This is a genomic window from Amycolatopsis sp. NPDC005961 (assembly GCF_040629235.1).
GTDB classification, from domain to species: Bacteria; Actinomycetota; Actinomycetes; order Mycobacteriales; family Pseudonocardiaceae; genus Amycolatopsis; species Amycolatopsis camponoti.
In genome coordinates this window covers 1-109827 of sequence record NZ_JBEXVF010000012.1, presented here as the reverse complement: position 1 = coordinate 109827, position 109827 = coordinate 1, and the positions used below count along the sequence as shown (strand labels likewise).

Below are 109827 nucleotides of genomic sequence, written 5' to 3'. Positions count from 1 at the left end.
CTGGTCGAGCGCGGGAAGTCGAGCCGGATCCGGTGCAGGACCGGGGTCGCGGCGGAGTCGCCGGACAGGCGGGCGCGCAGGGTGAGGTGCCGGCCGGGTGGCTGGTCGACGAGGAAGTCGGTGACGCCGGCGGGCGCGGTCTGCCAGTCGCTTTCGGCGAACCGGTCGTCCTCGGACACCACGACCGACACGGAGATCGCGGTGCCGGTCGGCACGTCCGCCTCGATCCGCACCCGGTGCCAGCGGCAGCGGGAGATGCCGCTGTCGATCAGGTGCGTGGTGAATTCTCCGTGCGTCACGTACCGGCCGGACTCCGGTGCCGGTTCCTCCCGCGGCCGTCCCCGCCAGTCGTAGCAGGAGGTCACGTCGCCGTCCGGCCCCTTCTCCCGCAGGCAGAAGCCGTCCTCGTCCGCGGCGGTCAGGCCGCTCGGCGGCAGCGCCGCCGCCAGCTCGTCCACAGTGGACTCACAGTGGTCGCGGTAGATCCGGAAGCGGCCGCGGTCTTCGGTGAGCAGCCAGATCGTGCGGCCGGGTCCGGTGCGGATCCCGATGATCTCGCCGTCGACGCGGGTCCGGACGACGTCGCACAGCCGCCCGTCGGCTCCGTACCGCCAAAGCCGGTCGCTGCCGGCCCGGGCCACGAGCACCTGCTCGTCCTGCGCGAGCGCGGCGACGGTGGCGTCGCGATGGCGGATCACCGCGGCGAGGTGGTCGCCTTCGTTGCGCCACAGGAAGACCCGGCCGGAGTCGACGACCGCGATCCGGTGCCCGCGGGCGGCCACCGCGACCGGCTCGTGCAACAGCCGGGGGTCGCAGCCGGGCGCCCAGACGGGCCGCCGGCCGCCGGCGCAGGTGTCGCGCCGCAGCAGCCGGCGGCCGGACAGCAGGTACCAGCCGCACGGCCCGCAGCCGGGCGCGAGACGCGGGTCGGGGAACCACGGCAGCAGCTGGGTCCGCGTCGGGCCTTCCGGGGAAGCGCCTTCGTAGGCCAGCCGCACGCCGGCGTCGTCGGTGAACCCGACGACGCCGGTCACCGCGGCCTCGTCCCACCCGACGACGTCGTCGAGGAGCCGGAAGGTGACGGCGGTGGGCGCGCAGGTCATGACTCCTCCACCGGGATCAGCACCGGGCGGTCCGGCCAAACGAGGTCGTTCGGCGGGATCGCGTGGTCCGTGCACGGCGGCAGCCGCAGCCCGTCGGCCGTGAGCGAGAGCCCGGACACGGCGAGGACGCCGTCCACGGCCAGGAGCCGGCGCACGAGCGGGGTGTGGCGCACCGCGCCGCCGAAGGGCCAGCCGCCCCCGTGCTCACCGCCGCGCACCGGGTCCAGGTAGGTCGTCACCGCGTCGGCCGCCCGCGCGAGAACCGCGGCCCGGTCCTGGTCGGCGTCGAGCACCACCCGGGCTTCGACGGCGATCCGCCGGAACGCGACCGGCCCGGTGACCACCGTGCTGCCGGCGGGTGCCACCTCGCGGCTCAGGAAGTCCGCCACCGCGCGCAGGGTCGCGGCGGTGGGCACCGGCGGCTCGGTGCCACCCTCCTCGATCGGCGGCACCACGAGAACGCCGACGACACCGGGGATGGGCGTGCCCGGGAAGTCCGGGTGCAGGCCCGGCACCCCGTTCGCCCGCGCGATCGACGCGCCCGGCGCGCGCAGGGCCAGCAGGCCGTAGTCGGCGGGCGCGACCGCGCGGCCGCGGGAGCGCAACTCCCCCACCCCGCGCCGCACCACGTCCGCGTCCGGCTCGGCGTCGGTGCCCCCGGTGGCGGGGAACGGGTTGGTCACGCCGGTCACGAACGGCCGCGCGGTGACGACGCCGCCCACCGCGCCGGCCGCCACGGCACCCGCCGTGCCGCCGCCGACCCGGTACCGCACGGCACGGACGTTCCGGAAGCCCGGCGGCACGGGCGCGCCGTTGACGCCGTCACCGAAGGTGACCACGCCGGAGTCGTAGTCGACGACGAAGACCCGGTCGTCCGGACCGTGGGCCGAGAGGCTCGGCACCTCCTGCCAGCGTGCCGCGTTTTCTTCGGTGGTGCCGAAGAGGTCCGTCCCGGGGTCGTCGTCGACCTCGATCACGACGCTGCCGGCGAGGATCGGGACCTGGCTCAGCCGCAGCCGCCGCCGCTCGGCCGGGGCCGCGGGGTCCTGGATCGGTTCCAGGGGCTCGTCGAAGATCGTGTGGGCGGCGGTGGCGGCGACGGTGTTCAGCCGCAGCCCCGCCACGAGCGGCGGTGCGGTCTTGAAGACGCCGTTCGTCACCTGCAGCCGCAGCCACCGCAGGGCGGGCCCGGGCCGGGCGGCCGGCGGCCGGCCGGGCGCCCAGGTGCGCGGCAGCCGCAGCTCGATCGTGCCGCTCGCGCGCAGTCCCGCGGTTTCGTCGCGGACGACGTCGGCGGGGACGAAGCGGCCGCCGTCCAGCACGTCCCAGCGCAGCAACGGCCGCGGCTCGAGCGGCAGTGGCGTCAGCCCGCCGGCGGCCGCGGGCGACGGCGGCGCGGCCGCGACCACGAACCCCAGCGACAGCGAGGGGAACGGGCTCGCGGTGCCGTCGAGACCCAGCCACAGCGCGTTGCCCGGCTGCGGGTCCACGCCGAACGGCGCGAACGGCCGGCCGGGCCCGTTCGGCCCGAGCGGGACCGGCTCGAGCGCGCCGCCGCGCTGGACCGCGATCACGCCCAAGGTGGCGGGGGTGGCGTAGAGGTCTTGGTCGGTCTCGAAGACGACGTCACCACCGGCGCCGGACGCGGCGGCCTGGAAACCGGCGGGGACGAGCACCGACGCGCCGTCCGGCGGGTGCACGGTGAACTCCAGCAACGCGGCGGCCGCGGTCGCTGGCCGGCGGCGCACGCCCGCGGTGGTCAGGTGCTCGGCGAGGATCTTCTCGGGCAGCCGGTTGACCCGGGCCAGCACCGGCTCGGCCTGGGTGCCGAAGAGGCGCACGAGCGCGACACCGGCGTCCTGCCGGTCGGGGTTGGTCCAGTCCGGGGTGTAGCCGGGGACCCGGTCGCGCACGGCGGCGCGGACCGCTTCCCTGGTGGCGTCGACCAGCTCGGGCTGCTCTCCGGACGGTCCGGGGCCGGGGACGACGTGGCTTTCTTCGGTGGACCCGCGCGCCCACCAGACGTCGGTCACGACAACCCCTCCCCCGCTTCGACGGCGGCGACCACGCGCGTGCGGACTTCGCGCACCGCCGGCAGGTCGCCGGCCCGGAGAGGCACGTCGTCGCAGGTCTCCGCCGGTTCGGCGCCGTCGACGCCGATCGCGACGGCGGTGACGTCCGCCAGGTCGCCGAGCGCCTGCTGCGCGGCCCGCAGCAGCGCCGACGGCCGCAGCGCTTCCCCGAACGGCCAGCCCGTCCCGTCGTCCCCGCCGACCAGGGGGTCGAGGAACCGGCGCAGCGCGTCACCGGCCACAGTGGACACTTTGGCCCGGTCGGCCGGGGCGCCGGACAGGTCGGCGCGCAGCCGGACGTCCCGGTAGGCCGGGGCCCGCACGAACACCTCGGCCGTCAGCAGCCGCGCCTGCGCCAGCCGGTCCGCGACCGCGCACAGCAGCCCCGGATCCGGCTCGGGCGCGACGGCCCGCGGCACCGACGGGACGACGTGGACGGTCACCGCGCCGGGCACCCGCGCGCAGGGGAAGCCCGGGTGCGCGCCGACCGCGGCGTAGGCCCGGCCGACCGCCACCCCGGGCGTCGTCACGGCCAAGGTGACGAAGTCCTCGGCGGTGACCGCCCGGGTCACCTCGCCGAGCGAACCCGCGGCCCGGTCCCGCGCCTGCGCCACCGTCTCCGGGTCCGTTCCGCCGTCGGCCTGGACGAGGTTGGCGGCGCGCACCGGGGAAGGATCCGTGACCGGCAGCCAGTTGTCCGTGACGCCGCCGTTGCCGTCCCGCCCGCCACCGATCGTGTACTCGACGACCGCATCCGCGGCCGGCGGGATCCGGCCGGTGAGCCCGTCGCCGAAGACGAGCGCGCCGTCGTGGCGGTCCAGCAGGAAGATCCGGTCGCGGGAAGCGCCGAAGGCGAAGTCCACCGCCGGCTTCCACTCCTCGCCGGCCAGCGTCAGGCAGGCGGTGAGCAGGCGGCCGGCGGCGTCGGGGAGGACGAGCCGCTGGCCGGGCAGCTTCAGCCAATCACCGGTCTGGTCCGCGAAGTCGGTCGCCGTGCGGCGCTCGCGATGCCGGGCGGCCGACACGTTGACCGCCAGCCGCAGCAGCCGCGGCGGGGACGCGTAGGTCGCGGCCGGCGTCGACACCAGCAGCCCACTGTCCATCGTGGACCACTCAGCCGGCGGCCGCAGGCGCACCACCCCGGACCGCCGCAGGCCACCGGTGCCGTCCTGGACCTCCTCGAACGAGCCGGAAGCGTCACCGCTGGGCCGGAACCACGACCAGGTCAGGTCGGCGGGCGGCCGCACACCGGACACGGCGAGCGGCGACCAGGACGGCGGCACCGGCGAGTCGAGCTCGACCAGCAGCGACAGCCAGCCGGACGCCGGGTCCCCGCCGGTGAGCGGCAGGGTGAACCGAGCCGACGCGGCGGACCCGTCGCTGCCCAGCAGCGGAACCCCGCGGCGGGCGAGCAGGTCGGCGGTGCGGTCGCGGTCGGTGAACACCGTCACGTCACCCGACACCGGGAACGCCGTCACCTCGTCGTCGAGGGTGAACCGGATGGCCGCGGCGGGATCGCGGGCGAACACCGTCCCGGCGGGGACCACGGCCGGGACGTCGGCGTCGGGGGTCAGCGCCAGCACCGTCGCCGCCGCGGTCGCGGGCCGCGGCGGCGCCAGGCCCAGTAGCTTCAGGATCGCGACGACGAGCTCGTCCGGGGCCTGGTCCAGCCAGTAGAGCCGCTGTTCCAGCAGGTACGCGAACAGCTCCAGCAGCGTGATCCCGGGGTCGACGGGCGCGTGCAGCGTCCACGTGCCGTCCGACTCGGCCGGGATGCGGCGGGTGGCGGCCGACATCAGGTCGGCCCAGGTCAGGTCGTCGAGCTTCGGCGCGGGCAGCGTCATGGCGTCAACCCCGTCAGTCCCGTCAGTCCGAGGTAGAACGGGAACACCAGGTTGGTCTTGGTGTTGGTGCGCCGGACCCGGTATTCGATGGACACCGTCACGCGGGACTCGTCGGCCGGGTCGGTCTCGGCGAGGACGTCGGAGAGCTCCACCCTCGGTTCGAAGTCGCGGACCGCGTCGGCGATCGACCGTTCCAGGTCGCGCAGGTTCTGCACGCTGCCGGGCGCGAACACCGACTCGCTGGCCTTGGTGCCGAGGTCCGGTCGCATCACGCGTTCGCCGGTCGCGGTGAGCAGCAGCGCGCGCAGGCAGTGTTCGATGCTCGTCTCGCCGACAGCGTAGGCGAGCCGACCGGCTTCGTCGGGCAGGATCGGGAACCGCCAGCCGGTGCCGAGGAAGGGTTCGGTCACGTCGCCTTCACCTTCTTCGCGAGCACGGACGGCGGCAGTGGCGTCGCGGGACCGGTGGCGCCGCCCGGCGCCGGGTGGGTGTGCTGGACGAACGCCTGCAGGAGCGCGTTGCCGAGCACGACGGGTTCGGTCGAACCCCCGCCGAGGTCGACGGCGTCCGACCTGACCGTCACCGTCGTGGCTTCCAAGGTGATCTCGCCGCTGTCCTTCAGCACCACCGTGGCGCCCGAAGCGGTGCTGATGGTGATCTCCTTCTCCTGGTCGTCGAAGAGGATCCGGTGCCCGGCCTTGGTGCGGATGATCTTCTGGTCGCGACCGTCTTTGTGTGCGGTGGGCGGTTTCTTCTTGCCGTTGTAGAGGCCGCCGAGGACGTAGGGCTGGCGCATGTCGCCCTGGAAGAACGCGACCAGCACCTCGTCGCCCACCTCGGGCACGAACACCGAGCCGTAGCCGGCGCCCGCGTACAGCTGGCTGACGCGGATCCAGGGACTGATCGACGCGCCGCCGTCCAGCCAGTAGTACTTGACCTTGACCCGGCCCTCGTCGTCCCCGTCGTTCTGCACGACCTCCGCGGGCGCGACGCCGTAGAAGCGCTGGTCGCTCGCCATGGCGCGTGGCATCGCCGTCATTTCTTGTCCCCCTGGAAGATCTTCCGGCCGGTGAACGTGGTGAAGAAGCCGCTCGAGTTGAGGGCGTGCTCGACCCGCTTGACGAAGTAGGTGCCAGAGAACCGCCTGCCGAGGCCGAAGATCTCCAGGTTGTCCCCCGGCCGCAGCTCCGGCAGCCCGGCCACCCGGCCGGTCGCGGTGATGAACTCGTAGGCCCGCTCCCGCAGCAGCGCGATCGCCAGCTCCTTGGCCTCCTCCTGGCTGAGGACCGGTGCGTCGACGACCACCTCCTGCCGGCCGCCCGCCCCGCTCTCGGCCGCCTCCGGCCCGCTCTGCCCGTCGGCCGAGGTCTGCCCGCCGGGCAGGTCCTTCGCGGTCGCGACGTACTCGATCGGCTCGGCCTTGACCGGGTCCCAGCCGTGCACGGTGAGCTTGCTGACCTGGTTGGAGACGGTCATGGTCGGCGTGAAGTCGATGAGGTTGGGCACCAGTCCGGCCGGCTGCCCGGCGGGCCCGGTGGCCAGGCCGGGGCTGTAGGCGAGGCGGAACAGCCGGATCGGGCGGCTGTCGCGGCCGTCGGTGGGCTTGACGAAGTAGAGCTTCTGCACGCCCGTCGCCGGGTCCGGCAGGATGTAGCAGTCGAAGTCGATCCGCTTCGCCCGTTCCATCAGGAACTGCGCGTCGGACTGGTTCTTCTGCACCACCAGGTCGTGCCGCGGGCCTTCGTGGGTCGTCTCGAAGGCCAGCTTGTTGCGGCGCGCGATCTGCTCGGCGATCTCCCAGTCGGTCTTGCCGACGAAGTTCTTGTCCTCTTCCTTGGTGGGCTTGCGGTCCTTGAGCGCGAGCATCCCGTCCACGCAGGTGAGCGACACGGTCGGCGACGCACCGTCCGGGAACTTCGGCGCGAGCGAGCTGATCGTCCCGGTGCCGACGGTCAGCAGCTTGTCCGCGTAGCCGAGCCGGACGGAGACGCGGGTGCCGATCTGCAGCTTCTCCGAGTCGCTGTGCTTGAACGTCCACGTGACGTCGTCCCAGTTGTTCAGCTCCAGGTCGAAGCCGGACATCGCGTCGAGGTCGCGGTGCACCTTGATGTCGAGGATGTCGTTCTTGGTCGTCGGGTCGGCCACCAGCCCGTCGACGACCACCTCGAACTCCGGGGCGTAGCGGTCCGGGTCGGCGATCTCGGGCGGGGTGCCCGCGGGCGCGGTCATCGCGCACCCCCTCTCACGGCAGCCGGGGCACGGTCAGCACCAGCCCCGGCCGCAGGTCACGGGGATCGCTGATCCCGTTGGCACGCGCCAGGTCCCGCCACGCGTCCGGGCGCCGGTACACCGCGACCGAGATGCGGTCCCACGTGTCGCCGCGGCGCACCACGTAGCTCTTCTCCACCGTCGGCGACGATCGCGGCGGGTCGTTGGCCTGTTCCTTCGCCGGCCGGTACTCCTTGAGCGTGAGGTCGAGCTGGGCCCGCAGCGGCACGCCGTTCTTGGCGAACAGCACGTAGTTCACGTCCAGCTTCTCCAGCACGCCCCGGAACACCGTCTTGTCCCAGACGAACTTGACGATCGGCGGCGCGTGCAGGGTCTCCTGGGGCCGCATCAGCTTGCGGATGTTGTCCACATAGGACTTCCGGACGTCGTCGAGCGTGTCGGAGGTGTCCACCAGCGCCTGCACCGACAGCGACTCGCTGCCGCCCCGGACGTACTGGATCGGCGGCGTTTCGAGGCCGGGGATGGTGATCTCGGCGAAGGTGTTGCTCTTGCTCAGCTTGTACTCGGTCGGGTTGAACTTCAGCGGGATCCGCTGCGGCACGTTCTGCGGGTTCGCCGGCTGCTCGATCTCCAGGTGCGCGTCGGCGCCCTGGCTCACCAGCGAGAACGGGGTGACGCTCATCGGCCGCCTCCCCCGAGCTTGCGGTCGTTGTCGCTGCGCTCGGCCCGGGCGCACTCTTCTTCGTACAGCCGCGCCCACGCCTGGATGTGCTTGTTGAACAGGCGGGCGAACAACGCCCCGTCGTCGCCTTCCACCTGGAAGCGCACCTCGAGGTTGTGGATGATCAGGTTCTTGGGCACGCTGTGTCTCCTCAAAGCGGCTCCTAGAGGACGGCCGTCAGGCCCTCGTGGGCGATTTCCAGGGACTCGATCGCGACCGCGTTCTGCTCGGCGTGCAGGTCCGGCCCGGTCCACTTGGCGGCCAGCCCGCCGTGGAAGATCCACGACTTCGCGGGCAGGCCCGCCTCGTCGAGCATGATCACGGCGCCGTCGCGGCGGGCCCCGAGCGAGTCGTGCAGGCCGGCGTCGTACCAGGACCACAGGAGCCGGTCGCGGACCACGCCTCGCTTGAGGGTGATCGGGTTCCACGAGTGGCGCAGCGGCAGCCGGTGCACGGAGTCGTTACGGCCGCCTTCGGCGTAGGTCACCACCTCCAGCTGCGCCCCCATCCCCGTCACCTCCTGGAAGGCACCCGCCGCCACCACCGGCAGCAGCAGGGCCTGCGCCGGCGGCAGGTACACGTCCGCCGGCGCGAGCGTCACGAGGAAGCGGAACTTGGTCAGCGGCTCGTTCAGCGCGAGCAGCCGGTCGGCCGGGGTCGTCACCGCTCGATCACCTCCAGGCCGCGGTCCTGGCCGAGCACGAGCCGCAGCTCGACGAACTCCATGGGCACGGCCGGCGCGACGCCGATCTCGCACACGACCTGGCCGGGGTCCTGCTCCGGCGGGTTGTTCGTCTCGTCGCAGACCACGCGGAACGCGTCCTCCGGCCGGCTGCCGGCGAGCGCACCGGTGCGGAACGCCTCCAGCAGCACCGAGGTGATCGCGCGGACCAGCGAAAGCCGCAGCTCCGGCGAGTTCACCTCGAACACCAGCGGCGCGGCGGCCCGCCGGATGGCCCGCACCAGCAGGTGCAGCAGCCGTCGGTGGGCGACGTACCGCCGCCGCGGATCGCCGGACAGCGTCCGCCCGCCCCACACCACGAGCCCCCGGCCGCGCACGCACCGCACCAGGTCGACGTTCGCGTCGAAGAGCCGGGCCTGTTGCGCCTCCGGGTATTCGACGTCGAGGTCGACGGCGTCCAGCAGCGTGGCGTTCGCCGGGGTTTCGGCGGCACCCCGCTCGCCGTCGAGCCGGGCGACCAGCCCGGCGACGTGCCCGGACGCCGGCACGGTCCGCAGCCCCGCCCCGCCGTCGAGCGACGGCGCCCGCAGCGGCGGGTGGTACACCGCCGCCGCGGCGAGCAGCGCCTCGTCGCCGAAGTCCGCCAGCGCGCCGGCCCAGGCCACCACGGCGTCCACTGTGGACACCGACGGGGGCACGTCCAGCAGCACCAGCCGGTCCAGCAGCGGCGCCACGGTCCCCAGCAGGTCCAGCACCAGGGTCGTGTGGTCGGCGTCGCCCAGGTCGGCCCCGAGGTCGGGCAGGGCCACCAGCGCCGGCTCCGGCAGCTCGGCCTGCGTCACCACCGCGGACGCGTACTCGTCGCGCCCCGGCGGGGCGTCCGTGCCGCCGGTGAGCGTCAGGTCCCAGGACAGCGAGATCGGCCCGTCCGGGGGGATCGGGTCCGCCGTTCCGCCCGGCACCACCCGGATGAGGTGCGACGCGCCGAGGCGGTCGACGACCTCGCCGGGGGCCATGCCGGCGAAGGTCTCCGCCGGCTCGCCGGGCACGAGCACCCGGACGGTGACCGCCGGCGGGCCCGCGACGCTGCTCGCCCGGTACCGCACGGTGACGCGGCCGCCGTTCGCCCACGCGCCGGGACTCGCGGCCACCACGCGAAAACCGTCCGTCCACGGCGCGCTCGCGGGCTCGGCCGGCCCGGACACCCGCAGCACCCACGCCGCGGAGCCCTGGTTCTCGAAGAACCCGCGCAGCGCGTACGGCGTCGCCGACGTGCCGTCCGGTGGTCCGAACACGCCGACGACGTCGTTCCAGCTCTCGACGCGGACGGGCCGGCCGACGGGACCGCGCCGGGTGCGGCCGAGGAACACGGCCACGTCCGTGCGCAGCGGCTCGTCGCCGGTGGCCGCTCGCTCGAAGGTCAGGGATACGCCGGGAAGCGCCGCGCTGGTCATGTCCGCCCGCTCACGCGTCGATCACGAAGCTCTCGACGGCCAGCACGAGCGTCTCCATGGCGATCTCGTTCTTGGTCGCGTTGAACGAAGGTCCGGTGTACTTCGTCGGCCAGGCGCGGTCGAAGTTCCAGCGCATGACCTCCTGGCGGTTCTCGTCGAGCATCACGATCGAACCGGCCGTGCGCCGGACGCGGCCGTCCAGCGCTTCCTTGACCCAGTTCCAGAAACCGACGTGGCCGGTGACCCCGCGCTTGAACGTCAGTGCGCTCGGGGCCTTCTTGAGCCCCACGAGCTTGCGGACCGTGATGTCCTCGCTGCCGGTGCGGTACTCGATCACCGGCAGTTCCACGTCCAGCCCGCTGGCCTCGGTGAACGACCCGCTCACCGCGACCCCGTCATCGCTGACGTTGGTCACGATGACCAGGAAGTTATACGCGGCGTACGGGTCGTCCCGCGTCACAGGTGGCATGTCCCTTGCCTTTCAGTGGTCAGACGAGCTGGGGCTCGCGGGTCTTCTGCTGGATCCGGAAGATCACGAACTCCGCCGGGAACACGGGCGCCACCCCGATCACGCAGATGAGCCGTCCGTTGGCGATGTCGTCGTCGGTCATCGTGGAGCGGTCGCACTGGACGAAGAACGCCTCGTCCGCGGTCGTGCCGGCGAGCGCGCCCGTGCGCCACACGGTGGTGAGGAAGTTCGCGACCGTCTGCCGCACCAGCGCCCACAGCGGCTCGTCGTTCGGCTCGAACACGACCCACTGCGTGCCTTCGTCGATCGACTCCTCCAGGAACAGGAAGAGGCGGCGCACGTTGACGTACTTCCACGAGGTGTCCGACGACAGCGTGCGCGCGCCCCAGACCCGCTGGCCGAGGCCGGGGAAGAACCGCAAGGCGTTGATCCCCCGGGGGTTCAGCAGGTCCTGGTGCCGCTTGGTGACGTCCTGCGCGATGCCGTCGGTCAGCCGGATGCCGCGGATGACCGCGTTGGCCGGTGCCTTGTGCACGCCGCGCTCGGTGTCGGTGCGGGCGTAGATGCCGATGACGTGCCCGGACGGCGGCGCCTCGACGAACTGGCCGGTCGAGGGGTCGCTGACGACCAGCCACGGGTAGTACAGCGCCGCGTACTTGGTGTCGAACGGCTCGCGGAACGCCTGGATGCCCTCGATGTCGAGGCCGTCCTGCGGGTCGAGGACGGCGAAGCGGTCCTTGAGCTGCTCGCAGTGGGTGACGAGCGCCGATTCGACCGTGCCGGCCCACACGCCGGGCACCGCGCAGATCGCGACCTCGTCGATGTCTTCGAGGGCGACGATGCCGGTGCGCTTGCCGCTCCCGCCGTCCGCGCCGACGAAGTCCGCGACCGTGAGCCCGTCGAACGCGTCCGAGCCTTCGTCGGCGAGCGTCAGCCACGAGCCGGTTCCGGGCGTGGGGAACTCGGTGGGATCGGTGCTGATGCCCTCGAGCGTGGTGGCCCGCACCAGCCGCGACTGGCTCGCCAGGGTGCCGGCGACGGTGCCGGGCGCGTCGCCGGTCAGGCGCAGGTTCCGGAAGGTCTCGGTGACCGAGCCGCCGCCGGGGTCGGTGAACCGTGTGTCCACAGTGGACTCGACCAGCCGGACCCTGGCGGTCTCGAAGACCAGCTCGGGGGTGTCGGCGTCGAAGGTGACGACGTCGTCCGGCCCGATCGACACGACGTTCAGGGTGGTCAGCTTGTCGCCGGTGTCGAGCTGGGTGACCGCGCCCTCGTAGAGCCGGCCGGAGCCGCTGATGCGCAGCTGCGGGCCGGCGCCGGCGTTCGCCCGGCGCACCCGGCGCACGGTGAGGCCGGGCGCCCACGGCGCGTGCGTGGTGCCCTCCGGGAACGTGAGCGTCACCTCGCCGTCCGCCGGCTGCGCGACGGTGACCTTGAACCGCCGTTCGTCGACCAGGATCCAGACGTCGCCGGGCAGCTCGTCGGGGTCGAGCCCGGGCACCGCGGTGACCTGGATCGACGCGGAGTCGCGGTCGGCGGCGGCGGTGAGCGCGGTGATGACCAGCGGGCCCTCGTCCGGGTCGGGCAGCGCCGGCAGCGCGGCGGACACCGACGGCTGGATCCGCACCTGCACCCCCTTGCCCCACGACCCCGGGCTCGAGGCGGAGAACCGCAGGCTCGGCGTGGCGGCGCGCGGGGCCGTCTGCACGTAGTCGCCGCGGGCCGCCTTGACCCGGGCCGTCAGCGGGGTCCCGAGCGTGACCCGCCCGGTGCTGCTGTACGCGGTGATCGTCGTCGTGCCGATCTCGACGTTGTCGCTGCCGCGGAAGACGGTGATCTCGTCGGCGCCGGTGAAGCCGATCAGGTGGCCGAGCTGCAAGGTCTTGGCCCCGGCCGCGGCGTCCTGGGTGACGGCGCTGACCAGGCCGGTGCCGAGCGTGCCGGTCGCGGCCCCGGCGGCGCCGCTGACGACCCTCTTGACGTAGAGGCGCTGGCCGCCGTTGTCGAAGAAGCCCTTGACCGCCAGTGGGAACAGCCACCAGCGGCCGCCCTCGGCGGGGTTGTTCGCCCAGGCGTCGCGGATCGCCGGATCCGGCTCGGGCAGGAACCCGCCGAAGGTGGTCTGGTACTCCAGGAAGTTCGTGACCAGATTCGGTTTCCCGGTGGTCGGGCCGCGCTGGGTGACCCCGACCATGCCCGCCGTGCTGGTGCTCACCCCCGCGATCGGCCGCGGCCCCGCGTCGACTTCCTCGACGTAGACGCCGGGGCTCAGGTACTCGGGCATGGCTTGGCTCCTTCTCTACTGCTCGGCGATTTCGATGACGTGCCGCCGGTCCCGTTCGGTCGGCAGCCGGACGTCCAGCGCCCCGGTCCGCCCCGGCCGCTCGGTGGCCGTGAGGTGGAAGACCCGCACGGGTGGCGGGCCGGTGACCGGCTCGCCCTCCCAGCGCAGGGCGAGCCGGAAGGCGCCCTCGGCGCCGGTGAGGGTCCGCTCCTGCCACGGGACGCCGTCGCGGATCGTGGTCCCGCGGGCCTCGACCAGAGCGTTCACGATCGGCGCCCGGGTGACCGCGTCGACGACGACGCCGTACACGGTGCGGGTCCCGGGGCTGTACACGAACGCGACGCCCGGCAGCAACCGGACCAGCCGCGGCTCGCCGGCGGCGGCGGGCGGGTGCCCGTCGTCGTACGGGTTCGCGGTGAACTCGACCCCGGTGCGGGTCGCGTCGAAGTCCTCGCCGTCGGCCGGGTACAGCGGCGCGAACCCGATGGCGGCGAAGCGGACGCGGAACCGTTCCGGCTCGGCGCCCGGCCCCCGGCGGCGGCCGAGCTCCGGGTAGGCGATCGCGGCGCTCGGCGTGCGGATCGCGGGCGTGTCCTGCGGTACCCACACGTTCTCGTCGGGGTCGAAGCGGTCCAGCTCCGTGGCGACGTCGGCGGACCGCACGCGCTGGGCGAACTCGTCGAACGGCACGAACCACGCCGGGCTGTGCAGGACCGACGTCTCGACGGGCAGGAAGCGGGTCATGGCCGCGACGCCCCGCTGATCGTCCGGCTGCGCACGAGGCGGAGCTCGGCGACGTCGAGGGAGTCGAGGTTGACGACCCGGACCTCGTAGTTGAGCGACAGCCGGTACGGCTTCTGGATCGCGTACCAGATCCACGACTTCTGGTCGAGCGTCAGCGGGGTCAGCGTGAACTGCAGTGCTTCGGTGGTGCCGGCCAGGCTGCCCGTCAGCTCTTCGCCGGACCAGATCGCGTCGTCGTAGAAGACCTGGAGGGCGCGACCGATCATCTGGTGCTGGGTCTCCTGGTTGCCGCCCCACGGGGTGATCAGGTAGCGCAGCAGCAGCGCCATCGGCGGCTTGCGGCTCGTGGGCGGTGCCGGCGGCAGCGAGCGGACCGGCGGCCGGTTGCGCGAGGTCGGGTCTTCGGCGATCTCGTAGAGGAAGACGGTGAGCGTGGCCTGGCTCGGCCGGTCCTCGAGGTCGCTCAGCTGCGCCCTCGGCGGGTCGTTCGGATCGAGGCTGCGCAGCGCCTCGGTGAGCCGGTTCACGATGATCGTCGAAACGTCGGCGACGACGCCGAAATCGCCCATGCCTGTCCTCCCCTGTGGCAAGCCGGGCGGTGGCTCCGGCCTGCCGGGGCGCAGCATCGCAGGGGTGGCGTGGCGGGGCCGCGATCAGCGCGTCGCGCGAGCGTCACAGCGGCGTTCCCGCCGCGCGCGTTGACGTGCCCGCGACGCGGCGGTGACACACCGGGCGCATGCTGCTCTGGTGGAGCCCCCCGAAGAGCGTTCCGGCAGCATGGTCATCCGTGCGTGGCTGGAAGGCGGCGAGCCCGACGCCCTCCGCGTCCGCATCCTCTCCACGATCGGCACGACCGAGGCCAAGCCGCTCGCGGTGACCTCCCCGGAAGCGGTGCTCGCGGCCGTCCGGAACTGGCTGGACGAGGTCGGATCAGGCCCGATGACGTTTTCGTGACGCCCCGTTGACGCCACGCGCGCGATAATTCCGGTAACGTTTTGCACCGGGGTCTCGAATTGCTCAAGGGTGGGGTCGATCCGATCGGTGCCGGGCAGAGGTTGGGGAGCCGATGCGCACTGGAGAAACGCAGATAGTGACACTGCGGCTGCTGAAGGGATTCACGCTGCTCGTGGACGACGACCGGGTGGCGCTGTCGTCGAGCGCGCAGCGGCTGCTCGCCTTCCTCGCGCTGCAGGACCGGCCCCGCACCAGAACGTACGTGGCGAGAACGCTGTGGCCGGAGGCGACCACGCCCCGCGCCAACGCGAACCTGCGCTCGTCGCTGTGGCGCGCGTCGCGCACCGGCCACCGGGTCATCGACGCGTCCGTGCAGGAGATGGCGCTGGCGGGCAACATCACCGTCGACATCCACGACGCGGTCGCCCGCGCCCACCGCCTGCTCGACCGGACCTGCGGCTGCGACGACATCCTGGACCGGCGCACTCGCGACGACCTGTCCGCCGACCTGCTGCCCGAGTGGTCGGACAACGAGTGGGTGCTGCTCGAGCAGGAGCAGTACCACCAGCTGAGGCTGTATGCGTTGGAGGCCATGGCGAAGCGGCTCACCACGGCCGGCCGGCACGGCGAGGCGGTGGCGGCCGGGCTGGCCGCGGTGCGCGCCGAGCCGTTGCGGGAGAGCGCGCACCGCGTCCTCATCGACGCGCACCTCGCCGCCGGCAACCGGGCCTCGGCCCAGCACCAGTACGAGCAGTGCCGTCACACGTTGCTGGAAGAACTGGGGCTCGAACCGTCCGACGCGCTTCGCCGGCTCCTGCCGCACATGCACGCGCACTAGCCGCGGAATTCGCCACCGAATTGCGGACTGTGATCGTTACCGGAATTGCGGCGGGCCGGTAGACGATTTATTCGCGCGGCCGGTGGCCGTTTCGCGGCGGATTCGCCGCGAAACGGGTCGGCGGTGACGAGATCCGCGTGGCTCAGCCGGCCGGGAGGACGCGGCCGCGGACTTCCCCGAAGCCGATGCGCTCGCCGTTCGCGCCCGGCGCCGTGCCGGTGATCACCACCTCGTCGCCGTCGAGGAGGAAGCTCCGCTCCTCGCCCTTGACCGTCAGCGGTTCCTGGCCGCCCCAGCTCAGCTCCAGGAACGCGCCGCGCTGGTGCTTCTCCGGACCCGAGATCGTGCCGGAGCCGTACAGGTCGCCCGTGCGCGACGACGCGCCGTTGATCGTCAGGTGGGCCAGCATCTGCGCCGGCGACCAGTACATCTCGCGGTACGGCGGGCGGCTGACCTCCTCGCCGTTCCACTCGACGACCAGGTCGACGTCGAGCCCCCACGGCCGGCTTTCGCGCAGGTACGGCAGCGGTTCCGGGTCCTGGCCGGGCAGCGGGATCCGCGCCGCCTCCAGCGCGAGGATCGGGACGACCCACGCCGAGACCGACGTCGCGAAGCTCTTGCCCAGGTTCGGGCCCAGCGGCACGTACTCCCAGGCCTGGATGTCGCGCGCGGACCAGTCGTTGAGCAGCACCGCGCCGAACACGTGCCGGGCGAAGTCGTCCGGGGCGATCGGGGTGTTCAGCGGTGTGCCCGTGCCGACGACGAAACCCAGCTCCGCCTCGATGTCCAGGCGCGTGCTCGGGCCGAACACCGGCACCGGGTCACCCTTGCGCTGGCCGCTCGGGCGGACGATGTCCGTGCCCGAGACCAGGATCGTCCCGGCCCGGCCGTGGTAGCCGACCGGCAGGTGCTTCCAGTTGGGCAGCAGCGGTTCCGCGTCCGGCCGGAACAGCCGTCCGACGTTGGACGCGTGGTGCTCGGAGGCGTAGAAGTCGACGTAGTCCGCGACCTCGAACGGCAGGTGCAGGGTGACGTCGCCGACCGCGTGCACGGCGTCGTCCGGCACCTCCCCGGCCACGAGCGAGGTCACCTGCGACCGGACCGCCACCCAGCGGTCGTACCCCTGCGCCATGAACGGGTTCAGCGACGGCGCGGCGAAGACGTCGTCGCCGAGCGCGCGAGCCAGGTCCAGCACGGAGTCCCCGACGCGGACGCCGACCCGCGGGGCGTCGCCGCCGACGGAGAACACGCCGTAGGGCAGGTTCGCGGTGCCGAACGGGGAGCCGGCGGGGATGTCGATCGTGGTCATGCCTCTCCTCGGGGCAGCAGGCCGAGGGCGGCCAGCTCGGACAGGGGGTCGGTGATGCTGCAGGTGCCGAACGACGTGAACCGCGTGCGGACGCCGTCTTCGAGGTCGCGGACGAACCCGGCGACGACCGCGCCGTCCCGCTCGGCGAGGTGCGCTTCGGCGTGGTCGGGGTCGCCGGCCGCGAGCAGCAGGTTGAGGAACCCGTGCTGCTCGAACCCGGTTTCCGGGTCGGTGTTGCGCAGCGCGTGGTGCAGCCCGGCGGTCGCCTTGAACGGGACCCCGGCATCGACCGCGGCCTGGATCGACGCGGCCAGCTCGGCCTCGGACGGGTACAGGTCGGCGCGGACGCCCCCGGTGCGGAACTTCGCGCGGTGGCCCGTCCCGGCGAGCGCCCGCAGCAGCGGCCCGCCGCGGTCGTCACGCGGGATCTCCACGTAGACCGGCGCGGTCGCGGCCGACACCGCGTCGAGCAGCTCGGCCGGTCCCAGGCCGGCCGGCACGGCGATTTCGAGAGCCCGCAGCTCCACCGGCAACGTCTTGGCGGCGTCGAGCACGGCGGGCAGGCCCGCGGGGCCGCCGGGCAGCGTCACCGCGACCGGCAACGGCGTCTCCCGCGGCCCCAGCAGGTCGCCCAACGCGTCGAGCGCCGGGGCGGCGAGCACCAGCGGCCCGACGAGGTCGGCGTACCAGGCCTTCCGGTACCCGTCGTGCGCGGCGACCGCGTCCGGCAGGGACGCCAGGCCGGGCGGGAACACGGCGGCGTCGTCGCACAGGCCGGCGAAGAGCGCGGGGATCATCCGACCGGCCCCCGTCCCGCCCAGGTCCACGCGTAGCCGGGGTCTTCACTGGCCAGGCCGCCCTCGCCGAGCTCGAGCGGCCGGAACGTGTCGACCATGACGGCCAGCTCGTCGAAGAACTCCGCGCCGAGCGACCGCTCGACGGCGCCGGGCTGCGGGCCGTGGCTGTGGCCACCCGGGTGCAGGCTGATCGAGCCCTGGGCGATGCCGGATCCCTTGCGAGCCTCGTAGTTCCCGCCGCAGTAGAACATCACCTCGTCGGAGTCCACATTGGAGTGGTAGTACGGCACCGGCACGGCCAGCGGGTGGTAGTCGACCTTGCGCGGCACGAAGTTGCAGATGACGAAGTTGTGGCCCTCGAACACCTGGTGCACGGGCGGCGGCTGGTGCACGCGGCCGGTGATGGGCTCGAAGTCGGCGATGTTGAAGGTGTAGGGGTAGAGGAACCCGTCCCAGCCGACGACGTCGAACGGGTGCGTCGGGTAGACGTACCGGGTGCCGGTGATGCCCCGCGAGCCGCGGTGCTTGACGAGCACCTCGACGTCCTCGCCCTCGGCCAGGAACGGCTCGTCGGGCCCGTGCAGGTCGCGCTCGCAGTAGGGCGCGTGCTCCAGCAACTGCCCGAACTTCGAGAGGTACCGCTTCGGCGGCGTGATGTGCGAGTTGGCCTCGACGACGTAGGCGCGCAGCGGCTCGTCACCGACCGGCACCCAGCGGTGCGTGGTGGCGCGCGGCAGGATCACGTAGTCGCCCTGACGGGCGTCCAGCACGCCGAACACGGTCTCGACCCGCGCTTCGCCGGACTCGACGTACACGCACTCGTCGCCGACGGCGTTGCGGTAGAGCGGCGAGGCCTCCCCCGCCGCGACGTAGGAGATCCGGACGTCCCCGTTGCCCAGGACCAGCCGCCGCCCGGTGACGACGTCGGCGCTCTTCCAGTCGTTGCCCGCGAACAGCTCGTGGAGCTTCAGGTGGCGAGGCACGAGCGGGCGGTTCTCGGTGAGCGTCTGGTCGGGCAGATCCCACGGCGTCGCGCCGACGATCGCCGACGGCACCCCGCGGTGGTAGAGCAGCGACGAGTCCGAGGAGAAGCCTTCCTCACCCATCAGCTCTTCGGAGTACAGCCCGCCCTCGGGTGTGCGGTGCTGGGTGTGCCGCTTCGGCGGGATGGTCCCCGCTCGGCGGTAGTACGCCATAGGTTCGCCTCCTGACCGTCCGGCCAATGTAGTTCACGCTTTTACTATCTTCGGTTCAGACTAGCCCCCGAGCCGCGCGTCGGGTAGTGCCTAGCGGCGGCTTCGGGTGTCGGACCCCGCCCGGCCGGCGATCAACTTGCCCAGCAGCATCACGAGGATCCGTTGTTCTTCCTCGGTGAGGGCGGCGGTCCAGCCGAACTCGCGCTCGTTGTGCTCGCGGAAGACCGAGACCATCTCGTCGTGCCCGGCCCGTGTCAGCGACAGCTGGACCGACCGGCCATCCCGGGCGTCCGGAACGCGGTCGAGCAGCCCGTCCGCAACGAGCGGCTTCATCAGGTTCGACACAGCAGCCCGGCTCATCCCGGTGAGCCGGGCGGCGCTCTTGGGTTCCAGTGGCCCGGCCAGCCAGACCACAAAAAGCAGCCGAAAGGCCGACCAAGACCGCCCACGCGGCCGGTGCACACTGGCCTCGAGGTCATAGGTGACCAGGTCCGAGGCCCGGTTGAGGGTGAGCAGCACCTCGGTGGCCAACTGGTGACGAAAGCCGTATTCCGTGGCGAGCCGCCGGTTGGCCAGCTCGACGAACGACCAGAAGTCCAACGGCTCTTCCATCAGAGCACCTTAACAAATAGTCAAAATCACAACCGGTTGCGCAGGTGGAGCGGAGCACCCCACCGCCCACCGAAGCCCGCACCCACCACCCACCACCCACCGCAGCCCAGACCCCCCGCAACCCCGATCCGAAGCCAGAACACGGCCGGAAGTGCCGGGTCAAGGCATCTTTCCCGCCTTGACGCGGTGCTGCCGGCCGTAGTCACAATCAGGCGTCGGGGTTGCGAAGAAAATCACCCCCGCAAAAAACTCCCCCGAGAACAACCTCAACCCCGAGCCAAAATCTCCGAGAGCCCATGAGCCTCCCGCAACAACAAAGCCCCCAACTGCGGAACCCGCTCACTCCCAAACCGATGCGCAACCCCAGTCAAGCTCAAAGCCCACCGCGGAGAACCACCCGAATCGAAAACGGCAGCAGCCAACCCCCAGCTACCCTCGACGACAAGCCCAGGATTCACCGAATACCCCCGAATCCGAGTAGCCGCAATGTGCCGCCGAATCTCACCGACATCGTGCTGAGGTCCGTAAGCAGCAAGATCCACGCGCCCCAGGTAATCGTCAACCTCCCGATCCGGAAGATGAGCCAGAACCACCATCCCCGCCGAAACCACCCCCAACGGAAACCGAGCCCCCTCGAACAAAACATGACTCCGAATCGGAAAAGCCCCATCCTCCCGGATCAAGCAGATAGTCTCCTCCCCCCGCCGAGCCGAAAAGAACGCACTCTCTCCCGTAGCGAGAGCAAGCCGCCGGACAACAGGCAAAGCGGCCTCGGTGACGTCATAACGCCGAGCAGCAGCCACCCCGAGGAAGTACAACTCCGGCCCCAGCACCCACCGATCACCATCCCGCTCCACCATCCCGACACCCTGCAACGACATGAGCAGCCGATGCACGGTAGGCCGGGGCAACCCCGCCTCCCGGGCCAAAGCCGTAGTCGTGGCACCCCCGGGCTCATGAACGGCGACAGCCCGCAAAGCCCGATGGGTCCGGCCGACGAGATCTCCAGGAGCGTCCACTCAGTGAACACTACCCCACCCGAATCGACCACGACACGAACAATCCGCAGGTAGACCGCGTTCACTGGTTGACCACAAGGCCACCCCAAAGGTCTGATGACGGTCATGGACAAGGTGATCGTGTCGGCCGCGCAGGCCGTCGCCGACATCCCCGACGGCGCCACCCTCGCGGTCGGCGGCTTCGGGATGTGCGGCGTGCCCGCCGTTCTCGTCCACGCGCTGTTCGAGGCGGGGACGACGAACCTCGAGGTGGTCTCGAACAACGCCGGCGTCGACGGCTGGGGGCTGGGCATCCTCCTCGGCGCCGGCCGCCTGCGCCGCGTCGTCGCCTCGTACGTCGGGGAGAACAAGGAGTTCGCGCGCCAGTACCTCGGCGGCGAGCTGGAGGTCGAGCTGACCCCGCAGGGCACGCTCGCCGAGCGGCTGCGCGCCGGCGGATCCGGGATCCCCGCGTTCTTCACCGCCACCGGCGCGGGCACCCAGGTCGCCGACGGCGGCCTGCCGTGGAAGTACGACGCCGCCGGCAACGTCGAAAAGGCGAGCCCGCCGAAGCAGAAGCAGAGCTTCGACGGCCAGGAGTTCGTCCTCGAACGCGCGATCGTCGCCGACTACGGCCTGGTCCGCGCCTGGCGCGGCGACCGGCACGGCAACCTCGTCTTCAAGGACGCGGCCCGCAACTTCAACCCGCTGGCCGCCATGTCCGGCCGCGTCACGATCGCCGAGGTCGAGCAGCTCGTCGAACCGGGCGAGCTCGACCCCAACGACGTCCACCTGCCGGGCGCGTACGTGCACCGCGTGGTGGCGCTGACGCCGGCGCAGGCCGCGGACAAGCCGATCGAGAAGCGCACGGTGCGCACCGGAACGGAGGCTCGCTGACATGGCGTGGAACCGCAACGAGATGGCCGCCCGCGCCGCCGGCGAACTGCGCGACGGCGACTACGTGAACCTCGGGATCGGCCTGCCGACGCTGGTGCCCAACTACGTGCCCGACGACGTCGAACTCGTACTGCAATCGGAGAACGGCATCCTCGGCGTGGGGCCGTACCCGGAGGAAGACGCCGTCGACCCGGACCTGATCAACGCGGGCAAGGAAACCGTCACGGTCCGCAAGGGCGCGTCGTTCTTCGACTCGGCGTTGTCCTTCGGCATGATCCGCGGCGGCAAGATCGACGCCGCGATCCTCGGCGCGATGCAGGTTTCCGCGGCGGGCGACCTCGCGAACTGGATGATCCCCGGCAAGATGGTCAAGGGCATGGGCGGCGCGATGGACCTGGTCCACGGCGCGAAGAAGGTGATCGTGCTGATGGAGCACGTCGCCCGCGACGGCTCGCCCAAGATCGTCGACGAGTGCACGCTCCCCTACACCGGCCGCGGCGTCGTCCAGCGGATCATCACCGACCTGTGCGTCCTCGACGTGACTCCGGACGGGCTCTCGCTCGTGGAGCTGGCTCCGGGCGTCGACTTCGAACAGGTGCGGAAGCAGACGGAACCGCGGATCCGCGTTTCCTGACCCAGGGCGGGCCGAGACTCAACCCCGAGCGGACCTCGCGCGTGTGAACGGCGGCAACCACCACGGCAGTGTTGATTGTGTGGTGGTTTCTGAGTTATTCCGTTTGTCCGTGTTCCGTGTTATGTTCGATTTTCGAGCCCACGGTTGTGCTTCCGCCCGAGGAGTCCGATGCGCCGTCTCGCCGTCCTGGTTCTCGCCCTTCTCGGTACGATCCCGGTGGCGCCCGCGGCGGACGCCGCCGTCGCGCCCAAGCCGCCGCCGCTGTCCACGCCGTGGACGTCGCAGGTGAGCACCACCGACCCGCTGCCCGAGTACCCGCGGCCGCAGATGACGCGGCCCGACTGGCAGTCCCTCAACGGCGAGTGGGAGTTCCTCAACCCCGCCACCGGCGCGGGCGGCAGCGTCGACCGCTACGCCGCGCCGCCGCTCGGGCAGACGCTGCCCGAGCGGATCCTCGTGCCCTACCCCGTCGAGTCGGCGCTGTCGGGCATCATGCGCAACGACAACCGCGACCTGATGTTCTACCGCCGCACCTTCACCGTGCCGCAGGCGTGGGCCGGCCGGAACGTGCAGCTGCACTTCGGCGCCGTCGACTACGAAGCCACCGTGTGGGTCAACGGCGTCCAGGTCGCCACGCACAAGGGCGGCTACGACCGGTTCGAAGCCGACATCACCGCGCGGCTGAACGGCGGCACCAACGAGATCGTCGTCCGCGTCTACGACCCGACCGACGGCCGCGGCGAGAAGCAGCCCGTCGGCAAGCAGGCCAACTCCCAGTCCAGCATCTTCTACACGCCGTCTTCCGGAATCTGGCAGACCGTCTGGCTCGAGCCGACCGCGCCGACGTCGATCTACTCCGTCGACATCTACCCCAACCTGGCGAACAACACCGCGCGCGTGCGGGTGTTCGGCCGCGGTGACGTCGGCGGGTACTCCGTGCTCGCCGAGTCGATGACGGGCGGCGCCGTCGTCGGCAGCGCCACCGGCGGCTTCACCGAGTTCTCCGTACCGGTGCCGGCCGCGCGGCGGTGGTCGCCCGACGACCCGTTCCTCTACGACCTGCGCGTCTCGCTGCGCAACTCCGCCGGCGCGACGGTCGACCAGGTCGTCAGCTACTTCGGCATGCGCGAGGTCGGCACGAAGAACGTGAACGGCACGCTGCGCCCGACGCTCAACGGCGAGTTCGTGTTCCAGATCGGCACCCTGGACCAGGGCTTCTGGCCGGACGGGCTGTACACCGCGCCGACCGACGCGGCATTGGCGTCCGACCTGCAGAAGCACAAGGAACTCGGTTTCAACATGGTCCGCAAGCACATCAAGGTGGAGCCGGCCCGCTGGTACTACTGGGCCGACCGGCTGGGATTGCTGGTGTGGCAGGACATCCCGTCGACCCCGACGGCCGACAGCAACCGGACACCCGCGCAGATCGCCGAGTTCGAGACCGAGGCGCGCGAGATCGTCGACGAACACCGCTTCTCCCCCGCCGTCGTGACCTACGTGCCGTTCAACGAGGGCTGGGGCGAGTGGAACCTCGACGAGACCAGGCGCGTCACGACGAACATCAAGAACCAGGACCCGACCCGGCTGGTCAACGCGCACAGCGGGTTCAACTGCTGTGTCTCCAAGGGTGACCCGGGCACCGGCGACATCATCGACTGGCACGTGTACACCGGCCCGGACGCGCCCCGGCCGTCCGGGACTCGCGTGTCGGTGCTCGGCGAGTTCGGCGGTCTCGGCCTGCGCAACCCCGGCCACGAGTACAGCCCCACCGGCGGATTCTTCGCCTACGAGCAGATGGCGAGCGCGGCGCAGCTGAACGACCGCTACACCGGCATGGTCCGGGACGCGAAACAGCTGATGACTGCCAAGGGCCTGTCGGCGTCGGTCTACACCGAGATCTCCGACGTCGAAGGCGAGTACAACGGCCTGCTCACCTACGACCGGCGGGTGCAGAAGGTCGACACGGCCCGCGTCCGCGCGGCGCACGCCGACCTGATCGCCGCGTCGAAGAACCTGAACGCGGCCGTGCCGCTGACGCTCGGGCACGTCCGGTCGTTCCGGGTGACCACACCCGGGTTCACCGACCGGTACCTGCGCCACGCCGATTCCTTCGCCCGCACCGACGTCCTGACCACGGGCAGCGCCGACGGACCGCGGCAGGACGCCTCGTTCCGGACGGTCGCCGGGCTGGCGGACCCGCGCTGCTACTCGTTCGAGTCCGTCAACTTCCCCGGGAAGTTCCTGCGCCACGCCGACAACCGCGTCCGGATCGACAGCGACACCGGCGGCACCTTCACCGCGGACGCCACCTGGTGCGACCGGCCGGGGCTCGCCGCCGGCGGGACGTCGTTCGAGTCGCTGAACCTGCCCGGCCGGTACCTGCGGCACTACAACGAAGCCGTGTACCTGGCCCAAAGCGGTGGTCCGAACCCGTGGGACACCGCGACGAGCTTCGCCGCCGACGCGACGTGGAACGTCTCGGCACCGGCGCTGTGGCGCAGTTCGGTCGCCCTCGCCGTCAACGCGCGGCAGTCGCTGCGGGTGACGACGTGGGGCTACACGGACCGGTACCTGCGGCACGCCGGCGGCCTGGCCTACACCGAGGTGGTGACCAGCGGCAGCAGCGCGTTGCTCAAGCAGGACGCCACCTACACCGTGCGGCGCGGGCTCGCCGAGTCCTCGTGCTACTCCTTCGAGTCGGTGAACTACCCCGGGCAGTTCCTGCGCCACCAGGACGGGCGCGTCCGCAACTCGCCGGACGACGGCTCGGCCCTGATGCGCGGGGACGCGACGTTCTGCACCCGGCCGGGCCTCGGCGGCACCGGCGTGACGTTCGAGTCGCTCAACATCCCCGGCGCGTTCCTGCGGCACTTCGACTCCGCGGTCTACATCGCCTCGGGCGGCGGCACGGGCTCCGACCGGCCCCAGACGGTGACCGCCGACAGCAGCTGGACCGTCTCGGCGCCCTGGGCTCCGTAAGCCCGGGAAGGTCCTGACCGGTCCGGGAAACCCGGTGTATTTCCGGACCGGCCCGCGGCTCCGTCCCCGGTGAGGGAAGGGGAGAAACCGTGGGCGTCGTGCTGCTCGTTCTCGTCCTGGTGCTGCTGGTCGTGCTGCTCACGCGCCGGCGCCGCCGCAAACGCACCGCGGCGGTGCTGGCCGGGCCGCCCGGCGGGGTCCCGGCGTTCCGGATCGTGACGCTGGGCCTGCAGGGCTCGGGCAAGACCCTGCTGCTGACCGGGATCTACCGCCGCCTGCAGACCCCGGGCGACCGCGGCTTCTACCTGCGCGTGCCGCACGAGCAGCTGATCGAGCTGAACCGGTGGTACCGCAAGGCCGCCGACGTCCAGGAGGAGTGGCCGCGCGGCACGACCCGCGGCGAGCTGCGCGAGTTCGAGTTCAGCGTGATGGCCGACGTCGGCGGCGCCACCGAACCGGTGGTCAAGCTGGGCTACCTCGAGTACCCGGGCGAGCTGCTGACCGACCCGGACGCGCCGGGGTCGACCGCCCAGGCGACGCTGCTGCAGGCGATCGCCGGCGCGGACGCGCTCGTCGGCATCATCGACGGCTTCCGGCTGCTGCAGGCCGACCAGGGCGACCAGCGCGGCACACTGATGCTCGAAGCGTCCCTCGACGCGATGATCAACGCGATGCTGCCGGTCCGCAGCCCGATCGTCTTCGTGATCACCAAGTGGGACCTGCTCGACCACCTGCACCCGGACGAGAACGAGCGGCTCCGGATCGTGCGCGACCGGCTGATGGCGACGCCGGGCTTCGCCGACCTCGTCAAGGTGCACAGCGCCCGGCGGATCGTCCGGCTGATCCCGGTGACCGCGGTCGGGCACGACTTCGCCGTCTACGCCGACGGCGTGGTCCGCAAGAAGCCCGAGGGGCGGTTCCGGCCGGGCAACGTCGAGGCCGCGTTGTCGGTGGTGGTGCCGGACATCCTGCGCCAGACCGAGCTTTCGCTCGACCGCGCCACCCGCGCCGAGCTGCTCGCGGCCGCGCAACGGCGGATGCGGATGGGCCCGGCCGAGGCGCTGCGGACGCTCGGCGCCCACTTCACGGCGCACGCGGCGCGGGTACTGGCGTCCGCCCTCGGCGCGGGCCTGGTCGCCGAGTCCGGCCTGATGCTGCTGCTCGACACGCTGGGCCCGCGCGACGACCCGGCCGAGCGCACCGACCGGATGGCGAGGCTCGGCGAGGCCGACCGGATGGCGGAGCACTACGTCCAGGCGCGGCGGCGGGTGGTCGGCGAGCTGCAGCGGCAGGTCGCGGTGCTCGAGGCGAAACTGCCGGTGTCCCGCCTGGGCGGCGACCGCTGGGGCGACTGGTGACGGGCCGCGCCTGGCCGTTCCTGATCGCCCGCGGCCGGCGGCGCGGCTATTCCGCGCTGCTGGTCCCGGGTTTCCTGCGGGAGCACGGGTTCCTGGAGGCGACGGCGACCCCGCTGGACGAGGTCCCGTCGCGCGCGGCGGCGACGCCGCACGGCGTGCTGGTCTGGGCCGAGCACGCGGTGACGACAGCGGAGGCCGGCGGCGAGCCCCGCGACGAGTACGGCCGCCCGCTCGTGCTGCTGCACGGTTTTCTGTGCCCCGAAGGCGATCCGGTGGCGGCACCGGCCGCGCTGACCCGGACCGACGCCCTCGCTTTGTCGGTGTACCAACGGTTCCTCGCCGATGAGGAGGGCTTCCGGGCCGAGCGTTCGGAGCCGTTCGCGATCGAGGTGGCCGCGGTGGCTCGTCCTCGGTTCCCGTCGCGAGTCTCGCCGCCGGCCGAGCCCGCGCGCCCGGTCCGCGGCCTGGTGTGGGCGGGAGCCGGGGTGCTGGCCGCGGTGGGCGTGGTGATCGCGGTGGTCGGCTTCGCCTCGGCCGGCAGCGACGAGGTCCCTCCGCCACCGCGGTGCACCCGCGACGTCGTGGCGTTGACGACCACGCCGACCACCGGGGCGGCGACGTGCGTCCGCGACGGGACGACCGTGCGGTATTCGCTCCCGCCGTCGGATCGTTGAGAACCGCGGCGGGGATTCTTCAGCCCTCCGGCAGCTGACGGCGTTCGCGCAGGCGGGCCAAGTCCTCGCGCACCTCCGTCGGCAGCAGTTCCGCCATCTGCTCGGGACGCAGCGGCAGGTCGAGCAGGCTGAGCTTGACCCGGCTGCGCCGCGCGTGCCGGCCGGGATCGAGGCGCACCACCTGGGCCGCGTCCGGGCGCAGGGTCGCCGTCAGCGGTGTCGCCGGGTCGAGGGGCCGCCACGCGTTGCCGTCGACGCGCAGCATCGGCGGCGCGCTCCGGGCCGCGCTGCGCAGCGTGACGACGTCGCGCGCCGGCAACACGATCGAGCGGCTGACCCCCGACATCGACGCGACCGGCGTCACCGCCAGCACTTCCGCCGCCGGCGAGATCACCGGGCCGCCGGCGGCGTAGTTGTAGGCGGTGGAACCGGTCGGGGTGCTCAGGATCAGCGCGTCGCAGCGGTAGTACCCGAACTGCGCCCCGTCGACCAGCAGGTCGACCTCCACCGTCGCGCCGGGCTCGGCGCCGCCGACGACGACGTCGTTGAACGCGACCACCGCCGCGTCGCCTTCCTCCAGCGCGACACAGCTGTGCGGCTCGATCTCGAAATCCCCGCTGTGCAGCCGTTCGAGCGCCCCGGCGAGCTCGGCCGGCGCGATCTCGACCAGGAAGCCGACGTTGCCGTAGTTCACCCCGAGCACCGGCACCGGCCGGTCGACGGCCAGCCGCATCGCGCCCAGCATCGTCCCGTCACCGCCGAGGCTCACGACGGCGTCCACCCCGGCCGCGAACTCGGCGTCGGAAACCACCGGCACGCCGGCCCCGACCTGCGCCGCGTCGGTGTCCCGGACCACCAGCTCGACCCCATGACGCGAGGCGTACGCGACGAGCACTTCGACCGAATCGTGCACCGGCTTCCGCGGGTGCGCCACCACCCCGACGCGCGTGATCTCGGAACCTGCCATGAGATCCATTGTGGCCGTCCGGTGATCGGCACGCCCGGCCGAGCACGCCCACGGCCGCACGGGCCGCGGTTCCACCCGACCAGAGCTCTCCGGAACCCTTCCGGCCGCACTAAAGTCGGGCCATGAGGCTTCTGCCCGCACTCGCCGCCACCGTCTTGCTCGCCGGGTGCTCGGCCGGGGTCGGCGGCAGACCGTCGCCCGCCCCGGTGATCCCGGTTCCCCCGACGTCCGGCGCTCCCGCGGCCCCGCCGCACAAGCTGGAGATCAAGATCGAGGGGACGGCCGTCCTGACCAAGCTGACCTACACCATCGACGGCGAAACCACGGAAGAGAACAACGTCAAGCTCCCGTGGAGCCACACGTTCGACTTCGCGCCCCACTCCGGCAAGCACGTCTACAACATCGTCATGCGCTCCGCCGGCGGCGACGTGGACGCGACGGCCACAGTGGACGGACAGCCCTGGGGCCGGAGCAGCGGCAGCGGAGACGGCGAATCGACCCAGTCGCTCAACGGCGACTTCAGCGACTGACCCGCACGTCAGAGCTCGCGGACCGACTCCGTCTCGAACGCGGCCAGCACGACGCGCGCGGAGCAGCGGCTGTGCCCGGCCGCGGTCGACGGCTTCCGCCGCACGACGACCTCGTACCGCCGGGCTCCCCCGGTCACCAGCACCTTCCGGACGTCGCCGCCGGGTTCCTCTTCGGTCGCCAGTACCGCGTCGAGCCCGCGCAGGCCGGTGCGGCCGCGGATCTCGATCTCGGCGAACTGCGACCACGGGCTCTCCGCGGAGGTCCGGCCGCGCAGGTTTTCCAGGCGGACGTTGCCGCTGAGCGCTTCCTTGGCGACGAGCTCGGCCTCGGTCACCGCGAGGCTGCCGTGGAGGTAGCCGTCGGGGACCGTCAGCAGGTTGCCGGCCCAGCGGTCGCCGCCGACGTGGCTGACCTCCCAGACCTGGCCGGGGTGGTTCTGCGCCAGCCCGGTCACCACCGGACGCCCGAAGACCGCGCAGCACATGTCCTTGCTGCCGTGCGTGCAGACGAGGAACAGCGGCCCGGACACCGGCTCACCGTGCCCGCCGCGGCCCGCGGCGACGGCTTCGAAATCGAGGCCGGCCAGGTCGGCGGCGTCGAGCCGTTCGAGCCAGCGGTGCCCCGGCCGGCCACTGGCGACGTAGACCGTGCGCGGGGCGCCCGGCACCAGCGCGTGGCGGCCGGGCTTGCGGATGAGCAGGGGCCGGAGGCCGGCGTCCCGGGCGGCCTCGAGCCGTCCGGCGGGCAGCGCCTCGGCCAGCACGTCCTCGAGAGCGTCCGGGCCCCAGGAGCCCGGCTGCTCGATGAGCAGCCACGACGTCATGCGCGCGGCGGTCCCGGCGGGCTCGCCACCGAGCTCGCGCGTCAGCGCGGCGCACGCGGGCGCCGCGGTCGGGCCGGGAGAGCAAAGTCCCGCCTCAGCCATGAACCCTGACTTAGGCATGCCTAAGCGTACCCGAATTCTCGCGCGTCAATCCCCCTGATGTGACCGGCTCGCCGACCAGGCACCCGATCGTGCGCCGAACGGTCACCGACCGGGCCGGGGTGACGTCGCTGCGTCACCCCGGCGGTCGTCACGCTCTCGCCACGAGCCCCTGGGTGACCAGCTCGCCCAGCAGCGCCCGTACGGTGGCCCGGTCCACGCCCGGCGCGGCGTCGGCCAGCACCTTGAACGGCTGCGGCGTGCCGCCCAGCAGCGCCGCCAGCACCGGCCGCGCGGGCGCCGCGAACACCAGGCGCTTCCCCGCGGCGACCAGGGCGACCGTGCCTTCCCCGTCCACCAGCGCCGCCCGCGGCGCCAGCAGCCGGACCTCGAAGTCGTCGTCCGGTGGCAGCAGCTCCGCCGTCGCCGCCCACGGCAGGCCGACGCGGGTCTGCGCGGGCGCCTGGGCGTCACGGTCGGCGAGGAAGCGGTCGACGAGGTCTCCGGCGGTCAGCTCGGCTAGCCGGCGGCGCACCGCCTCGGCCCGCTCGGCCCGCACCTCGGGCCCGGCGAACCGGGGCAGGTCGGCCCGGAACAGCTCGTCGGCCCGCAGCTGGTCGGCCAGCCACGCCACCAGGTCCACGCCGGTGGCGGCGTTGAACCCGATCGTCAGGTGCAACGACTCCTCACCGACGGCGGACACGTCGTGCCAGTGCCCGCGCGGCAGGTAGAGGACGTCGCCGTCTTCCAGCAGGAAGTCCTCGTACGGCTCCCCCTCCGGCCGTTCCGGCAGCTCGACGTCCCGCTGCAGCGGCGAACGCCGGGTGACGCCGTGCAGGCGCCAGCGCTTGCGCCCGGAGAGCTGGATGATGAACGCGTCGTGGTCGTCCCAGTGCACGTCGAAGCCGTGCGTGGTGCCCCAGCCCGCGTACAGGTTGACCTGGATCCGCTCGCGCAGGTCGTGCTCGAGCCGGCTCGCCAGCTCCCCGACGCCGTCGACCAGCTCGTTGACCGAGTCGACGACGAGCGTCGCCCCGGCCCGCAGGTGTTCGGCGAAGGGCGCCGACAGGACGCGCGGCACGAGGCCGTTGCGCCGGGTCGACACCATCTCGGTGTAGGTGTGGGCGGGCACGACCTCGCCGTCGAGGGCGAGACGCAGCCGCGGGAACTCCAGGCGGTGCTGGCGCAGCACCCGGTCCAGCTCCGGCCATGGGAGGAGGTCGGCGAACCGGCCCTTCTCCCCCGGGAACCGCCGGGGCGCCTTCCCCAGGACATCTTCGAAGAACCGGCCGGCCTCGAGCGGTGCCACGAGGCCGGCCAGTCCGGGAATCTCCGTCATGGAGCGGGACGACCGCTAGTCGTTGCCGTCGTTGTCGGCGACCGCGCCATTGGCCTTGCCCCGGTCCACCGCGGCCGTCAGCGTCTCCACGCCGAGCAGCAGACCACTGGCGGGCATCTCGGTGGGGGTTGTGGCGTTTTCCATCCGGACCCTCGCAAACGTCGACGACAGGGATTCCCACGCTACGTCAAGATCCGGCGATCGGGCATAGGTCATTTAGGTAGTCCGAAACCGCCGGCCCGTCACCGGCGTCGGAGATGACCGCGACGCAGCCGTCGGGCCGGATCAGCACGAGCGTGGTGCCGGACGCGCCGTAGGCGGTGGCGAGGTGGCCTCCGGTGTCGGCGATCTCGCCCGGGCCGTCCGGTCGTCCGACGACGCGGAAAGTCCTGAGCCCGGGTGGGAACGTCGCCGGCCCGCCCCCGAAGTCCAGGAGCGTGAAGCCGCCCCCGCGCGTCAGGTCGAACAGCCGGCGTTCGCCGTCCACCGTCGTCAGCCCGGTCGCGTCGGGAGCACGGTCGCCCGCGCGCAGCGACGCGGTCTCGTCGCGGTCGTCGCGGGCCAGCGCCGACCCGCGATAGCCGATGCCGAGCTGCGTCGTGGCCGCGTCGCGGCGGAGCGGGATGCCCCTTCGCTCCATCGCTTCCGCGAGGCGCGCGTCCGAGAGCGCGAGCACACCCTCCGCGACCGGGCGCCGCTCGGCCTCGTAGCTGTCGAGCAGAGCCGGCGAGGCTCCCTTCGCGACCGCCGCGAGCTTCCAGCCGAGGTTGTGCGCGTCCTGGATGCCGGTGTTCATCCCCTGGCCACCGGCGGGCGAGTGGATGTGCGCGGCGTCGCCGGCGAGGAACACGCGGCCCTCGCGGTAGCGGTCGGCGAGCCGGACGTTGGCGCGCCACAGCGACACCCACTCCGGCTCGTCGAGCCGGATGTCGGCGCGGCCGCTGCGCCGCTCGAGGATCGCCCGCAGGTTCGCGAGCGCGAGCCCGGGGTCCTGCCCCGGCGCGATGCTCGCCTGGAACTGGAAGGCGCCGGTCGAGGGCAGCGGGCAGAGGCTGACGAAGCCTTCCTCATGCCGCCACAGGTGCCAGGCATCGCGATCGAGGCCGCCGGCGTCGACGTCGGCGACGATCATCCGCACCTTTTCCCGGGTCTCGCCCTCGAACGCGATCCCGGCCCGCCCGCGGACGGTGCTGTGGCCGCCGTCGCAGCCCACCAGCCAGGACGCCGTGACCGTCTCCGCCACACCGTCCGCGACGAGCACGGCCGACACGCCTTCGTCCGACTGGTCGAAGCCGTCGAGCGCGGTGCCGAACTCGACCGCGCCGCCCAGCTCCGCCAGCCGCAGCCGCAGCGCTTCCTCGACGCGCCATTCGGGCGTGATCAGGCTCGCCGGGTACGGGATGTCCGGGCGGTCCCCGAGTGTCTCGGTGCCCCCGAGCGTCACGCGGCCGTCGGGAGCGGCCGACCGGATCGGCATCGCCGTCCGGCCGTGGGCGAGGACGCGATCGACGACGCCGAGATCGTCGAACACTTCGAGGGTGCGCGGCTGGACGCCCTTGCCGCGCGAGCCGGGCCGCGGCCCGGGGGCGGCCTCGACCAGGCGGAACGGGACGCCGTCGCGGGCGAGCTCGCAGGCCAGCGTGAGGCCGGTCGGGCCGGCGCCGGCGATCAGCACCTGGGTCGTGGTCATGGTCAGCCCCCGTCAAGAAAGGAATCACTTTCTAACCAGGCTAGGCCGACTTGCCGAGAAAGGAAACCCTTTCTATCGTGACGGGGGTGACCTCCGAGCCCGTCCGCCGCCGCCGGCACGGCAAGCAGCTGGAGGCCGAGCTGCTCACCGCCGGCTGGGACGAGCTGGTCGAGACCGGGTACGGCCGCCTGACGATGGAGTCCATCGCCGTGCGCGCCCGCACCAGCGAGGCCGTGCTCTACCGCCGCTGGGCCAACAAGGACCAGCTGGTGCTGGCCGCGATGGAGCACTACCGGAACGCCCACCCGGTCGCGGACCCCGACACGGGCACCCTGCGCGGCGACCTGCTCGCCCAGCTGGCCGCGGTGAGCGAAACCCGGGCCCCGTTCTTCGCCATTGCCGCCGCTACCGCGTTCTCGGGACTGCTGGCCGGCACCGGCCTGACCCCCGCGCAGGTCCGCGCCGAGGTCATGGGCGAGGAGGTGCTCCCCCACGCCCGGGCCGTCTACCGGCGCGCCCACGACCGCGGCGAGCTCGACCTCGGCCGCGTTCCCGCCGCGGTGCTCGACCTGCCGTACGACCTGGTGCGCCACGACCTCCTCATGGAGCTCCGCCCGCCGGAGCCGGCCCGCATCCGGGAGATCGTCGACGAGCTCTTCCTGCCCCTCCTGCGGAACCACCGGGCGGGCCGGACGTCCTGGGAGTGATCCCGTTCTTTCGCACGAAAGGACCCGCGGATGTCCCTCTTGACGAGCCGGGTGCCGAGCGCGGACGAAGCGATCCCCGAGGAGGCGGCCGGCAAGCCGCCACGGCGGTGGCCGCTCGTGCTCGTCGTGGCCGCCCTGCTCGCCGAGATGGCGATCGCGATGATCACGACGGCCGTCGAGCAGTCCCCGACGATCGACGAGCCGGTCTACGTCGGCACGGCCGTGGTCTACCTCGACCAGCACAGCCTGCGGTACAACCCGGAACACCCGCCGCTGGGCAAGCTGATCATCGCGACCGGCCTCGCCTTCACCGGCGCGCACCTCGACCCCGGGTTCACCGGCGACCAGACGCAGCTCGGCCGGCACGTGCTGTACGAGTCGGGCGACGACCCGGGACGGCTGATGCTGGCGGCACGGCTGCCGGTGATCGTGCTGACGCTCCTGTTCGGACTGGTCGTCTTCGCGTTCGCCCGCGAACTGACGGGCCCGGCCGGCGGGGTGACGGCACTGGCCCTGTACGCGTTCTCACCCGACGTCATCGCGCACGGATCGCTGGCCACGCTCGACGTTCCGGTCGCCGGGTTCCTGCTGACGTCGGCCTGGCTGCTGTGGCGGGCCCGGCGCCGTCCCGGTCTTTACGTTCCCCTCGCGGGGCTCGCCTTCGGCGCGGCCGTGGCCACGAAGATGAGCGCGCTGGCGGCGGTTCCGGTCGTGCTGCTCCTGGTCGTGCTGTCGGTCTGGCACGCCCGCCGCGGCATCGGTCCACAAAGGACGCTCCGGGTACTCGGACTCGGCGTGGCCGCGGCGGTGTCCTTGACCCTGCTCGCGGTCGCCGTGGTGTGGGCCTCCTACCTCGTCGTGGATCCGCGGCTGCACTGGACGCCGCCGCCGGACCTGCCGGCCGACCACGGCTTGCGCGCGCTCGTCGACCGGCTGCCGCTGCCCCGGCCGTACCTCGACGGGATGCGCGTCCAGTTCGCCTTCGAAGACCGGACGTGGAGCACCTTCCTGCTGGGCCGGTACCACGCGGGTGCACTGTGGTACTACCTGCCGGTCGCGCTGCTGGTGAAGACTCCGCTGGCCACGCTGGCCCTCGGGCTGGCCGGCGCGGTCGCGCTGTCTGCGGTCCCGCGGCTGCGCCCGGCGGCGCCGTACGTCCTCGTCCCCGCGGCGGTGCTGCTGGCCGCGGCGATGACCAGCACCCGTGACCTCGGGGTCCGGTACGCGATCTTCGTGCCGATGTTCCTGGCGGTCGCCGCGGCCGGCGTGGTCGCGGTCCGATGGCGGTGGGCACACGTCGCGGCGGGGGTACTCGTCGTCTTCGCCGCGGTCAGCTCGCTGCGGACGTTCCCCTACTACCTGCCGTATTCGAACGAGGCGTTCGGCGGCCCGGCACGGACCCACCTGAGCCTGCACGACTCGAACGTCGACTGGGGCCAGGACCTGGGCGGGCTCGCGGACCGCCTGCGCCAGGACCACCCGGGCGAGCGGGTCTGGCTGGTCTACAAGGGCAGCGGCGTGCCGTCCGCGTACGGCATCGACGCGGCCGACCCGCTCGCCGTGCCCCCGGACGAGGTGCACGGCCTGCTCGCCGTGTCGGACTCCGCCATCGCCAAGGCGGACGACCGCTTGACGGCACTGATCTCCGGCAGCGCCCCGATCGACGAGGTCGGGCACTCGATCACGCTCTACCGCCGCCCGTGACCCGCCGCCATTTGCCGTCTGCAAATTGCAGATTTTGATAGGCGCTCAAGTGAGCGCCATTGCAGAAAATGAATACCGAAACGTATTTCGGACCCCGCGAACAAGTCACGAGCTGAAATGAAAAGTTGCTCCGAACGGTCGTATTTGAAACTGGCGCGGACACATAACGTCACAGGCCTGCGCGAGCGACCGCCGGATGGCCGAACACAAGTCCCCGACCGGTCGATTGTGGACATAGCACGTGATCGCACTGGAGGACGGCTTTTCATGACGATCGATCTGGCCTTGAAAGAAGCGATGAGCATTCCCGGCGCCGTCGGCGCGACCCTCGTCGACTACGACAGCGGGATGTCCCTCGGTTCCCTGGGCGGTGGCGACTGGCTCGACCTGGATATCGCGGCGGCCGGCAACACCGAGGTCGTCCGGGCGAAACTGCGCGTCATGTCCTCTCTCGGGTTGGACGACAGCATCGAGGACATCCTCATCACCCTCCACCGCCAGTACCACCTGATCCGGCCGCTGTCGGCCCGCGGCAACTCCACCCTGTTCCTCTACCTGGTGCTGGACCGCGAACGAGCGAACCTCGCGCTCGCCCGCCACAGCCTCAAGCGCATCGAGACCAGCCTGTCCGTATGACGAGTGCCGACACCCACAGCCAGCCCTCCCGCGCCCCGCTGCCGGTCCGCAAGCCGGCGCCGGAAAGCACCGGTCCCCCGCCGGACCGGGCGGCCCGGCGCCCGCCACTCGACCCCGAACGGATGCTCGAGGCGTTGCGCGAGGTCGCGGACCAGGTCGACCAGGTGGCCGGGCTGCTCGTGGCCACCCACGACGGCCTGGTCCTGGCCGACGACACCAAGGCCGTCGAGGCCGACAGCGTCGCCGCGATGTCGGCGGCGGCCATCGGGCTCGCCGCGCAGTTCACCGCGCAGGCCCGGATCGGCGAGTCCCGCAGTGCGCTGTTCGAAGGCAGCTCCGGCTACGTCTGCGTGTTCCCCGTCGAAGGGTCGCTCCTGCTCGTCGTGTTCGGCCAGCCGGACATCACCATGGGCCTGTTCACCCTCGCCGCCAAGCAGGCGCTGACGCTGCTCCGCAACCGCCTCCCGGCGCCGGGAGGGTCCCACCGGACGCCGCCACCGCCGGAGTGACGCCCGGCCTCCTCCCCCGGTCTCGGATGACTCGTTCAGGACCTCGCGAGCCCTGAACGGGTCATTCACGACGCCGGGTGCGCGGTCGCCGACTTCACCGGCGCCGACGCCGATCGGCTGGGCCGGCTCACCGGCCTGGTCGCCGTCGGCGTGGTGACGTTCGACCGCCCGGCTTGGCGATCACCCGGGCAGGCGCGCGTCCGCCGTTCCGTCGACGTCCCGGCGTGACGCCTCGCCGAGAGTGCCGCTGATGTAGCGCAGTTCGCCCATGCGCAGGTCGTCGTCGGTCAACGGCGGCAGGTCGTGGGCGGCGAGGAGGTCGCGCGTGGTGACCGCGTTCAGCGTCCACCCGCGGGCGGCCAGGTAGGGACCCGCTTCGTTGCGCTCGCCGAAGAACCGCAGGCGTGCCATGTCGGTGTCGAACCCGTGCTCGCGCCAGAGTGCGGAGATGCCGTCCAGGCGTTCCTTCGTCCTGTCCTCGGCACCCGGTCGTGGGTTGGGCCTGCTTTCGGTGGCCACCCGGCTGCCCGGCGCGCTGAGGGCGGTGACGGTGTCCAGCAAGCGATCCTGCGCCTCGGGCGGCAGGTAGCCGAGCAGTCCTTCGGCGCTCCACGCGCTCGGCCGCGCCGGGTCGAACCCGGCGGCGCGCAGGGCGGCGGGCCACTCGTCACGCAGGTCGGCCGCCACCACCCTCCGGTCGGCGGTGGGCTCGGCGCCCAGCTCGGCCAGCGCGCGGGTCTTGAACGCGACGACCCGCGGCTGGTCCAGCTCGTAGACGACGGTCCCGGCCGGCCAGGGCAGCCGGTACGCGCGGGAATCCAGCCCCGAAGCCAGGATCACGACCTGGGCGATGCCCGCGTTCGCCGCGTCGAGGAAGAACTCGTCGTAGAACCGGGTGCGCACCTTGGCCCCGTCGATCGCCACCTGGCCGACCAGCTCGCCGGGCGGCAGCTCACCGGTCGCCAGCCGGGTGAGGAGATCGATGCCGACCGCCCGGACGAGCGGCTCGGCGAAGGGGTCGTCGATGAGCGGATCGGTGCGGGTCGCGATCGCCCTGGCCATCGCGGCCATGGTCGCGGTCGCGCCGACACCGGCCGCCAGGTTCCCGTCGGAAGTCATCAGCGGACCGTAACGGCCGCTCCGCGCGGCCTGGCTAAAGTGAGAGCCGTGACCGCCCGTTTGCCTCGCCACCGGCGTCCCGCGGCCCGGATCCTCGACGCGGCGCGCGCGGTGTTCGTCACCGAAGGCCTGGACGTGCCGGTCCGGGAGATCGCCCGGCGCGCCGGGGTGGGGCCCGCGACCGTCTACCGGCACTTCCCGGCCAAGGAGGCGCTGGTCGCCGCGGCGTTCACCGAGCAGGTGCGCGCCTGGCGGTCCACAATGGACGAAGGGCTGGCCGATCCCGATCCCTGGCGCGGGTTCCGCGTCACGGTCCGGAAGCTCTGCGAGCTGCAAGCACGCGACCACGGCTTCACCGCCGCCTTCAAGTCCGCGTTCCCGCGCACGCTGGACTTGACCGCGATGCGCGCGGCTTCGCTGACCTCCGCGGCCGCACTGATCCGCCGCGGGCAGGAAACCGGCCACCTGCGCCCCGACGTCGGCCTGGCCGACCTGAACCTCGTGCTCATGGCGAACACCGGCATCCCCGCGAGCACCCCGGCGGCCCGCGGGCGGTTCGCCGACCTCATGGTGCGGGGATTCCGGGCCCGCTGAACCTCAGCCGTCGGCGAGGCGCTGGATCACCGTGCTCAGCCAGTCCTGGAGTTCCGCGGGGTCGCCGAGTTCGGATCGCAGCACGCGACGGCGGGTCGAGACGCCGAGCACGAACGCGTCGATCGCGGCGGCGCGACGACGCGCTTCCGCGTCGTCCAGGCCGCTGTCGCGCAGGTAGCGGTGCAACGGCTCCAGCGAGTGCGTGTCGAGGAACGCGGCCAGGGCCTCCGCCGCCTCCGGGCGTTCGCCCGACGCGCGTTGCAGCACCAGCAGCGGGTCGTCCCCCGACTCGCCGGACCAGCGCCGGACGATGCTCGCCGCGAGCCGCGCGCCCAGCTCGGCGCGGTCGCCGCCGAAGGAGTCCTCGACCGGGATCTCCACCCGGGTCGCCGCCAGGAAAAGGCCCTCCTTGCCGCCGAAATAGCGCGTGATCAGGTTGGGTGACACGCCGGCCGCGTCGGCCACGCCCTTGACCGTGATCGCCGTGTAGCCGTGCCGGGCGAACTGGCGTCGCGCCTGTTCGAGGATCCGCTGCCGGGTGGCCGCCGCGTCGCGCGAAGTCATGTGTACGAGCATACACATCATGTGTATCGTCGTACACATGATGGATGAACTGCGGGAAAGACTCCGGCGGACCCGGCGGGTCACGCTCCCCTGGAGTGCCGACGAGACGCGCGGCATCACCGGCACCCGGCTCGACGAGCTGCTCGCCCGCTGGGCCGGCGGGTACGACTGGGACGTGCACGAGCGCCGCATTCGCGCGCTCCCCTGGGTCACGGTGGGCGGCCTGCGGGTGATCCACCAGCGGTCCGCGGATCCCGGCGCCCCGGTCGTCGTGCTGCTGCACGGCTGGCCGGACTCGGTCCTGCGCTTCGAACGCGTCCTGCCGCTGCTGGCGGACGCGCACGTGGTGGTCCCCGCGCTGCCGGGCTTCCCGTTCGCGGCGCCGCTCACCGCGCCCGGCATGTCGGCCGGCCGCATGGCCGAGGTCGTCGCGGACGCTCTCGCGGAACTCGGTTACCCGCGCTACACGGTGTCGGGCGGCGACGTGGGCGGCACCGTCGCGGAGGCCCTGGCGGGCAACCACCCGGACCGGGTGGCGGCACTGCACCTCACGAACGTGGCCCCGCAGCGCGCGCTCACGGCGGACCCGGCGGCGCTCGGCCCCGACGCGGCCGCTTACCTCGCCCAGGCGGCGCGCTGGTTCCGCACCGAGGGCGGCTACATCGCCGAGCAGTCCACGCGGCCGAACACCTTGGCGGTCGCCCTCGGCGACTCCCCCGCCGGGCTCGCGGCGTGGATCGCGGAGAAGCTCGAATCCTGGTCCGGCGCATCGGCCTTCACCGTCGACGAGCTGCTCACGTGGATCACCACCTACTGGGTCACCGGCACCATCGGCACGTCGTTCACGACCTACACCGAACCGGTCGCCCTCCCCTCGCTCCTCGAGACGCCGACCGTGCTGTCGGTGTTCCCGCACGACATCAAGCCGGAGCCGCGGAGCTACGCCGAGGCGTTCTTGAACATCCGCGAGTACGTGGAACACCCGGCCGGCGGCCATTTCGCCGCGTGGGAACAGCCGGAGGCTTACGCCCGCGACGTGCGCCGGGCGACCGAACTGGGCGGTCACACGGCGGGAAAGCAGGCCGAAACCGACCGGCCTGCCGCGCCCCTGACCGGCCTCGCGGAGATCAACCACCGGCCGTAGCGAGCCGGTCGGATTTCGTGACCGCCACCACGACGGGAACCTCCCGGGCCCCAGGTCCGTTTACCCTACCTACGGCACCGTAAGTTACGGTCGCGTAGGTACGGAAGGACGCCCCATGCCGGTTCCGGAAAGCACGCGCCTGTTGTACGAACTGGAAGGGACGGTCGAGGAGAACCTCAACCGGCACCTCGCCGCCGCCCAGGAGTGGATGCCGCACGAGTACGTCCCCTGGAGCCAGGGGCGCGACTTCGCCGAGCTGGGCGGCGAGGCGTGGGACCCCGAGCAGTCCCGGGTCAGCCCGATCGCGCGGACGGCGCTGGAGGTCAACCTCCTCACCGAGGACAACCTGCCGAGCTACCACCGCGAGATCGAGCGCGCGTTCGGCCGCGACGGCGCGTGGGGCACCTGGGTGCACCGCTGGACGGCCGAAGAGGGCCGCCACGGCATCTGCATCCGCGACTACCTGCTGGTCACCCGCGCCGTCGACCCGGTCGAGCTGGAGCGCATGCGGATGGAGACGATGCAGGCCGGCTACGACACCGGCGACAAGCCGTTGCTGCAGGTTTGCGCGTACGTCTCGTTCCAGGAGCTGGCCACCCGGATCTCGCACCGCAACACCGGCCGCTACACGCAGGACCCGCTGGCCGAGCGGCTGCTGGCCCGGGTGTCCACGGACGAGAACCTGCACATGGTCTTCTACCGCAACCTGGTCAAGGCCTCGCTGGAGATCTCCCCCGACGCCATGATGCGCGCGATCACCGACGAGGTCGTGTCGTTCGCGATGCCGGGCGCGGTGATCCCGAGCTTCGCCAGGAAGGCGGCCCTGATCGCCAAGGCGGGCATCTACGACCTGCGCATCCACCACGACGACGTCGTCCAGCCGCTGCTGCGCTACTGGAAGGTGTTCGACCTGACCAACCTCGGCCCGGTGGGCGAAGCCGCCCGGGACGAGCTGGCCACCTTCCTCAAGGCGCTCGACGCCCAAGCGGCCCGCTTCGAAGAACGCCGTGACGCCGCCGAGGCCCGCCGCAACAAGATCAAGAACGGCTGACCCGGCTCAGGCGGACGGCTCTCCGAGAGCCTTGAGCAGCAGGCGGTGCAGGGTCTCCTGTTCGCCGGGGCTCAGCTCGGAGAGCAGTTCGCCGGTGACCGCGGCCGAGACGTCCTCGACCTTCGCGACCGCGGCCCGGCCGGCTTCGGTCAGGGTGAGCACGTGCCGGCGCCGGTCCTCGGTGTCCCGCTCCCGGAGCACCTGACCCGCCGCTTCGAGGCGGTCGAGCACCTTCACCAGGTCACTGCGGTCCAGCCCGAGGCGGTCGGCGACGCGCTGCTGGGCCAGCGGGCCGAACTCGCCGACGCAGACCAGGACGTAGAAGTCGCGCAAGGCCAGCCCGGACCCGGCCAGCGCCGCGTCGATCCGGCCGACCCCGCTGCGGTGCAGCCGCCCCATGAGGTAGGTGGGCCAGCGCAGCAGGGCACGGGGACGAGGGTCGGTCACCCGCTGATCCTATGCCGAAAAAGCGGGTTGGCACAATTGTAGGAACTCCCTACAGTAAGTCTCATGAACGAAACCCCCGTCGCCCTCGTCACCGGCGCGAGCCGTCCCCATGGCCTCGGCTTCGCCGTCGCCCGTGAACTCGCCACCCGCGGCTACCACGCCGTCCTCGCCGGCCGGGACCTCGACCGGACGCGCGCACTGGCCGGGAAGCTCGTCGCGGAAGGCCTCACCGCGTCCGCGGTGCGCCTCGACGTCACGGACCCGGCCGATGCCGCGGCCTGCGCCGAGTCCGTCCGCTCGACCGCCGGCCGGCTCGACGCGCTGGTCAACAACGCCGCCGCCATGCCCGACTTCACGACGCTGTCGGTGCTCGACGCGGACCTGACCGAGGCCCGCACCGCCTACTCCGTCGACGTCCTCGGCGCCTGGGCCGTCGTCCAGGCCTTCCTGCCGCTGCTGCGCGCCGCCCCGGCCGCCCGGATCGTCAACGTCTCCAGCGCCGCCGTCACGCAGATCGCGGCCGGGACCACCGGCGTCCGGTCGCCCGGCTATTCACTGGCCAAGTACGCGCTCAACGCGCTGACCGGGTCGCTGGCCGCCGAACTGCGCGACACGGGGATCTTGGTCAACGCGGTCGACCCCGGCTCGGTCGCCACCCACCCCGAGCGCGGTGACGACGCCGACGACCGATCGCCCGCGGAGGCCGCGCTCGGCGTCGTCTGGGCGGCGACCCTCCCCGCCGGCGGCCCGACCGGCGGGTTCTTCCTCGACGGCCGGCCCGTCGCGGGCTGACGTTGCCCGCCCGGGACAGCAATCGCCGGATTTTCGGGCAGCCGGCTCCCAGCGCGATCCGTCGCTGCTACTTTTCGCTCAGGCTTCCTTGAAAGTTTGACGAGAGTTTGCCGGGGCGTCGGAAAGGTCGCGAAGTGGGCAACCCGCTGGTCGCGGAGACCAAGGACTCCACCAAGGCGTACTCGGGGATTTCGCTGCTGGAGTCCGCGAACGATCTGAAGTCGGCCATCGAGAGCGGCGACTGGGCGTCGGTCGCGATGGGCGCCGTCGGCACCGCGCTGGACGCCCTGTCGATGGCGATGGATCCCTTCGGCGCGATCCTCGCCGCCGGGGTCGGCTGGCTGATCGAGCACGTCGGCCCGCTCAAGGAAGCCCTCAACGGCCTGACCGGCAACGCCGACGAGATCGCCGCCCAGTCGGAGACCTGGAAGAACGTCGCCACCGAGCTGGGCAGCATCGGCCAGGACCTGACCGGCATGGTCAAGACCGACATCTCGTCCTGGACCGGCACCGCCGCCGACACCTACCGCCAGCGGGCCCAAGACACCGTCACACTGCTCGAAACCGCGCAAAAGGGCTGCGAAGGCGCCTCCAGCGGTGTGAAGACCGCCGGTGAAGTCGTCGCCGCGGTCCGGGCGCTGGTGCGCGACATCATCGCCGAGCTGGTCGGGCACCTGATCAGCTGGGCGCTGCAGGTGATCTTCACCCTCGGCATCGGCATGACCTGGGTCGTCCCGCAGGTCATCGGCGCCGTCGCGAAGACCGCGTCGAAGATCGCCGACCTGGTCAAACGACTGGTCACGGCCCTCAAGGCGCTGGTCCCGCTGCTCAAGCGCGCCGGCGACCTGTTCGGCGACGCGGCCAAGGCGTTGAAGAACATCAAGCCGGGCAAGGCCGCGCCGCCGCCCAAGCACGCCGACATCAAGGGCAACCCCAAGGACCTCGGCGGTCCCAAGGGCAAAGGCGATCCCGACGCGCCGCCGCCCAAGACCGACCCGCCACCGAAGAACGGCGACGACAGCACCACCGCGTCGGGCGCCAAAGGCGACCCGCCCCCGAAGTCCGACCCGCCGCCCAAGACCGATCCCCCGCCGAAGAGCGACCCACCCGCCGACGGCCCGCCGACGGCCGACCCGCCCGGGGGAACACCGAAGGGCGGCCCCGACGGCGGCGGCAAGCCGAAGGGCGACCCCAAGGGCGACGGGCCGCGCGACCGCGCGGTGCCGGACGACAAGAAGGTCTGCGTCTCCGACCCGGTGGACGTCGCCTCCGGCGAGGTCGTGCTCACCCAGGTCGACCTGACCCTGCCGGGCGAGGCGGGCGACCTGGTGCTGTCCCGCACGCACCTGTCGTCCTACCGCGCGGGCCGGTGGTTCGGCCGCTCGTGGGCGTCCACTTTGGACCAGCGGCTGGCGTTCGGCCGCGACGAAGTCCGGTTCTACGCCGAGGACGGCATGGTCCTCGTCTACCCGCTGCCCGCCGGCGACCAGCCGGTGCTGCCGTTCGAAGGACCGCGCCACCCGCTGCGCCGGACCACCGGGGGCTTCCGGTTGTCGGCAGGCCGCCGCGACCTGGTGTTCGCGGACGGGCGCGGCCGGGAGCTGCCGCTGACGCTGATCGAGCAGGGCGGTTCCCGCACCACGATCCAGCACGACGCGAGCGGCGCCCCGCGGCTGCTGCGCCGGGACGACGGCACCGAGATCAGCATCGAATCGGGCGCGGGCCGGATCACCGCGCTCGGCGTGCCCGGCGGCGCGCCGGTCGTCCGGTACGGCTACAACCGGCTCGGCCAGCTGACGCAGGTCGCCGGCTTCACCGGGCGCCCGGTGAACCTCGACTACGACGTCGACGACCGGATCGTCGGCTGGCAGGACCGCGCCGGCACCTGGTACCGCTACGTCTACGACGCCGAGGGCCGCTGCGTCCGCAGCGTCGGCGCCGAGCGGTACCTCAACGGCACGTTCGCCTACGACACCGAGGCCCGCACGACGCGGCACACCGACGCGCTCGGCCACACCTGGACGTACCGGATGAACGAGGCCGGCCAGCTCGTCGAGCGGACCGACCCGCTCGGGCACACGCGCCGGTACTCGTGGACGCGGTACGACGACCTGCTGTCGCAGTCCGACGAGCTGGGACGGATCACGTTCTACGGCTACGAAAACGGCACCCTGGCGACGGTGACGCGCCCGGACGGTTCCGTGGTGCGGCTGACGCCCACCGCGACCGGCGAGGTGGAGCTGCGATCCGGCGACACCCGCGCCGTGACCGCGGAGTCCGATCCCTACGCCGCTCTCCCCGGCGTCTCCACCCGGCTGCGCATCGACGGCCCGGCCGACGCCCTCGGCGACGAACCGGTGATCACCGCGGCGGCACGGCCGGGCGACCGCGACCCGTTCGGCAGGCCCCGGCTGGTGCACACCGCGTCCGGCGGCGCGGCCCGGCTGGGCTGGACCGCCGAAGGACAGCGCTCGTGGCGGATCGGCCCCCACGGCGAGCGGGAAAGCTGGCGCCACGACGGCGAAGGACGCGTCGTCGAGTACCGCGACGCCGCCGGACGGGCGACCCGGCGCACGTACGGCCCGTTCGGCCTGCCGATCGAGGAGTTCGACGCCACCGGCGCGCGCACGGCGTACCGGTACGACGCCGAGCTGCGCCTGGTCGCGGTGACCGACCCGCGCGGCCTGACCTGGAGCTACACCTACGACCCCGCCGGCCGGCTGGTCGAGGAGACCGACTTCGACGGACGCCGGCTCGGCTACGACTACGACGAGGCCGGGCAGCTGCGCCGGATGACCAACGGGCTCGGCGAAGTCACCGAGTACTCCTACGACCCGCTCGGCAACGTCGTCGAGCGCCGCACCGCCACCGGGGTCACCGGGTACGCCTACGACGCGCTGGGACAGCTGAAGTACGCGATCGACAACGACTCGGTCCTGGAGATCGTGCGCGACGAGCGGGGACGCGTGCGCGAGGAAACGGTCAACGGGGTCGGCGTGCGCTGGACCTACGACGCCGCGGGCGTCCACCGCACCACGGTGTCCGGTTTGGACAGTGAGTGGCGGTACGACGGCGACCTCGCGACGTCGCTTCGCGTCGCGGGCCACGAAATCGCGTTCGAGTACGACGACGCCGGCCGCGAGACGCGCCGCGTGGTCGACGGCACGGAGGTCCTGCGACAGGTCTTCGACGCCGAAGACCGGCTCGCCGAGCAGGTGATCGCCGGCCTGGGCCGGCGCGGCTACACGTACACGCCGGACGGGCGGCTCGCCGCGCTCGACGACACGCTGCCGATCCGGTTCGGGTTCGACCAGGCCGGCCGGGTCACGGAGGTGCACGCGCCCGAAGGCGTCGAACGCTTCGCCTACGACGCGGCCGGCCGGCTCCTGCCGCCGGCCGGGACGTGGTACGGCCACGACCCGCAGGGCCGGGTGACCAGCCGGGTGCGCGCCACTCCCGCCGGGCCGGAGGAATGGCGTCTCGTCTGGGACGAGCTGGACCGGCTGATCGCCGTCATCGCCCCGGACGAGTCGTTCTGGACCTACCTCTACGACCCGCTCGGCCGGCGGTTCGCCAAGCGGCGCTGGGCACTCGGCGACGACGGCGCGCCGCGCCAGACGGCCGAAACCTGGTTCGTCTGGAGCGGCGCCGAGCTCGTCGAGGAGATCGAGCTGACCGACGACGGGAAGTCGCGCGTGCTCACGTGGGAGCGTCACCCCGGCGACGGCAGGCCGGTTGTCCAGGTCGAGCAGCGGGGTTCCGAAGTGCGGTTCCACACGGTGGTCACGTCGCCCGCCGGCACGCCGACCGAGCTTCTCGGCGCGAGCGGAACGGTCGACTGGCAGGCGCGCACGCGCTTCTGGGGCGAACTGCTGCCGTCGACGACGGGCACCGCGCCGATGCCGCTGGCCTTCCCCGGCCAGTACCGCGACGCCGAGACCGGCTTGCACTACAACGTCTACCGCTACTACGACCCGCGGACGGGGCGGTACCTGAGCCAGGACCCGCTCGGCCTGGCCGCGGCGCCCGACCCGGCGGGCTACGTCGAGCAGCCGCACCTGCGGAGCGACCCGCTCGGCCTGGTGCAGAGCCCGTGCGGCAAGACGGGCGGCCCGAAGGCGCCGGACAACCCGGCGGGCGGCGGCGACGCGGCGAAGCTCCCGCCGGGGGCCAAGAAGCCGGACGGCTTCGGCGAGTTCCGCGACCCGGACGGCAAGATCCGGCCCCACAACATGACCGACGAGCAGTACGCCAAGTTCTCGAAGAAATGGGACGAGATGATGGCGCCGGGCAAGGACAAGTCGTGGTTCTGGTCGGGCGGCCACATCAAGGACTCGGAGTTCTCCAGCACCCCCGTGTGGGGCAAGAACGCCGACCCGTCGAAGCCGAACTCGCACCTCTACGACCCGGCCACCGGCAAGAACATCACGGAGTCGCAGTACCACGGCTCGATCGAGAACCCGGCCATCGACATGGCGAAGAAGAACGGCGGCAACACCCTCGAAGGCATCCTGAAGGACAACGGCGTCGAGATGCCCAAGTTCGCCGACAACCACCCGAACGGCGAGAAGGTCTGGAAGGACGCGTCGAAGGCACTGGCGCACAACGCGGAGGGCGACGTCCACATCGCTTTGCCGAACACGCCGGGCAAGTCGAGCGGCTGGCCCCACCAGGGCGACGAGCTGGGCTCACGGCGTCCCAACAACGTCTTCGACATGGACGAGTTCCCGATCCTGCGGCAGAACCCGAAGGTCGGCAAGGTCATCGCCCACGACACGGACTACCCGGACGCGCCGCCGGTGGTGATCTGGGACCGGGCCACGCGCTGAACTCAACCGATCCGGGGGCCGGGGCGTGAGAGGGGCGTCCGCACTGCCCGCCGGAGAGGAAACCATGGACCAGAACAGTCTTCCCGAAGACCCGATCGGCCCACCGGTGCTCGGCCAGGCCGCACCCCGGGGTGCCGTCCGCGCCCAGGCGCTGACCGGCCACCACGCCCGGAACGACGGCTTCGGCACGCTCAGCACGTTTACCACCATCAGCGCGCGCATCGAAGACAGCTGACCGCCCGCCCGCCGCCGCACCCCGGTCGGGCGAGCACGGAAAGGGACAGAAGGGACGGGCTTTTGTCACTTTGAGATGAGCCAGGAGTGAGCGACCTACCGGATTCGGCGCCGTGGACCTAGCGTGGACCTAGCCGAGACGGCAACCGGGGCTCGCCTGAGGAGAGACGATGCTGGGCACGCTCGACCTCGAGGTGGCGGCGGAGCCGCACTACACGCTGGTCACCGTGACCGGCGGGCTGCACCTGGGCAGCTACCGGCGCCTGCGCGACGGGCTGCTGGAGATCGCGGCGGACGAGCCGGAAGCCGTGATCGCCGGGGTCGACGGCCTCGACCTCGACGCCGTCGCGCCGGTCGGGGTGTTCGGGCTGGTCGCCCGGCGGCTCGGGACGTGGCCGGGGATCCCATTCGCGCTGGCCGGCGCCGCGAGCCGGACCCGCGCGCTGCGGGAGCACGGGATCCACCGCCAGGTCGCGATCGGCGAAGACGTCGGCAGTGCGGAGCGCGCGCTGTGCAAGCCGTCCCGGCAGCGGACCGAGCTGGTCCTCCCCCGCGGGCTCGAAGCGTCGGCCGTGGCGCGGGCGGCCGTGCGCGAGGCTTGCGCGCGGTGGGAGGTACCCCAGTTCGTCTACGACGGCATCCTCGTCGCGGGCGAGCTCGCGACCAACGCGGTCCAGCACACCACCTCCACCGCCACCCTGCGCCTGGACCTGCGGCGCGGCCGCCTGACGATCGCGGTCCTCGACGACGATCCCCGCCCGGCCGTGCTGCTCCCCCGCCCCTGGCCGGGCGCCGCCGGACTGGGCCTGCACATCGTGGCGCGGTCGGCGGAAGCCTGGGGCTGCAGCCCCCGGTGGTCCGGCGGCAAGGTCGTCTGGGCGCTGCTCACCAGCGAGCGGCACACCGGCGAGCCGGACTGAGCCGCCGCGCGGGGCCGGCCCCGGGGGTTGACCGGCCGCGCCGCGGGGTAGCCGACTTCGGAACGGCTCCGCGCCGGAGCCGTCAGAAGGCTGAGCGGAGCGTGGTGGCCGTGGCCGATTCCTTCCAGCCGGAACGCCTTCTGGTGGTCCGGACGCACAGTGCGCCCGGGGTCGTCGTCCTCGCTCTCTCCGGTGAGCTCGACGCGGGCACGACCCCCAAGCTCGCGCAGGCGACCGCGCGGGTCCTGGCCGCCGAACCCCGGCCGGAGGTCCTGATCCTGGACCTCTCCGAGCTGAGGTTCCTCTCCGTCGCCGGGGTCCGGCAGGTGCGCACCGCCCACGACAGCACCGGCGCCGACCGGCTGCGCGTGGTGACCGGCGAACGTCCCGTCGTGCGGGACTTCCTGCGCGCGACCGGGTTCGACGCGGTGCTGGACTGCTACCGCACCCGGGCCGGGGCGATCGCCGCGGGCAGCCGCGCCGACTTCGTGAACCGCGCGGAAGCCGTCTGGAACGCCGGCTAGACGCGCGCTGGGCGAAAAGTGCCCCCGGGCCGGTCACGGAGACGCGGGTATCCCCGGCGCGGCGCCGTCGTCTGATCCGCTGGAACCGGGCCGGGCACATGAGCGACTATCTACTCGTGGACTGCGCACTTTTCCGGGAATCGCTTTCGGCCGCGATGGACGGCGAGACCGGCCCGTTGCCCGAAGCCGAAGTGGAACGCCACCTGCGGGGCTGTGGGGCGTGCCGGGCCTGGCAGGACCAGGCCCGGCGGCTGCGGCGCTCGATGCTGCGCCAGGCACCCGCGGTGCCCGACCTCACGACCGCGATCCTCGAGCGGGCGCCCCTGCCGTCCCGGGAGAAGTGGGCGGCGCGGGTCGCGCTGGGGCTGGTCGGGCTCGTCCAGTCCGGGCTCGGGTTCGCCGAGTTCCTGGTGCCGGGAGACACGCACGCCGGCGCGGTCCACCTGAGCAACGAGAGCGCGGCGTGGAACCTCGCGCTGGGCATCGGGCTGCTGTGGGCGGCTTTGCGGCCCCGGACCGCCGGGGCGCAGCTGCCGCTGGTGGCCGGCTTCGCGCTGGTACTGGGGGTGGCGTCGGTGATCGACGTGTCCGACGGCCAGGTCGGCGCCGGGCGCCTGCTGACCCACAGCCTGCTGGTCGTGGGACTGGTGCTGATGTTCGTGGTCCACCGCGAGCAGCGGCGCCGGCCCGCGCCCGCACCGTTGAACGCCGACGCGCTCGGAACGGACGACGAGGTGCGGCTGCCGGAGCACGACGCCCCGGCGCCGCTCGCGCCGGTGCGCAACCGGTTCCCGCGCAGGCCGGCCAGCCGGCACCGCGCGGCTTGACGGCCGGCCGCCTCGCTCAAACCATCGCGAGCAGCATCACGGTGGTCCCCAGCCCCATGAGAGCGTCGGCCCCCACCCGGCCGTCCGGACCGGCGGCAGCGCGACGCGCACCCCGTCGATCGCCCGGGCCGGGAACGCCAGAAGTGCAGGCGCAGCACCAGCGGCCGGATCGCCGCCCAGGTGAGCCGTGGCCGCGCCGCGACCGGCTCGGCCGTGCGCTCCTCGCTCCGGTCGATCGACATTCCCGTCCGCGGCGGCCGCCGCTCCAGGAGAGTTCGACCGGCAGCCGCGTCCGGTTCCCGGGATCCCGGAGCCCCGGCGCGTCAAGCCGTTCCACCCGGCGGGCGCGCTTCGCTTCTTCGCGCGCGGCACCGACAATCGCGCCATGACGATCCAGCCGGAACGCCCCGGGGTGCTCGACGTGACCATCCGGATCGACCTCACGGGCCCGGCCCGCGACGCCGCCCTCGTCGCCACCCGGCTGGCGGCCGCGCTCGACGGACTGGCGAGCGTCGACGTCACCCCGGCCCGGCGCCCCGCGGCGGCCGCACCTGCGGCTCGTGCCGGATCCCGTCCTGCACATCGAAACCGGCTCCCGGCGAGCGATCCTGCTGGGCAGGCACCTCGAGCTGACGCGGCTGGAGTTCGACCTGCTGCGGTTCCTCCGCGCGCACCCCGACCGCGTCTTCACCCGCACCGCGCTGAAGACCGCGCTGTGGCCGCGGCAGGACGGCAACGACCGGACCGTCGACGTCCACGTGCGCAAGCTCCGGGCCAAGCTGGCGCCGCACCTGGACCCGATCACGACCGTCCGCGGGATCGGCTACCGCTTCGAAGGCACGGCGCCGGTCGCCCTGACCTGAACCACGTCAGTCCTTTGTGGACTCCTCAGCCGACGATCCGCCGGAACTCTTCCCGTTCCCGCGGCGACAACGGCACGCTCGGGACGTCGGTCACCGGGCGCGGAACCGGCATGGACACGCCGGGCCCGAACGGCGGGACCGGCACCCACCCGAATCCGGTGAGGGCCCTGGCGAGAGCGTGGACCATCCGCTTCATCGTGCACCCCTTCCGCCGTCAGGACATTCTCGGTGCCGCGGGACCACGGCCCGCCGCGAAAGCTACTTCTCGTGCAGCTCGATCGCGTTCCCCGCGGGGTCGGCGAGGAACGACTGGCGCGCGGTGCCGACGGGCTTCGGATCGCTCACCTCGAAGCCGTCGGCGCGCAGCCGGCGGACCTCCGCGTCGAGGTCGGCCACCAGCACCGCGAAGTGCTGCCCCCGCGCCGGTCCCGGCGCTCCTTCGATGAGGTGGAGCTGCTGGTCGCCGACGTCCAGCCAGGCGCCGGGCCCGAGGGTGCCGGGGCGGGCGGCCGAGAGCCGGAAGCCCAGCACGCGCGTGTAGAAGCCGACGGCCCGCTCGAGGTCGTCGACGACGACCGCCACGTGGTGGATCGCTGGCATAGCTGGGTTTCCGTTCTGCCCGGCCGGTCCCCTCCGCCCTCAGCATATATCGCTTGCGACGCCTCCCGGGGTCCCGCAGACTGGCGGCCGCCGCCCGCCTGACGACGGGGACGCACGGCGACCGTCGGGCGAATGGGTGGTTCATGGTCGATGTGATCATTGCCGGGTGCGGGCCGACCGGCGCGATGCTGGCCGCCGAGCTGCGGCTGCACGACGTCCGGGTGCTCGTCCTGGAGAAGGAGACCGAGCCCGCGTCGGTCGTCCGCATTGTCAGCCTGCACGTCCGCAGCCTCGAGCTCATGGCGATGCGCGGACTGCTCGACCGCTTGCTCGAACGCGGGAGGCAGCGCCCGGTCGGCGGAATCTTCGCCGCCATCCCCTCCCCCGCGCCCGCGGACCTGGATTCCGCGTACGCGTACCTGCTGGGCATCCCGCAGCCGGTTGTCGATCGGCTGCTCGCGGACCACGCCGCCGGGCTGGGCGCGGAAATCCGGCGCGGTCGCGCGGTGGCCGAGTTCGAGCAGGACGACGAGGGGGTGACCGTCGAGCTGGCCGACGGCGAGCGGCTGCGATCGCGGTACCTCGTCGGCTGCGACGGCGCGCGCAGCACGGTGCGCAAGCTGCTCGGCGTCGGCTTCCCCGGCGAGCCTTCGCGGAATGACACGCTGATGGGTGAACTGGAACTGACGGCGCCGCCGGAGGAGATCGCCGCCAAGGTGGCCGAAATCCGCGAGACCGCCCGGGCGTTCAGCCTCGTGCCCTTCGGCGAAGGGGTCTATCGCGCCGTGGTCCCGGTCGCGGGAGCGGCCGAAGACCGCGCGGAACCGCCCACCCTCGAAGACTTCAAAGTGCAGCTGCGTGCCCTCACCGGCACGGACTTCGGCGCGCATTCCCCGCGCTGGCTGTCCCGTTTCGGCGACGCCACCCGGCTGGCCGAGCGGTTCCGGGTCGGGCGGGTCCTGCTGGCCGGCGACGCGGCGCACATCCACCCGCCCGCCGGCGGCCAGGGCCTGAACCTGGGGGTGCAGGACGCGGTCAACCTCGGCTGGAAGCTGGCCGGCCGGATCCGCGGCTGGGCGCCGGAACCCCTGCTGGACACCTACCACGCCGAACGCCACCCGGTCGCCGAGGACGTCCTGGTCAACACCCGCGCCCAGGTGGAGCTGAGCTCCGCCGAACCGGGGCCGCGGGCGGTGCGCCGGCTGGTCACCGAGCTGATGGGCTTCGACGAGGTGAACCGGTACCTGATCGAGAAGATCACCGCGCTCGGCGTCCGCTACGACTTCGGCACCGGCCCCGACCTGCTCGGCCGCCGGGTGCGCGACATCGAGCTGGGCGAGGGCCGCCTCTACGAGCGGCTGCGCCGGGGCCGCGGCCTGCTGCTCGACCGCACCGGAGGGCTGACCGCCGAGGGTTGGTGGGACCGGGTCGACCTGATCGCGGATCCCGCCGCCGCGTTGGAGGTCCCGGCGATCCTGGTCCGCCCCGACGGCTACATCGCCTGGGCCGGCGAGCACCAGCGTGACTTGGACGACCACCTGGCCCGCTGGTTCGGCGAGCCCATCCGCTGAGGCCGCCCCGAGTCGGGCTCGCTGCTCGAGGCGCAACCGACCAGGTCGCCGCGCGCCGGGTTCGACGCGGGCATCGCGCGGCACCCGCCCCGAGCCGGACTCACCACCACCGCAAGCCCCGGCCGACCAGGCCGACCAGGCCGATGCGGGTTTCGCGCGGCGACTGGCCGCCGAGACCGCCCGAGCCAGGCTCGCCACCACCGCAAGCCCCGGCCGACCAGGCCGATGCGCCGCGCGAAACCCGCGCGGCGACCGCCACCGGGGCCGCCCGAGCCAGGCTCGCCACCGGGAGCCCCGCCCAGGCCAACGCGCCGCGTCGACGTAGTCCCGGCTAGCGTGCGGCGTCGGCCGGCCGCGTCGATGTCGTCCCGGACGACCTCACTCCGATGCGGACCGAGGCAGCCGGATCCTGATCGGCCCCCGCCACTCACCGTCCGGGTCGAGGGTGTGACCTCGCTGGGTCAGCTCCACCCGGCCGGTCCGGGCGAGCGAGCGCGCCAGCTCCCGGGCCTGCGGCAGCAACGGCCGCCACTCGGCGGCCACCGCTCTCGCCGCGTCCGACGGGCACGTGCTGCTGTTCGCACCTCGCCCGGTGGCCAACGCGAGGATGGCCGCGCGCAGCCGGTCCTCGGCCGTGCCGGCCGTCAGCGCGATGCGGCCCTGGTCCGCGCCCGGGCCGCCGCCGTCGCGGATGCGCTCCAGTTCACGCCGCGGCGCGGACCGATCGGTCATGCCGTCAGGGTCGCACGGCTCGGCCGTCAGTGCGTTTCGGTGGAGTAGCCGCCGTCGATGGCGAAGGCGGCGCCGGTGATGTTGCCGGCCACCCGGTCGCTGGCCAGGAAGGCCGCGAGGTTCGCGACCTCGGCGGGCTGGGTGAAGCGGCCGGTCACCGCGTGGGCGGCGGCCTCCTCGGCGACCGACTCGGGGTTCGCGCCGGTGGTGGCGGCGATGGTTTCGGCGACGCCGCCGCTGCCGAGCCACAACCGCGTCGCGACCGGGCCCGGGTTGATCGCGTTGGCGCGGATCCCGTGCGGGCCGAACTCCTTCGACACCGACTTGGTGAAGTTGATCAAAGCGGCCTTCGCCGCGCTGTAGTCGATGACGCCGGGATCGGGCAGGCTCGCGTTGATCGAGGCGATCGTGACGATGCTCCCGCGACCGGCGGTCACCATCGCCGGCAGCACGGCTCGCGTGGCGCGGATCGCGCTGAGGAGGTTCAAGGTCAGCGAACGGCTCCACTCGTCGTCGGTGACCAGCAGGAAGCCGTTCGGCCTCGGCGTGACGGCACCGACGTTGTTGACCAGGACGTCGATCCGCCCGAACTCGGTCAGCGCCAGCTCCGCGAGCCGGCCCGGCCCCTCGGCGGTGCCGAGGTCCACGGCCAGGGTGTGCGCCTTCCCGGCCCGGGCGAGGGCATCCAGGTCCGGCCCGGGCTCGCGGGCGCCGGCCACGACGTGGGCCCCCTCGGCGGCGAGGGTCTGGGCGACGGCCAGGCCGATCCCCCGGCTGGCGCCGGTGACGACGGCGACCGCGCCGTCCAATCCGAGGTCCACGCGCCTAGATCCCGTGCTCGCGCAGCCAGCCGAGCACGGAGTCGGCGACCTCGCGCCAGCCGCTGTCGACGGTGAGCGAATGGCCCCGGCCCTCGAACTGCTTCAGCTCGGTGACGGCGGTGGAGTCCCGGTACTGCTTGAGCGTCGAACGGGTGACGACGTCCGGGACGGTGTGGTCCGCGGTGCCGGAGATCAGCAGGAGCGGGCCGCGGTCTTCGCGGTGCGTGTCGACCTTGGCCTGGGAGTGCATCACGAAGTTGGCGGCCGCGGCCTGGAACAGCGGCCGGGCCGGCGATGGGATGGTCCAGCGCCGGTAGAGCTCCGAGGACTCCTCGTCGGTCAGCGCGTTGCCGAAGCCGAACCGGAACTCCTTCTCGGTCAGCGAAACGGCCCGGTGCAGGTTGGCGGGGTTGCCCAGCGCCGGCAGGCCGGCCCGCAGCTGCGCCAGCGGCAGGGGCAGGACGCCCTTGATCTGCGCGGGGTCGATGGCGACACCGGCGAGGCCGATGCCCTGGCCCAGCAGCTTCTCGGTGATCAGGCCGCCGAAGGAGTGGCCGATGATCACCGGGGGCCGTTCGAGGCCCTCGATGATCGACGCGTAGTGGCCGGTGGCGTCGTCGATCGAGATGTCGGCGACGGCGTCCGGGTTCGCCCGGGCCTGTTCGACGGTTTCGGGCTCGTGCGGCCAGCCCGGGGCGATCGGCGCGTACCCCGCCGCCCGGAAGTGGTCGATCCAGGGGGTCCACGAGGTGGCGTGCAGCCACAGCCCGTGGATGAACACGACAGGGGTGCCCGGGTCGGCCATCGGATCCTCCAGTTGGTGCGAGCTTTCCCGAAGCCAACACGACCCGCGGCCCCGCCGTCCAAGACCTGTTGTGTACGAATCGATAGCCGCGGTGGCATCGTTGGCGCACTGCCTCACTCCCCTTCGCGCCGGAAGGCCCGCATGGACCTCGACCTCAGGCTGGTGCGGTACTTCGTCACCGTCGCCGACGAACTGCACTTCGGGCGGGCCGCCACCAAGCTCTTCATCAGCCAGCCGACGCTGTCCAAGCAGATCCGCAGGCTCGAAGCCGAAGTCGGCGCGCCCCATGTCGCAGGCCTCCTGGGCGTCGCGGGCCCAGTGGACGGTCGCTCCCCCGGCCTGCAGGGCGGCTTCGAGCGTCAGCAGATGCTCGTCGAGGCGACGCAGGGTGTTGTCCTTGATCGCCGCGCCCGCGAGACGCAGTTCCTCCCACTCGGCCACCTCGCCGACGACGGCCGCGCGCTTGGCGCGGATCGTGCCGGTGGCGTGGGCGAGGTTGCGGCGCAGCTGGGTGTCGGCAAGCGCTTCCCGGGCCGCGGCGGGGAAGGCCGGCATGCCGACGAACGTGGCACTCACGCGTCCCCCTCGGTCGAAGCCAGCACGTCGGCCAGGTGCAGCACGCGGACCCCGGAGCGCTGCCGCGACAGCAGGCCGCCGATGTGCAGCAGGCACGAGTTGTCGCCGGCGACGAGCACCTCGGCGCCGGTGGCCCGGACGTGCCGGGCCTTGTCCGAGCCCATTGCGGTGGACGTCTCGGCGTTCTTGAGCGCGAAGGTGCCGCCGAAGCCGCAGCACTCCTCGGCGGCGGGCAGGTCGACGAGGTCGAGCCCGCGCACTTTCCGCAGCAGGCGCAGGGGTTTGTCGGCGACGCCGAGCATGCGCAGCGAATGGCAGGTCGGGTGGTAGGTGACGCGGTGCGGGAAGTAGGCGTCCACGTCGGTCAGGCCGAGGACGTCGACGAGGAACTCGCTCAGCTCGTAGACCTTCGGCCCGCTCTCGGCCAGCCGGGGATCACCGGCCCGGCGCGCGACCAGGCCGTGCTGGTGGCGTGCCGAGCCCGCGCAGGAACCGGACGGCGTGACGATGTAGTCGTAGCCCGCGAACGCCCGCGCGAAGGCGCGCACCACGGGCACGGCCTCGTCGAGGTAGCCGGTGTTGACCATCGGCTGGCCGCAGCAGGTCTGGGCCTCGGGGAAGTCCGCGTCCACGCCGAGGCGGCGCAGCAGCCGGAACACCGCCTTGCCCGTGTCCGGGAAGAGCGAGTCGTTGATGCAGGTGACGAGCACGGCGACCTTCATGCGCGCCCTCCTGATCGAAACGTTTCAACTCCGCGTTCGGCGAAACTACTACGAGCCTGCTGAACAAGTCAACGCGGTCGTTTCTACGTTTCAACGGTGCCGGAACGCCGGGCGCGACCGAGCGCGGCGGCCGCGAACCCGGCCGCCTCGGCGAGCGCCACGAGGTCGTCGGCCCGAGCGGACGGCACGAGAACCAGCGGGTAGCAGTCGGACTCGATGTCGAGGACCGCGAGCGCGGTGCCGGTCCCGGCCAGCCGGTCCCCCGCCGCCTCGAGGAACTCGTACGTCGGCAGGTCGCTCTCCCCCAGCGACGTCCACAGCTCGTCCGTCCGCGGCGCGGAACGCAGCTCCCGCAGCCGGGCGGCGATCTCGCCGGGGGCTTCCTTCCAGTCGACTTCGGCCAGCAGGCCGTGGTCGGCCAGCGCGTCCACCAGCGCGATCCACGGCAGGCCGGGGAAAGGCTCGTCGATGCCGCGGTCGTCGAGCCGGTCCGCGTGCTCCAGCACGTAGGCGGCGGGGTCGTCGTGGGCGGCCGCCGCGCGGGCGGCCACCCGCGGGACGTCCGGTGCCAGCAGGGTGGCCACCGCCACGAGCGCGTCGCGAGCCGGTGCAGTCATCGATGTCCTCCGCGGGGCCGGGTGGTCGACCGGGGCATGATCGCACCTCGCCGCGGCGGGACGGCGCCGAGCCTCCGGATCCGCTGACCGGGACCTCACCGGTTCAGACCAATTTCGGCCGATCTGGATCGAGCAAGATCCCGCGGCCCTACCGGCCGCGCCCGGTCACGGGTGATCCTGGCCGACGGTCCCGGATCGACCGAGGGATGTGGTCATGAAACTCTCTTGTCTCGCCGTCGTTTTCGCCCTCTTCGCCGCGCTCATCGCGCCGGCCGCGCAAGCCGGTCAGACCGCGCTGCGGGCGGCCGATCCCAGCGTCCTCCGGGTCGGTTCCACCTACGTCGCCGTGCAGTCGTCCGGAGGCGGGATCGTCGCGCGGCAGGCCACCTCCCCCGACGGCCTGGCGAGCGCCCCCGCCCGGCGGATCTGGTCGGACAGCCGCGGCCGCGGCGAGGTGTGGGCCCCGGAGATCGTCCTCGACGGCGGCCGGTTCTACGTCTACTTCTCCGCCGGAACCGGTGCGGCGCACCGGATGTACGTGATCAGCTCCGCCGTCGCCGACAGCGGCTACACCGCCGAGACCCAGCTGGCGCTGCCCGACGGCAAGTGGGCCATCGACGGCACGCTGTTCACCTTCGGCGGGCAGCGGTGGTTCGTCTGGTCGGGCTGGGCCGGGGACACCAACGTCGAGCAGAACCTCTACCTCGCGCGGATGAGCAGCCCGACGACGCCGACCGGGGCGCGGTTCATCATCTCCCAGCCGCGCGAGAGCTGGGAACGCGTGGTGGGCAACCCCTTCATCAACGAGGCGCCCGTGCCGATCAAGGACCCCGGCGGGCAGCTGCACATCGCCTACTCGGCCAACGGCAGCTGGAGCGACCAGTACTGCCTCGCCGAGATCCGCCTGCGCGCCGGCGGCGACCCGACGTACGTCTGGGACTGGTACAAGTCGAACGGCTGCCTCTTCGGCTCCCACCGCGAGACGATGATGGCCGGCTGGGACCCGACGCTCTACGTCGACGGCCCGGGCAGCCACAGCTTCGTCCTGCTGAACGGCGACATCGCGACGAGCCCGCCCGCCGGGCCGAAGTTCCCGCTGATGTTCCACGCCGTCCCCAAGGGCACGCCGTACTCGTGGGCCAACCGCTACTGGTACACGGGATCGTTCTGCTGGTGGGGCTCGACGACGTACCGCCGCGCCAACGTCCCGGGCGCGACCACCGACACCGGCTGGAGCCTCAAGTTCTTCGAGTGAGCGGGCTCACCGGCGCGCGCTCAGGCCGTCGAGGATGAGGGCCAGCATCGACGCAGACCGGTCTTCCGGCCCCGAAGCGGCGCGCCAGAGTGCACCGGTGAGCTGCAGGAAGTCGCGGGGGTCGGCGTCGGGGCGGATGGTGCCACCGGCCTTGCCCGCGTCGAGCAGCCGCGTGATGGCGGCGATCACCGGGCCGTAGGTCTGCTCGGTGATCGTCTGGTGCGCGCCGGGGCTGAGCGCGTCGCCCAGGCCGTGCTTCTTCCGCATGGCCGCCACCAGCTCGACGGTCCACCGCCGCAGCGCTTCCAGCGGAGCCAGTTCCGCGAGCAGCTCGGGGACGGATCCGATGAGCCGGTCGACTTCGTCCTGGTAGATGGCCAGGACGAGCGCCTCGCGAGTCGGGAAGTTGCGGTACAGCGTGCCGGGCCCCACGCCGGCGAGCTGCGCGATCCGGTTCATCGAGACGTCACTCCCCTCGGCGAAGGCCTCGCGGGCGACCTGCAGGATGCGGGCCCGATTTTCCCGCGCGTCCGAGCGAACCATGTGCCGTCCTTGCTATCCGGAGAACTCTCCACTAACGTATGCGGAGAGCTCTCCGGAAGTCTAGACGCGCGTCGCGGCAAACTCCATTCCGATCTTTGCGAGGTTCTTTCCCATGGCTGAAGTACTGGTCACCGGCGGCTCCGGCTATCTCGGCAGCTGGTGTGTGCTCGCCCTGCTGGCGGACGGGCACACGGTCCGCACGACGGTGCGCGACCCGAAGAAGGAGCCCGCGGTGCGTGAGATGCTGCGCGCCGGCGGGGCGCCCGAGGACGCGAAGCTGACCGTGCTGCGGGCGGACCTGCGGCAGGACACCGGCTGGCGCGAGGCGGTCGAGGGGTGCGACTACGTGCTGCACGTCGCCTCGCCCACGCTCACCAGCGTGCCGAAGAGCGACGACGAGATGGTCGTGCCCGCCCGGGACGGCGTCCTGCGCGTGCTGCGCGCCGCCCGCGAGGCCGGCGTGAAGCGGGTCGTGCTGACCTCGGCGTTCGGGGCGGTGGGGATGGGGCACCCCGAGAAGTCGCGGGTGTTCACCGAAGAGGACTGGACCGATGTGGACGCGGGCGTCGCGCCCTACCAGAAGTCCAAGACGCTCTCCGAAAAGGCCGCGTGGCAGTTCGTCGCCGAGCACGGCGGGCTGGAGCTGGCCGTCGTAAACCCGGTGGGCGTGCTCGGACCGGTCCTCGGCCCCGACTATTCGCCGTCGCTCGGCCTGGTGCGGCGGATGCTAGACGGTGAGCTGCCCGCGTTGCCGAAGTTCGGCATGGGCTACGTGGACGTCCGCGACGTCGCGGACCTGCACCTGAGGGCGATGACCGACCCGGCCGCGGCGGGCGAGCGGTTCCTCGCGATCTCCGGGCGCAGCCTGTGGGTGCGCGAAATCGCGGCGATCCTGCGCGACCGCCTCGGCGACCGGGCCGCGAAGGTGCCCACCCGCGAACTCCCGGTGTGGACGGCGCGCGCCCTCGCCCGCGTCAACCCGGGACTGCGCCTCCTCCGCCCCCAGCTGGGCCGCAACTACGACGCCACCTCGGACAAAGCCCGGCGGCTGCTGGGCTGGTCGCCTCGCCCGATCGCCGACACCATCACCGAGACCGCGGAGAGCCTGCTCGCCCTGCAGGGCGCTACCGTCTGACCGACCGCTGGGGCCTGTATCGAAGTCGATCCCGGCAGGTCGTGCTGATTTGACGCTATTAGGGTCGGCTTTCGTTGTGGAGCAAGCGGTGTCCGGCAGACGATCGTGACTGCTCTGCAGGCCCTGGCCGAGGCGGGTTGACCACGAAGCTGCATCTGGGATGCGAGCAGGGGCAGAAGCCGTTGTCGATCGTGCTGACCGCCGGCCAGCGTGGCGACAGCCCGCAGTTCGTTCCGGTCCTGGCCGGGATCCGAGTGTCCCTCAAACGCCACCGCGCGGCCGCCACTCGCCACGACAAGCTCGCCGTCCGCTACGAAGCCACCGTCCACATCGCCGCGATCGACGAATGGCTCTGACCGACTTCGATACAGGCCCTAGGAGGGGGCCGAGCGGTCCGCGCCGGCGTGGTGTGGTCTCGGGATCCATCTCCACAGCGCCGCGGCCGCCGCGAACCCGACCACGCCGCTCGCCACGATCCCGGCGCCGAGGCCGGCCAGCGCCGTCACCGCGGACAGGATCAGCGGGCCCACCCCGGTGCCGATGTCCGCCAGCTCGTTCCAGATCCCGATGTGCGTCGGCCGCCCCACCGACGGCGACACGTCGGCGCCGAGCGTCATCACGATGCCCGACCCGATGCCGTTGCCGAAGCCCATCACCATGGCCGCCACCGTCAGCAGCCCGGCGCCGGCGGCGAGCGGCATCACGAGGAAGGACACGCCCAGCACGAGCGTCGCGGGCACGGCCACCCAGCGCCGTCCGTAGCGGTCCATCACCTTGCCGGCCGGGTAGAACGTCAGCGCGTCGACGGCTCCGGCGACGCCGTAGATGATCGAACTGGTCGTCGGCGACAGGCCGATGTGCGCCGCCCACAGCGGCACCACCGTCTGGCGGGTCTGGCGGATCGCCGACAGCAACAGGACTCCGGCACCGAGCGTGGCGTACACCCGCCACCGCTGCTTGAGCATTCCCCGCGTCGTCACCGCGGACGCGGCCGCCCGCTCGTCCGCGGTGACCTCCAGGTCGGGAACCCGCAGCACCAGGGCGCCCGCCGCGAAGATCGCGGCCAGGCTCACGTAGTACGCGCCGGGCAGCCCGGCGAACTGCATCGCCGTGGCCCCGGCGAACGGCCCGAGGAAGACGCCGATCCGCATGCTCCCGCCCAGCGTCGACAGCGCCCGGGCGCGCATGTGCAGGGGCACGATCTCGGTCAGGTAGGTCTGGCGGGCCAGGCCGTAGACCGCGGCGGCCGCCCCGATCAGCACGACCCCGCAGCCGTAGAGCAGCAGCGACCACGGCCCGTGACCCAGGTCGACCAGGCAGACCAGCAGGCCCGCGACCATGACGGCCGCCGCCACGAGCATCGACCGGCGTTCCCCGATCCGCGTCGCGAGCATCCCGGCCGGGATGTTCGCGGCGAGCGACCCGACCCCGAGCAACGCGGCGATCAGCGCGGCCGTCGAGGTGCTCGCCCCGCGGTCGATCGCGCTCAGCGCGATGACCGGCAGCACGGCTCCCTCGGACAGCCCGAACAGGGCGGCCGGCCCGTACGCCGCCGCGGCGACCGAGCGCAAGCGGAACTCTTCGACCATGTCCGACCATCATGCGCGACCGGAGCGGACGGTCCGGCACGCGAGTGATCTTTCTCGCTCGAACCCGCTCCGCACCGGGGCGTTTCGAACGCACCGCGTCAGCAGCTCCAGTGCATCCGCAAGGACGCGATGGCGTCCCACAGGCCGGCGTCGAAGTTCGCCCAGGCGCGGAACCGGTGGTGGTCCGCGCCGCCCGGCATCGTCTGGACGAACTTGCGCCAGTCCCCCTCGACCGGGTGCTCGGTGGCCAGCGAGCCCAGGACGCTCCCCCGCGCGTCGAGGAGGTCGACGTGCCAGATCACCCAGGCGCGGCCGGGTTCGGCGGCCACGGTGCCGTCGAAGGCGGCGGTCCCGTCGGGGAAGAGCGTCCACCGGGCGCCCGCGAAGATCGTGCAGTGCCCCCGTTCGAGCCTCCCCCACGTGAAGGCCCACGGCGTCCAGCCGGCGAGGCGCTCCGCCGCGGCGTTCGCCGTCGCCACGATGACCGACGGATCCATGTCACGCGCCTCTCGTCGAACTCGGCACCGGCGAAGGACAGAGACGCGGGCGGCGGCTCTGATACGCGTCAGCGGCCGGGCGTCGCGGGCAGCGCGAGCGACAGGGCGAGCGTGCCGTCGAGGAACATCAGCCCGCGGTCGCCGAACCCGCGGAAAACCTTTTCCACGGCCGAAACCGGCACCGTGAGACCGAGTTCGCGGTGCACGGCCGCGGCGGTCCGCGGGCGGTCCACACAGGCCAGGTAGACGTCGGCGAGCGTGTCGCGGAAGGTGTAGGTGCCGTGGGTCTCGGGGTGGCGCCCGTCGTAGATCTGCAGGAAGCCGGGGGCACAGCGGTACACCAGCACCGGCGGCTGCTTCGCCTCCCAGGCGGCCGTCCACGCCGCCACCGCGTCCGTCAAGGGGGTGTAGACCTCGGGTGGCAGCTCGTCGTCCGGTGCGTAGTCGAAGAAGTAGGCGACCCGGTCGATGTCCACCGTGGACGGATAGACGTGGCGGTAGCTGGATTCGGGCTCGCGCGCCCGCTGCGGGAACCGGCCGGGCTGGGTGAAGAGCGGGCTGAACCGCTCCAGCCACAGCCGGTTCGCTCCGGCCGGCGGCTGGAGGTGGACGAGGTGCGGGACGGCGGCCGCCTGCGCGGCGTACTCCTCGGCCGGCTCGCCCGGGAACCCCCACAGGATGTTCCAGCCGACGCCGATGCCGTAGTAGCGGGCCCACCGCAGGAGGTTGACGTTCTGGGCGGCGCGGACGCCCTTGTCCATCAGCCGGAGGACGGCGGAGCTCAGCGACTCCAGGCCCGGTTGCAGCTGCGTGACCCCGGCCCGGGCGAGCAGTTTCAGCTGCGCGCGGGTCAGGTTCGCCTTGACCTCGTAGAAGATCTGGTACTCGCGGCCCGCCTCGGTGAGGGCCGGCAGCAGCTCCTTGAGGTAGCCCGGTTCGAGGATGTTGTCGACGGCGTCGAACCGGAAGGTGCGGTAGCGGCGCGCCTGCTCGTCCAGCTCGCCGAGCACCCGGTCCGCCGACTTGGCGCGGAAACGCATCGTGGTCCCGTTGAGCCCGCAGAACGTGCAGTGGTGCTTGGCGCCCCACCAGCACCCCCGCGCCGACTCGAACGGGAGCGCGACGTGCTCGGTCGGCAGGCCGAGCCGCGCCGCGCGCGCGAAGTACTCGTCGTAGTCCGGCACGGGCAGCTCGTCGAGCCGCTCGTGCGGCGGCTCGGCGGGGGTGGCGACGACGTCGTCGCCGACCCGCCGGGCGACGCCGGGGATCACGCCCGGGTCGGTGCCGTTCGCGAGAGCGCCGAGCAGCCGGGGGAAGGCGACGTCGCCCTCGCCGAGCACGGCGAGGTCGACGCAGCCGACGGACCGCACCAGCTCCAGGCCCATCTCCCCTTCGAAGTTGGCCCCGCCGAACACGGTGACGACGCCCGGATCGCGCGCTTTCAGTCGCCGGGCGAGCGCGAACGACGCCGCGTTCTGCTGGAACGTCGAGCTGAAGCAGACGACCGGAACGCCGTCGAGTTCGTCGGCGACGGCGTCGAGGTAGGCGGGAACATCCTGGTCGCGCACGGCGAGCAGCCGCTCCGGACCGTCCAAGTAGGACAGTTCGGCGCCGAGCTCGTCGAGCAGCTTCCCGTCGGGGTCCGGCGCGGCGTCGCCGAACGCCTCGACGGAGAACAGCCAGTCCCCGATCTGCCGCCCGCGGTGGTCGGCGAGCCGCCGGTAGTGGTCGAGCCCGACCCGCACGGCGAAGTCGAGGTTGGCGTGCAGGGTGCGCACGGGAAACCCGTGCTGCCCCGCGATCGCCTTGAGCAGGCCGAGCTGGATGGACGGCCGATCGGCTTCGAGGAACGGCATGGAAACGAGCACCACCGGCGGCGCGGTCACGGGCGGATCACCTGATGAAGCGAAGGTGCGCGGTCATGGCCGGCCCTGGCGCCGGATCGTATTGCAGGAGCAAATCAGCCTGTTCCGGCGTGAACGACCCGTCGAACTCGGCGATGTGCGTTTCATCGTCCTTGCTGGCGATCCACGCGAGTTTGACAATGCTGTTCAGCAGCAGTTTCTGCTGTTCGGTCATGCCGGACGTGCAGAGGTCAAGTGCCCCCTTGAAGCCCGCGAAATCCGTGTCTTCGGCATCGGTCATGGAACGCCTCCCGTTCACTCGCTATCACTGTCTACTTCGGACAACCTTTTCCGCACCTCGTCGGCGTCGGGGTGGGCGAGCCGGGTCAGGATGTCGTGGGCCTGCTGCCAGCCGGACCGGGCCGCGTCGACGTCGCCCAGCTCGCGGCGCAGGTTCGCGAGCTCGATGAGCACCCGGGCCTCGGTGACCACGCTTCCGTTGCGGCGGACCAGCTCCAGCGCCTTCTCGTAGCAGGCGACCGCCTCGGCGTGGTCGCCGAGCTGCTTGTGGGCGTAGCCGATGCTGTGCCAGCTCTGGGTCGCGCCCATGAGGTCGCCGAGCAGCGTCTGCAGGTCGAGGGCCTGCCTGCAGTACTCGATGGCCGACGTGTGCTTGCCGAGCAGGGTGTGGAACCAGCCGACCGCGTTGAGCGCCGTCGCCTGCCCGGCTTGGTGCCCGGCACCGCGGAACAGCTCCAGGGCCTGCTCGGCGTGCGTGAGCGCGCCGGTGATCTCCCCTTGCCGATCGAGCAGCCAGGCGAACTGGCGGTGCGCGTACGCCTGCCCGACGATGTCTTCGCGGGCGCCGTACAAGGCCAGCGCGGCCCGGAGGTCGCCGGCACCTTCGGCTTGCCTGCCGAAGCGGACGTGTATTCCCCCCAGGTGCAGGTGCGCGAAGGCCTGCTTCCGTTCATCCCCCAGCCGCCGCGCCGCACTCAACGCCGCGCTCAATACGTCGCTCTCGTCGTGCCAATGGCCGCGCATCGTCAAGAACCTGCGCAGCGCCCAGGCCAGCTCCCAGACCCGCGCGTCGAACTCGGCGTCGACGGCGACCGCCTGCAGCAGCACCCGGTGCTCGGTCTCGAACCACGTCAACGCCCGCCGCCGGTCGACGATCCGCTCGGCCTCCGCCCCTTCGGGCAACGGGGTCAATGCGGGCGGCACCTCGAGGCGCGGATCGAGGAACCCGTCCGCGTGATAAGCCGTGTGGGCGTAGTGGCCGAGCAGCCGGTGGACCGCCGAGTCCCGCTCGGGCGCGGTGTCCGACTCGTGCACCAGCTCATCGGCGTACGCGCGCAGCAGGTCGTGCATGGTGTAACGACCGGGTGCGTGCTCCGCCACCAGGTGCGCGTTCGCCAGCTCCGACAGCAGCACCCGTGCCCGGCCGGCGGGCAGGCCCGCGAGGCTCGCCGCCGCGCGGGTGCCGATGTCCGGCCCGTGGTGCAGCCCCAGGAGGCGGAACAGCCGCGCGGCCACGGGATCCAGCCGCAGGTACGACCAGGAGAACACCGCGCGCGGGTCGGTCGCGGGGTCGGCTCCGGCGAACTCGTCCAGGCCGCCGCGCGCGTCCCGCAGCTGGGCCGCCAGCGCAGCCAGGCTGAACGCGGGGTACGTCGCCGCGCGCGCCGCCACCACCGCCAGGGCCAGCGGGAGGTGCGCGCACAGCCCGATGATCTCGGCGGCCGCCGCGGGGTCGGCCGCCAGCCGCTCCGGGCCGATCCGGCGACGCAGCACCGCGTGCGCCTCGGCGTCGTCGAGCAGGTCGACGACCAGCGGGTGCGCTCCCTCCGTGACCAGGCCGGCGAGCTGGTCGCGGCTGGTCACGACGACCACGCAGGCTCGCGCGCCGGGCAGCAGCGGACGCACCCGCCCGGCGTCGCGGGCGTTGTCCAGCACGATCAGGACCCGCCGGTTCGCCAGCAGCGTCCGGTACAGGCCGACCTGCGCGTCCAAGGTGGTCGGGATCCGCTCCCCCGGGACGTCGAGCGCCTCGAGGAACCCGCGCACCGCGCCCGCCGGCGTCGTCGGCGATCCGGTCGGGTCGAAGCCCCGCAGGTTGACGTACAGCTGCCCGTCGGGGAAGTCGCGGGCGACCGAGTGTGCCCAGTGGACGGCCAGCGTGGTCTTGCCGACCCCGGCGGTGCCCGAGAGGACGACGGTCCGCGCGGCCGGCGCCGGCCCGCCGGTCACCTCGCCGAGCCGCCGCAGCGCGCTCTCGCGGCCCGCGAACCCCGGGGTGTCCGGCGGCAGCTGCGCCGGCGACGACGACGGTGGTGCCGCGGCCGCCGGAGCCGCGGACGGCAGCTCGCCCCGCAGGATCGCCTCGTGCAGCGCACGCAGTTCGGGGCCGGGGTCGGTGCCGAGCGCGTCGGCGAGCCGCTGCCGCACGACGGCGTAGCGGTCGACGGCTTCGGCGTCGCGCCCGGCCGCGTGCAAGGCGCGCATGAGCAAGGCTTCGAGCGGCTCCGCGAGCGGGTACTCCGCGGCCAGGTCGGACATCGCGGCGAGCACCGCGTCGGGCCGGCCGAGCCGCAGTTCGAGCTCACCCCAGTGCACGGCCGCGTCGAGCCGTCGCCGGTGCCAGGCCGCGCGGACCCCGTCGGCCCAGTCACCCTGGAGGCCGGCCAGCGGCGGGCCCCGCCAGACGACCAATGCCTCGCGCAGCGCGGCGGCCCGGTCTTCGTCGGTTTCCCGGACGTCATTCCCGCGCTCGACCAAACGTGCGAACCGGTTCAGGTCAACCGCGCCGGGATCGATTTCCAGCACGTATCCCGCGCTGCGCCGGGTGACGCCGGTCTTTGTGCCGGTCAGCTCGGTGACCTCGGTGAGCACCTGCCGAATTCGGCTCAGGTGGGAATACACCACATTGCGCGCTTCACCCGGCGGATCGTCACCCCAGACGCGGTCGATGAGCGTCTCGATCGGCACCGGGCGTCCGGCGTCGGCCGCGAGCGCCGCGAGGACCGCTTGCTGCCGCGGCGTCCCGACGTCCAGCGGCTGTCCCGCGACGCGTAGCTGCACCTCCCCGAACAGCAGGAACTCCATGCGGCGGACTCCCCGTGATCGACCCGTCCCGACCGGCCCCGTCGATGCTGCTCGCCCCGCAAGGTCTCTGCAAGGTCGGCGAGCAGGGCGTGGCGAAATCGTGAACCCGGGAACATCCCAGTCCGAGGAGGGGCCATGCACGACTCGCCGGTGCCATTGCTGGAAAATGCCGCCCGAGGTGCCGAATGGGCTTGGCGGGATATCGTCGACCGATATTCTTCGCTGGTCTTGTCGGTGTGCGCGCAGTATCGGATCGCCAATGCCGACGCGCAGGACATCAGTGGGGCGGTGTGGCTCCGGCTGGTCGTGAACCTGCCGCGGCTGCGCGAACCGGAGGCGCTGCCCGGCTGGCTGCGCACCACCACCCGGCACGAATGCCTGCGGCTGCTGCGGCACCGGAACCGGCAGGTCCCGACCGACGACCCGCTGCTCGGCGAGCTGTCCGAGCCGCAGTTCGACGCCGGGCTGATCGGGGCCGAACGCCGCGCCGCCGCCCGCAGCGCGTTCGCCCGGCTGCCCGTGCGCGACCGGGAGCTGCTGGCGCTGCTGTTCTGCGACCCGCCCAAGTCCTACCGGGAGATCAGCGAAACGCTCGGCATCCCGGTCGGCTCGATCGGCCCGTCGCGGGCGCGGTGCCTGGCCCGGGTGCGGCGCATGCCGGCGATCGCGGCGCTGCTCGCCGACGAACCGTACGACTGCGGTGGTCATGCTCTCCGGAGCGAGCGGGGGGCCGCTTGATACTCACGGGTGCTGGTTCTGGAACAGGAACTGGACGCGGACCGAGCCATCGAGCGGCACGACGACCGTCGCGCCGCTCGCCGACCACCGGTCGGCCACCAGGAACATCCGGTCCTTGCCGTGGATCAGCAGGCGCAGGTTCCGGTAGCGGTAGTGGAAGGTCTGCCCGTCGACGGACGGCAGCTTGGTCTCCTGGATGCCGGGGCTCCGGAGGAAGAGGCTTTCCTTGGTGTCGAGGATGACGCTGGGCAGCTTGTCGAGGCGGCTCGCCTCGTACATCGCGAGCCCGCGGCCGGACCACTGCGCGACGGTCGCGGTCGTCCAGAACGCGCTGACGGCGATCGCGACGTAGACGAGCGCGGCCGACACCCGGCGAAGCGGCGGCGACGCGGCGTCGTCCGGCGACCGGCCCAGCCGCCGGACGAACGAGCCGTACCGGAACAGCGTGCCGCCGACGGCGATCAGCACCGGGGTCACGAGCCCGTACAGCCGCCAGTCGCGCACGAAGGCGTACCCCGACAGCAGCAGGAGCCCGGCGGCGAGCGCGACCAGGCCGGCCGCCTGGCCGCCGCGGCCCAGCCGGGTCGCCGGCCGGGCGGAGGCCGCGCCCCCGATCCGCCGCCGGACGGCCGCGTGCACCGCGACCGCGCCGGCACCGACCGCGGCGAACACCAGCAGCGGCGTGAGCAGCGGCTGCGGGCTGCGCATGATGTAGTCCTGCGTACCCAGCCCGATCGTGTCGACGTCGACGCCGAAGTACTCGTACTGCGACCGCGCGGAGACGTATCCGAAGTAGAACAACAGCGCGCTGAGGAGGGTCAGCGGCGGGATGACGGCCTTGCCCGCGTCGACGAAGCGCTCGAACCGGCCGGGACCCTCCTCGGGCACCGAAGTCACCCGGTCGCCGTGGTTTCGGGCGTCGGGGAGTCCGTCTGGTCGGGCCCCGTCTCGTCAGTCGCCGTCTCGCCGGGCCCCGACGGCTGGGTCAGGGGGACCGAGCCCGGCTGGACCTTGCCGCGGATGTCCCGGCACGAGCAGAGGTCCTTGCCCGAGAGGGTCAGCCGGGTGGCACCGCCGGTCCCGAGCGCCCTCACGGCGACCGAGCACTGGTCGCCGTTCGCGTGGAACGTGTACCCCACGCAGGCGGCTTCCTCACCGCAGCCGCCGCCGGCGCTGAAGACACCCCGCTTGTCGAAGCCGACTCCGATGACCTGCACGCCCGAAGCGAGCGGGACGTCGGACAACCAGCCGACGGTGACGCACTGCTCCTGGGCGCCCTCGGGTCGCGTTCCCCCGCCGATCGGCAGCTGCGGGAGCGAAATCGCGACCCCGTCGTCGCCGGATCTCGGCGTCTCCGGGCCGGTGGGCTCGGTGCTCGGCGCCGACATCGTCGTCGGCTCCCCGGTGGTCGAGCCCCCGGTATCGGGACCGGCGGGGTCCGAGCACCCGGCGGCGAGCACGGCGATCAGGACGAGACTGCTGGTGCGGAACGGGTTCATCGCGGCACCTCCTCGTCGTGCAGAGCCGCGGGAGAGCGCCGTGATACGCCCGGCGCCGGGCGTATCACGCGTTGACCACCACCTCTTCGGGAACGCGGGTTCGCGTCGTGAACCAGACGACCAGGGCGCAGAAAGCCAGCGCCGCGCCCAGGATCGACGAGCCCGGCCACCCCGCCGTGGCGAACAGCTTCGTGGTCGCCGCCGCTCCGAAGGCCGAGCCCAGCGAGTAGAACACCATGTACGCGCCGATCGTGGTGCTGGGGCGGTCGGCGAACGCCGTCGTCAGGATGTGCTGGTTGCCGACGTGCACGACCTGTACCGCGAAGTCCAGCACCACCACGCCGGCGACCGGCACCACCAGCGACCAGCCCAGCTGCGCGAGCGCCGCCCACGAGCCGAGCAGCAGGGCCAGCGCGATGCCCGTGACCCGCCCCGCGTGGCCGGCGTCGCCCCAGCGGCCGGACCGGGCCGCTCCCCACGCCCCCGCGAGCCCGGCGAGGCCGAACAACCCGATCCGCGTTTCGCTCAGGTGCCACGGCTCGCTGGCCAACGGGAGGGCCAACCCGCTCCAGAGCGTGCCGAAGGACGCGAACAGGAAGAACGCGATCAGCCCACGGCTGAGGAACAATGGCTGGGCGAACAACCCGAAGAACGATCGGATGATCCGGCCGTAGGGCTCGGCGGCGGTCCGGACGTCCGCCGGCAGCGCGACGAGGCACAGCAAGCCGAGGAGCACCGCGAGGCCGGCCAAGGCGAAGTAGCTGCCGCGCCACCCCCACAGGTCCGCCAACGTCCCCGTGACGACCCGCGCGCCGAGGATGCCGGCCACCACCCCGGACGTCACGACGCCGAGGTCGCGTCCTCGCTCGGCCGGTGGCGAGAGCGACGCCGTGTACGCGACCGTCGTCTGCACCACCACCGCGAACATCCCCGCGATCGCGAGGCCGCCGAACGCCGGCCAGGCGACCGGGGCCGTCGCGGTGATCGCCGAGCCCACCGCCACCAGGCCCAGGTGCCCGGCGATCAGGCGACGGCGGTCGAGGCGGTCGCCCAGGGGCACCAGCAGGACCAGCCCGGCCAGGTAGCCCAGCTGGCCCACGGCCACGAACCAGCCGGCCGAGCCGCGCGGAACGCCCAGCGCGTCCCCCATCGGACCCAGGACCGGTTGCCCGGCGTAGACGCCGGCGACCGCGACGCCGCACACCACCGCCAGCAGCAGTCTCGTCCCGCGACCCACCACGCCTCCCGATTGGTTGCCATTTGCAACTCTTCGGAGAGTAGGTCAGAATGGTTTCATTACGCAACCCAGTGGAGCGGTGATGTGGACGGACCCGACCTGCCCGGTCGCGCGGACGGTGGACCTGATCGGCGATCGGTGGAGCCTGCTGATCGTCCGGGACGCGATGGACGGCGCGCGCTCGTTCACCGACTTCCAGCAGCGCACCGGCATCGCCCGCAACATCCTCGCCGACCGGCTCCGCAAGCTGACCGCGAACGGCTTGCTGACCCAGGTCGAAGCCCCGTCGGGCAAACGACGGCAGTACGCGCTCACCGCCGCCGGCCAGGACCTCTTCGCCGTGATCGTCACGCTGCGCCAGTGGGGTGAGCGGCACGCTTTCGAGGCGGGCGAAGCACATTCGGTCCTGGTCGACGAGCACGGCGCCGTCGTCCCGCCCGTCATCCCCACGGGCCCGGACGGGTCACCCCTGACCAGCGGCACGACCTCGGTGCGGAAGTGAGCCGAAGCGCTTGCCGAGCCACTCGGTGATCTCGGCGGCGGCCAGCTCGTTGCCCGTCGGCTCGCCGTCCGCGATGGCGCCGCCGAAGTGGAGGCCGCGGACCGTCGCCGTCGTCAGGTCGGAAGCGCCGAGGGATTCGATCATGCGCCGGGAGTCCGCCGGGAAGGCCGCCTGGTCGCCGGTCAGCTCGACGAACAGCGTCGGAACCGTGACGCCCGGGGCGCAGCGGACGAAGTCGGCGCGGGAGCTCAGGCCGGACCACGTCGACAGCCACGCTTCGGGCGTGGAGAGGCGGCCGAAGCCGACCAGGCCGTAGTCGATGAGGTCGGGACGCTTGCCGAACAACGAGCCGTACGGGCGCTCGCTCGGATCCAGCGAGAGGTCGACCGTGCGCGGGTCGGCGTCGGTGCGGAACACCGTGATGACGCGGGGAGCCAGCGAACGGCGGCGATCTTCGGCCCGGCCACCCGCCTTGAACGCCTTCCGCGCGGCCGCGGTACCGGCCAGGCAGGCGCGGGCGACCGCGTCGATGCGGGCGACGCGGTCGCGTTGCGCCGCGCGGTAGCGGTCGAGGAATTCCTCGGTGTAGGAGGAACTTCCGGGCGGCTCGGCGAAACCGTTGGCCGGGGAGTAGGGGTCGAGTTCCGGGACCACCGACATCGGGTCCGTCTCGTCGGCCACCGACGGGTCGATGCAGGCCAGCAGGAGCCGGCCTTGACCGGGGTGCGGCGCCAGGAAGACGACACCGTCCGGCACCGGCATCTCCGCCTCGGCCAGCCGGGTCGGCCGTCCGCCGGGCGTGGTTTCGACGCGGTCCGGGCGGGCGGCCTGCTCGCAGTAGTACGCGAAGAGCGTGCCACCGCCCGAGTGACCCAGCAGCACCCGGGAGTCGAAACCCCGCTGCCGCAGGAAGACCTGCCCGGCGGCGACGTCGTGCAACGCCTGCTCGTGGACCAGGTTCAGGTCGTTGTTGACCGAGCGCGTGTGCTGCGTCCACACCGCGACCCCGGCCCGCAGCAGCAGCGGGACGAGCGGGTGGTGCGTCAGGTCCTGGCGCGGGTGCATCAGGGTCACGACGGTGGTGGCACCGGCCACAGTGGACAGTATGCCCCGCACGGTCGCGCCGTCGGCGGTGGTCAGCTCGTGCGGGGTGGAGGCCGGCCGCTCCCCCGCGACGACGTACCGGCCGGCGCCCAGCCGCTCGCTCACACCGGCTCCACGCGCAGCGCGTCCTTGTCGTGCTGGGTGATCCGGCTGCCGCGGGCGACGCCGGCGATGCACGAGTACCAGACGGCGTGGCGGCAGCCGGTCGCGCGCCGGTCGACCACGATCGGCCCCGGCGCACTGATCTCGAAGTACGGCCCGATCCGGCCGACCGTGACGGCGGGGTCTTCGGCGGCGACCTTCGCGACCGCGGTGTTCTCCGGGACATCGAGGACGTACCACGCCGTCATCGCGCGGGCTCCCAGTCGGCCGCGTGCTCGACGATCAGCTCTGCCTTGCGCGCCAACAGCTTCCCGAACGTCGGCGCCGGTTCGGCGACGACGTCGAGCAGCGCGTCGATGGTCAGGTTCGCGTCCAGGTCCTCCTGGGGCGTCACCGGCCGCATCGCGCGGGTGATCTCGAACATGTAGCCGTTGGGGTCGTGGGTGTAGATCGACTCGATGGTCTCGTGCTGGATCTGCATCTCGACCGGCCAGTCGCTCGCGTCGAGCCGTCGCCGGTACTCCAGCAGGTCCGCTTCGTCGTTCACGTGGATCGCCAGGTGCCGCGACCGCACGAAGTACTCCGGGACGTCCTCGGCGAACCGCGCGTAGACGTCGCCCTTGGCCCCGGGCGCGCCGCCGACGCCGGGCTCGGCGCCGAAGTAGTAGAAGAACGCGATCCGGTCGTCGTTGCCGATGTCGAAGAAGAAGTGGATGAAGTCGGGGTGGTTCTCCGGGCCCCAGCCGGCCGCGCAGATCGAGTGCACGACCGGGAACCCCAGCACGTCCCGATAGAAGCGCACCGTGCCGGCGGGGTCGAAGGTGGGGAAGGCGACGTGGTCGACGCCCCGCACCCGGTGGTCCAGCTCGGTCATGACATACCTCCCGCGTTGTCGTGAGCTTCACGCTACGCGGGTGTCAACGCTTGAGTCAATATTCTGACGCCTGTGCCGAATGCCACTCAGACGTCGAGGATGCGCTCCAGGTGGTCGAGGTCCTGACGCAGCATCTTCAACGCCGCCGCCGGCCCTTCGCCGTCGAGAACGTGCTGGTCGGCGCGCTGCAACGCCCCGACGGCCATGTCCGCGAGCTGCTCGACGACCACTTCGGCGGTGTCGCGGCCGCCGGGGTGGTACCACCACGCCACCCAGTTGCACATGCCGAGCACGCCCAGCGCCGCGACGCGGGCGTCGACCGGCCGGAACCGGCCCACGCGCACGCCGTCCTCGACGACTCCGGCGATCGTCTTGAGCACGGCGCGGCGGCCCTCGTCGTAGGCCTCGGTGAGCGCCGCGGGCAGCTCGGCCTCCGACCGGATGAGGAGCCGGAAGCGCTCGGGCTGCCGGACGCGGCGCCCGACGATGATCTCCACGATGCCGCGCAGCTTCGCCACCGGGTCGAGGTCGCGCGCCACCAGCTCGGTCAGCTCCTCCAGGGGCCCGTTGGTGACCTCGGTGACGAGCTTGGCGAGCAGCTCTTCCTTGCTCTTGACGTAGTAGTAGAGCGCGGGCCGCGTGATGCCCAGAGCGTCGGCGATGTCCTGCAGGCTCGTGCCGGCGAAGCCGCGCTCGGCGAAGAGCCGGGTGGCGTGCTCGTAGAGCTCGTTCTCCACCAGTTCCCGCCGCGCGGTGGTCGCCTTTTCGCGGGACCCGCCCCGCGGTGTGCTGCCGCTCATCCTCGTGATGGTAGAGGTCCCGCGAGCAGCCGCCCGGCTCCCGGCAGCCGCGGCGCGAGGTTCAAGCTCCGCAGGAGCGCGTACGCGCCGGCCGTGGCGGCCGACAGCACCGGCAGCCCGAACTCGGTTTCGGCGGGCTCGACCAGGTCCAGCGAGGGCATCTGGACGCAGGCGGAGATCACCAGGGCGTCCGCCCGGGCGAGGTCCAGGCCACGGGCGGCGGCCAGGACGCGCGCGCCGGGGATGCACCCCACCTCCGCGTTGTCCCCGACCTCCAGAGCGGCCCAATCCACGACGTCGAAGCCCTCGGCCCGCAGGTAGGCGACCACTTCCTCGGCCAGCGGACGCAGGTACGGCGTCACGAGGGCGATCCGCCGGGCACCGAGCGCACGCAGCCCCTCGACGAGCGCCCCCGCGCTGGACAGGACGGCCGGGTGCGCGTCGCGAGCCGCCAGCTGCTCGGTGACGGCCTTCTCCGTGCGTTCGTGCTCCCCCGCGCCCTGCGCCATCACCGCGACGAGACACGCGTAGAGCAGCGCGTCGACCCCCGCGTCGGCCAGCTCGTCGACGCAGCGCTCGCGTTGCGCGTTCATCGCCCGCAGCTCCTCCGGCGACACCTGGTGCATGCGCATCCGGCTGCTGTGGAAGGAAAACACCGCGGAAGGGTGGCGGGCGAGCAGCGCCGGGATCTCCGTCTCGACGGTGACGTTCGAGCTGGGGACGACGAGGCCGATCCGGTGCGGGGTCACGGGGTTTCTCCTTGTTCGGTGGCGAGCTTCGCGGCGATCTCCGCCTGCAGCCGCTTCTTGTCCAGTTTTCCGACGAGGGTGCGGGGGATTTCGGGGACGACTTCGACGCGCTCCGGCCACTTGAACTTCGCCACGCCCAGCTCGGCGAAGTGCCGCCGGACCTCGGGCAGGTCCAGCGGCCCGCCGGCCACGAACGCGCACGTGCGCTCCCCCAGCCGCGGGTCGGGCATGGCCACGACGGCGGCCGCGGTCACGAGCGGGTGGCGCAGCAGGAGCAGCTCGACCTCTTCGGCGTTGATCTTCTCGCCGCCGCGGTTGATGACGTCCTTGATCCGGCCTTCGATCGAGACGTACCGCACGCCGTCGAGCACGCGCACCGCGGCGAGGTCGCCGGTGCGGTAGAAGCCGTCGGTGGTGAACGCGCGCGCGTTGTGCTCGGCGGCGTCGAAGTAGCCGCGCAGCGTGTACGGGCCGCGGCAGCACAGTTCGCCGATCTCGCCGTCCGGGACCTCGTCTTCGGTGCCCGGTTCGAGGACGCGTACTTCGTCCAGTTCGGACAGTGGGGTGCCGACGGTCGTGGCCCGCGCGGTCCGGGGCGCGCCGGGCCGGGTGGTGAGGAACAGGCCCTCCCCCATGCCGAACAGCTGCGCCGACCACAGGCCGCGCCGCTCGAGGTCGTCGAACAGCGCGGGCGGGACCTTGGTGCCGGACAGGACGACCTGGGTCAGCGCGGCCGCCGCGGCGGGGAACGCCGGGTGTCCGACGGCCCGGAAGTGCCCGTGTCCCAGCAGGAGGTGCGTCGCGGCTTCGCGCGCCAGCAACGGGAGCGACGCGTCCAGGTCGGCGGTGCCGAGGATCAGCGCCGCGCCGACGCTGTGCGGGCCGTGCAGCGCGCAGACGATCCCGGCGTTGTGCACGATCGGGATCAGGTGGGCGACGCGGGTTTCCGGCGTCCAGCCCCACGACTGCGCGTAGGCCACGGCGTTGTACCAGTACTCGGCGTGCAGCCGCGGGATCACCTTGGGCACGCCGGTGGTGCCGCCGGAGAGCTGGAACACCGCGACGTCGTCCGGGCCGATGCGCGCCTGGATCTCCTCGACGGTCTTGCGCGCGGCCCCCGCGTCGAGGTCCCGGCCGAGACCGTCGACGGCGATGCCGCGCGGGTCGTCGCCGAGCACCAGGACGTGCCGCAGGGTCGGGTGGTCGCGACCTTGCTCGAGCGCGAAACCGACGAGGTCGAACCCGCCGGTCTCGACGAGGTGCGCGACCGCGCCCACCCGGCGACTGATCTCGCCGATCTCGTGCCCGCGGTGAGCCGACAGGGTGCAGACGGGCACCAGACCCGCCTTGAGCACGCCGTACCAGGCGAGCACCGTGGCGAGCCGGTTGCCGGCCTGGAAGAGCACGGGGTCGCCGGGTTCGAGGCCGAGCCCGGCGAGGCCCGCGGCCAGCAGGTCGGTGCGCTCGTCCAGCTCGCGGAAGGTGACCCGGCCGTCGAGCGCGACGACGGCGTCACGGTCCGGGTGGGCCTGCGCGATCCGGTACAGCCGGTCGGCGATCGTGCGGGTGCCCCACAGGCCGCCGTCCCGGTAGGCGCGCACGGCGTCCGCCGGGTAGGCGACGACCTTGTCACCCCAGCTCATGCGGTCTCCTCGATGAGGTCGGTGCGGGCGCTGACCAGGCCCGCGGCCAGGTCGTCCCGCAGCGCCGCGGGTCCTTCCACCAGCACGATCCCACCGGCTTCGAGCCGCACGCGCTCGGCGAGGTCCAGCCGGGTGAGGAGAGCGTCGCGATCACCCGGTCCGGTGAACCGGAACCCGGCGGCCCCGCGCTCCCGCGCCGCACGAGCGCGAGCCACCACCGCGTCGCCCGCTTCGTCCCACGGATCCACGACCACGTCGTCGATCGTGACCAGGTCCGCGGGCGGCCGGTCCGCTCGATCCAGGACCCAGTCGACGAGCCCGTCCGCGGGCGGTGCCGTCCCGGCGTACTGGGTGAGCGCGGTCGCGACGAGGTCCGGGCTGGTGGCCGCGAAGCGTTCCAGGGGAACGTTCCCGGCGCGGGTCATGTAGGCGACCATCAGCCGCTCGACCGGCAGGTGCAGCCGCGCCGGGAACGACTCCCACCACAACCGGCTGCGCCGGGCCAGCTCCTGCAGCCGCTCGACGGCCGGGCGCCGGGCCGTTTCGTAGGCGGCGAACGCGCTCGGGAGGTTGTCCGCGACCCGAAGGGCGTCGACCAGGCCGATCGCGTCCTCCATGGCGAGCTTCGTGCCGGAGCCGATGGAGAAGTGCGCGGTGTGCGCGGCGTCGCCCAGCAGGACGGTGTTCCCGGCCGACCACCGTGCACAGTGGACGGTCCGGAACCGCAGCCAGCGCGTGCGGTTGCCGATCAGCCGGTGCCCGCGCAGAGGTTCGGCGAACGCGCCCTGCAGGTACCGCAGGGACACTTCGTCCGACGACGTGTCCTCCACCTCGTGGTCGAACCCGGCCCGGCGCCAGGTGGCTTCGTCGGTCTCGATGAGGAACGTGCTGTGCCCGGTGCCGTACGGGTAGGCGTGCGTGACGAACACGCCGTGCTCGGTCCGCACCGGCTCGAACAGGGCGTCGTCCAGCGCGAAGCCGGCCCCGCACCACAGGTACAGGCCCCGCCCGGTGCCGATCCGGGCCCCGAACGAGCCCTGCTCGCGGGTCGCGCTGCCGACGCCGTCGGCGGCGACCACCAGATCGGCGTCGAGGTCGGCGGCCGACCGGCGGCTCCCGAAGTTCAGCTCCACCCCGGCCTTCTCCGCGTGGCGCTGCAGGATCGAGAGCAGCTCGGTGCGGGCGACCCCGACCAGGCGGTCGTTGCGGACCCGGGCGACCTCGCCGCCGACCCGCAGGGTCATGTCGTGCCGGCAGCCCGCGGCGACCAGGTCGCGCAGGGTGTCGGGGTCGGCGGCAGCCAGCTTGCGCTGGGTGCCCGCGGCCAGCCCGACGCCGAACCCGAAGGTGGTGTCCGGCTCCCCCTGCTCGTGCACGGCGACTTCGCAGGACGGAAACGCGAGCTTGAGCAGTCGCGCGGCGTAGAGCCCTCCGGGCCCTCCGCCCAGCACCGCGACCCGGCGTGGCTGCATCCCGACCTCCTTGTTTGACAAGTTCGTCGACTATTTGACGTTATTGACGAGCGACCGTCAAGAGGGTTGACTCTTGTCACATGCGTTGAATAGTCTACGCCACAGTTAGTAGCTCAACCTGCGCAAAGGAGCGTGAGTCATGGCCTATGTCATCGGCGTGGACGTGGGCGGCACGTTCACGGACGCCGTTCTCGACGACGACGCCGGGACCGTGCTCGCCGCGAAGTCCCCCTCGACCCCGCCCGACTACTCCCAGGGCGTGCTCGACGTGCTCGGGCTGCTGGCCGAGCAGCTCGGCCGGACCCTGCCGGAGATGCTGGCCGAGACCCACCACATCGCCCACGGGACGACGTCTTCGCTCAACGCGCTGGTGACGGGCAACGTGCCGCCGGTCGGGTTCCTCACCACCAAGGGCCACCGCGACTCGATCTTCATCATGAACGTCGAGGGCCGCTACCTCGGACGCTCGCCGCACGAGCTGCAGAACGTGCTGGCGCAGAAGAAGGACCACGGGCTCCTGCCGAAACGGCTCGCGCTCGAGGTGACCGAGCGGGTCGACCGCGACGGCGCTGTCGTCGTCCGGCTCGACGAGGACGAAACCCGCGCCACGATCCACGCGCTGCTGGCCGACGGGGTCCGCGCGATCGCCGTCTCGCTGCTGTGGTCGTTCCGCAACCCGGTGCACGAACAGCGGATCCGTGAACTGATCCTCGAAGAGGACCCGGACGTCTTCGTCGCGCTGTCGTCGGAGGTGAGCCCGCGCATCCGCGAGTTCGCCCGCAACGCCACCACGATCATGAGCACGCAGATCGGCCCCGGCCTGCGCGACTACCTGACCACGCTGGAAGACACCCTGCGCGAGAACCGGCTTTCCGGGCCGCTGCTGGTGATGCAGAGCAACGGCGGCGCGGTCGCGGCCCGGGAGGCGCCGGCCGCGGCGATCAGCACCGTCGGGTCGGTGCTCACCGGCGGCGTGATCGGCTCGGTCGCGCTCGGCCGGCAGCTGGGGCACAAGGACATCATCTCCACCGACGTCGGCGGCACCACGTTCCTGGCCGGCCTGGTCGTCGACGGCGAACCGGTCCGCGACACCACGACCGTCATCAACCACCACCCGATCAACGTCCCCACCCTGCGGGTCGACGCGATCGGCTCCGGCGGCGGCGCGATCGCCTGGCTCGACGCCGGCGGCAACCTGCGCATCGGCCCGCACAGCGCCCAGGCCGTTCCCGGCCCGGCGTGCTACGGCAACGGCGGCACCGAGCCGACCAACACCGACGCCAACCTGGTGCTCGGCATCCTGCCCGAACGCGGGCTGCTCGGCGGCCGCAAGCCGCTGTCGCTGGAGCTGGCCCGCGAAGCGATCGACACGCACATCGCGAAGCCGCTCGGCCTCACCGTCGAGGAAGCCGCGGCCGCGATCTACACCGTGCAGAACGCCCAGACCGGCGACCTGCTGCGCAAGACCGTCGTCGAAGCCGGGCACGACCCGCGCGGGTTCGTGCTCTACGCGTTCGGCGGCGCCGGCCCGGCGCACTGCGCGGGCTACGCGGCCGAAGTCGGGTGCACCGAGGTCGTCGTCCCGCTCGGGCCGGTCGCGTCGGCGTTCTCGGCGTTCGGGCTGGCCTCGTCGGACATCGTGCTGGCGGCCGAGCTGTCCGACCCGGTGAACGTCCCCTTCGACCCGCATCGCGCCGAGCGCAACTTCGACCGGCTGGAACAGCGCGTCCGCGAAGGGCTGGACCGCCAGGGCCTGAAGTTCGAGAAGGTCGAGCTGTACCGAGAAATCGACATGCGGTACTCGATGCAGCTGGCCGAAGTCACGACGCCGGTCGTCGCGGGACCTCTTGACATGGCGGCGATCGAGGAAGCCGCCACCGGCTTCGAAGAGCGTTACGCGGCGCTGTACGGCAAGGACGCCGGGTTCCGCGAAGCCGGGATCCAGGCCATCACGTTCCGGGTTCGCGGCGTCGGCGTCCTGCCGTTCAGCCCGCGGCTGCCCGAAGTGCCGGCCGCGGACGCACCCGCCGCGCCGGCCGGCACGAGGCTCGTGTGCCTCGACGCCGCTCTCGGGTACGTCGACACCGCCGTCTACGACTACGGCGAACTCCGCAGCGGCCACGTGCTGACCGGCCCCGCCATCGTCGAGGTCCCGACCACCACGGTCGTGGTACCCGCCGGCTCCACCGGCACCGTCGACCACCTCGGCAACCTCACGATCAGGAGCGCCGCATGAGCATGCCCATTCCGGGTTCGGAGCAGTTCTCGAGCCGGCCCGTCGACCTCGGTGAGCTGCGGCGCTCGCTGCCGTCCACTTTGGACGTCCACAGTGTCACGCAGGACCAGGTCGACGCCCTCGACCCGCTGACCTACGAGGTCATCCGGCACCGGCTGTGGTCGGTCACCGACGAGATGGGCGAAGCGCTCAAGCGCATGTCCGGCTCGCCGATCGTCACCGACGCCAACGACTTCGACTTCGCCATCTCCGACGAGCTCGGCCAGGAGGTGCAGGTCGGGCTCTACAACACGATGCTCGTCGGCGCGGTCGACCTCGCGATCTACTGGACGCTGCGCAACCGCGCGGCGAACCCGGGCATCGAGGCCGGCGACATGTTCCTCTGCAACGACCCGTGGGTCGGCGGCGGGCTGCACCAGAACGACGTGATCGTCTACCAGCCGGTGTTCCACGAGGGCAAGCTCTTCGCGTGGACCAGTGCCATCGCCCACCAGCCGGACCTCGGCGGCGTCGGGCTCGGCTCCTTCTCCCCCGCCGCCGAGGACGTCTTCTCCGAGTCGCTCCCGACCCCGCCGGTGAAGGTGGTCCGCGACGGGCGGCTGCAGCGCGACGTCGCCGACCTCTGGGTCCGCCGCTCGCGCGTGCCGATGCTCGTCGGGCTCGACCTGCGCGCGAAGATCGGCGCGAACAACGTCGGCGCCGAACGCCTGCACGCGCTGATCGTGCAGTACGGCCCCGACACCGTCAAGGCCGTCATGAAGCGGATGATGTCCGACGCCGAAAGCCGCCTGCGGGACAAGCTTTCCGCGCTGCCGGACGGCTCCTGGTCGGCGACCGGCTACCAGGACCAGTCCCACGAAGGCGACCGCGGCCTGCACAAGATCACCGTCACCACCACCAAGACGGGCGACCACCTCACGTTCGACTTCACCGGCACCGACCCCCAGGCCGGCGTCATCAACTGCACGTACGCCGGCATGCGTGGCGGCGTGATGCTCGCGCTGCTGCCGATCCTGGCCGGGGACATCCCGTGGTCGGCGGGCGGGCTGATGCGCTGCTTCGACCTCGTCACCGAGGAGGGGACGCTCAACAACGCGACGTTCCCGGCGGCGGTCGGCCGCGGCCCGATCGGCCCGGCCTGGCTCACCGGCAACCTCATCGCGGAGTGCCTCGCGCAGATGCTCGACCGAGACGTCTCACTGGGCAAAAGTGTCCAGGCGACATGCTGCGGGACGTGGGACACCGCGGTGATCGCGGGTCTCGACGAACGCGGCGAGGCGCCGGCGCCGTTCCTCAGCATCATCATGGAGCCGATGGCCGGCGGCTACGGCGCGCGCCCGGACGCGGACGGCATCGACACCGGCGGCCTGTTCTGCATCCCGATGGGCCGCGTCCCCGACGTCGAGATGACGGAGTTCCTCTACCCGGTGCTGACGTTGTGGCGGCGTGAGGTCCCCGACTCCGGCGGCCCCGGGCGGCACCGCGGCGGGCTGGGCGCGTCGATCGCGATGACCCCGCACGGCACGAGCATCCCGATGGGGCTCGTGCTCGCGTCGGCGGGCAAGGCGATCGCGCAGAACGGCGGACTGGCGGGCGGTCACCCGGGCAACAGCGGCCTGGACGTCGTGGCGCGGCAGAGCCCGGTGGCTTCGCTGCTGGCGTCCGGGCGGATGCCGTCCACAATGGACGAGCTGGGCTCGTCTCTGGAGCCCGGGCAGAACTACGCGTCGAGCTACCTCGCGCCCGGCGAGGTGTTCGCGATGACGTGGCAGGGTGGCGGCGGCTACGGCGACCCCCTCACGCGGGATCCGGCCGCCGTTCTCCGGGACCTGCGGGAGGCCAAGATCAGCCCCGCGGCGGCCGTCGACGTCTACGGCGTCGTCGTCCGTGAAGGGGTCGTGGACACGGCCGAGACGACCGCCGAACGGTCCCGGCGGCGTGCAGTACGGCGCTCACGCTCGGCGGTGCCGGAGAAGCCGCTGGGCAAGACGAGCCTGGCCGGCGCCCGCCGTCTCGACGACAACCTGGTCGAGCCCGCGGACGGCGGCCTGGCCTGCGGCCACTGCGGCGAGCACCTCCGCACGGCGGACGGCGAACCGGCGGTGGCGGTGCACGAGGGCCCACCCACGGAGGCAGGCCCCCAGATCATCGCGGCGGCGGCCGACTACGTGGACGCCCCGGTGGTGTTCCGCCAGTACTGCTGCCCCTCCTGCTGGACGGCGGTGTACTCGGGCGTCGTCCCGGCGGACCACCCGAACTCCCTGCGGGCGCTCGGACATCGCACCACGGCGGCGGCCGTCTGAGCGGTCGGCCGGCCCGCCGTGCCCTTATCCGGGTATGGCGGGCCGGTCGTGTTCACGGGCCAGCAAGCCCGAAATCGTCACCGCCAGCGTCCGCCCGACCAGCTCGGTGAAATCGACCCGCATGGCGGCCACCGCCGGGTCGCGCTCGTAGGCCGCCTTCATCGCCTCCGATGGGCGGCTGTGCGGCCAGGCCGCCGCCGTCACGAGGATTGCCGTGGCCACCAGGTCGTACGCCTCGCGCTCGCCGAACTCGGGCAGGTGGCGGCGGATCACCGCGATCAACGACTCCATGGCGCCGAAGAGCGCGTGCTTGTGCTCGATCGCCGTCTCGGTGGAGACGTTGTGCTCCAGGACCGTCGCCTGGGAGCTGATCAGGTCGCACAGCACCGGGCGCCGGGCCAGTGACTCGGCCAGCTCGGCCGCCAGAGCGTCGCCGCGCTCGCGTGGGGTGCCTTCGGCCGGCGCCGAACCGGCCGGCGCCGAACCGGCCAGCTCGGCGATCCAGTCGCGCAGGTGCCCGTCCAGCAGCTCCAGCAGGACCGCCTCCCGCGACTCGACGTACCGGACGATGTTCGCCTTGGCCAGGCAGACCCGGCGGCTCAGCTCGTTGAAACTCAGCTTGGCGACCGGCATCTCGGTCAGCATCTCGTCGGCCGTGGCCAGGATCGCGCGCCGCCGCTCGGCGCGCTGCTCGTCGGTGCGGGCGCGCTTGAAGTTCACCTCCCCATCTTACGTACCCCCGGTACGTTGTCAACGAACCGCCAGTACGTTATCGTGGGTGTCGTAACGTACCAGCGGTACTTAGAGAGGTGTGCGATGTACCAGGTTCCTGACCAGCACGGAAAGCTCGCCGTCGTGACCGGCGCCAACAGCGGGACCGGCAAGGAAACCGCCCGGCGCCTGGCCGCGGCCGGCGCCGACGTGATCCTCGCCGTGCGCACCCCCGAGAAAGGCGACCGGGCGCGCCGCGACATCCTCGCCGAGCACCCCGGCGCCCGGGTCGAGGTCCGGCGGATCGACCTGGCCGACCTGGCGTCGGTCCGCGAGTTCGCCGACGGGCTGGTCGACGACGGCCGGCCCCTGGACCTGCTCGTCAACAACGCCGGCGTGATGACCCCGCCCCGCCGGCTGGAGACCGTCGACGGGTTCGAGCTGCAGATGGGCAGCAACTACCTGGGCCCGTTCGCGCTGACCGTGCGCCTGCTGCCGCTGCTGCTGGCCGCGCCGTCCTCCCGGGTGGCGACGATGAGCAGCGGCGTGGCCACCGCCGGCCGGATCGATTTCGACGACCTGCAGTGGGAACGCGGCTACCGCCCGAACGGCGCCTACGCCCAGTCGAAGCTGGCCGACCTGATGCTGACGCTCCGGCTCTCGGACATCGCGGCCGAGCGCGGCTGGCCGCTCCTCTCGACCGGCGCCCACCCCGGCTACACCCGCACCAACCTGCAGACCGCCGGCCCGGGCCTGGACGGCCGCGGCCCCGGCCCGCTCACCTCGCTGGCGTTCAAACTCGTGCCGTCGCAAGGGGTCGAGCGCGGCGCGGAGCCGCTGCTGTACGCGGCGACCAGCCCGGACGCGACGCCGGGCGGCTACTACGGCCCCCGCTGGGGACTCGTCGGCCCGGTCAAGACCGCCAAGCCGACGCGACGCGCGCTCGACAAGGCGGTCGCCGAGCGGCTGTGGACGGAATCCGAACGCCTCACCGGCGTCTCGCTGCCCGCCCACGCCTGACCGGTCACCCGCGCAGCGCCGGTCCGATCCAGCGGCGGACGAGCACGCGGATCCCGTCGTCGGTCAGCGCCGGCGTCGAGGGGTACTGCAGGTACGACAGGAACAGGCGCATGAGGACTTCCGCCAGCCCCTCGAAGTCCGCATCGGTGCGGACCCCGACGGCGGTCCAGTCCACCGGGACGTTCCGGAGAATCCTTGCGCCGTAGGAGAAAGCCAGCGGCGAGATCACCCCGACAGTGAAGAAATCGGCTTCGCCCGCCTGCAGGAGCAGACCCAGGTGGGGCTCGCCGGGCAACGTCCGGACCGCGAACACCACGGACTCCACGGCGACCTCGACCGCGCTGCCGAACGACGCCAGGTGGCGCTCCATCCGCCCGGCGAACTCCTCGACGCCGGCCAGGGCGACCGCGCGCAGGATGTCGTTGAGGCTCGGGAAGTAGCGGTAGACGGTCTGCCGCGTCACCCCGGCCTCGGCGGCGACGTCGGACAGGCTGGTCTTGGCGAGGCCGGCGCGGTCGAGGCACGCCGTCGCCGCGTCGACGATCCGGCGGCGTGCCTCGTCTTCGGTGCCGGGTGGGTTGCCCCGCCAGCCGTGGTGCCCCATGCGCCCCATCTTCCCCGACCGGACGGCGTCAGCCGGGAGCAGGGGCCCGCTCGTTCCGGTACAGCGCGACCAGCACGAGCCCGGCCGCGGCGAAGCACGCGAGCACGTAGGGAACGCTCCCGGCCGGGCCGTCGCCGTCCGCGGTCAGCCAGAACAACGCCAGCACGCCCAGGTAGGCGGCCGGGTAGACCCGCGCGAAGGCGGACGGCGGCGGGCGGTCCGCCCGGCCGGTGGCGATGATCCAGGCACCCGCGATCCAGACCAGGGCCAGCTCGACGCCGAGGATCCAGGCCTGCACGGCGGTGTCGCCGTCGAAGAGGCTCGACGGGATGCCCGCGATCGCCATCGTCGGCGGGGTCAGCACCCCGGCCACCACCGTGCGCCAGGCCAGTGACCAGCCGCGGTGGGGGCCGCCGGCCAGCCGCGCGACCAGGTAGGTCAGGGCACCGAACGAGACGGACGCGAACAGCAGCATGCTCGTCATCGGGACCGACGCCAGCGCCGGGTGGTTGACGATCCGGTTGCCCGGGTTCCACGCCCACCACTTCAGCCGTGGGCCGAGCTGGTCGAAGACCTCGTAGAACACCTGGCAGACGAAGGCGACGGCCACCGAGCCGGCAAGCGGGCCCCTCCCCCGGAAGATCCCGAGCGCCCGCACGACCTCGTAGGCGAGCTGGCTGAACGCCGGGTAGAACGCCACGATGTAGAGCGGCAGCCGATCCGCCATGAACTGCACGGTGAACTCGTTGTGGGCGAAGATGAAGCCGTACAGCTTGTCGAGCCCGAACCACTCCGGGAAGTAGAGCGGCGGCTCGGTGACGAAGAGGTAGACCAGCGAAGCCCACCACAGCGCCAGGTTGACCGGATCGCCCGCGCGGTACCGGCGGACGGCGTGGACCAGCGCGAAGACGGCCCCGCCGACGATGAGCAGTTCGAGCAGCGGCATCGTCCAGTGCGCGAGCGCCCAGGGCCAGCGGACCGAGACGACCGGGGCGACGTCGAGGCAGTCGAAGCCGAGCCCGCGGGTGAGGGCGTCGACCTCCGGCCCGCACGCCGCGGTCATCGCGCGGTCGCCGTCGAATAGTCCGTGGCGGGCGGTTCGGCCTGGGCGTCGAAGTCGAACGGGACCCGGTGCCGTCCCAGTGCCGCGCGGAAGCGGTAGCGCACGAGCCCGGCGAGGACGCGGGGGTTGCGCAGCATGTCCCCCAGCGACTCGTCGAGGTTGAACACCTTGGCGAAGTGCTCGTCGACGACGTCGTCCTCCCGGGCGGCCCCGACGATGAGGCTGAACGCGGGCGCGGAGACGGCCGCGAGGATCCGGCGCTTCCACTCGCGCGGCTTCTCGGTGCCCTCCGCGCACTCGTAACCCTGGTCTCGCGCCATCGCCAAGCTCCACGGCACGGCCAGCAGCTTCCGTTGGGCGGCAAGGAACTTCGCGAAGAACCGCGCGTCGAGTCCTCGTGCGCGGTCGAGGTGTTCGCACAGCAGCAACGCCGAACCCGCCGCGGAGCTGATGCCCTGGGCGTAGAACGGGTTGAACGCGCAGATCGCGTCGCCGACGAAGACGAGCCCTTCCGGCGGGGTGCGCAGGCGGTCGTAGCGCCGCCACTTGTTGCCCGTCGAGCGGGTCAGGTGGACTTCCGAGGTGGGCTCGCACCGGTCCATCGCGGCCGCGAACATCGGCGTCCGGACCCGCCGGGCCGTCTCGACGAACGCGTCGGTCGTGCGCGGCATCTCCAGGCCCCACGACCCCATGCAGGCGATGGCCCGATTGCCTTCGACCGGGAAGAAGTTGACCAGGTACTCGTGTTCGGCGGGGTGCTTGCCCTTGTCCGGCGTCGGCATGATCACCAGGTGGCGCCACCACCAGGTGGCGGGCCGCGGCGCCGGCAGCTCGTACCAGCGCGAGGTGTAGGTGACCTTGGCGTCGAGCGTGCGGACCTCGGGCTCCGGCCAGCCCGCGGCTACCAGCCAAGCGCTCACGGAGGAGCCGCGGCCCATCGCGTCCACGACGAGGTCGGCCTCGAAATGGCCGCTGTCGGTCTCGACGCCGGTGACCCGGCCGTCCCGCGTGGTCAGGCCGGTGACCGCGGCGCCTTCGCGGATCACGACGTTGGCCAGCTCGCGCACCTTGTCGCGCAGCACGCGTTCGATGAGGATCCGCGAGCTGTAGACCATGGTCATGGCACTGCGTTTGCGGGCCGACCAGCCTTCGCCGTCGAGGTAGGCGGCGTCCATGGACGGCATCAGGTGCAGCCCGCCGGCGGCGATGAGGTCGTCCTCGAAGCCGTCGAACAGCGCCCCGATCGCGCGCCGGCCCGAGTTGAGGAGGAAGTGCGGGTGCTTGCTCTGCGGCACTCCGCGGCGGTGCTCGGCTCCGGCGGGCAGCTCGTCGCGTTCGAGCACGACGACCTGGTCGAAGTACGGAGCGAGCGCGCCGGCGGAACACAGACCGGCGGCGCTGCCGCCGAGGACGACGGCGGTCTGGCCGAGCCGCATGCGGATCAACTCCCCACGTCGAATCATACAAAGTGACGACGAATGTATGAATGAGGGGGCGTGAGTGTCAAGGCTCCGATCGGAGGCGCGAAGCTAGGGCGCCGGCGGCGAACTCACCCGGAGGACGGTGCCGTCCGGGTCGAGCAGGCGCATCTCGTACATCCCCCACGGCCGCACGAACGGCGGCTCGGCGATGTCCGCACCGCGTCCGCGCCACTCCCGGAACAGCGCGTCGACCTGCCCGGCCGTGTGGACGTCCAGGTGCAGGCGAGTGGTGTGCGCGCCGGCGGTCTGGGTCAGCATGATCTGGACGCCGTCCCGCCCGACCAGCGCCGTTCCCGGCTCGTGCGGCTCGCCTTCGGTCAGGAACCGGGCCCGCGGATCGGACCACCGCCAGCCGATCCGGAAGCCCAGCAGGCCGCCGTAGAAGCCGAGACTGGCGCCGAGGTCACCGACCAGGAGGTTGGGCCGGCAGGCGTAGATCGCCGGCCCGGCGACGTGCCGGTTCTCCGCCAGGAGGCCGAACAGGAGGTCGTCGGTCCACTCGCCTTTGAGCCAGGTGTGCCGGCGCCGTACGCCTTCCCGGGTGAATCCGAGGCGCTCCAGCAACCGCGCCGACGCCGTGTTCCGCGCGTCGCACTCCGCGGACACCCGGCGCACGCCGGTGGCGAACACCCGGTCCAGCACGCACTGCACCGCTTCGGACGCGTAGCCGTTCCCCTGGTGGGCCCGGGCGATCGTGAAGCCCACCTCGGCCTGCTTCCGGTTGCCCGCCAAGCGGATCCCGACGTCCCCGACCAGGACACCGTCCCGCTCCACGGCGTACTGGAACCAGCCGGGCTTACCCTCCACGGCGGTGGCGAACTCGTGCACGAGCCGCCGGGCGGCCGCCTCCGGCACCGGTGCGTCCCACCCCTGGTAGCGGGCCACCTCGGGATCCGAGCGGTACGCGGTGAACGCGGCCACGTCACCGGCGGCGAAGCGCCGCACGACCAGCCGCTCGGTCCGGACCGGCAGGTCGCCCACGGCGGTCAGCGCGCGGAACCGTGCGAACCGCGGATGCGCAGCCCGTCCGACTCGATGATCAGCTCCGTCGGGCAGTCGTTCACGCCGACGCCGGCGAACCGGAACGGCTCGCGGCCGGCACCCACCAGTGTCGTCGTGCCGTTCTTCTCCTCGAGCCGCACCGTCCGGGGACCCGATCGGGTGTCGAAGACGTGCAGGCTGCCGAAGGAAGCCTCGAGATCCGGCCACGAACGGGGACCGCCCAGGACGACGGACGGCAGCGGCTGGGGCTCCCCGTCGAGGAGGACCTCCATCCGCCCAGACTCGCCGGTGTCGATCCGCAGGCCCGTCTGCTCTTCACTGTCGAGCGTGAGCTCGACGTACCCGCCGCGGGGGGCGGTTTCGCGGATTTCGAGCTCGCCGCCCGGCCGGACCAGGAACTCCGCCGGGTAGCGGGCCACGAGAGCCAGGAGCGGGTGGCGCAGGCCGTTGACGATGCGGATCGACTTCACCCGCTGCGCTGTCGATTCGGTCAACGGACAAACCCTTCGGAGTGGCTGGGGAACCGGCCGATCCTACCTCCGCCGCCCGGCTCTTCCGCGCAACCCTAGGGGTATCCGTAGGGGGATCGTGACGCTGGTGCGGAGTGCGCAACAACCCGCGCCGGCGGGCCGGGTCAGCGGCGTCCGCGGCCCCGCGTGCCGGCCGCTCGCCGCGGGCGCGGAGCGAGTTCGGGCGCGTCGTCGCCACAGTCGTAGTCATCGTCGTCGGAAGGCGGCGAGGTGTACGCCGGCTGCCGGAACAGGCTGCCGTACCGGTCGGCCTGGGGCGCGGTGCGCGCTCCGGGGCGGGATTCTTCGGTGACGGGGTGGCTGAACAGCGAACTGTCCATTGTGGAAGAAGTGATCGGGGATCCTTTCGAGGAAACCGGTGAAGACGGCGTAGTCGACCGTCGGAGCCGGTGGATGGAGGCCGAGGAAGGCGCAGGATTCGACACACTCGCGCACGAAGTACTCTCGGTCACCACTGAGCGTACACCACGCCTTCGCGGAGCGTGCCGGGACCGGTCCTGATCCACAGTGGACGCCGACGGAACCGTCCGGCTTCGCGGGGCGGGCAGGCTCCCCTGCGAGCCGCGTCACTTCCCCCTCGTTTCGCCTGACGCCGAAACCATGAGCGCCGCGGAACGCCCACCGCCACCGGATTGTCGGATCTCGTAGCCTGGCCGAAGATCTTGTGGAGGGAGTCCCGTGGTGGCAGGAGAATGGCGAGTGGTGTCCGAGCCCACCCCTGGGGTGACCCCGCCGCCGCCGTCCCCCGGCGACCACGGCTCGCACCCCGAACCCACGCCGTCGCCCTCCCCCGGGCCGCCGCCGAAGCGCGTGCCGCCCTGGGGAGAGCCGGACATCGGGGTGACGCCCTCCTGGCTGCGGCAACGCGCCGATGCCTGTGACGAGACCGCCGTCGCCGTGAACGCCTTGCGCGGTGCGGCCGACGACACCTTCGATCCGCTCCGGCGGGCCGCGCCGGGGTGGGCGTTCGCCGGCAGTGTCGACGACATGCGGTCGCGGTGGGACGGGCTCAACGACCTCCTGCACCGCCGGCTCGCCGAGGGCGCGGAGAACTTCCGGCTGAGCGCCGACGCCTACACCGAAACCGACGCGGCGGGCGGGGAGCGGATCCGTGGTTGATTTCCGGCAGCTGACCGAACTCGACGTCGCCGGGCTGGAGACGTTCGCCGAGCAGTGGGCGCTCGTCCACCAGAAGCTCCACCGGATGCGCGACGCCTACGAGTCCGCGGTCGTGACACCGCTCGAGGACGGCGAGTGGGCCGGCAAGGGCGGTGCGGCCGCGACCAAGTACTGCGCCCGGATCCGCTGGGACTTCGACGCCGTCGACGCCGAGGTGACGGCGCTGCGCAAGTACATCGACGTCGAAGCCGACGGCAGTGAGGGCACCGCCGGCGTCAAGGGCCTCGAAGGTCACCAGCGAGCGGTGCTCGACCTGCAGCGGCAGGCGCGCGAACAGGGCATGACGGTCACCGCCGCGGGCCAGGTCACCTGGGACGACACGCCGGGCGTGTCGCCGGGGTACTTCGACGCGCTCGGCGAGCAGGCCGACATCGCCGACGGCCTGGAGAAGCAGATCCAGGCGCATCTCCGGCAGGCCACCGAAATCGACGAAGAGCTGGCCCGCAACCTCAAGGTCGTCTTCGGCACGCAGGACAACTTCGAGACCGAGGACCGCCGCTACGGCGTCCTCCCGCCGACCGAGCACGACCGCCGGGTCTGGAACCAGCTGCACAACGTCGTCCTGCTGGGGCTGGTCAAGCAGGGCAACGACCACGCGGCCTGGCTCCTGCAGCACTACCTCGACGGCGACGGCAAGACGGTCGAGGCGCCGGTGCAGGACATGCTCGACGACATGCCGTCGTTCCGGGACCAGGTCGGCAAGTCCGTGGCGGAGGTGGGCAAGGGCCCGGACGGCCCGTTCACGACCGGCTGGACGACGACCGCGCCGGACCTGGGGCGGGACGGGAAGGGCGGCCAGGACTGGTACTACTCGTTCAACCACTTCCAGTACCGCCTGGTCGGCGAGAAGCACGGCGACCAGGTCGACTACCACGTCGAGATCCAGAAGCGGTACGACTGGGGCATCCCGAGCGAGCACCGGCGAGACCTGGAGAAGGACTCACCGGTGCTGGACGTCGACTTCGAGCAGGCCGACATCGCCCACCTCAACACCACGGGCAAGGCGCGCGACTTCGACGTCATCGGCAGCTCGGGCCCGAAGACGGCGACCGTCTGAGCCCTTCAGGTGTATCACCAGGTCACCGCCGCGGTGTCCGGCGGGCGTAGCGTCGGGGACCATGGCACGGATCTTCGTCACCGGCTGCACCCAGGGCCTCGGCCGGCTCACCGCTGAAGCCCTCCTCGACGACGGCCACCAGGTCGTCGCCCACGCCCGGGATGCCGGCCGGGTCGACGACCTGGCCGCGCGCGGTGCCGACGTCGTGACCGGCGACCTCGCCGACCCCGGCCGGACGCGGGACGTCGCCGCGCAGGTGAACCGGCTCGGGCAGATGGACGCCGTGATCCACAACGCCGGGGTCATGACCGGCCCGTCCGTGCTCCCGGTCAACGTGGTCGCGCCCTACCTGCTGACCGCGCTGGTCGACACGCCCGCGCGCCTGATCTACCTCAGCAGCGGCATGCACCGCGGCGGCCGCGCCGAGCTCACCGGCCTCGATTGGTCCGGCGCCCGGCCGACCGCTTCCTACTCCGACAGCAAGCTGCTGCTCACGACGCTCGCGGCCGCCGTCGCCCGGCGGTGGCCGCGGGTGCGCGCCCACGCCGTCGACCCCGGCTGGGTCCCCACCCGCATGGGCGGCGCCGGCGCCCCCGACGACCTGCGCCTGGGCGTGTCGACCCAGACCTGGCTCGCGACGAGTGACGAGCCGGAAGTCCTTACGACGGACGGCTATTGGTATCACCGGCGCCGCGCCGCCCGGCACCCCTCCGCGGGTGACCACGACCTCCAGGAGCGGCTTCTCGACGCCCTCGCCGACCACACCGGGACTCCGCTCGGCTGAGGCTTCAGGAATGGGTCTCCATCGGGACTCCTCCGTTTCTCCCGGCTCGTCGACCCGTCCACGCTCGCAGCACGACGCCCGGCTTTTCCATCGCTCGCGGAGTGACGGAATCGCGCCGGGGCCTCATCATGGGACGGTGCCCGACGACCCGGAACGACCGCCCCGGCTCCGCGTCGACGCCGAGACGACGTTGATCCTGCGCGAGGCGTTCCACAAGATCGACGCGAACTACCGCAACGACCACTACGGCCTCTACGACTACGCCCGCGCCGTGATGAGCAAGATCGTTCCCCTGGACCACTTCTACATCGGGTTCTTCCACGGCGCGAACCGCGTCCGCTACCCGTACGGCTACGACGGCGGGATGTACACCGATCCGGCGTCGCACATCTACGGGCCGCACGGCCAGGCCGCCTGGCTCCTGAAACACCGCCAGACCTACCGGATGCAGTACGACAACGGTGCCGCGCTCAACGCCGGCGTCGCTTCCGGGGACACGAGCCGCGCTTCCGCCGACGCCGTCACCACCCCGCTGTTCCGCCGCGGCCGCGACGGCGAACCGGTGTTCGGCATGATGTCCATGCAGAGCTACCGGCCGGACACCTTCGACGACAACGCCGTGCGCGCCTTCGAATGGCTGGCCGACCTGGTGGCCCGCGTGCTGACGACCGAAGCCGAAGACGTGGACGCGCTCCGCCGCCTGCCGGCCGACGTCGAGGACGCGGCCCCGGTGGTCACCGCGGACCACATCGTCGAGCTCCTCTCGTCCCGCGTGGCGGACGTCCGGCAGCGGGCCCAGGACGCCCTCGGGCTTCCTGATGCGGATTCGCTGCGCGAAGCCCTGCAACGCATCGTCACCGACTGCCAGCAGCTCCAGTCGGACCTGGTCGAGCTCACGCTCGACATCGACAACGGGCCCGAAGAACATTTTCGGTCGCTCACCGCCGCCGAACAGGGCGTCGCGGTCCTCCTCACCAGCGACATGCACAACGAACAGATCGCGCGCGAGCTGGGAATCAGCCTCCACACGGCCAAGACCCACGTCCGCAACATCCTGGCCAAGTACCGGATGAGCGGACGCGCGGGCGTGGCCGAGGACGTCCGCAAGCACCTCGCCCGCTGACCGGTCAGACCGATCAGACCGGTCAGGCCGCCGCGCTCACCCGGGTGACGACTTCCCGCACGGTGGCGAGGGTTTCGTCGGGGTGGTCGAGGTGCACGCTGTGCGTCGCGCCCGGCCAGCACACGACCTCGCCGCCGAACGCGTCCGCGAGCCGCACGTGGCCCCGGCGCATCGCGGCGCCCGGCTTGCGGTCCGCGGTCACCACGACCGACGGCACGCGGGGCAGGTCGGCTTCCCGCAGGCCGCGGGACAGCTCGGTGATGCCGCGGACCGCGCGGGCCAGCACCGGGATGTCGAGGTCCGCCATCCGCAGCTGCGCGGCCTCGCAGTCCGGCCGCAGCCGCTGCCGTCGCGTGGACCGGACGACAGCGGCGCGCAGGATCCGCGGAAGCAGCGAGCGCAGTCCGGGCAACGCCGCGGCGCTTCCGAGCACGCGGGTCATGCGTTCCAGGACCGCGCAGGTGCGGGGGTCGTTGATCACCGTCGGGTCGAGCAGGACGAGACCCGCGACCTGCTCGGGGTGGGCGCGGGCCAGCAGCACGCCCACGGCGCCGCCGAGGCTCTGCCCGACGACCACCACCGGACCGCACCCGAGCCCGTCGATCAGGGCGCTCAGGTGGTCCGCGGCGCCGGCGAGCGTCCCCTCGGCGGCGGTGCCCGTGCCGGGCCGGTCGTGCACGATCACCCGGCACCCCGGGTCGGCGACAAGGCCTTCGACGAGGCCCGGGAAGAAGCCGTCACACGCTTCCGCGCCGCCGGGCAACAACAGCACCGGCTGCCCCGATGCGCCGTGAACCCGGACCCCGTCGATCGCCATGCGCTCTCCTCGTCACCTACGGAACCTCTTCGGATTGTGTCACAATCTGAAGAGGTTCCGTAGGTCAATGACTCACGCGCAGCCGGCGGAATCGGCGTCGAGCACCGGGTCCGTCACCGGACGGCCGCTGAACGGGACCGTGTCGTGGACGCTCAAGGCGCCGTCGCGAAGGGTGTAGACGGTGCGGGTGCCCGAGTAGGTGAGCTGGTCGACCGGGCGGCCGACGTCGTCGCTCTCGGCGGCGACCGTCGCGAAGGCGCGGCCCCCGTCCAGCGGCGCGCACTGGTAGCCCAGATGAGCGGCGACGCCACCGCCCTCGGCGACCGAGAACGGCTGGTCGTCCGGGCCGACGACCTGGCCGAGGTTGCGCCCGTCGAAGTGCAGCACGGCGAAGAACGTCGTGTTCGCGCCGATCGAGCGGGCGACGAGCAGCTCGGCCCGGCCGTCCCCGTTGAGGTCGGCCACGCGCGGCGCCTGGATCCCGAACCGGCTGTCCGCCGGCAGGTGGATCGAGGTGTACGTCCCGTCGACCGTGGCCGAGATCAGCTGATCGTCCTCTCCGACGAGCTGGGCGTTGACGGTCTCGATCTCCCCGTCGCCGTTCAGGTCGGCGACGGTGGTGACCGGGTCCGCGCCCGGCGCGGCCATCGCCGGCACGGCGGCGGCCAGGCCCAGCGCCGCGGCCAGACCGGTGATGGCGGCGGTACGGACGACTCCGATGCGGTTCATGAGATCTCCCTCCCGTTCGGTGATCTTTTCACCGAACGTGCTCCCATGGAGAAAGACGGCCACCTTCCGTGCTCGTGCAGCGGGAGTGCGATGTGCCACCTGAACGCAACCCGCGGAGAGCGCGTCAGCCTTGCCGGGACGGCCGGATGGTCAGATCCCCGATCTCGACGTCGTCGGGCTGGTCGATCGCGAAGGCGATCGCCCGGGCCACCGCCTCGGGCTCGATGCCGAGGTCGGCCATGGCTCGCCGGGCCTGCTCGCGCACCGCCGGGTCGTCGACGGCGTGGTCGATGAACTCGGTGCGGACGTAGCCGGGCGAGATCGACGTCGTCCGCGGCACGCCGTCGGTGCTCTCCTGCCGCAAGCCCTCCAGGAGGGTGCGGACCGCGTTCTTCGTCCCGGCGTACACCGCCTGAGTGGGGACGATCTTCAGGCCGGAGGTCGAGACGACCGTGACCAGGTGGCCGCTGCCCTGCCCGCGAAACACCGGCAGGGCCGCCGCGATCCCGTGCAGGACGCCCTTGACGTTCACGTCGACCATCGCCGACCAGCCTTCGACGTCCAGGTCGGCGACGGTGCTGATCCGGCTGACCCCGGCGTTGCCCACCAGGACGTCCAGCCGGCCGAACCGCTCGACGGCCGCGGCGACGAGCGCGTGGAGATCGCCGGGATCGGTGACGTCCACGCGCAAGGCGGTCGCCTTGCCGCCGCCGGCCTCGATTTCGGCGACCAGCCGGTCCAGCCGGTCGGTGCGCCGCGCCCCGAGGACGACGGGTGCGCCGAGCGAGGCGAGGTGACGGGCGGTCGCCTCGCCGATGCCGCTGCTGGCGCCGGTGATGGCGACGACCTTGCCGTGAATGGTCATGAAGATTCCCCGATCGAAGTGGACATCTGTCCGTTTAGCTTAGTGGACAGCTGTCCGCTTATGTCAAGCCGGCTTTGCCGGAGGCGGCTGACCAAATCGCGCAGGCGTCTTTCGGAGCAGCGGCGGCAGGACCGAATGCGGCCACGCTCTGCGCCATCCGTCGCTGCGAGGTCTCATCATCGTTACCGAGGGTGAGAAACTGGCCCTTCGAGTTCGCTCTGACGGAGTACGGGCGATCGATCTCGATCTGTCACACAGCAGGCCGTAACAGATCACCCATCCGGTCGATATCCCGATCGTGTCCGGATGACCCGGACCTTCACGAGGGGACCTTCTCACCATGTCTCGTCTCCACCTGGGAGCGCTCATCGCCACCGGGGCGGTCGCCGCCCTGATCTCCGCCGGTTGCTCGAGCACCGCCGGCACGCCGTCGCCGGCCGCCGCGTCGTCCACCGGCGCCCCGACGTCCGCGAGTGTCGAAGCCGCCTCGCTCGCCGGGTCGGAGGCCGGCTCCGCCGTCGCCGCGGCCGCGAAGCAGGCCAAGGCCGTGCACATCCGCGGCACGGTCGCCGAGGGCGGGAACATCAACCTCGACCTGCAGCTCAACCCGGACAGCGCGAGCGGCACCGTGGTGCAGGACGGTCTCGAGATCCCGGTCCTGCGCACCGGCGACAAGTACTTCTTCCGGTTCAGCCAGTCGCTGATCGACAAGGCCGGCATCCCGGCGTCGGTGGGCAAGCTCCTCAAGGACAAGTGGGTGCCCTCGACGTCCCAGGTCGGCGCGGGGATCGGCGAGGCGTTCAAGCAGTTCCTCGACTACAAGACCTTCACCGACAACACGGTCGGCCAGCTGGCGTCCACGTCGTTCAAGGAGGGCGGGCCGACCACGGCCGGCGGCGTCCCGGCCTTGACGTTCACCAGCACCGACGGCACCGCGACGGTCGCGGCCACCGAGCCGCACTACCTGCTGCGCATGCAGGCCCCCAAGAACGGCACGCTGGAGTTCTCCGACTGGGACAAGCCGACGACGGTCACCGCCCCCAAGGCGGCGGAGATCTACTCGGGCCCCGGCGCCTGAGCTACCGGCGTTCCGCCCCGGAGCCGATCGGTTCCGGGGCGGGCGGCACATCCCCGGATCGCCCGGCCACGACCGGAGCGAGGGCCGGCGTGATGTCCATGTGGACGCGGTAGTCGGTCACCCGGTCCCCCGCCAGCCGGATGACCGTCACGCACGGCAGCGCCAGCGGCGTGCCGTCGGGGGCCGCCGTCTCGATCGTGAAGCGGCAGAACAGCTGGTCCTCGCCCACTTCCGCGACCTGCTCGACGGTGTGGCGGACCCAGGGCAGCGCTCCCGCCGCGCCGGCCGTCGCCGCGGTGATCGCGGCGCGGCCGGTCAGCGGCTCGTCGTTGGCGAACGCGTACGTCGCGTCGTCGGCGAACCACGACGCGAACGACTCGGCGTCGCCCGCGTCGACCGCCGCGCACATCGCGTGGACCATCCGGGCGCGGTTCACCTCCGCAGCTCCAAGCCGTAGCGGGTCATCACTTCCGCGACGAGCTTCATGTCCCGGCCGGGCGGCAGCTGCGACAGCTCGCGGTAGTAGTTCTCCAGGCCGGGCGGCGAAACCACCGCGATGACGCGGGTCTCCTCGTCGAAGGGGTTGCGGAACACGTGCGGCACCCCGCGCGGCATCAGCAGGGAATCGCCCTGGCCGAGGACGTGCCGCTCGCCGTCGAGCTCCACCTCGACGCGGCCCTGGACGCAGGTGAACAGCTCGTCCTCGCGGGTGTGGACGTGGGTCGGCGGCCCGCCGAGGCCCGGCGGCACGACGTACTCGAACAGGGAGTACGCGCCGTTCGTGTCGGCGCCGGTCAGGCGGGCGTGGATCCCCAGCCCGATCGCGCCCAGGTTGGTGCCGTCACCGGGGTGGATGACGTGGTGGCCGGTCGCGGTGCTCATCGGGAACTCCTTCGCTACAGCGGGGTTTTCGCGGGTTCGGGGGTGTCCTTCAGCCGGGTCAGCACGGCCGGCGTGAGCGACCGGTAGGCCGCGGGGACGACCGGGTTCAGCCAGTGCGTGAAGCGGGTGAACCGGCCGATCTGGACGCCGAGGTCGCCGAGCACCTCGTCCACGTTGTGGATGGAGAACGGGATGATCTTGGTGCCGCGGCAGTGGTGCGCGCCGGTCGCGACGTCCAGGAAGGCCAGCTGCGCGACGACGTCGGCGCGCCGGGTCGCCTCGTCCGGCAGGGTGAGCGCGCCCGCGAGGTCGGCCGCGATCCAGACCGCCGCCAGCTCGGCGTTGAGCGGGCTGAAGAACGACGAGTTGTAGCCGTTGAAGTAGAGGCCCGGCGCGGCCAGGGGCTGGATCTGCCGGTACAGCAGGAAGTTCCCGCGCTCGTCGAAGAGCCGTTCCTGGACGGCGGCGGGCAGGAACGGGACGCCCTGGGTGAACCCGGTCGCGCAGACGACCAGGTCGGCGGGCAGCACCGTGCCGTCGGCCAGTTCCGCGCACGGGCGGCCTCCGGACGAGCACAGCCGCCGGATCACCTGGTCGCGGTGGACGCGGATCGACCCGTCGGCGACGCCTTCGAAGAACCCTTCGGTGGCCAGGCCGATCGCGTTCTTGACGATGTCCTCCATCCGTCCGCGCGGCACCAGGTCGTGCTTCGCGAGCCCGAACTGCCGCACCGACACCGAGCCGATCGAGTTGAGCATCGCGCGGCGAAGCCGGTTTCCGGGGCCGTGCAAGAACTTCTCGAACCCGCGCAGCCACCGGTAGCGGAACAGCGCCTCGCCGAGCCGGGTCAGCAGCAGCATCTTGAAGTTGAGCACGCCGGCGATCTTGCGCGGCACCTTCCACAGCAGCTGCCGGGCGATGACGTCGGTCGTCTCGGCCACTTCGCTGATCGCCACGGTCACGTCACACGCCGACTTGCCGTACCCGACGACGAGCACGTGCTTGCCCCGCGCGTCGGCGACGTCGTGGAAGTCCGGCCCGGCCAGCAGCCGCCCGCCCGCCGCCTCGAACTCCGCGCGGCCCGGGTAGTCCGGCAGCGCCGGCTCGCAGAAGACTCCGTTGGCGACGACGACGCGGTCGACCACCGAGGCCCCCTGCGCCCCGGTGGTCACCACCCACCGCGCGCCGTCCGGGACCACCGACTCGACGGTGGTCCCGAGCCGCAGGTGGGGCGTGACGCCGAACTCGTCGGCGTAGTCCGCGAGGTACTCCTGGATCTGCGCGCCGGTCGGCCACTCCGGGAAGTCCCCCGGCATCGGGAAGTCCGAAAAGGAGTATTGGGCCTTGGGGCTCTGGGTGGTCAGGCCCGGGTAGCGCCGGGTCCGGCTCCACACCCCGCCGACGTCCGGGGCCTTGTCGAAGACCTCGACGTCGTGGCCGGCCTGCAGCAGCACCTTGGCCGTGGTCAGCCCGGCCAGTCCGGCCCCGATGATCGCGACGCGCATGCCTGGTCCTCCTCGTCCGGCACGTCCGGGCCGGGTGGCCCGGCTCGGCGTGCGCCACAGCGTGGATCAGGCGGGGGCGCACACCCAACCGCGAGTCCTGGTCACTGGGACGGCAACTCCGGGCGGGCCACCGCCCACCGCCGGGCGGAGTAGGCGCGGCTGGCCGCCGCGGCCGCCATCCGCACGGCCGGGCCGATCCGGTCGGGCTGCACCGCGGCGCTGGGCCCGGTGACCGACAGCGCGGCGGTCACGGTGCCGGTGAAGTCGAAGATCGGGGCCGCGACGCAGCTGATGCCGGCGTTGCCCTCCTCCCGGTCGTAGGCCCAGCCCTGCTCGTGGACGACGGCCAGTTCGCGCTCCAGCGCGTCGGCACCGGTGATCGTGCGCGGGGTCCGCCGGGTGAGCCCGGCCGCCACCACCGACGCGACGACGTCGGCGCCGGACCAGGCCAGGATCGCCCGGCCGAGCCCGGAACAGTGCGCCGGGATGAAGCCGCCGACCTGGTCGAGCATCGGCAGCGGCCGGTGCCCGCCGATCTTCTCGACGACGAGCACCCGGGTGCCTTCGAGCACGCCGAGCTGCACGGTCGTCTTGGCCGCCGCGTAGAGGTCCTGCAGGTAGGGCAGCACGGCCTCGCGCAGTTCGTGGCGCACCGGCACCAGGCCGGACAGCTCGAACAGGCGGTTCCCGATCCGGTACTTCTCGCCGGGCTTGTCCAGCCAGCCGAGCTCGATCATCCGGGCCGCGGTGCGGTGCACGGTCGAGCGTGGCAGCCCCGAGCGCTCGACGAGCCGGGACAGCGTCAGTTCGCGGTGGGTCGCGTCGAAGGCGTCCAGGAGCGCGGCGGCGCGTTCGAGCGCCCCGGAGGCGGTGACGTCTTCGGAGTCCCGGGCAGTGGGACCCGTCCTTGGCCGGCCGGCGGTCATGGCCCGAATGTAGGTCACATCATGGAGAGCAACCAGTCTCATCCGAAACGCCGCCGGGTGGCGCTCGTCGGCGGCGGTGCCGGCGGCATCGGCTCGGCCTGCGCGGCCGCTCTGCTGGCGAGTGGCCACCGCGTGGTCCTCGCCGGCCGCACGGAGGCGACCCTGACGGAAACCGCCTCGACGCTCGGCGACGACGTCGGGCACGTCGTCTGCGACCTCGCCGACCCGGCCGCGGCGGCCGACGCCGTGGCCCGGGTACGGGACCGGCACGGCACGCTCGACGTCGTCGTGGCCAACGCGGGCGGGCCGGCGCCCGGCCGTGTCTTCGACGTCCCCGCCGGGCAGTGGCACCACGACCTCGACCTGCTGGTCCTCGGCCCGCTGTCGCTCATGCGTGCCGCGTTGCCCGCGATGGCCGAACGCGGGTTCGGCCGCGTCGTCGTGATCAGCTCGACGGCCGTGCGGCAGCCGCAGCCGGAGCTGGCCGCCTCGACGGTGCTGCGCTCGGCGACGACGTCGGCGGCGAAGCTGGCCGCCCTCGAGTACGCAGACCGCGGCGTCACGGTCAACTGCGTCGCGGTCGGGGCCACGCTCACCCCGCGGCGCCTGGAGATCGTGCGCAGCCGGGCCGGCGCGGCGGGCATCGACGTCGCGACCGCGATGGCCGAGGACCTCGCCGCCATCCCCGCCGGACGCGCTGCCGCGCCGCGGGAGGTCGCGGCCGCGGTGGCGTTCCTGGCCTCGCCCGAAGCAGGCTACGTCAACGGATCCGTGCTGACCGTCGACGGCGGCCGCACGGAATGCCCCGCCTGAACGGAAGGTGCGCCATGACCACGACCGGCCCCGGCTTCGCCATGACCGACTTCCTCGCGAGCATCGCCCGCACCGTGCGCCCCGGCGGCGAACGACCGCTGGTGGTGCACGACGAAGACCTCGAGGAGATACCGCCGGGCAGCGTCCCGAACCCGACGTCGCTGCGGATCGCCGGCACGCTGCCGACCGCGACGTTCGAGCTCTTCCGGCAGGTCATCCCGGCCGGCGAGAGCTCGGACCTGCAGCGCCACCACCACGAGACCGTCCACTTCGTCCTGTCCGGCGACGGCCACAGCGAGATCGAGGACGAGACCGTGAGCTGGACGACCGGCTCGTTCGTCTACACGCCGCCGTGGACCTGGCACCGGCACCACAACGACTCGGCCGGGCACCCGGTCGAGTTCCTGACCATCGAGAACTCGCGGCTGCTCGGCCTGTTCGGCCTGAACCGCCGGCAAAGTGCGGGATCGGCGACCCTCGCCGAAGCCCGTACCCGCTTCGACCACCGGGAGGACCAGTGACCAAGCCGATCCCCGAGCACGTCGGCATCTGGGGCGAGCTGGGCGAGCTCGAACACACCCTGCGCTACGTCGACGTGCCACTGGACGGACGTCCGGTGCGGACGCGGGTCCTGCAAGCGGGCGCCGGGCCCGACCTGGTCCTGCTGCACGGGACCGGCGGGCACCTGGAGGCCTACGCCCGCGACCTGGCCGGCCTGGCCCGCGACTTCCGCGTCACGGCCTACGACATGGTCGGCCACGGCTGGTCGGACCTGCCCGACCGGCCCTACACGATCGACGTCCTGTCCGCGCACCTCGTGTCCCTTTTGGACGCTCTCGGCATCGGGCGCGCCCACCTGTCCGGCGAGTCGCTCGGCGGCTGGGTGGTCGCGTGGACCGCCGCGCACCACCCCGACCGCGTCGACAAGCTCGTGCTCAACACGCCGGGCAACATCGCGAACAAGCCCGAGGTGATGGCCCGGATGCGCGACAGCACGATGGCCGCGGTGCTCGACCCGAGCGACGAGACCGTGCGCCGGCGGGTCGAGTTCCTGTTCCACCACAAGGAGCTGGTGACCGACGAGCTGGTGAACCTGCGCCGCCGGGTGTACTCGCGGCCCGGGTTCGCCCGGGCGATCGGCAACACGCTCGTGCTGCAGGACCCCGAGGTGCGCAAGGACTTCGCGTGGGACCCGTCCTGGGTGTCGAAGGTGAAGGCGCCGACGCTGCTGCTGTGGACCAGCCACGACCCCACCGGCGGGCTCGACGAGGCCGAGCTGCTGCTCGGCTGGCTGCCCGACGCGCTGCTGCACGTCATCGACGACGCCGGGCACTGGCCGCAGTGGGAAAAGGTCGACGAGTTCCTCGACGTCCACCGCGCCTGGCTGCTGACCGGAGAGGACCCGTCCTGATGGCCGGGATCGCCGGGTTCGCGGGCATGTCCCACAGCCCGTTCGCGACGTTGCTGCCGCCACCGGCCGAGGGCGGCCCGGGCGCGCGGTTCCTCGCCGACGCCACGCTGGCGCGCCGGGCGGTGGAAGCGCTCGCGCCGGACGCGATCGTCGTGATCGGGCCCGACCACTTCCACGGCAACTTCTACGACGTGATGCCGCCGTTCGTGCTGGGCGTCGAGCACGCGGTGGGGTTCGGCGACTTCGGCAGCACCGAAGGACCGCTGCCGGTCGCCGGGGAGCTGGCGTGGTCCGTCCACAACGGACTGACCGGCGCGGGGTTCGACGTGTCGCTGTCGTATTCGCTGACGGTCGACCACGGCATCGTGCAGACCTACGAGATGCTGACCGGCGGTACCACGCTGCCGATGGTGCCGATCGTCGTCAACACGGCCGCGCCGCCGCTGCCGACCTTGCGGCGGTGCGTCGCCTTGGGCCGGGCCCTGGGCGCGGCCCTGCGCTCGGCGGACTTTCCCGGCCGGGTGCTGGTGGCGGCGAGCGGCGGGCTGTCGCACTGGCTGCCGTCGAACGACCCCCGGCTCGTGGCCGGTGAACGCCGCTCGTCGCTGATCCACGGGCGCGCGGACGTCCGCGCGTTCGCCGCGGCCCGCGAACCCCGCGTCCGCGCCATGGGCGGCGACCCCGGCGCGCGCGTGAACACCGAATGGGACCGGTGGTTCCTCGACCGCCTGGCCACCGACGACGCCGAAGCGATCGCCGACCTCGGGCACGAGACGCTCGAAACCATGGCGGGCAGCGGCGGTCACGAGGTGCGCTGCTGGCTGATCGGCCAGGTCGCGGCGGCGGCACCGCTCGTCTGGACCAGCTACGAGCCGGTCCCGGAGTGGATCACCGGCATGGGCATCGGCACGACGTTCCCGGTCGCCTGATCGCGCGGGCAAGGACGGTTCCTGTTCGTGCCCTCGGCGTCGCCGCGATCTTGCCGCGCGCCTCGGCAGTGCGTTACGCCGGTAGCGGACCAGCGTGACATTCACCGAGGAGCGGCTCGTGAAGAAAATGCTCGCCGTCGTGGCCATCGTTCTGCTCGCTCTCGGCGGTTTCGCCGCGCCCGCCGCCGGGGCGAGCGGCAAGAAGGGTGTCAGCGCCAACCCGTACTCCGGCGCCGCGACCGCGTTGAAGGACGTCGGGGCGAAGTGGTTCTACACGTGGGCGCCCGATCCCCAGGGCATCGCCGTGCCCGCCGGGACCGAGTTCGTGCCCATGATCTGGGGCAAGGACTCCGTCACGCAGGACCAGCTCGACCGGGCCAAGGCGAACGGCCGCACTCTGCTGGGCTTCAACGAACCGGACCTGGCGGGTCAGGCGAGCATGCCGGTCGAGACCGCGCTGGACCTGTGGCCGCAGCTGCAGTCCACCGGGCTGCGGCTCGGCGCGCCGGCGGTGGCCTACGGCGGCGACGTCGCGGGCGGGTGGCTCGACCGGTTCATGAGCGGCGCCGCGGCGCGCGGGTATCGCGTCGACTTCATCCCGCTGCACTGGTACGGCGGCGACTTTTCGAGCGCGGCTTCCGGGCAGCTGCAGTCGTACCTGCAGAAGGTCCACGATCGCTACCACCTGCCGATCTGGCTGACGGAGTACGCCCTCATCGACTTTTCGGGGTCCACGCCGCGTTATCCGTCGTCGGCCCAGCAGGTCGATTTCGTCCAGCGATCCACGGCGATGCTCGAAGGGCAGTCGTACGTCGAGCGGTACGCGTGGTTCTCGCTGTCGACGTCCACGTCCCCGACCGGCCTCTACTCCGGCACGACCCCGAACGCGAGCGGCGTCGCCTACCGCGCGGTGTAGCCGCGTTCCTGGACGATCCACGTGTTGCCGTCCGGGTCGGCGAAGCCGAAGAAGCTCGCGTAGTCACGCCGGTCCGGGTCGGCACCCGGCGCGTAGTCCCCTTGCCAGTCCGCGGACTTCTTGTGGCGCAGCGCGCTGACCGGCACGTCGCGCCCGGCCAGTTCCCCGTGTGCCGCTTCGATGTCGGCCACCACCAGGTAGTGGTCCCGGGCCGAACCCGGGGCCGCGCCGGTCAGGCCGACCCCGAGCTGGATGGACGCCGCCGACCCGGGCGGGGTCAGCTGGACGACCCGGAAACCGTCGTTCGGCGCGTAGTCGACGTCGAGAACGAAACCGAGGGAGCGGTAGAACCGGACCGCCCGGTCGACGTCGGCGACCGGCAGCGTGAGGACCTCGATGCTGAACTCAGACAAGGGGTTCACCACCGTCGACGTTGAGGGAGACACCGGTCAGGAAGCCGCTGCCCAGCGCGAAGACCACGGCTTCGGCGATCTCTTCGGGAAGGCCGACGCGACGCGCCGGGCTGGTGGCCGCGCGGGCGGCGAACAGCGCGGCCTTCTTCTCTTCGCCGAGCGCGTCGTAGGCCCCGGTGTCGATGGTGCCGGGCGAGATCGCGTTCACCCGGATCGGCGCCAGCTCCACCGCGAGCCCCCGGGTCAGTGCGTCGACCGCGGCGTTCGTGGCGCCGACGGCGAGCATGCCCGCCGCGGGCTTGCGCGCGGAAGAACCCGAGAAGAAGACGAACGAGCCGTCTTCGGGCATGCGCGGCGCGAAGTGCTTCGCCAGCAGCAGCGGGCCGAGCACCTTGACGTCGAACGACCGGAGCACGACGTCGTGGGCCAGCTCGCCCACCGTCCCCCGCGCCCGGGCCGACGCCGTCGACACGACGTGGTCGACCTGGCCGAGCCGTTCGGCCAGGGCGGCGACGGAGGCTTCGTCGGTGAGGTCGACCGACGCGGTGGTGACGTCCGGATCGTCGTAGACCAGGGACTTTTCGTCGCGTCCGGCGACCACGACCGTGGCCCCGGCCGCGCGGGCGGCGAGCGTCACCGCGCGGGCGATGCCGCTGCCGCGGCCGATCACGAGGACCGTGCGGTCCTTCAAGGAAGTCATCTCAGTTTCCCTTCGGAGCAAGGAGTTCGTCGGGGTCCAGGCCCCGGTCGATGCCGTGCGGGGTGACGCTCTGCCCCGGTTCGAGGGCGAGCTTGCGGCCGTCGAGGGTCACGTCGACGACGTCCGGTTCGAACGACACGAACCCGGACACCCGCTCGACCTCGGGCCACGCCTCCGGGTACGACCACGCGGCGCGTTTGCCGGACCCGATGTCGAAGTAGCCCGCCAATCCCTTGTACGGGCAGAAGGTCTCGCCCTCGACCGGCGTCAGCGCCGTCAGGTCGATGTCCTCGCGCGGCACGTACCAGCGCGGCGCGAAGCCCGACTCGTAGAGCACGACCGGCCGCCGGGTCTCGGCGACGACGCGGTCGCCGTCGCGCACAACCAAGTGGCGTGCGGTCTGCCGGATGTCGATGCGGTGGTACGGGTCGGCCGCGTGGCCGACGATCCGCTCCTCCTCCTCGTAGAACGCGTCCATCGCCCGCCAGGCGAAGGCGACGCGGTCGCCCAGGACGTCGGCGTGGCCCGGGAGGCCGGTGTAGCGCCAGGCCGCGCGCGGGGCCTGCTTGTCGGCCGTCCAGACGGCGTACCACTCGGTCGGCCCGAGGTCGCGGTGCGTCGTCGTCCGGTCCTCGGCGACGAGCACGTCGTCGCGGACGTCGGCGAGCGGGAAGTACGCCACCGGGTACCGGCCGGGTTCGTGCAGCAGGACGACGTCCTCGCTGTCGGCCACCCACTCCCCGCCGAACCGCACGCGCATCCGCCGCCGCAGCGGCTCGGCGAACAGCAGCCGCTCGGGCAGCGGCTGCTCGACCAGGAAGTGCCCCACCCCCCGCGTCGCCAGTGGTCCTTGCTGCCAGGCCAGTCCCATGACCTCCTCCTAACCTTTTTAACTTTGTTTGATGGTTAGACATGGAAGCACCGGTAGGGTAACCTGTCAACAGTGAGTTTGGAGGTTAGGCCGATGACCGACGAGACACTGCTCCTCGATCTGCTGAACACGACCCCGGTCCGCGACGGCGCCCCCGCGGACGACCTCGCCGACGAGCGGGCGGCCCGGCAGTGGCTCGCCGACCACGGGCAACCGGCCGGCGGCGACGAGCACCGCGCGCTGCTGGAGGCTCGGTCCGCGCTGCAAGGGATCGTCCGCGGTCAGGCCGAGCCCCGCGCCGCCGCGCGGTTCGTCGACGACGTCACCTACCGGGCGGCCTTCGGCGACGACGGCGTCGAGTGGGTGCTCGACGTCCCCGCCGGCCGGTCCGCCGCCGCGCGGGCCGTGCTCGCCTGGGACGCGCTCGCGAAGTCGAGCCCCGGCCGGCTGCGCCCGTGCGCCAACCCGGAGTGCCGGCTCTTCCTGATCGACCACAGCAAGCCCAACAGCGCCCGCTGGTGCTCGATGGCCGTGTGCGGCAACCGCATGAAGGCCCGGCGCCACTACCAGCGCTCCCGTACCGCCGCGGACTGAAGGAGACGACCACGATGGCCCGCTTGGTGTCACTGAACGTCGGGATGCCGAAGGACGTGCCTTGGGAAGGGCGCACCGTCCACACGGGAATCTTCAAGTACCCCGTCGAAGGCCGCTTGCTGGTCCGCCGGCTCAACGTCGACGGCGACGGCCAGGGCGACCTGGGCGGCCACGGCGGCGAGAACCGCGCGGTGCTCGTGTACCAGCGTCAGTCCTACGAGCACTGGCGGCGGTTCCTCGGCCGCGACGACCTCGAAGACGGCCAGTTCGGCGAGAACTTCACCGTGGACGGCCTGCCCGACGACGAAGTGCACATCGGCGACCGCTACCGGATCGGCGAGGCCGAGTTCGAGGTCACCCAGCCCCGCGTCACGTGCTTCCGCGTCGGGATGCGCCTGGGCGAGCCGCGGATGCCATCGCTGCTGGTCGCGCACCACCGACCCGGCTTCTACCTGCGCGTCGTCACCGAAGGCCACGTCGAGGCCGGCGACGAGATCGTCCGCACCCGGACCGGCCGCCACGAGATGAGCGTCGCGGACATCGACGCGCTCCTGTACCTGCCAGGCCGCGACACCGAGGCGCTCCGCAAGGCCGTCGACATCCCGGCGCTCAGCCCCGGCTGGCAGGGGTCCTTCCGCGACCTGCTCGCGGCGAAGCCCGCGCCCGCGCCGAGCGGGTGGCGCGGCTTCCGGCCGTTGCGCGTCGCCCGGGTGGTGCCCGAAAGCCCGGCCGTGTCCTCGATCCACCTGGCCGCCGACGACGGCGAGCCACTCCCCCGTCCCGAGCCCGGCCAGTACCTCACGCTGCGCGTCCCCGGCGCCGGCGACCCCGCACCGGTCCGCAGCTACTCGCTGTCCGCGGCGCCGTCGGATGCCGAGTACCGCATCAGCGTCAAGCGCGACGGCGTGGTCAGCAGCTACCTCACCAGCCGGCTCGCGCCCGGCGCGCTGGTGGACGTCGCGGCACCCCGCGGCGACTTCGTCCTGGCGGGCGACGACCGTCCCGTGGTGCTGGTGTCCGCGGGCATCGGCGTGACGCCGGTCTTGGCGATGCTCCACGCACTGGCCGCTCGCCGGGCTTCGCAGCCGGTCTGGTGGCTGCACACCACCCGGACCGCGGCCGAGCAGGCGTTCGCGGCCGAGGCGCACCGGCTGCTGGCGAGCCTGCCCGACGGTCGCGAGCACGTCCGCTACACGACGGAAAGCGGCCGGCTCACCCGCGAAGTATTGTCCACTTTGAACCTGCCGCGGGACGCGACCGCGTACCTCTGCGGCCCGGACGCGTTCATGACGGCGATGCGGGAGTCCCTGGTGTCACTGGGTTTCGACGCCTCTCGCGTCCACAGTGAACTGTTCGGCGGGGTGTCCGCGATCAACCCGGGACTGACCGGCGTCGTCCGGAAGACCCCGCACGCCCCGGCGGGCGCGGCGGGAACCGGCCCGGCGGTGATGTTCGCGCGCAGCGGGCTCACGGTGCCGTGGAGCGAGGAGTACCCCAGCCTGCTGGAGTTCGCGGAGGCGTGCGACGTCCCGACGCGCTGGTCGTGCCGGACCGGGGTCTGCCACACGTGCGTGACGCCGGTGCTCTCGGGCCGGGTGGAGTACGACCCGGAGCCCCTGGAGCCGCCGGCGGCGGGCAAGGCGCTCGTCTGCTGCGCGCGGCCGCGGGAGGACGTCGTCTTGGACCTCTGATCAGCGGAGATCGAGCCGCATCAGCCAGCGGACCCGGCGGTCCGCCCGCGCTTCGGTCGCCCGGACCCGCTCGAACCCCGCCGCTTCGAACAGCGACGTCGTGCCGACGTGGGCCGCGCTCGAGCTGATGCGCGCGCCCTCCGGGTCGACCGGGTAGCCCTCGACCGCCGGGGCGCCGGACGCACGCGCGTAGTCGACCGCCCCGGCCAGCAACGCCGCCGACACGCCTCGACGCCGGTGCGACGAGCGCACCACGAAGCACACCACGCTCCACACCGGCAGGTCGTCGAGCGCGGGCATCGTCCGCGAGCGTTTCAACCGCTCCATGCGCGACCGCGGCGAGACGCCACACCACCCGACCGGCGTGTCCCCGTCGTAGGCGAGCACGCCCGGCGCGGGCTCGTCCGCGCAAAGGCCCCGGACGCGCTCCGCCCGCGCTTCGCCGCGCAGCGCGCTGTATTCGGCCGAAGTGACGCGGTAAGCGAGGCACCAGCAGGCGCGCTCGTTCCCGCTGGGGTTGAGGATCGAAGCGACGTCTTCGAAGTGCGAAGCGGGACGGACCAGGATCATGGAATCACCGTAGAATCCGATTCCCGACAAAGCCATGTCGGCTAGGGGGGCGCGCGTGGATCGGCTCGTCGGCTCCGGCCGCTACCCGGGGATGACCCAGCTGCACCAGGCCGTGCCGCTGGTCGAGCGCCAGCACGCCCTGATCGAGGAGATGCGCGCGCGGGCGCCCCGGTTCGTCACCGGCCGAGTGCTGGCCGAGCGCACCGGGACGACCGTGCGGACCGTCGAGCGCGACGTCACGCGCCTGCGCGAGGCGAGTGTCCCGGTCGAGGTGAAGCGCGGCGTCGGCGGCGGCTACCGGCTCTCGATGCCGGCCGTCGTGCCGCCGGTGACGTTCAGCCCGGGCGAGGTCGCGGCACTGGTCGCGTCCCTCGTGGCTCTCGGCCCCTACACCTCCGCCACGGCCCGCACCGCACTGGACAAGCTCCTGACGGCCTTCGGTTAGCCGATTTGTCGACTCCGGTCAGCCAGGCGGGCTCCGGCCGGACGGACGTGTCAGGCGTCGACGAACGTGACCGTGGCGCCGAGCGGCGCCCGGCCGATGCGGGACCGGTCCGCCGCGAGGTCCTCGAAGCCGATCGACAGGCCGCAGAAGAGCAACAGCCCGGGCGGCGGCGCCACGATCTCCGAGACGGTCCGGTGGAACTTCGCCCACGCCATCTGCGGGCAGCTGTGCAGCCCCTCCGCACGCAGGAGCAGCATGACGGTCTGCAGGTACATGCCGGCGTCGGACCACTGGGGCCGGCCCAGCTCGCGGTCGAGGTAGCAGAACAACGCGGCGGGAGCGCCGAAGCAATCCCAGTTCGCGGAAGCGGCCCGCTGCCGCGCTTCCCCGTCTTCGCGCGGGATGCCGAGCGCGCCGTAGCGGTGCTCGCCGAACTCGGATCGGCGTTCGCGGTACGGGGATTTCAGCGCGGACGGGTACATCTCGTACTCCGGCTCATCCCAGGGATCGCCCGCGGCCAGGCGCTCGCCGGCGCGTTTCTTGAGCTCGGCCAGCGGCGCGCCGGTCAGCACGTAGGCATGCCACGGCTGGAGGTTCGACCCGGACGGCGCCCAGGCCGCCGCGAACAGCACCCGCTCCAGCACCTCTTTCGGGACCGGCCGGTCGTCGAAGGCCCGCACCGCCCGCCGGCTCGTGACCGCTTCATAGACGTCGATCATCGGGATCACCTCGCAGACTTCGTCACGAACGAGAACGTATCATTCGATACGTTTGCTCGACCAGGCGAATGTCGGCGAGGTCTCACCGAGGGGGACCGGCTAGCGACCGATCCCGGCGCACTGGGCGTCCGCCGGCCCGGGGTGCCGGACGGCGACCTGACTTGGCTCAAGATCGCCGATCTTGGGTAGGGTGCTGGCTGTTGAGCTGCGGTTTCGTCGTGTGAACGGCGAAAATCTGCGCACTAAGCGGCCCGTTCCAGGGGTCTGCCCATCGCTTCCCGGTTACGGCTTCAGCGACAAGCCGGCCGCGCCGGGGTGGGGGATCGAGCGGATATCCGAGGCGTGGCGCGAGCTGATGGCCCGGCTCGGCTGCCGGCGGTTCGGCGCCCAGGGCAGCGACTTAGGTCCGGTCATTCTTCCGGCTGGTCCGCTGATGGTCACCCGTACTCGGTAAGCGGCTGGCTGAAGATCAACAAGTGCCCATCGGGTGTCCGTACGTTGAAGTCGCGCATCCCGTAGGGCCGGTCAGCCAGTGGCTCGACGATGTCGGCGCCGCGGGCGCGCAACTCGTCGTGACAGGAATCGACGTCGTCGACGATAACCGTCACCCTGGCCGGGCCGACGCTGCTTTCGGCGTACAGGTGGAACTCGGCGGTGTCGCGGATCACGGCCGCGTAGCTAGGTGGGGTCTCCCAGGTGAATATGGTGTCGAATCCGAGCACGTCCGTGAAGTACGACCGCGCTGCCTGCACATCTCGGCACGGCAGCACGGGAATCGCCACCCGCATGACCATTCCGTCACCTTACCTGCCTTTGACTCAAGATCGCTGATCTTGGGTAGGGTGCTGGCTGTTGAGCTGCGGTTTCGGACGAGCTCTTCGCGGCCGCCGAGCGGCACGGCTTCACCTGGAGCGTGCACCGCGCGCACCTCGTCCAGCCGCAGCGTCACCGACCGCCCGGTGAGCCG

General features: G+C 72.3%; 114 protein-coding genes and 3 pseudogenes (1 of these 117 only partly in view). 46 read left to right on the top strand and 71 right to left on the bottom strand.

The genetic code is table 11. The features are described from left to right. The 14 genes in view from ABZ342_RS13905 to ABZ342_RS13840 are tightly spaced (at most 23 nt apart) and all read right to left on the bottom strand, a layout consistent with a single transcriptional unit that may run on beyond the window. A protein-coding gene (locus ABZ342_RS13905; protein ID WP_360472534.1) for a phage tail protein crosses the window boundary here: on the bottom strand, nucleotides 1–1103 show its 5' portion. Its footprint begins 823 nt before the window's first position; only the first 1103 of its 1926 coding nucleotides appear in the window; its start codon is at nucleotides 1101–1103; its stop codon lies beyond the left edge, outside the window. Next, nucleotides 1100–3136 carry a putative baseplate assembly protein gene (locus tag ABZ342_RS13900; protein WP_360472531.1) on the bottom strand — a complete coding sequence of 679 codons (2037 nt, stop codon included), beginning with the start codon at nucleotides 3134–3136 and terminating at the stop codon, nucleotides 1100–1102. Before ABZ342_RS13900 ends, ABZ342_RS13905 begins: the two co-directional genes overlap by 4 nt. Next, the gene (locus ABZ342_RS13895) at nucleotides 3133–5019 is read right to left on the bottom strand and encodes a putative baseplate assembly protein (protein WP_360472529.1); all 1887 of its coding nucleotides are present in this window, start codon (nucleotides 5017–5019) and stop codon (nucleotides 3133–3135) included. The genes ABZ342_RS13900 and ABZ342_RS13895 overlap by 4 nt, the downstream gene beginning before the upstream one ends. Beyond that, nucleotides 5016–5429 carry a GPW/gp25 family protein gene (locus ABZ342_RS13890; RefSeq protein ID WP_155543128.1) on the bottom strand — a complete coding sequence of 138 codons (414 nt, stop codon included), beginning with the start codon at nucleotides 5427–5429 and terminating at the stop codon, nucleotides 5016–5018. The genes ABZ342_RS13895 and ABZ342_RS13890 overlap by 4 nt, the downstream gene beginning before the upstream one ends. After that, nucleotides 5426–6058 carry a phage baseplate assembly protein V gene (locus ABZ342_RS13885; RefSeq protein ID WP_360472524.1) on the bottom strand — a complete coding sequence of 211 codons (633 nt, stop codon included), beginning with the start codon at nucleotides 6056–6058 and terminating at the stop codon, nucleotides 5426–5428. The genes ABZ342_RS13890 and ABZ342_RS13885 overlap by 4 nt, the downstream gene beginning before the upstream one ends. After that, nucleotides 6055–7248: a type IV secretion protein Rhs gene (locus ABZ342_RS13880; protein ID WP_360472521.1), complete on the bottom strand. Its 1194-nt coding sequence runs from the start codon at nucleotides 7246–7248 to the stop codon at nucleotides 6055–6057. The genes ABZ342_RS13885 and ABZ342_RS13880 overlap by 4 nt, the downstream gene beginning before the upstream one ends. A gap of 13 nt (nucleotides 7249–7261) precedes the next feature. Further along, a complete protein-coding gene (locus tag ABZ342_RS13875; RefSeq protein WP_360472518.1) occupies nucleotides 7262–7930 on the bottom strand; it encodes a LysM peptidoglycan-binding domain-containing protein in 669 nt (222 codons plus the stop codon). After that, a complete protein-coding gene (locus tag ABZ342_RS13870; protein ID WP_155543124.1) occupies nucleotides 7927–8109 on the bottom strand; it encodes a putative phage tail protein in 183 nt (60 codons plus the stop codon). Before ABZ342_RS13870 ends, ABZ342_RS13875 begins: the two co-directional genes overlap by 4 nt. Before the next feature lie 23 nt (nucleotides 8110–8132). Then, a complete protein-coding gene (locus ABZ342_RS13865; protein WP_360472515.1) occupies nucleotides 8133–8633 on the bottom strand; it encodes a phage tail protein in 501 nt (166 codons plus the stop codon). Beyond that, complete coding sequence (locus tag ABZ342_RS13860; RefSeq protein WP_360472512.1) at nucleotides 8630–10105, bottom strand: phage tail sheath subtilisin-like domain-containing protein; 1476 nt, start codon at nucleotides 10103–10105, stop codon at nucleotides 8630–8632. The genes ABZ342_RS13865 and ABZ342_RS13860 overlap by 4 nt, the downstream gene beginning before the upstream one ends. A 10-nt stretch (nucleotides 10106–10115) precedes the next feature. Next, nucleotides 10116–10574: a phage tail protein gene (locus ABZ342_RS13855; RefSeq protein WP_155543122.1), complete on the bottom strand. Its 459-nt coding sequence runs from the start codon at nucleotides 10572–10574 to the stop codon at nucleotides 10116–10118. A gap of 19 nt (nucleotides 10575–10593) precedes the next feature. Then, on the bottom strand, nucleotides 10594–12858 hold the full coding sequence (locus ABZ342_RS13850; RefSeq protein ID WP_360472508.1) for a phage tail sheath C-terminal domain-containing protein: 2265 nt from the start codon (nucleotides 12856–12858) through the stop codon (nucleotides 10594–10596). 15 nt (nucleotides 12859–12873) lie between these two features. Continuing rightward, nucleotides 12874–13602, bottom strand: a complete 729-nt coding sequence (locus tag ABZ342_RS13845) for a carboxypeptidase regulatory-like domain-containing protein (protein ID WP_360472505.1) — start codon at nucleotides 13600–13602, stop codon at nucleotides 12874–12876. After that, nucleotides 13599–14171 (bottom strand): DUF4255 domain-containing protein, encoded by a 573-nt coding sequence (locus tag ABZ342_RS13840; protein ID WP_155543119.1) that lies wholly within the window; start codon nucleotides 14169–14171, stop codon nucleotides 13599–13601. Before ABZ342_RS13840 ends, ABZ342_RS13845 begins: the two co-directional genes overlap by 4 nt. Before the next feature lie 178 nt (nucleotides 14172–14349). On the opposite strand from ABZ342_RS13840, the gene ABZ342_RS13835 reads away from it, so the two are divergent. Both ABZ342_RS13835 and ABZ342_RS13830 read left to right on the top strand, forming a co-directional pair. After that, complete coding sequence (locus tag ABZ342_RS13835; protein WP_155543118.1) at nucleotides 14350–14556, top strand: hypothetical protein; 207 nt, start codon at nucleotides 14350–14352, stop codon at nucleotides 14554–14556. Nucleotides 14557–14668: 112 nt separating this feature from the next. Next, the gene (locus tag ABZ342_RS13830; RefSeq protein WP_360472500.1) at nucleotides 14669–15394 is read left to right on the top strand and encodes a BTAD domain-containing putative transcriptional regulator; all 726 of its coding nucleotides are present in this window, start codon (nucleotides 14669–14671) and stop codon (nucleotides 15392–15394) included. Between the two features lie 142 nt (nucleotides 15395–15536). On the opposite strand, the gene fahA is transcribed toward ABZ342_RS13830, so the two are convergent. The 5 genes from fahA to ABZ342_RS13805 form a co-directional block, all read right to left on the bottom strand. Beyond that, complete coding sequence (gene fahA / locus ABZ342_RS13825) at nucleotides 15537–16703, bottom strand: fumarylacetoacetase (protein ID WP_360472497.1); 1167 nt, start codon at nucleotides 16701–16703, stop codon at nucleotides 15537–15539. After that, complete coding sequence (locus ABZ342_RS13820; RefSeq protein WP_360472494.1) at nucleotides 16700–17500, bottom strand: hypothetical protein; 801 nt, start codon at nucleotides 17498–17500, stop codon at nucleotides 16700–16702. The genes fahA and ABZ342_RS13820 overlap by 4 nt, the downstream gene beginning before the upstream one ends. Next, nucleotides 17497–18696, bottom strand: a complete 1200-nt coding sequence (locus tag ABZ342_RS13815) for a cupin domain-containing protein (RefSeq protein ID WP_360472491.1) — start codon at nucleotides 18694–18696, stop codon at nucleotides 17497–17499. Before ABZ342_RS13815 ends, ABZ342_RS13820 begins: the two co-directional genes overlap by 4 nt. A gap of 90 nt (nucleotides 18697–18786) precedes the next feature. After that, a complete protein-coding gene (locus ABZ342_RS13810; protein WP_360472488.1) occupies nucleotides 18787–19308 on the bottom strand; it encodes a MarR family transcriptional regulator in 522 nt (173 codons plus the stop codon). A gap of 266 nt (nucleotides 19309–19574) precedes the next feature. Beyond that, nucleotides 19575–20327 (bottom strand): IclR family transcriptional regulator, encoded by a 753-nt coding sequence (locus ABZ342_RS13805; protein ID WP_155543113.1) that lies wholly within the window; start codon nucleotides 20325–20327, stop codon nucleotides 19575–19577. A gap of 105 nt (nucleotides 20328–20432) precedes the next feature. Here ABZ342_RS13805 and ABZ342_RS13800 point away from each other — a divergent pair, with 105 nt between their 5' ends. The 5 genes from ABZ342_RS13800 to ABZ342_RS13780 all read left to right on the top strand — a co-directional run bounded on the left by ABZ342_RS13800 (nucleotide 20433) and on the right by ABZ342_RS13780 (nucleotide 26848). Next, nucleotides 20433–21203, top strand: a complete 771-nt coding sequence (locus ABZ342_RS13800; RefSeq protein ID WP_360472743.1) for a CoA transferase subunit A — start codon at nucleotides 20433–20435, stop codon at nucleotides 21201–21203. 1 nt (nucleotide 21204) lies between these two features. Further along, on the top strand, nucleotides 21205–21837 hold the full coding sequence (locus ABZ342_RS13795) for a CoA transferase subunit B (protein ID WP_155543112.1): 633 nt from the start codon (nucleotides 21205–21207) through the stop codon (nucleotides 21835–21837). Between the two features lie 168 nt (nucleotides 21838–22005). Further along, a complete protein-coding gene (locus tag ABZ342_RS13790) occupies nucleotides 22006–24816 on the top strand; it encodes an AbfB domain-containing protein (protein WP_360472484.1) in 2811 nt (936 codons plus the stop codon). An 89-nt stretch (nucleotides 24817–24905) separates the two neighbouring features. Beyond that, entirely contained in the window at nucleotides 24906–26174 is a 1269-nt protein-coding gene (locus ABZ342_RS13785) for a hypothetical protein (protein ID WP_196425321.1), read from the top strand. Then, nucleotides 26171–26848, top strand: coding sequence for a hypothetical protein (locus ABZ342_RS13780; protein WP_360472481.1), 678 nt, complete (start codon nucleotides 26171–26173; stop codon nucleotides 26846–26848). The genes ABZ342_RS13785 and ABZ342_RS13780 overlap by 4 nt, the downstream gene beginning before the upstream one ends. A gap of 19 nt (nucleotides 26849–26867) precedes the next feature. Here the strand turns inward: ABZ342_RS13780 and ABZ342_RS13775 are convergent, their stop codons facing one another. Next, nucleotides 26868–27815, bottom strand: a complete 948-nt coding sequence (locus ABZ342_RS13775; RefSeq protein ID WP_360472478.1) for an NAD(+)/NADH kinase — start codon at nucleotides 27813–27815, stop codon at nucleotides 26868–26870. 122 nt (nucleotides 27816–27937) lie between these two features. Here ABZ342_RS13775 and ABZ342_RS13770 point away from each other — a divergent pair, with 122 nt between their 5' ends. Further along, entirely contained in the window at nucleotides 27938–28345 is a 408-nt protein-coding gene (locus tag ABZ342_RS13770; protein WP_360472475.1) for a hypothetical protein, read from the top strand. 8 nt (nucleotides 28346–28353) lie between these two features. Here ABZ342_RS13770 and ABZ342_RS13765 read toward each other — a convergent pair whose 3' ends face one another. From ABZ342_RS13765 to ABZ342_RS13750, 4 genes are all read right to left on the bottom strand, one after another. Then, a complete protein-coding gene (locus ABZ342_RS13765) occupies nucleotides 28354–29271 on the bottom strand; it encodes a sucrase ferredoxin (RefSeq protein ID WP_230862498.1) in 918 nt (305 codons plus the stop codon). Between the two features lie 148 nt (nucleotides 29272–29419). Then, nucleotides 29420–30607 (bottom strand): cupin domain-containing protein, encoded by a 1188-nt coding sequence (locus tag ABZ342_RS13760; protein ID WP_360472472.1) that lies wholly within the window; start codon nucleotides 30605–30607, stop codon nucleotides 29420–29422. A 15-nt stretch (nucleotides 30608–30622) separates the two neighbouring features. Then, complete coding sequence (locus ABZ342_RS13755) at nucleotides 30623–30751, bottom strand: hypothetical protein (protein WP_277875388.1); 129 nt, start codon at nucleotides 30749–30751, stop codon at nucleotides 30623–30625. A 43-nt stretch (nucleotides 30752–30794) separates the two neighbouring features. Then, entirely contained in the window at nucleotides 30795–32297 is a 1503-nt protein-coding gene (locus ABZ342_RS13750; RefSeq protein WP_360472468.1) for an FAD-dependent oxidoreductase, read from the bottom strand. A gap of 86 nt (nucleotides 32298–32383) precedes the next feature. Between ABZ342_RS13750 and ABZ342_RS13745 the strand changes: the two genes are divergently transcribed. The 4 genes from ABZ342_RS13745 (at nucleotide 32384) to ABZ342_RS13730 (ending at nucleotide 35853) form a co-directional block, all read left to right on the top strand. Continuing rightward, on the top strand, nucleotides 32384–33004 hold the full coding sequence (locus ABZ342_RS13745) for a TetR/AcrR family transcriptional regulator (RefSeq protein WP_360472465.1): 621 nt from the start codon (nucleotides 32384–32386) through the stop codon (nucleotides 33002–33004). 30 nt (nucleotides 33005–33034) lie between these two features. Beyond that, entirely contained in the window at nucleotides 33035–34708 is a 1674-nt protein-coding gene (locus ABZ342_RS13740; protein WP_360472462.1) for a phospholipid carrier-dependent glycosyltransferase, read from the top strand. A gap of 267 nt (nucleotides 34709–34975) precedes the next feature. Then, nucleotides 34976–35344: a hypothetical protein gene (locus tag ABZ342_RS13735; protein WP_155543101.1), complete on the top strand. Its 369-nt coding sequence runs from the start codon at nucleotides 34976–34978 to the stop codon at nucleotides 35342–35344. After that, nucleotides 35341–35853, top strand: a complete 513-nt coding sequence (locus ABZ342_RS13730; protein WP_360472459.1) for a roadblock/LC7 domain-containing protein — start codon at nucleotides 35341–35343, stop codon at nucleotides 35851–35853. Before ABZ342_RS13735 ends, ABZ342_RS13730 begins: the two co-directional genes overlap by 4 nt. A gap of 180 nt (nucleotides 35854–36033) precedes the next feature. Here the strand turns inward: ABZ342_RS13730 and ABZ342_RS13725 are convergent, their stop codons facing one another. Then, the gene (locus tag ABZ342_RS13725; protein ID WP_360472457.1) at nucleotides 36034–36972 is read right to left on the bottom strand and encodes a class I SAM-dependent methyltransferase; all 939 of its coding nucleotides are present in this window, start codon (nucleotides 36970–36972) and stop codon (nucleotides 36034–36036) included. Nucleotides 36973–37020: 48 nt separating this feature from the next. Between ABZ342_RS13725 and ABZ342_RS13720 the strand changes: the two genes are divergently transcribed. Further along, nucleotides 37021–37566 (top strand): helix-turn-helix domain-containing protein, encoded by a 546-nt coding sequence (locus ABZ342_RS13720; RefSeq protein WP_360472454.1) that lies wholly within the window; start codon nucleotides 37021–37023, stop codon nucleotides 37564–37566. A gap of 3 nt (nucleotides 37567–37569) precedes the next feature. On the opposite strand, the gene ABZ342_RS13715 is transcribed toward ABZ342_RS13720, so the two are convergent. Continuing rightward, the gene (locus ABZ342_RS13715; RefSeq protein ID WP_360472451.1) at nucleotides 37570–38130 is read right to left on the bottom strand and encodes a helix-turn-helix domain-containing protein; all 561 of its coding nucleotides are present in this window, start codon (nucleotides 38128–38130) and stop codon (nucleotides 37570–37572) included. A 37-nt stretch (nucleotides 38131–38167) separates the two neighbouring features. Between ABZ342_RS13715 and ABZ342_RS13710 the strand changes: the two genes are divergently transcribed. Further along, entirely contained in the window at nucleotides 38168–39274 is a 1107-nt protein-coding gene (locus ABZ342_RS13710) for an epoxide hydrolase (protein WP_360472448.1), read from the top strand. Between the two features lie 115 nt (nucleotides 39275–39389). Further along, a complete protein-coding gene (locus ABZ342_RS13705; protein ID WP_360472445.1) occupies nucleotides 39390–40325 on the top strand; it encodes an acyl-ACP desaturase in 936 nt (311 codons plus the stop codon). Between the two features lie 6 nt (nucleotides 40326–40331). On the opposite strand, the gene ABZ342_RS13700 is transcribed toward ABZ342_RS13705, so the two are convergent. Continuing rightward, nucleotides 40332–40772 carry a MarR family winged helix-turn-helix transcriptional regulator gene (locus ABZ342_RS13700; protein ID WP_230862495.1) on the bottom strand — a complete coding sequence of 147 codons (441 nt, stop codon included), beginning with the start codon at nucleotides 40770–40772 and terminating at the stop codon, nucleotides 40332–40334. A gap of 63 nt (nucleotides 40773–40835) precedes the next feature. On the opposite strand from ABZ342_RS13700, the gene ABZ342_RS13695 reads away from it, so the two are divergent. From ABZ342_RS13695 to ABZ342_RS13665, 7 genes are all read left to right on the top strand, one after another. Continuing rightward, nucleotides 40836–41564: an SDR family NAD(P)-dependent oxidoreductase gene (locus tag ABZ342_RS13695; protein ID WP_360472442.1), complete on the top strand. Its 729-nt coding sequence runs from the start codon at nucleotides 40836–40838 to the stop codon at nucleotides 41562–41564. A gap of 134 nt (nucleotides 41565–41698) precedes the next feature. Further along, nucleotides 41699–46393, top strand: coding sequence for a DUF6531 domain-containing protein (locus ABZ342_RS13690; RefSeq protein ID WP_360472439.1), 4695 nt, complete (start codon nucleotides 41699–41701; stop codon nucleotides 46391–46393). A 64-nt stretch (nucleotides 46394–46457) separates the two neighbouring features. Continuing rightward, nucleotides 46458–46628, top strand: coding sequence for a hypothetical protein (locus tag ABZ342_RS13685; RefSeq protein WP_360472436.1), 171 nt, complete (start codon nucleotides 46458–46460; stop codon nucleotides 46626–46628). A 169-nt stretch (nucleotides 46629–46797) separates the two neighbouring features. After that, on the top strand, nucleotides 46798–47547 hold the full coding sequence (locus tag ABZ342_RS13680) for an ATP-binding protein (protein ID WP_360472434.1): 750 nt from the start codon (nucleotides 46798–46800) through the stop codon (nucleotides 47545–47547). Nucleotides 47548–47657: 110 nt separating this feature from the next. Continuing rightward, nucleotides 47658–48071 carry an STAS domain-containing protein gene (locus tag ABZ342_RS13675; RefSeq protein ID WP_360472431.1) on the top strand — a complete coding sequence of 138 codons (414 nt, stop codon included), beginning with the start codon at nucleotides 47658–47660 and terminating at the stop codon, nucleotides 48069–48071. A gap of 116 nt (nucleotides 48072–48187) precedes the next feature. Next, nucleotides 48188–48898: a zf-HC2 domain-containing protein gene (locus ABZ342_RS13670; protein ID WP_360472428.1), complete on the top strand. Its 711-nt coding sequence runs from the start codon at nucleotides 48188–48190 to the stop codon at nucleotides 48896–48898. 560 nt (nucleotides 48899–49458) lie between these two features. Beyond that, nucleotides 49459–49761, top strand: coding sequence for a winged helix-turn-helix domain-containing protein (locus tag ABZ342_RS13665; RefSeq protein WP_360472425.1), 303 nt, complete (start codon nucleotides 49459–49461; stop codon nucleotides 49759–49761). 25 nt (nucleotides 49762–49786) lie between these two features. Here the strand turns inward: ABZ342_RS13665 and ABZ342_RS13660 are convergent, their stop codons facing one another. After that, the gene (locus ABZ342_RS13660) at nucleotides 49787–49957 is read right to left on the bottom strand and encodes a hypothetical protein (RefSeq protein WP_360472422.1); all 171 of its coding nucleotides are present in this window, start codon (nucleotides 49955–49957) and stop codon (nucleotides 49787–49789) included. 62 nt (nucleotides 49958–50019) lie between these two features. After that, nucleotides 50020–50361 carry a VOC family protein gene (locus tag ABZ342_RS13655; RefSeq protein ID WP_360472419.1) on the bottom strand — a complete coding sequence of 114 codons (342 nt, stop codon included), beginning with the start codon at nucleotides 50359–50361 and terminating at the stop codon, nucleotides 50020–50022. 143 nt (nucleotides 50362–50504) lie between these two features. On the opposite strand from ABZ342_RS13655, the gene rox reads away from it, so the two are divergent. Then, nucleotides 50505–51932 (top strand): rifampin monooxygenase, encoded by a 1428-nt coding sequence (gene rox, locus ABZ342_RS13650; protein ID WP_360472416.1) that lies wholly within the window; start codon nucleotides 50505–50507, stop codon nucleotides 51930–51932. Between the two features lie 100 nt (nucleotides 51933–52032). Here the strand turns inward: rox and ABZ342_RS13645 are convergent, their stop codons facing one another. The 4 genes from ABZ342_RS13645 to ABZ342_RS13630 all read right to left on the bottom strand — a co-directional run bounded on the left by ABZ342_RS13645 (nucleotide 52033) and on the right by ABZ342_RS13630 (nucleotide 54290). After that, nucleotides 52033–52218 (bottom strand): hypothetical protein, encoded by a 186-nt coding sequence (locus ABZ342_RS13645; RefSeq protein ID WP_360472413.1) that lies wholly within the window; start codon nucleotides 52216–52218, stop codon nucleotides 52033–52035. A gap of 92 nt (nucleotides 52219–52310) precedes the next feature. After that, nucleotides 52311–52664, bottom strand: a complete 354-nt coding sequence (locus ABZ342_RS13640) for a DUF3253 domain-containing protein (RefSeq protein ID WP_360472410.1) — start codon at nucleotides 52662–52664, stop codon at nucleotides 52311–52313. 26 nt (nucleotides 52665–52690) lie between these two features. Continuing rightward, complete coding sequence (locus ABZ342_RS13635) at nucleotides 52691–53485, bottom strand: SDR family oxidoreductase (RefSeq protein WP_360472407.1); 795 nt, start codon at nucleotides 53483–53485, stop codon at nucleotides 52691–52693. A gap of 4 nt (nucleotides 53486–53489) precedes the next feature. Continuing rightward, the gene (locus ABZ342_RS13630) at nucleotides 53490–54290 is read right to left on the bottom strand and encodes an alpha/beta fold hydrolase (RefSeq protein WP_155543083.1); all 801 of its coding nucleotides are present in this window, start codon (nucleotides 54288–54290) and stop codon (nucleotides 53490–53492) included. 141 nt (nucleotides 54291–54431) lie between these two features. Here ABZ342_RS13630 and ABZ342_RS13625 point away from each other — a divergent pair. Beyond that, nucleotides 54432–54569, top strand: a pseudogene (locus ABZ342_RS13625) (LysR family transcriptional regulator); the annotation flags it as partial. Between the two features lie 293 nt (nucleotides 54570–54862). On the opposite strand, the gene ABZ342_RS13620 reads toward ABZ342_RS13625, so the two are convergent. Beyond that, entirely contained in the window at nucleotides 54863–55588 is a 726-nt protein-coding gene (locus ABZ342_RS13620) for a (Fe-S)-binding protein (RefSeq protein ID WP_360472404.1), read from the bottom strand. 83 nt (nucleotides 55589–55671) lie between these two features. Beyond that, a complete protein-coding gene (locus ABZ342_RS13615) occupies nucleotides 55672–56205 on the bottom strand; it encodes a DUF6630 family protein (protein ID WP_360472401.1) in 534 nt (177 codons plus the stop codon). 214 nt (nucleotides 56206–56419) lie between these two features. On the opposite strand from ABZ342_RS13615, the gene ABZ342_RS13610 reads away from it, so the two are divergent. Further along, complete coding sequence (locus ABZ342_RS13610; RefSeq protein WP_360472398.1) at nucleotides 56420–57460, top strand: glycoside hydrolase family 43 protein; 1041 nt, start codon at nucleotides 56420–56422, stop codon at nucleotides 57458–57460. A 6-nt stretch (nucleotides 57461–57466) separates the two neighbouring features. On the opposite strand, the gene ABZ342_RS13605 is transcribed toward ABZ342_RS13610, so the two are convergent. Beyond that, entirely contained in the window at nucleotides 57467–58003 is a 537-nt protein-coding gene (locus ABZ342_RS13605; RefSeq protein ID WP_360472395.1) for a TetR/AcrR family transcriptional regulator, read from the bottom strand. A gap of 112 nt (nucleotides 58004–58115) precedes the next feature. On the opposite strand from ABZ342_RS13605, the gene ABZ342_RS13600 reads away from it, so the two are divergent. Next, nucleotides 58116–59138: an aldehyde reductase gene (locus tag ABZ342_RS13600; RefSeq protein ID WP_360472393.1), complete on the top strand. Its 1023-nt coding sequence runs from the start codon at nucleotides 58116–58118 to the stop codon at nucleotides 59136–59138. Nucleotides 59139–59266: 128 nt separating this feature from the next. Beyond that, a pseudogene (locus ABZ342_RS13595) lies at nucleotides 59267–59401 on the top strand (IS5/IS1182 family transposase); the annotation flags it as partial. Nucleotides 59402–59512: 111 nt separating this feature from the next. Here the strand turns inward: ABZ342_RS13595 and ABZ342_RS13590 are convergent. From ABZ342_RS13590 to ABZ342_RS13570, 5 genes are all read right to left on the bottom strand, one after another. Further along, nucleotides 59513–60727 (bottom strand): MFS transporter, encoded by a 1215-nt coding sequence (locus ABZ342_RS13590; RefSeq protein WP_360472390.1) that lies wholly within the window; start codon nucleotides 60725–60727, stop codon nucleotides 59513–59515. A 98-nt stretch (nucleotides 60728–60825) separates the two neighbouring features. Further along, nucleotides 60826–61224 carry a DUF6294 family protein gene (locus ABZ342_RS13585; protein ID WP_155543075.1) on the bottom strand — a complete coding sequence of 133 codons (399 nt, stop codon included), beginning with the start codon at nucleotides 61222–61224 and terminating at the stop codon, nucleotides 60826–60828. Nucleotides 61225–61292: 68 nt separating this feature from the next. Next, a complete protein-coding gene (locus ABZ342_RS13580; RefSeq protein WP_360472387.1) occupies nucleotides 61293–63110 on the bottom strand; it encodes a RiPP maturation radical SAM C-methyltransferase in 1818 nt (605 codons plus the stop codon). A gap of 7 nt (nucleotides 63111–63117) precedes the next feature. Next, entirely contained in the window at nucleotides 63118–63369 is a 252-nt protein-coding gene (locus ABZ342_RS13575) for a hypothetical protein (protein ID WP_360472384.1), read from the bottom strand. Nucleotides 63370–63383: 14 nt separating this feature from the next. Then, the gene (locus tag ABZ342_RS13570; protein ID WP_360472381.1) at nucleotides 63384–66173 is read right to left on the bottom strand and encodes a BTAD domain-containing putative transcriptional regulator; all 2790 of its coding nucleotides are present in this window, start codon (nucleotides 66171–66173) and stop codon (nucleotides 63384–63386) included. Between the two features lie 135 nt (nucleotides 66174–66308). On the opposite strand from ABZ342_RS13570, the gene ABZ342_RS13565 reads away from it, so the two are divergent. Beyond that, the gene (locus ABZ342_RS13565; protein WP_155543071.1) at nucleotides 66309–66911 is read left to right on the top strand and encodes a sigma-70 family RNA polymerase sigma factor; all 603 of its coding nucleotides are present in this window, start codon (nucleotides 66309–66311) and stop codon (nucleotides 66909–66911) included. Nucleotides 66912–66914: 3 nt separating this feature from the next. Here ABZ342_RS13565 and ABZ342_RS13560 read toward each other — a convergent pair whose 3' ends face one another. The 3 genes from ABZ342_RS13560 to ABZ342_RS13550 all read right to left on the bottom strand — a co-directional run bounded on the left by ABZ342_RS13560 (nucleotide 66915) and on the right by ABZ342_RS13550 (nucleotide 69647). Further along, nucleotides 66915–67799, bottom strand: a complete 885-nt coding sequence (locus tag ABZ342_RS13560; RefSeq protein WP_360472378.1) for a hypothetical protein — start codon at nucleotides 67797–67799, stop codon at nucleotides 66915–66917. 5 nt (nucleotides 67800–67804) lie between these two features. After that, nucleotides 67805–68410 (bottom strand): hypothetical protein, encoded by a 606-nt coding sequence (locus ABZ342_RS13555; RefSeq protein WP_360472375.1) that lies wholly within the window; start codon nucleotides 68408–68410, stop codon nucleotides 67805–67807. A 64-nt stretch (nucleotides 68411–68474) separates the two neighbouring features. Then, the gene (locus ABZ342_RS13550; RefSeq protein WP_360472372.1) at nucleotides 68475–69647 is read right to left on the bottom strand and encodes an MFS transporter; all 1173 of its coding nucleotides are present in this window, start codon (nucleotides 69645–69647) and stop codon (nucleotides 68475–68477) included. Nucleotides 69648–69729: 82 nt separating this feature from the next. Here ABZ342_RS13550 and ABZ342_RS13545 point away from each other — a divergent pair, with 82 nt between their 5' ends. After that, entirely contained in the window at nucleotides 69730–70149 is a 420-nt protein-coding gene (locus ABZ342_RS13545; protein WP_360472369.1) for a helix-turn-helix domain-containing protein, read from the top strand. Here ABZ342_RS13545 and ABZ342_RS13540 read toward each other — a convergent pair. The 7 genes from ABZ342_RS13540 to ABZ342_RS13510 all read right to left on the bottom strand — a co-directional run bounded on the left by ABZ342_RS13540 (nucleotide 70111) and on the right by ABZ342_RS13510 (nucleotide 76893). Next, on the bottom strand, nucleotides 70111–71358 hold the full coding sequence (locus ABZ342_RS13540) for an alpha/beta hydrolase (protein ID WP_360472366.1): 1248 nt from the start codon (nucleotides 71356–71358) through the stop codon (nucleotides 70111–70113). The genes ABZ342_RS13545 and ABZ342_RS13540 overlap by 39 nt on opposite strands. Further along, nucleotides 71355–71603, bottom strand: a complete 249-nt coding sequence (locus tag ABZ342_RS13535) for a hypothetical protein (protein WP_360472363.1) — start codon at nucleotides 71601–71603, stop codon at nucleotides 71355–71357. Before ABZ342_RS13535 ends, ABZ342_RS13540 begins: the two co-directional genes overlap by 4 nt. Further along, nucleotides 71600–72229 carry a VOC family protein gene (locus tag ABZ342_RS13530; RefSeq protein ID WP_155543064.1) on the bottom strand — a complete coding sequence of 210 codons (630 nt, stop codon included), beginning with the start codon at nucleotides 72227–72229 and terminating at the stop codon, nucleotides 71600–71602. Before ABZ342_RS13530 ends, ABZ342_RS13535 begins: the two co-directional genes overlap by 4 nt. An 86-nt stretch (nucleotides 72230–72315) precedes the next feature. Then, a complete protein-coding gene (locus ABZ342_RS13525; RefSeq protein WP_360472360.1) occupies nucleotides 72316–73029 on the bottom strand; it encodes a TetR/AcrR family transcriptional regulator in 714 nt (237 codons plus the stop codon). Next, the gene (locus ABZ342_RS13520) at nucleotides 73026–73778 is read right to left on the bottom strand and encodes a maleate cis-trans isomerase (RefSeq protein ID WP_360472357.1); all 753 of its coding nucleotides are present in this window, start codon (nucleotides 73776–73778) and stop codon (nucleotides 73026–73028) included. The genes ABZ342_RS13525 and ABZ342_RS13520 overlap by 4 nt, the downstream gene beginning before the upstream one ends. Continuing rightward, complete coding sequence (locus ABZ342_RS13515; protein WP_360472354.1) at nucleotides 73775–75421, bottom strand: AMP-binding protein; 1647 nt, start codon at nucleotides 75419–75421, stop codon at nucleotides 73775–73777. The genes ABZ342_RS13520 and ABZ342_RS13515 overlap by 4 nt, the downstream gene beginning before the upstream one ends. Next, nucleotides 75418–76893 (bottom strand): FAD-dependent monooxygenase, encoded by a 1476-nt coding sequence (locus ABZ342_RS13510; RefSeq protein ID WP_360472351.1) that lies wholly within the window; start codon nucleotides 76891–76893, stop codon nucleotides 75418–75420. Before ABZ342_RS13510 ends, ABZ342_RS13515 begins: the two co-directional genes overlap by 4 nt. Nucleotides 76894–77032: 139 nt before the next feature. On the opposite strand from ABZ342_RS13510, the gene ABZ342_RS13505 reads away from it, so the two are divergent. Continuing rightward, entirely contained in the window at nucleotides 77033–79129 is a 2097-nt protein-coding gene (locus ABZ342_RS13505; protein WP_360472348.1) for a hydantoinase/oxoprolinase family protein, read from the top strand. Next, nucleotides 79126–81432 carry a hydantoinase B/oxoprolinase family protein gene (locus ABZ342_RS13500; protein ID WP_360472345.1) on the top strand — a complete coding sequence of 769 codons (2307 nt, stop codon included), beginning with the start codon at nucleotides 79126–79128 and terminating at the stop codon, nucleotides 81430–81432. Before ABZ342_RS13505 ends, ABZ342_RS13500 begins: the two co-directional genes overlap by 4 nt. Before the next feature lie 24 nt (nucleotides 81433–81456). Here the strand turns inward: ABZ342_RS13500 and ABZ342_RS13495 are convergent, their stop codons facing one another. Next, nucleotides 81457–82152: a TetR/AcrR family transcriptional regulator gene (locus ABZ342_RS13495; RefSeq protein WP_360472342.1), complete on the bottom strand. Its 696-nt coding sequence runs from the start codon at nucleotides 82150–82152 to the stop codon at nucleotides 81457–81459. A gap of 96 nt (nucleotides 82153–82248) precedes the next feature. On the opposite strand from ABZ342_RS13495, the gene ABZ342_RS13490 reads away from it, so the two are divergent. After that, the gene (locus ABZ342_RS13490; protein WP_360472339.1) at nucleotides 82249–83163 is read left to right on the top strand and encodes an SDR family oxidoreductase; all 915 of its coding nucleotides are present in this window, start codon (nucleotides 82249–82251) and stop codon (nucleotides 83161–83163) included. A gap of 4 nt (nucleotides 83164–83167) precedes the next feature. On the opposite strand, the gene ABZ342_RS13485 is transcribed toward ABZ342_RS13490, so the two are convergent. The 6 genes from ABZ342_RS13485 to ABZ342_RS13460 form a co-directional block, all read right to left on the bottom strand. Beyond that, the gene (locus tag ABZ342_RS13485; protein WP_360472336.1) at nucleotides 83168–83767 is read right to left on the bottom strand and encodes a TetR/AcrR family transcriptional regulator; all 600 of its coding nucleotides are present in this window, start codon (nucleotides 83765–83767) and stop codon (nucleotides 83168–83170) included. A gap of 28 nt (nucleotides 83768–83795) precedes the next feature. Further along, entirely contained in the window at nucleotides 83796–84830 is a 1035-nt protein-coding gene (locus tag ABZ342_RS13480; protein WP_360472333.1) for a hypothetical protein, read from the bottom strand. After that, complete coding sequence (locus ABZ342_RS13475; RefSeq protein ID WP_360472330.1) at nucleotides 84827–86266, bottom strand: hypothetical protein; 1440 nt, start codon at nucleotides 86264–86266, stop codon at nucleotides 84827–84829. The genes ABZ342_RS13480 and ABZ342_RS13475 overlap by 4 nt, the downstream gene beginning before the upstream one ends. A 93-nt stretch (nucleotides 86267–86359) precedes the next feature. After that, complete coding sequence (locus tag ABZ342_RS13470) at nucleotides 86360–87292, bottom strand: GNAT family N-acetyltransferase (RefSeq protein WP_360472327.1); 933 nt, start codon at nucleotides 87290–87292, stop codon at nucleotides 86360–86362. Nucleotides 87293–87297: 5 nt separating this feature from the next. After that, complete coding sequence (locus ABZ342_RS13465; protein WP_155543052.1) at nucleotides 87298–87807, bottom strand: hypothetical protein; 510 nt, start codon at nucleotides 87805–87807, stop codon at nucleotides 87298–87300. Between the two features lie 140 nt (nucleotides 87808–87947). Continuing rightward, the gene (locus ABZ342_RS13460; RefSeq protein WP_360472324.1) at nucleotides 87948–88163 is read right to left on the bottom strand and encodes a hypothetical protein; all 216 of its coding nucleotides are present in this window, start codon (nucleotides 88161–88163) and stop codon (nucleotides 87948–87950) included. Between the two features lie 382 nt (nucleotides 88164–88545). Between ABZ342_RS13460 and ABZ342_RS13455 the strand changes: the two genes are divergently transcribed. From ABZ342_RS13455 to ABZ342_RS13440, 4 genes are all read left to right on the top strand, one after another. Next, on the top strand, nucleotides 88546–88962 hold the full coding sequence (locus ABZ342_RS13455; protein WP_360472321.1) for a hypothetical protein: 417 nt from the start codon (nucleotides 88546–88548) through the stop codon (nucleotides 88960–88962). Beyond that, nucleotides 88955–90079, top strand: a complete 1125-nt coding sequence (locus tag ABZ342_RS13450) for a hypothetical protein (protein WP_360472318.1) — start codon at nucleotides 88955–88957, stop codon at nucleotides 90077–90079. The genes ABZ342_RS13455 and ABZ342_RS13450 overlap by 8 nt, the downstream gene beginning before the upstream one ends. Nucleotides 90080–90140: 61 nt before the next feature. Then, a complete protein-coding gene (locus tag ABZ342_RS13445; RefSeq protein ID WP_360472315.1) occupies nucleotides 90141–90863 on the top strand; it encodes an SDR family NAD(P)-dependent oxidoreductase in 723 nt (240 codons plus the stop codon). 136 nt (nucleotides 90864–90999) lie between these two features. Then, on the top strand, nucleotides 91000–91986 hold the full coding sequence (locus tag ABZ342_RS13440) for a LuxR C-terminal-related transcriptional regulator (RefSeq protein ID WP_360472312.1): 987 nt from the start codon (nucleotides 91000–91002) through the stop codon (nucleotides 91984–91986). A 22-nt stretch (nucleotides 91987–92008) separates the two neighbouring features. Here ABZ342_RS13440 and ABZ342_RS13435 read toward each other — a convergent pair whose 3' ends face one another. The 3 genes from ABZ342_RS13435 to ABZ342_RS13425 form a co-directional block, all read right to left on the bottom strand. Next, on the bottom strand, nucleotides 92009–92803 hold the full coding sequence (locus tag ABZ342_RS13435) for an alpha/beta hydrolase (RefSeq protein WP_360472309.1): 795 nt from the start codon (nucleotides 92801–92803) through the stop codon (nucleotides 92009–92011). A 72-nt stretch (nucleotides 92804–92875) separates the two neighbouring features. Further along, nucleotides 92876–93532 (bottom strand): FG-GAP-like repeat-containing protein, encoded by a 657-nt coding sequence (locus tag ABZ342_RS13430; protein WP_360472306.1) that lies wholly within the window; start codon nucleotides 93530–93532, stop codon nucleotides 92876–92878. A gap of 124 nt (nucleotides 93533–93656) precedes the next feature. Next, complete coding sequence (locus tag ABZ342_RS13425) at nucleotides 93657–94397, bottom strand: SDR family oxidoreductase (protein WP_360472303.1); 741 nt, start codon at nucleotides 94395–94397, stop codon at nucleotides 93657–93659. A gap of 340 nt (nucleotides 94398–94737) precedes the next feature. On the opposite strand from ABZ342_RS13425, the gene ABZ342_RS13420 reads away from it, so the two are divergent. Then, entirely contained in the window at nucleotides 94738–95475 is a 738-nt protein-coding gene (locus ABZ342_RS13420; RefSeq protein ID WP_360472301.1) for a hypothetical protein, read from the top strand. 1 nt (nucleotide 95476) lies between these two features. On the opposite strand, the gene ABZ342_RS13415 is transcribed toward ABZ342_RS13420, so the two are convergent. The 4 genes from ABZ342_RS13415 to ABZ342_RS13400 all read right to left on the bottom strand — a co-directional run bounded on the left by ABZ342_RS13415 (nucleotide 95477) and on the right by ABZ342_RS13400 (nucleotide 98788). Further along, complete coding sequence (locus ABZ342_RS13415) at nucleotides 95477–95911, bottom strand: nuclear transport factor 2 family protein (RefSeq protein ID WP_360472298.1); 435 nt, start codon at nucleotides 95909–95911, stop codon at nucleotides 95477–95479. Next, a complete protein-coding gene (locus ABZ342_RS13410) occupies nucleotides 95908–96357 on the bottom strand; it encodes a cupin domain-containing protein (RefSeq protein ID WP_155543042.1) in 450 nt (149 codons plus the stop codon). The genes ABZ342_RS13415 and ABZ342_RS13410 overlap by 4 nt, the downstream gene beginning before the upstream one ends. A gap of 14 nt (nucleotides 96358–96371) precedes the next feature. Further along, the gene (locus ABZ342_RS13405; protein WP_155543041.1) at nucleotides 96372–97862 is read right to left on the bottom strand and encodes an NAD(P)/FAD-dependent oxidoreductase; all 1491 of its coding nucleotides are present in this window, start codon (nucleotides 97860–97862) and stop codon (nucleotides 96372–96374) included. A 101-nt stretch (nucleotides 97863–97963) separates the two neighbouring features. Then, nucleotides 97964–98788: an IclR family transcriptional regulator gene (locus ABZ342_RS13400; RefSeq protein WP_155543040.1), complete on the bottom strand. Its 825-nt coding sequence runs from the start codon at nucleotides 98786–98788 to the stop codon at nucleotides 97964–97966. A 21-nt stretch (nucleotides 98789–98809) separates the two neighbouring features. Here ABZ342_RS13400 and ABZ342_RS13395 point away from each other — a divergent pair, with 21 nt between their 5' ends. The 5 genes from ABZ342_RS13395 to ABZ342_RS13375 all read left to right on the top strand — a co-directional run bounded on the left by ABZ342_RS13395 (nucleotide 98810) and on the right by ABZ342_RS13375 (nucleotide 102857). Then, entirely contained in the window at nucleotides 98810–99601 is a 792-nt protein-coding gene (locus ABZ342_RS13395; protein WP_360472294.1) for an SDR family oxidoreductase, read from the top strand. 14 nt (nucleotides 99602–99615) lie between these two features. After that, a complete protein-coding gene (locus ABZ342_RS13390; RefSeq protein ID WP_360472292.1) occupies nucleotides 99616–100122 on the top strand; it encodes a cupin domain-containing protein in 507 nt (168 codons plus the stop codon). Then, nucleotides 100119–101012 (top strand): alpha/beta hydrolase, encoded by an 894-nt coding sequence (locus ABZ342_RS13385; RefSeq protein ID WP_360472289.1) that lies wholly within the window; start codon nucleotides 100119–100121, stop codon nucleotides 101010–101012. Before ABZ342_RS13390 ends, ABZ342_RS13385 begins: the two co-directional genes overlap by 4 nt. Continuing rightward, nucleotides 101012–101941 carry a 2,3-dihydroxyphenylpropionate 1,2-dioxygenase gene (locus ABZ342_RS13380; RefSeq protein ID WP_360472286.1) on the top strand — a complete coding sequence of 310 codons (930 nt, stop codon included), beginning with the start codon at nucleotides 101012–101014 and terminating at the stop codon, nucleotides 101939–101941. Before ABZ342_RS13385 ends, ABZ342_RS13380 begins: the two co-directional genes overlap by 1 nt. Before the next feature lie 127 nt (nucleotides 101942–102068). Beyond that, a complete protein-coding gene (locus tag ABZ342_RS13375) occupies nucleotides 102069–102857 on the top strand; it encodes a glycoside hydrolase family protein (protein WP_360472740.1) in 789 nt (262 codons plus the stop codon). Here the strand turns inward: ABZ342_RS13375 and ABZ342_RS13370 are convergent. The 3 genes from ABZ342_RS13370 to ABZ342_RS13360 are packed head-to-tail and all read right to left on the bottom strand — an operon-like array spanning nucleotide 102842 to nucleotide 104841. Beyond that, nucleotides 102842–103270 (bottom strand): VOC family protein, encoded by a 429-nt coding sequence (locus ABZ342_RS13370; protein WP_360472283.1) that lies wholly within the window; start codon nucleotides 103268–103270, stop codon nucleotides 102842–102844. The two genes, ABZ342_RS13375 and ABZ342_RS13370, sit on opposite strands and share 16 nt — an antisense overlap. Continuing rightward, nucleotides 103263–103970, bottom strand: a complete 708-nt coding sequence (locus tag ABZ342_RS13365) for an SDR family oxidoreductase (RefSeq protein WP_360472281.1) — start codon at nucleotides 103968–103970, stop codon at nucleotides 103263–103265. The genes ABZ342_RS13370 and ABZ342_RS13365 overlap by 8 nt, the downstream gene beginning before the upstream one ends. 1 nt (nucleotide 103971) lies before the next feature. Then, entirely contained in the window at nucleotides 103972–104841 is an 870-nt protein-coding gene (locus ABZ342_RS13360; RefSeq protein ID WP_360472278.1) for a DUF427 domain-containing protein, read from the bottom strand. 93 nt (nucleotides 104842–104934) lie between these two features. On the opposite strand from ABZ342_RS13360, the gene ABZ342_RS13355 reads away from it, so the two are divergent. After that, nucleotides 104935–105435, top strand: a complete 501-nt coding sequence (locus ABZ342_RS13355; RefSeq protein WP_155543032.1) for a CGNR zinc finger domain-containing protein — start codon at nucleotides 104935–104937, stop codon at nucleotides 105433–105435. 14 nt (nucleotides 105436–105449) lie between these two features. Next, nucleotides 105450–107126 (top strand): MOSC and FAD-binding oxidoreductase domain-containing protein, encoded by a 1677-nt coding sequence (locus ABZ342_RS13350; protein WP_360472275.1) that lies wholly within the window; start codon nucleotides 105450–105452, stop codon nucleotides 107124–107126. Here the strand turns inward: ABZ342_RS13350 and ABZ342_RS13345 are convergent, their stop codons facing one another. Beyond that, a complete protein-coding gene (locus ABZ342_RS13345) occupies nucleotides 107127–107696 on the bottom strand; it encodes a GNAT family N-acetyltransferase (RefSeq protein ID WP_360472272.1) in 570 nt (189 codons plus the stop codon). It abuts the gene before it with no gap. Between the two features lie 55 nt (nucleotides 107697–107751). Between ABZ342_RS13345 and ABZ342_RS13340 the strand changes: the two genes are divergently transcribed. Further along, complete coding sequence (locus ABZ342_RS13340) at nucleotides 107752–108141, top strand: HTH domain-containing protein (RefSeq protein WP_360472269.1); 390 nt, start codon at nucleotides 107752–107754, stop codon at nucleotides 108139–108141. A gap of 50 nt (nucleotides 108142–108191) precedes the next feature. On the opposite strand, the gene ABZ342_RS13335 is transcribed toward ABZ342_RS13340, so the two are convergent. Then, complete coding sequence (locus tag ABZ342_RS13335) at nucleotides 108192–108857, bottom strand: nitroreductase (RefSeq protein ID WP_360472737.1); 666 nt, start codon at nucleotides 108855–108857, stop codon at nucleotides 108192–108194. A 265-nt stretch (nucleotides 108858–109122) separates the two neighbouring features. Between ABZ342_RS13335 and ABZ342_RS13330 the strand changes: the two are divergent. Continuing rightward, a pseudogene (locus ABZ342_RS13330) lies at nucleotides 109123–109266 on the top strand (epoxide hydrolase); the annotation flags it as partial. 31 nt (nucleotides 109267–109297) lie between these two features. Here the strand turns inward: ABZ342_RS13330 and ABZ342_RS13325 are convergent. Then, complete coding sequence (locus ABZ342_RS13325; protein ID WP_360472267.1) at nucleotides 109298–109654, bottom strand: VOC family protein; 357 nt, start codon at nucleotides 109652–109654, stop codon at nucleotides 109298–109300. Between the last annotated feature and the right edge of the window lie 173 nt (nucleotides 109655–109827).

Excerpts from the sequence above, each read along its gene's own strand:
- ABZ342_RS13600 (WP_360472393.1), top strand. The coding sequence starts at position 58,116 with ATGGCTGAAGTACTGGTCACCGGCGGCTCCGGCTATCTCGGCAGCTGG.
- ABZ342_RS13895 (WP_360472529.1), bottom strand. The coding sequence starts at position 5,019 with ATGACGCTGCCCGCGCCGAAGCTCGACGACCTGACCTGGGCCGACCTG.
- ABZ342_RS13830 (WP_360472500.1), top strand. The coding sequence starts at position 14,669 with ATGCGCACTGGAGAAACGCAGATAGTGACACTGCGGCTGCTGAAGGGA.
- ABZ342_RS13605 (WP_360472395.1), bottom strand. The coding sequence starts at position 58,003 with ATGGTTCGCTCGGACGCGCGGGAAAATCGGGCCCGCATCCTGCAGGTC.
- ABZ342_RS13735 (WP_155543101.1), top strand. The coding sequence starts at position 34,976 with ATGACGATCGATCTGGCCTTGAAAGAAGCGATGAGCATTCCCGGCGCC.
- ABZ342_RS13680 (WP_360472434.1), top strand. The coding sequence starts at position 46,798 with ATGCTGGGCACGCTCGACCTCGAGGTGGCGGCGGAGCCGCACTACACG.
- ABZ342_RS13345 (WP_360472272.1), bottom strand. The coding sequence starts at position 107,696 with ATGATCCTGGTCCGTCCCGCTTCGCACTTCGAAGACGTCGCTTCGATC.
- ABZ342_RS13840 (WP_155543119.1), bottom strand. The coding sequence starts at position 14,171 with ATGGGCGATTTCGGCGTCGTCGCCGACGTTTCGACGATCATCGTGAAC.
- ABZ342_RS13855 (WP_155543122.1), bottom strand. The coding sequence starts at position 10,574 with ATGCCACCTGTGACGCGGGACGACCCGTACGCCGCGTATAACTTCCTG.
- ABZ342_RS13405 (WP_155543041.1), bottom strand. The coding sequence starts at position 97,862 with ATGCGCGTCGCGATCATCGGGGCCGGACTGGCCGGGCTGACCACGGCC.
- ABZ342_RS13750 (WP_360472468.1), bottom strand. The coding sequence starts at position 32,297 with ATGACCACGACCCAGGTGCTGATCGCCGGCGCCGGCCCGACCGGCCTC.
- ABZ342_RS13390 (WP_360472292.1), top strand. The coding sequence starts at position 99,616 with ATGACCACGACCGGCCCCGGCTTCGCCATGACCGACTTCCTCGCGAGC.
- ABZ342_RS13585 (WP_155543075.1), bottom strand. The coding sequence starts at position 61,224 with ATGGATCCGTCGGTCATCGTGGCGACGGCGAACGCCGCGGCGGAGCGC.
- ABZ342_RS13480 (WP_360472333.1), bottom strand. The coding sequence starts at position 84,830 with ATGACCGCGGCGTGCGGGCCGGAGGTCGACGCCCTCACCCGCGGGCTC.
- ABZ342_RS13400 (WP_155543040.1), bottom strand. The coding sequence starts at position 98,788 with ATGACCGCCGGCCGGCCAAGGACGGGTCCCACTGCCCGGGACTCCGAA.
- ABZ342_RS13730 (WP_360472459.1), top strand. The coding sequence starts at position 35,341 with ATGACGAGTGCCGACACCCACAGCCAGCCCTCCCGCGCCCCGCTGCCG.
- ABZ342_RS13725 (WP_360472457.1), bottom strand. The coding sequence starts at position 36,972 with ATGACTTCCGACGGGAACCTGGCGGCCGGTGTCGGCGCGACCGCGACC.
- ABZ342_RS13765 (WP_230862498.1), bottom strand. The coding sequence starts at position 29,271 with ATGGCTGAGGCGGGACTTTGCTCTCCCGGCCCGACCGCGGCGCCCGCG.
- ABZ342_RS13640 (WP_360472410.1), bottom strand. The coding sequence starts at position 52,664 with ATGACCGATCGGTCCGCGCCGCGGCGTGAACTGGAGCGCATCCGCGAC.
- ABZ342_RS13875 (WP_360472518.1), bottom strand. The coding sequence starts at position 7,930 with ATGAGCGTCACCCCGTTCTCGCTGGTGAGCCAGGGCGCCGACGCGCAC.
- ABZ342_RS13555 (WP_360472375.1), bottom strand. The coding sequence starts at position 68,410 with ATGAACCCGTTCCGCACCAGCAGTCTCGTCCTGATCGCCGTGCTCGCC.
- ABZ342_RS13500 (WP_360472345.1), top strand. The coding sequence starts at position 79,126 with ATGAGCATGCCCATTCCGGGTTCGGAGCAGTTCTCGAGCCGGCCCGTC.
- ABZ342_RS13755 (WP_277875388.1), bottom strand. The coding sequence starts at position 30,751 with ATGGAAAACGCCACAACCCCCACCGAGATGCCCGCCAGTGGTCTGCTG.
- rox (WP_360472416.1), top strand. The coding sequence starts at position 50,505 with ATGGTCGATGTGATCATTGCCGGGTGCGGGCCGACCGGCGCGATGCTG.
- ABZ342_RS13705 (WP_360472445.1), top strand. The coding sequence starts at position 39,390 with ATGCCGGTTCCGGAAAGCACGCGCCTGTTGTACGAACTGGAAGGGACG.
- ABZ342_RS13410 (WP_155543042.1), bottom strand. The coding sequence starts at position 96,357 with ATGAGCACCGCGACCGGCCACCACGTCATCCACCCCGGTGACGGCACC.
- ABZ342_RS13630 (WP_155543083.1), bottom strand. The coding sequence starts at position 54,290 with ATGGCCGACCCGGGCACCCCTGTCGTGTTCATCCACGGGCTGTGGCTG.
- ABZ342_RS13475 (WP_360472330.1), bottom strand. The coding sequence starts at position 86,266 with ATGCGGCTCGGCCAGACCGCCGTCGTCCTCGGCGGCAGCGCCGCCGGT.
- ABZ342_RS13365 (WP_360472281.1), bottom strand. The coding sequence starts at position 103,970 with ATGACTTCCTTGAAGGACCGCACGGTCCTCGTGATCGGCCGCGGCAGC.
- ABZ342_RS13545 (WP_360472369.1), top strand. The coding sequence starts at position 69,730 with ATGTGGACGGACCCGACCTGCCCGGTCGCGCGGACGGTGGACCTGATC.
- ABZ342_RS13325 (WP_360472267.1), bottom strand. The coding sequence starts at position 109,654 with ATGGTCATGCGGGTGGCGATTCCCGTGCTGCCGTGCCGAGATGTGCAG.
- ABZ342_RS13790 (WP_360472484.1), top strand. The coding sequence starts at position 22,006 with ATGCGCCGTCTCGCCGTCCTGGTTCTCGCCCTTCTCGGTACGATCCCG.
- ABZ342_RS13820 (WP_360472494.1), bottom strand. The coding sequence starts at position 17,500 with ATGATCCCCGCGCTCTTCGCCGGCCTGTGCGACGACGCCGCCGTGTTC.
- ABZ342_RS13800 (WP_360472743.1), top strand. The coding sequence starts at position 20,433 with ATGGACAAGGTGATCGTGTCGGCCGCGCAGGCCGTCGCCGACATCCCC.
- ABZ342_RS13445 (WP_360472315.1), top strand. The coding sequence starts at position 90,141 with ATGGCACGGATCTTCGTCACCGGCTGCACCCAGGGCCTCGGCCGGCTC.
- ABZ342_RS13570 (WP_360472381.1), bottom strand. The coding sequence starts at position 66,173 with ATGGAGTTCCTGCTGTTCGGGGAGGTGCAGCTACGCGTCGCGGGACAG.
- ABZ342_RS13655 (WP_360472419.1), bottom strand. The coding sequence starts at position 50,361 with ATGCCAGCGATCCACCACGTGGCGGTCGTCGTCGACGACCTCGAGCGG.
- ABZ342_RS13490 (WP_360472339.1), top strand. The coding sequence starts at position 82,249 with ATGTACCAGGTTCCTGACCAGCACGGAAAGCTCGCCGTCGTGACCGGC.
- ABZ342_RS13530 (WP_155543064.1), bottom strand. The coding sequence starts at position 72,229 with ATGACCGAGCTGGACCACCGGGTGCGGGGCGTCGACCACGTCGCCTTC.
- ABZ342_RS13615 (WP_360472401.1), bottom strand. The coding sequence starts at position 56,205 with ATGACTGCACCGGCTCGCGACGCGCTCGTGGCGGTGGCCACCCTGCTG.
- ABZ342_RS13425 (WP_360472303.1), bottom strand. The coding sequence starts at position 94,397 with ATGACCATTCACGGCAAGGTCGTCGCCATCACCGGCGCCAGCAGCGGC.
- ABZ342_RS13375 (WP_360472740.1), top strand. The coding sequence starts at position 102,069 with ATGCTCGCCGTCGTGGCCATCGTTCTGCTCGCTCTCGGCGGTTTCGCC.
- ABZ342_RS13485 (WP_360472336.1), bottom strand. The coding sequence starts at position 83,767 with ATGGGGCACCACGGCTGGCGGGGCAACCCACCCGGCACCGAAGACGAG.
- ABZ342_RS13885 (WP_360472524.1), bottom strand. The coding sequence starts at position 6,058 with ATGACGGCGATGCCACGCGCCATGGCGAGCGACCAGCGCTTCTACGGC.
- ABZ342_RS13525 (WP_360472360.1), bottom strand. The coding sequence starts at position 73,029 with ATGAGCGGCAGCACACCGCGGGGCGGGTCCCGCGAAAAGGCGACCACC.
- ABZ342_RS13770 (WP_360472475.1), top strand. The coding sequence starts at position 27,938 with ATGAGGCTTCTGCCCGCACTCGCCGCCACCGTCTTGCTCGCCGGGTGC.
- ABZ342_RS13435 (WP_360472309.1), bottom strand. The coding sequence starts at position 92,803 with ATGGCGATCGACGGGGTCCGGGTTCACGGCGCATCGGGGCAGCCGGTG.
- ABZ342_RS13505 (WP_360472348.1), top strand. The coding sequence starts at position 77,033 with ATGGCCTATGTCATCGGCGTGGACGTGGGCGGCACGTTCACGGACGCC.
- ABZ342_RS13710 (WP_360472448.1), top strand. The coding sequence starts at position 38,168 with ATGATGGATGAACTGCGGGAAAGACTCCGGCGGACCCGGCGGGTCACG.
- fahA (WP_360472497.1), bottom strand. The coding sequence starts at position 16,703 with ATGACCACGATCGACATCCCCGCCGGCTCCCCGTTCGGCACCGCGAAC.
- ABZ342_RS13685 (WP_360472436.1), top strand. The coding sequence starts at position 46,458 with ATGGACCAGAACAGTCTTCCCGAAGACCCGATCGGCCCACCGGTGCTC.
- ABZ342_RS13380 (WP_360472286.1), top strand. The coding sequence starts at position 101,012 with ATGGCCGGGATCGCCGGGTTCGCGGGCATGTCCCACAGCCCGTTCGCG.
- ABZ342_RS13850 (WP_360472508.1), bottom strand. The coding sequence starts at position 12,858 with ATGCCCGAGTACCTGAGCCCCGGCGTCTACGTCGAGGAAGTCGACGCG.
- ABZ342_RS13610 (WP_360472398.1), top strand. The coding sequence starts at position 56,420 with ATGAAACTCTCTTGTCTCGCCGTCGTTTTCGCCCTCTTCGCCGCGCTC.
- ABZ342_RS13775 (WP_360472478.1), bottom strand. The coding sequence starts at position 27,815 with ATGGCAGGTTCCGAGATCACGCGCGTCGGGGTGGTGGCGCACCCGCGG.
- ABZ342_RS13620 (WP_360472404.1), bottom strand. The coding sequence starts at position 55,588 with ATGAAGGTCGCCGTGCTCGTCACCTGCATCAACGACTCGCTCTTCCCG.
- ABZ342_RS13845 (WP_360472505.1), bottom strand. The coding sequence starts at position 13,602 with ATGACCCGCTTCCTGCCCGTCGAGACGTCGGTCCTGCACAGCCCGGCG.
- ABZ342_RS13575 (WP_360472384.1), bottom strand. The coding sequence starts at position 63,369 with ATGACCGATGCCGAAGACACGGATTTCGCGGGCTTCAAGGGGGCACTT.
- ABZ342_RS13660 (WP_360472422.1), bottom strand. The coding sequence starts at position 49,957 with ATGAAGCGGATGGTCCACGCTCTCGCCAGGGCCCTCACCGGATTCGGG.
- ABZ342_RS13350 (WP_360472275.1), top strand. The coding sequence starts at position 105,450 with ATGGCCCGCTTGGTGTCACTGAACGTCGGGATGCCGAAGGACGTGCCT.
- ABZ342_RS13535 (WP_360472363.1), bottom strand. The coding sequence starts at position 71,603 with ATGACGGCGTGGTACGTCCTCGATGTCCCGGAGAACACCGCGGTCGCG.
- ABZ342_RS13860 (WP_360472512.1), bottom strand. The coding sequence starts at position 10,105 with ATGACCAGCGCGGCGCTTCCCGGCGTATCCCTGACCTTCGAGCGAGCG.
- ABZ342_RS13795 (WP_155543112.1), top strand. The coding sequence starts at position 21,205 with ATGGCGTGGAACCGCAACGAGATGGCCGCCCGCGCCGCCGGCGAACTG.
- ABZ342_RS13510 (WP_360472351.1), bottom strand. The coding sequence starts at position 76,893 with ATGCAGCCACGCCGGGTCGCGGTGCTGGGCGGAGGGCCCGGAGGGCTC.
- ABZ342_RS13815 (WP_360472491.1), bottom strand. The coding sequence starts at position 18,696 with ATGGCGTACTACCGCCGAGCGGGGACCATCCCGCCGAAGCGGCACACC.
- ABZ342_RS13395 (WP_360472294.1), top strand. The coding sequence starts at position 98,810 with ATGGAGAGCAACCAGTCTCATCCGAAACGCCGCCGGGTGGCGCTCGTC.
- ABZ342_RS13760 (WP_360472472.1), bottom strand. The coding sequence starts at position 30,607 with ATGACGGAGATTCCCGGACTGGCCGGCCTCGTGGCACCGCTCGAGGCC.
- ABZ342_RS13355 (WP_155543032.1), top strand. The coding sequence starts at position 104,935 with ATGACCGACGAGACACTGCTCCTCGATCTGCTGAACACGACCCCGGTC.
- ABZ342_RS13590 (WP_360472390.1), bottom strand. The coding sequence starts at position 60,727 with ATGGTCGAAGAGTTCCGCTTGCGCTCGGTCGCCGCGGCGGCGTACGGG.
- ABZ342_RS13695 (WP_360472442.1), top strand. The coding sequence starts at position 40,836 with ATGAACGAAACCCCCGTCGCCCTCGTCACCGGCGCGAGCCGTCCCCAT.
- ABZ342_RS13715 (WP_360472451.1), bottom strand. The coding sequence starts at position 38,130 with ATGACTTCGCGCGACGCGGCGGCCACCCGGCAGCGGATCCTCGAACAG.
- ABZ342_RS13810 (WP_360472488.1), bottom strand. The coding sequence starts at position 19,308 with ATGGAAGAGCCGTTGGACTTCTGGTCGTTCGTCGAGCTGGCCAACCGG.
- ABZ342_RS13565 (WP_155543071.1), top strand. The coding sequence starts at position 66,309 with ATGCACGACTCGCCGGTGCCATTGCTGGAAAATGCCGCCCGAGGTGCC.
- ABZ342_RS13420 (WP_360472301.1), top strand. The coding sequence starts at position 94,738 with ATGTCTCGTCTCCACCTGGGAGCGCTCATCGCCACCGGGGCGGTCGCC.
- ABZ342_RS13430 (WP_360472306.1), bottom strand. The coding sequence starts at position 93,532 with ATGAACCGCATCGGAGTCGTCCGTACCGCCGCCATCACCGGTCTGGCC.
- ABZ342_RS13515 (WP_360472354.1), bottom strand. The coding sequence starts at position 75,421 with ATGAGCTGGGGTGACAAGGTCGTCGCCTACCCGGCGGACGCCGTGCGC.
- ABZ342_RS13360 (WP_360472278.1), bottom strand. The coding sequence starts at position 104,841 with ATGGGACTGGCCTGGCAGCAAGGACCACTGGCGACGCGGGGGGTGGGG.
- ABZ342_RS13740 (WP_360472462.1), top strand. The coding sequence starts at position 33,035 with ATGTCCCTCTTGACGAGCCGGGTGCCGAGCGCGGACGAAGCGATCCCC.
- ABZ342_RS13460 (WP_360472324.1), bottom strand. The coding sequence starts at position 88,163 with ATGGACAGTTCGCTGTTCAGCCACCCCGTCACCGAAGAATCCCGCCCC.
- ABZ342_RS13880 (WP_360472521.1), bottom strand. The coding sequence starts at position 7,248 with ATGACCGCGCCCGCGGGCACCCCGCCCGAGATCGCCGACCCGGACCGC.